Raw genomic sequence first — 104,662 nt, 5'->3', positions numbered from 1 at the left:
TGAGCGCAAGCGATCCGATCAAACTATCCGAACCAATGCTTGCAAGCAGGGGGCCGTCCACATATGAGCACCGGAAGCGCAGGAAGCCGCCATTCGCAGGCCGGCATCACCTGAACATTGGCATGCCTCAAAAATGCACCCAGTTCCGCAGGCTGGTCCAGGTCTTGCGGTCGAGGCGGTAGCGCTCGACCGGCACCTGGCCGGCAACGATCGAATTCAGCATGCCCTGGCCGGCATACTGGAAGCCGCATTTGTGGATGACCCGGCGCGAGGCCGGATTGATAACCCGCGTCGAGGCGTGCAGCACCTGGATCGTGGTTCTCTGGAAGGCAAGGTCGACCAGTGCGTGCGCTGCTTCCGTCGCATAGCCGCGTTTCCAGTACGGCTCGCCGATCCAGTAGCCGAGCTCCAGCCCACGATCCGTAGTGTTGAGCCCGGCACAGCCGACGAAGGTCTCGGTGCCGGCCAGCGTCAACGCATAGGCGATTCCGTGCCGGCGCGATGCCGTCATGGCCAGGAAAGCGCGTGCCTCCGCCTCGCCATAGGGATGCGGCATGCGAGCCAGCATTTCCGCGACATGGCGGTTGTCGGCGAGCGCCACCAATTGCTCGATGTCGCTTTCACGCGGGGCACGCATGACCAGCCGCTCGGTCGCGAGCACCGGACAATCTATCGTGTAACTTTCGTCGTCTGTCGCTTCCGCTTCGGCAACCATGTCAAAGTCCTCCAGGCAAGAAAAAAGGGAGATGGAAACCCATCTCCCCTGATCCTTTTCCTGGCTTGGCCAGACACCGGTCCCGAGATGGGTGCCGGTGTTCTCGTGCGGAACCGGCTACTCCGCTGCCTTCGTCATCGGGTTCACCGATACGTAGGTTCGGCCATTGGCTTTTTTGTTGAAGGTGACTGCGCCAGCTTCGAGCGCAAACAGCGTGTGGTCCGTGCCAATGCCGACATTGGTGCCGGGATGCCACGTCGTGCCACGCTGACGAATGATGATGTTGCCCGGAATCACGGCTTCGCCGCCGAACTTCTTCACGCCGAGCCGCTTGGAATGGGAGTCGCGACCATTGCGCGACGATCCGCCAGCTTTCTTGTGTGCCATCTAACTACTCCGATGCGCCGCGAGGCGCCTAAACGATCTTATGAACGCGTTCGCGTTCCGTTTCAAGTCCGATCCGGCGACGATTGCGCCGTTCGTTCTACTTCTTCGCCAATTCCTTGGCCTGCTCGCGCCAGTCCTTGATCTGGTCGGCGCTGAACGGCATGTGCTCGTCGATCTTGGCGACATCCTTGTCGGACAGCTTGGCGATCTGGGCGAAGGTGGTGATGCCCTGTTCGTTGAGCTGGCCGGCCGCGACCGGGCCGATGCCCTTGATCGCCGTCAGGTCATCCGGCTCGCCCTTCGGCGCCTTGAACAACGGCGCGGCGGCTTCGGCAGCCTTGTCCTCGGTCGTCTCGGCCTTGGCTTCCTTCTTCGGCGCAGCCTCTGCCTTCGCTTCGGCCTTTGGCGCGGCTTCTGCCTTCACTTCGGTCTTGGCGGCGGCCTTCTTCGCCGGCTTGGCGCCGCCCAGCAGGATTTCGGCGATCCTGACAGTGGTCAAAAGCTGGCGATGGCCGATCTTGCGGCGGGAATTCTGCCGGCGACGCTTCTTGAATGCGATGACGGTGCGGTTCTTGCCCTGCTCGACGACTTCGGCGGTGACCATCGCACCATCGACGAACGGCGCGCCGAACGTGACGTTCTCGCCCTCGCCATGCGCGAGCACATTACCGATTTCGACGATGTCGCCGACATTGGCTTCGAGTTTTTCGATCTTCAGGAGATCGTTGGCGGCAACGCGATACTGCTTGCCGCCCGTTTTGATGACTGCGAACATTTTTTGCCTTTCGCTGTTCGGTCGGCCTTGATGAACCGCTTCAGGCGGTTCGGCCGTCTTTTTGTCAGTCTGCGGGTTCAAAAAACAAGCGGCGCGGAAGATCCCTCCACGCCGATTGCGCGCTGTCCCTAACCGAAGGTTCGGCTTGAGTCAAGGCAAGCGCCGCGGGCAAGCGGCGAGTGAGTTGAGCCCAGTCCGGCAAATATCGAACAGCGGCTACCGGAACCTTGAAGAAAGCACGAACGGGAACCTGCGGCGCCGGGGCAGATTGGCCCTTGTAACCTGCCGGTCCAGCCGTTATCTAGTGCGCCGCGCCGGCAACGGCGGACCATGACCGCGGAGAGGTGGCAGAGTGGTCGAATGCACCGCACTCGAAATGCGGCATGGGTGCAAGCCCATCGGGGGTTCGAATCCCTCCCTCTCCGCCACTGATAATTTTTGATTTTACCTGCCGAACTCAGCCGTAAACGCTCGTGACGGCGCGAAGCTCAATTGCAGTCCTGTGACGATTCTACTGGAACAGAGGGTGAGCGCAAAGCTGCTGGGTTCTGTTGCGAGCAGTTGCTGATCAAAACGCGGTGACTTGTTTCTGGGGCGGCAAGTCCACCAAAATCAGCGAGCGATGCACTAACTGCTGGAGTGTGCCCCGCCTTCGACGTATAAATGGCGCTACATTCCGGGAGGAAGAGCCATGAATGCAGTGCCTCAATGGCGGCTCGCAGGCGACTGGTTCGACATCTGCAGCTGCGATATCCCTTGCCCTTGCGAGTTCGCCCAGCGGCCGACCGGCAACCATTGCCAGGGCGTGCTCGCCTGGCATGTACGCGAGGGTCAGTATGGCGACGTGAAGCTCGACGGCCTGTCGCTGGTGGCGCTCGGCGAGTTCGAAGGCAATCTATGGGCCGGCGAGGCAAAGGCCGTGATGGGCATGTACCTCGACGAGAAGGCGAACGAGCGGCAACGTGAAGCCCTGCAAGCGATCTTCGGCGGGCAGGCCGGCGGCTGGCCGGCGGGTTTTGCCGCCAACATCGGCGAGATGCGTGGCATGGAGTTCGTGCCGATCACTTTCGAGGTGGCGGGCGACCTTGCCACCTGGCGGGTCGAGATTCCTGGCCTCGTCGTCGGGCATGCGGAAGCGCTTTCAGGTCCCACAACACCACCCGGCAAGCGGGTGCAGACGATCAACCCGCCGGGCTCGGAGGTCGGCCCGGGCCAGGTTGCCACCTGGGGGCGTTCGGTCGAGGTGAGCACCAAAGGCTTCGGGCTCGACTGGACGGGCACGGCCCGCTCGAGCAAACACATTCCGTTCGACTGGACCGGCCCGAACTAGGGCGTGCCGATGCCTGACGCGTTTCCCGGGAAATCGTGGCGGCTCCGGAATTTGCGTGGCATGCCGCTCGGTCTGCTCGCATCGCTCGTCGGGCTGACTGCAGCGGCGTGGGCGCTCACCCTCTATCAGACCTTCAGCATGGATATGCCTATGGGCATTGCGGTGCGCGGCGGGATGGAGGGTATGGAAGGCATGGCCGGCATGGCGATGGCCGGAATTGCCGCCGACGGCTGGTCACTCGCCGGCGCCGCCGCCTTTCTTGCTGTATGGACGGTGATGATGGCTGCTATGATGCTGCCGGCGGCCGCGCCCATGATCTTTATGTTCGCGGCGGCGCAGGCTAGGCGCGAACAGCACGTCGCCATTCCGGCGTGGATATTCGTCGCGGGCTACCTGCTCGTCTGGGCGGCGGCGGGCCTGCTCGTGTATGTCCTGGTCCAGCTCGGAAGCGAGTTTGCGGCGAGCCTCGATCCGCCTCAGCGTTCGAAATGGGCGCCGCTCGCGCTCGGCATCACGCTTGGCGTCGCCGGACTCTACCAATTCACGACCCTCAAGCACATTTGCCTCAGCCATTGCCGTTCGCCGCTCGCTTTCGTTGCGCAGCATTGGCGCGACGGGCGGGTTGGCGCGCTCGAGATGGGGCTGCGGCACGGACTCTATTGCTTTGGTTGCTGCTGGGCTCTGTTTGCCGTGCTGGTCGCGGTGGGCATCATGAGCGTCGCCTGGATGCTGCTGTTGACGCTGGTCGTCTTCGTCGAGAAGCTGCTGCAGCGCGGCCGGCGCTTCGAAGTTGCTTTGGGCATTGCGCTGATGGCCCTCGGGATCGCTGTATCGTTCGGCGCGATCGAGATGCCTTGGATGAGCGGCTAGCCCCCAGCCGGGTGGTGAAATTCCGAACACATCGGTCTCATTTTCAGTCCGTAGGAGCAAGCGTGGGCCGCAATTCAAAAGCGCCGGGTGTTTGTCGACCGAGGTAGCCGTCCCACTTCGGAGGCGGCGACACCCTCCGACCGACCGGATCATCGCAATCGCCGCGCGGCTCTGGGCGTTTGCACCGACTGCGCTATCTCCCCATCGTTAGCCTTGTTCTATCGCTGGTTGAAGATCGGGAGGTTTCCATGGATCGGCGACTATTTTTGACTGGAATGTTTGGCATTGCCGGGGCTGCGGCCCTTGCAAGCACAGTTCGGCCAATCAACGCAGTGGCCGGCGTTCCAACTGCCAGAAGCGGCATTCTCGATGAACTCGAGGCGCCGGATGTCGAGACCTTCGACGACGAAACTCAAGCAGAGTTGCAACCAGTCTATCATCGCCGGTGGCACCGGCCGCGTCGCCGCCGCCGGCGCGCTTGGCGAAGGGTCTGTCGCGTTTACTGGCGAAACGGCTATCGGCGCAGGCGGTGCTTCCGCAGGCGCGTTTGGGTCTGGTTTCGATTCTAGCAACTGACCGGCTTGAGCCCTGGCCATCGCGGCCGGGGTTTTCGCCTCAGGCGGCCGTTTGCGCCCTTAGGGAGCTTTCCTAAGGGGCGCGGAGGAGGCTGACGGTGTTTGCAGGTTTCAGAGCCACCAGCTTACGACTGGACGATACGACCATTTTCGCAAGGGTCGGCGGCGCCGGTCCGCCGCTGCTGCTTCTTCACGGCTTTCCAGAAACGCATCTGATGTGGAGGGATATCGCCGCAGCCTTGGCGCCCCGCTTCACGGTGGTCGCTGCCGACCTTCGAGGCTACGGACGAAGCGGATGCCCGGTTTCGTCTGCCGATCATAGCCCATACGCCAAGCGCCCCATGGCCGGCGACATGGTTCAAGCCATGAAGCAACTGGGGTTTGAGCGATTCATGGTTGCCGGGCATGATCGTGGCGGGCGGGTTGCCTATCGCCTGGCGCTCGACCATCCCGACAAAGTCCTCAAAATCGCCGCCCTCGACATCATCCCCACCGCCGCAACATGGGATCGGGCCGATGCCAGACTGGCACTCGGCTTTTGGCCCTGGAGCCTTCTTGCTCAGCCGGAGCCCCTGCCGGAGCGTCTGATAGGCGCGGCTCCCGATGCCGTCGTCGACGATGCGATGACGCAGTGGGGATCGTCGGCGAAAATGGTCTCCAAAGAGGTCAGGAACGCCTATGTTGATGCGCTTCGCGATCCCGCGCATATTCATGCCATCTGCGAAGAATATCGCGCCGCTGCGACGATCGATCGTGAACATGACGCGCTGGACCAGGCAAACGGTCGTCGCATCGAGTTTCCGCTACTGGCGCTATGGAGTGGCGAAGGCGCCCTGGAGAACTGGTATGCGCAAGAAGGCGGGCCGCTGGCCATCTGGAGGAAATGGGCCGACAGAGTGGAAGGACGCGCTGTCCAAGGCGGGCACTTTTTCCCGGAAGAGCACCCCGAAAAGATCGCAGCGGTTCTCTCGGAATTCTTCGAAGACAAGCAGGACGGTCGGCACGGAGTGTTGTAGAGGTCACATGCTTCAGTTACGCGGAACCTCGGGAGTGCTTCGCGGCCCGAGATCGAGAACCCTCCGAAATCCGCCCGTCCGGCATCAACGTGCTTGATAAGGGAATGAAGGCGATCTCCACGGCCACGCCTATGATGTGCAGCCTGATGTTTGTCGGAAGTTGCGCATCGCCTTTGCCGGCATCCTTTGATGCTGCGAAATACGACAAGATGAGTTGCGTCGAGATCAACGTGGCGATAGGCGCGGTCGCCGACGAAATGTCGGCAACGGCCATTGCTCGCGGCAAAGTCGTCCACACCAACATTCCGGGCTGGCTGTTGGGAGGACAGCGTGTCGCCGCGACCGTCGCTGCCCGCCAGAGTGCGAAGATCGAGCGCTTGCGGCAGCAGGAGGCGGCGATTGCGGCGGCGAGACGAAGCAGGTGCTGATTGCGGCGCCGGAGTGAGAGCCTGCGAGGCGAAGGCAGAATCGATGTCACAGCGCGCGGCATTGAGCCGAGGCTCGAAAGGCTCCATGAATTCGGTCACCTCACAGTCACGGCTTCGGTCTCGGCGACACGGCCAAACCGAGGAAAACGACAACGGCCTGATTGATGCGCAGGATGCACGTGTGGCTGCATCTTTGAATGTGTCTGAGCTTCCAAGAAATGCCCAGCCGCGTTTCATAATTAAGGTCTCCAGATGACTGATGAAGAACTCGATTCGGCATACGAAGAGCTTGCCCGCGCAATCGAAACGGCGGCTAAAAAGGCATCTCCCATCGTGCTATCGGCGCCCAACGATGGACGCGCCAGTTGGGCCCATATACCCGAGGCGCTAGTTGGCCCCGTAATAGAGCTGGTGGCTTCTCCCATGACGCGACGAGCATTTATCTGGTTGATCGTGCTATACATGGGCTAATGCGGACGAAATTGCATTTAGCCTCAGGCGGATTGCTCAAACGAAGCAATCTACGGTTGTCACCGTTCAGGCTGTACGAGGCCTAGGACTCGAAAGCGTAATCGATCTCGGTGCCGGCCTCACCATTGAACCTGCGGAGGCTCTGGCCAAGACCGACGCCTGGTTTTGGGCCTTTGCCTCGTTTGACGATCGTCAGCTTCTTTTTACGGAGCGTCCGATGGCTGCGATTGTCGTTCGCGAACTGGATCGCAGAGTGATCTTCGATGGCCCGCCGTCCGACTTTCCAACCTCACCGGAAGACCCTGCCGAAATACTGATCAAGAGGGCAATTCAGGCACTGATCGTAGGTGGCGGCGCAGCACCTGGGCTGGATGCTCGCTATGTCTACTTCGACGACTCTGGATGGCCCCACATGACAGGTGGCAGCATGGTATCCGTAGGCTCAGGTGTTAAACCAACCGTTACCTTGGGCATAGAACGCGCGGCGCAGGTAGCCGCTGTAATGAAGGCGATGGCTAGACCTTCTGAACCGGTAATAGTTCGAGCCATTGAGCGACTTGCATCGGCCCGGGGTCGATCCGATCAGGTCGAGAAGGTGACAGATCTTGGCGTTTGCCTGGAGATGCTGTTGATGCACGACGGCAGCGGCGACAACAGCGAGATTACCTTCAAGATTGCTCAGCGTGCCGCTTGGTTGTTGGGGCGTGACGCCGCCGATCGTTCGCGGATATTTAGTTTAGTTCGAGATGCCTACAAGCTTCGGTCTGCAGCCGTCCATACGGGCTCACTCAAAGAGCCCAAGTCAGCAGACGGTTGGAACGCCCGGGCCGCCACCCTTCGGTCAACCGAGGAGCTGTGCGCACAGCTTATTGTTACACTGCTGGATGGCTGGCCAGATTGGCAAGCCGTAGTTCTTCAACTGCACCAGACGGCGGCTCCAGGGCCCTAAGACTAACCGGACTGATGGGCAGCGATCGCGCCGAGGAATATCTCGCCGAAATCCTTGAGCTTGGCGGCGCCGACGCCGTTGACCGCGGCGAAGGCGTCCAGATCACGCGGGCAGCGTTCGGCCATATCGATCAGTGTACGATCCGAAAAGATCACGAAGGCCGGCACCTGGCGTTCGCGGGCAAGACGCAGCCGTACCGCCTTGAGCGCGGCCAGCAGGGCCGAATCCAGACCTTCCGTGCCTGCTGCGGTATCCTCAGGACGTATCTTGCCTCGCGGTGACTGGCGCGCGTCCACGCGATACCGGAACGAGGCCTCGCCCCGAGCCAGCGCACGGCCCTTCTCGGCAATGGCGAGGCCGCCATGGCCGGCTGGGTCCAATGTCAGGAACCCTCCCGCGACGAGCTGGCGGACCAGCGACAGCCACACGTTTTTCTTGTGCGCCACACCGGTGCCGAAGCTGGCAAGCCTATGGTGGTTCCTGTCCAGAACCTTCTCGGTCTCATGGCCGAGCAGAACATCGACGACATGGGCGGCGCCAAAGCGCTCGCCGGTCTGTGCGATCGCCGCCAGGATGATCCGCGCCTCCGCCTCGCCATCCGCATGCGGCGCCTGGTCGAGGCAGGTGTCGCAATTGCCGCAAGGCGAAGCACTTTCGCCGAAATGGCCAAGCAGGATCTGACGGCGGCACTGCGTCGTCTCGCAATAGCCGATCAGCGTATCGAGCCGGCCATGCGCGCGCCTTTTGTGCTCAGCCGGCGCGTCCTCGTCTTCGATGAAAAGCCGGCGCATGCGGATATCGCCGAGACCGAAGAGCATATGTGCCTCGGCCGCCCGCCCGTCGCGGCCCGCCCGCCCGATTTCTTGATAATAGGCCTCCAAGCTGCCCGGCAGGTCGGTGTGGAAGACATAGGCGACATCCGGCTTGTCGATCCCCATGCCGAAGGCGATGGTCGCCACCATCACCACGCCGGACAAGGTCATGAAAGCGTTTTGATTCGCTTCACGCGCGTCCTTGCTCATGCCGGCATGATAGGCGAGCGCACGTACACCGTTCCGCTCGAGGAACGCCGCCATCTCCTCGGTCTTTTTGCGTGACAGGCAATAGACGATCCCGCTGCGGCCCGCATGGCGCTGCACGAAGCCTAGCAACTGGCGCTTGCTGTCCTGCTTGGGCTCAATGCTTAGCTTGATGTTCGGCCGGTCGAAGCCGAGCACCACGGTATCGACGCGCCCGTCGAACAGTTGCGCGGCAATGTCGGTGCGCGTCGTCTCGTCCGCCGTCGCCGTCAGCGCAATGATCGGCACTTTCGGAAAGATATCACGTAGTCTCGACAACTCTTCGTATTCGCGCCGGAACGCCGGTCCCCATTGCGAGATGCAATGGGCCTCGTCGATGGCGATCAGCCGGACATCGAGCTTGGTCAACGCCTCGAGCATTCGCACCGTCATTAGCCGCTCCGGTGCAAGATAGAGCAGGCGTGTCTGGCCTGCCGCGACGCAGCGCCATGCAGCGACATTGGCGTCGCGGTCGAGCGAGGAATTGATCGTATCGGCCGCCACGCCGGCAAGGCGCAATGCGGCGACCTGATCCTGCATCAGCGCCACCAGCGGCGAAACGACAATGGTGAGCCCGCCCAGGACCAGCGCCGGGACTTGGTAGCAGAGCGATTTGCCGGCGCCGGTCGGCATGACAGCCAGCACATGGCGCCCGGCCAGCAGCGCCTCCATCACGGCCGCCTGGCCGAGACGAAAATCATCGAAGCCGAATACATCCTTCAGGACGCGCCGCTTGGAATCCTCTGCCGGGATACTCGCTGCTGCCTGCATTACAGAACTTTCGGGGACGCGACGTGCCGAAAATCCTCGGCGAATCGCCAGGTGATTGCCTGGACAGCAGATTCGAACATTTATCGACCCCTCCGGTCCTCCTCGGCACCGCCTGAAGCGAACCTCTCTCTCATTGGCCGATATCAGACCGTCGTTCCAGCCCCTATTCGCCTTGGCTGTGAATATCGCACCGCCTCGGACCGGTTAATCCTATCTTCACCATCATTCGGCAGGGTCAGGTTCTGCGGTGATGTTTTGAGTACCGCGGCGCCACAAGCGCCCAGGCAACACGCCCGCGTCTCTCCGGAGGCGCGGGTTTTTCGTTCCGAGAACCGGCTGCCTGATCTTCGGGCAAGCGGCTCAGTCGAGGAAATCGGTGCGGTGCGGCGTAAAACTGTCGACCAGTCGTCCCGCCTCCAGCGCCCTGACGCCATGGACAAGGTTGGACGGGACGATGAAGCTGCTTCCGGTCTCCAGGATCTCGGTCCTGCCGTCGATGGTGACTTCGAAGCGGCCTTCGGCGACGTAGCTCGCTTGGACGTGCGGGTGCGAGTGCAGCGCGCCGACGCCGCCCTTGTCGAAACCGAACTCGACCATCATCAGCTCGTCCGTGTGTAGGAGCACGCGCCTGCGGTTGCCGTCGGGCGTCGGCGTCCATGCGCCCTCGCCGGCATGCGAGAAGATTTTGGTTTCGGTCATCGCCAAACTCTCATTTTTGTTGTTCATCGCGCCAGCCAGCCGCCATCCACCGGCACCACCGCGCCATGCATGTAGTTGGACGCCGGCGCCAGCAGGAAGACGGCTGCGTCGCCGATGTCTTCCGGCGCGCCCCAGCGTCCGGCCGGAATGCGCGCCAGGATCGACGCGCTGCGGTCGGGATCGGCGCGCAACGCCTCGGTGTTGTTGGTCTCGATATAGCCGGGCGCAATGCCGTTGACGTTGATGCCCTTTGCCGCCCATTCGCATGCCAGCAGCCGGGTGATGCCGAGCACGCCATGTTTGGAGGCGGTGTAGGAGGCGACGCGGATGCCGCCCTGAAAACTCAGCACCGAAGCGATGTTGACGATCTTGCCGCGCCGCGCCGGATCGGCGAGCACGCGCCTGGCAAAGCGCTGGCTGAGGAAGAATACCGTCTTCAGATTGACACCGATGACGTCGTCCCAGTCGGCTTCGGTCAGTTCGACCGCATCGGCACGCCGGATAATGCCGGCATTGTTGACCAGGCCGTCGAGCGGTCCGGTGTCGTCCCAGACGCGGTCAAGCATCGCCTGGGCGGCTGCATCATCGCCAAGATCGCAGCGGACAGCCTCGAAGCGTCCGCCGGCCGCCGCAATCTTCTCCGCGGTCTCGTCCATCGCCGAGCGGCCGACGCCGACGACCGCGCCGCCGGCACGCGCGACCGACACGGCGATGCCCTGGCCGATGCCGGTATTGGCGCCGGTTACGAGGATGCGCTTGCCGGCAAGGCTGAACGCCGAGAGATCGCTCACTTGAGCTCCTCCATCGTTACCAGGTCGACATCGGTATAGTCGACATTGTCGCCGGCCATCGCCCAGATGAAGGCGTAGTTCGAGGTGCCGGCGCCCGAATGGATTGACCATCCCGGCGATAGCACCGCCTCCTCGTTGCGCATGACGAGATGGCGCGTTTCGTCGGGTTCGCCCATGAAGTGAAACACCCGCGCCGCTTCCGGCAGGTCGAAATAGAGATAGGCTTCCATGCGCCGGTCATGCACATGGCACGGCATGGTGTTCCAGACCGAACCGGAGGCAAGCTGCGTCATGCCGACGACAAGCTGACAGGTCTTTACGCCATCGGCATGGATGAACTGGAAGATCGAGCGCTCGTTGGAAGTCGCCTGGCTGCCGAGATCGAGCCGCTTGGCATCGCCGATGCGGATCAGCCGGTTGGGATGGCTCTGGTGCGCCGGCGCGCTGAGCAGGTAGAATTTAGCCGGCGCTGCAGGATCGGTCGCAGCGAACGATACCTCATCCGTGCCCATGCCGAGATAGAGCATGTCGCGCGCCTGCAGCTCGTAGGATTGACCGCCGGCTTTCATGATGCCGGCACCGGCGATGTTGACGATGATCATCTCACGGCGGTCGAGAAAATTCTTCGTGCCGGTCGGCTTGATTGCCTGCAGCGGCAGCGGTGTACCGGCGGGCATGGCGCCGCCGACGATCATGCGGTCGTAATGGGTGTACGTCAGGCTGATGCGGCCGGGCTGGAACAAGTCCTCGATCAGGAAATTGTGACGCAGTTCGTCCGTTCCCATAGCTGCGGCAGAAACAGGATCGATGGCGAAGCGGGACGTGAAATCCGTATGATTGTCGGTGTGATTCATTGCTGTCCCATGGGGCTGCCTCAATTGCTTATTCGGTTGCCGCGGCCTTGACCGAGTCGGCATAAAAAACCTGGCGCGCGTGCAGGCGCTCGCGATAGCGCTGCTGGCTGGCACCGAGATGCGCGCGCATCGCCTCCCGGGCCGCCTCGGCATCGCCTGCCGAGATGGCATTGAGGATCACCAGATGCTCGCGTTGCAGGCCGCGCTGATAGGCGTCCGATTGGGCGATCTCGGTCGACCAGGGCGAGGTCACGTCGCAAGGAATGGCGCGTCGGCCGAGCACGTCGAGCATCTCGACATAAAATGGATTGTTGGTGGCGCTGGCGATTGCGCGGTGGAAGGCAAGGTCGGCCGGTCCCGTCGGCTCGCTGTTGAGGAGCAGCCGCTCGAATTCGAAGAAGGCTTCCTGGATCGCCGCTTCCTGCGCGGCGTTGCGGCGGATGGCAGCGAGCCCGGCGGATTCGATCTCGATCGCCAACCTGACTTCGAGCACGTTGAGGGCGATCGAGTCCTTGCTGCCCATCTCCGCTGCCAGAGCACCGAACGCTGTCGAGATATGCTCGGTGACGAAGACGCCGGCGCCTTGGCGTGGTTCGACCAGGCCGTCCGCGGCAAGCTTGGCCAGCGCCTCGCGTATCACGGTGCGGCTGACCCCGAAGGTTTCAGTCAGCTGACCCTCGGTCGGCAGCTTTTGCCCCGGCTGGATCTCGCCCGCCTGCAACTGCTTGCGGATCGCCGCGACGACCGTTTCCGAAAGCTTCGGTCTTCGTTCGACGCGGAGCCCGACTGCGGTGTCCGAGGCCATGTCGCACCCCCTATTTGAAGACGCTCGGCAGCCATAGCGAAATGGCCGGAATGTAAGTGACGAGCGCCAGCACCACGAGACCTGCCGCATAGAACGGCCAGATCGAGCGCATCGATTCCCAGACGGATATCTTGCCCACCGCACACGCCACGAACTGCACTGCGCCCACCGGCGGCGTGTTCAGCCCGATGCCGAAATTGAGGATCATGATGACGCCGAAATGCACCGGATCGACGCCGTAGGCCTGCGCCACGGGCAGGAAGATCGGCGTGCAAATGATGATCGTCGGCCCCATGTCCATGAACGTGCCGAGGAACAGCATCAAGAGGTTGAGCAGGAGAAGCACGACCAGCGGATCGTCCGAGATCGCGTTCATGGAGGCTATCAACGCTGCCGGCACTTTCAGGAAGGCCATCAGCCACGAGAACGCCGCCGCCATGCCGATGATAAGCAGCACCATGGCCGTGGTGCGCACGGCGCCATGGGTGGCATGAACGAACCCTCCCCAGGTCATCTGCCGGTAAACGAAGACAGTCACGAGCAACGCATAGATGACCGCGATACAGGAACTCTCGGTGGCGGTGAAGACGCCCGATCGCACGCCGCCGAAGATGATCGCGATCAGCAGCAGGCCGGGCACCGCAACGGCGAAAAGATGCGCGACGGCGGCGAAGCCCGGAAACGCCTCGGTCGGATAGCCGCGGGAGCGCGCCACGATATAGGCGGTGACCATCAGCGACAGGGCCAGTAGCAGGCCCGGGATGATACCGGCCGTGAACAGATCGGCGATGGAGATCTTTCCGCCTGCCGAGATCGAGTAGATGATCATGTTGTGCGACGGTGGCAGCAACAGCGCGATCAGCGCGGCCATCGACGTGACGTTGACGGCGTAATCCGCCCCATATCCACGCGCCTTCATCTGCGGGATCATCAGGCCGCCTACCGCCGCTGCCTCCGCAACCGCCGAGCCGGAAATGCCGCCGAACAGTGTAGCGGTGGCGATATTGACCTGGCCGAGGCCGCCGCGCAAATGGCCGACGAGCGAGCCGGCGAAGGCAACGATCTTGCTGGCGATGCCGCCGCGCACCATCAAGTCGCCGGCGTAGATGAAAAACGGAATGGCCAGCAGCGAAAAGACGCTCATGCCGGAATTCAGGCGCTGGAATACGATGAGCGGCGGCAGGCCCATATAGAGGACGGTGGCAAGACTTGCGACGCCGAGGCAGAAAGCGATCGGCGTGCCGATAAGCATCAGCAGGGTGAAGACGCCGAAGAGAATCCACAGTTCCATGGCGTCAGACCTTCACATCAGCTGTGTCGAGTTCGGCTGCGACTTCCGCGGGCGGCAATTCATCGAGGGCATCGTCGATCGGCGCGCCGGAGAGGCGAAGCACGATGCGCTCCAGTGTGAAAAGCACGATGAGCGCGCCTCCGGCGACAAGCGGGACGTAGTCCCAGCCCCCCGATATGCCGAGTGACGGCAAGACGGAGCCCCAGGTCAATGCGACCAGCTGGCTGCCATACCAGATCATGCCGATGCCGAAGGCGAGCGCGACGAGATCCGAAATCATCCGCAGCCAGCGCTTGCCGCCTTTCGGCAGCACGTAGAGCAGGACGTCGAAGCCAAGATGATAGTTCTCGCGCACACCGACGGCAGCGCCGAGGAAAATGAACCAGCTCATCAGCATCACCGAACCCGGCTCGGTCCAGCTCGGCGAGCGGTTCAGGACGTAGCGGCCGAACACCTGCCAGGCGACGAACGCGGTCATCAGCACCAGCCCGATGCCGGCGATCGACAGCGCCGCCGTGCTGACGCGCGACATCACTTGCGCGACGCCCGACAGGAGCGGTGTTGGTTTTGGGCTGGAAGTCACCGGTTTTCTCCCCAGGAGGATGGCGGCGCGGAATGTCCGCGCCGCCGCTTGATCACTGCACGGCCTTGATGGCTTCGACCATGGCCTTCAGCTTGTCGTCCTTGACGTGCTTCTCGTAGACCGGCCCCATCGCGTCGATGAAGGGCTGCTTGTCCGGCGTCGTGATCTGCGAACCGGCCGCCTCGACCTTGGCGCGCGATTCCTTGACCTTGGCGGTCCACAGCTCGCGCTGCTTGGCGACGCTTTCCTTGGCGGCCGCCTTGAAGATCGCCTGGTCTTCCGGCGTCAGCTTGTCCCAGCTCGACTTCGCCATCACGAAGGCTTCCGGCACCATCGTGTGCTCGTCGAGCGAATAGTACTTGGCGACTTCCGCGTGCTTGGCGGTGTCGTAGCTCGGAAAATTGTTCTCCGCGCCGTCGATGACCCCGGTCTCGATCGCCGAATATACTTCGCCATACGGCATCGGCGTCGCGTTGGCGCCGAGTGCCGCCACCATGTCGACGAAGATGTCGGACTGGATAACGCGGAACTTCATCCCGGCCATATCGGCGACGGTGTTGATCGGCTTCTTCGAATTGTAGAAGGAGCGCGAACCGCCGTCGTAAAAGGCGAGCAGCACCAGCCCGACCTGGTCGAACGCCGCTGCGATCTGGTCGCCGATCGCCCCGTCCATGACCTTGTGCATGTGCTCTTCCGAACGGAAGATGTAGGGCAGCGAGGGCACGGTGGTCTCCGGGATGAGCCCGTTGAACGGCGCCATCGAGACGCGGTTGAGATCTATCACGCCGGTGCGCACCTGCTCGATCGTGTCCTTTTCCTCGCCGAGTTGCGCGGAAGGATAGATCTCGACCACATAGCGGCCGGCCGTGCGCTCCTTCACCAGCTCGCCGAAATATTTGACCGCCTCGACCGTCGGATAGCCGTCCGGGTGCGTGTCGGACGAGCGCAGGACCGTCTGGGCGCTTGCCGTTCCGGCCAGCAGTGCGGCGGCAAGTAGCGTAGCTCCCGCCAATCTCGAAAAATGCAGCATTGGTTTCCTCCCGTTTTGAACGATGGCGGCAAGCGCCGTTAGAGCCGGTACGCCTTTTTCGCGAGCGTATAGGCAAGTTCCTGCGCCAGCTCGTGCGCCTCGTCTTCGCCGAGCCGATGCTCGGCGACGAGACGCGCCAGATATGCGCAATCGACCCGGCGCGCCACATCATGGCGGGCCGGTATGGATGGAAAGGCGCGGGTGTCGTCGTTGAAACCGACGGTGTTATAGAAACCGGCCGTTTCGGTGGTCATCTCACGGAACCGGCGCATCCCTTCGGGGCTGTCGTGGAACCACCAGGCTGGCCCGAGCTTCAATGCCGGGTAAACGCCGGCGAGCGGCGCCAGCTCGCGCGCATAGCTCGTCTCGTCGAGGGTGAAGAGGATGATGGTGAGGTCGCGCTCCAGCCCGACACAGTCGAGCAACGGCTTCAGCGCCGTCACATAATCGGTGCGGGTCGGGATATCGAAGCCTTTGTCCCTGCCGAACTTGTGAAAGATAGCCGGCGAATGATTGCGCCAGGAGCCGGGATGGATCTGCAGGACCAGCCCGTCGTCGCGGCTCATCTTGGCCATCTCGGTCAGCATCTGGGCGCGAAACAGTTTTCGCTCCCGCTCGTCGTCCGAGCCCCGGCGGATGCGGTTGAACAACTCCTGCGCGGCGGCATCCGAGAGATTGGCGGTTTCGGCCGTTGGATGGCCGTGATCGGAGGACGTCGCACCGAAACTTTTGAAGAAGGCCCGCCGCTGGCGATGTGCATCGAGATAGCCGGCCCAGTTGCCGGTATCGCACCCGGTGATCTCGCCAAGCCGGTCGAGATTGGCCGAGAACCCTTCGAAATCGGGATCGACGACCGCGTCCGGCCGATAGGCGGTGACGACGCGGCCCTCCCAGCCGCTGTCGCGGATCATCTGGTGCCATCTGAGATCGTCGAGCGCTCCTTCGGTCGTCGCGATGACCTCAATGTTGAAGCGCTCGAACAGCGCTCGGGGGCGAAAATTCTCCCACTGCAGCAGCATCGCGATCGTGTCGTAATGGCGGTCAGCCGTCTTGGCATTCAGCGGCTCTTCGATGCCGAACAGGTGGGCAAGAACATGGTCGAACCACAGCCGGGTCGGCGTGCCGCGAAACAGGTAGTAATGCTCGGCGAAGCGCCGCCAGATCGTCCTGCCGTCGGTCTCCACCGGCGAGCCGTCAAGAGTCGGCACGCCAAGCTCCTCAAGGCGAACGCCCTGGCTGAACAGCATACGGAAAATGTAGTGGTCCGGCACGATCAGCAATTGCGCCGGATCCGGAAACGCCTCGTTGAGCGCATACCAGCGCGGGTCGGTGTGGCCGTGCGGGCTGACGATCGGCAGGTCCTTGACCGCGGCATAGAGATCGCGGGCCAGCGAACGCGGGCGCGCCTCGGCGGCAAACAGCAGATCCGGATCCGTCAATGCGGCCACGTAAATCCTCCCAATCCGGACATCGGTAGGGTTCGAAAGAAATAATGTCAACATACAAAAACTGGGTTGTTGTATGATGACTTTTCGTGGGCCATTGCCCATTGTGCATGATGGCATCGGGTGTTACGCCGCCTGCCAGCAGTGACCCAACAATCTCGATCAGACACGTGGCGCAATGACCAATAGACGCCTTTCCAACAGCACGCTGAAGGCACTGCCGGCTTCGGTCGCGGTTCCCCGCTACGCCCGCGGCGTCGTCGCACCGGGCATCGTCCATCTCGGCGTCGGTGCGTTCCATCGCGCCCACCAGGCGGCGTATGTCGACGACTGCCTGGCGGCGGGAGAGGCGGACTGGGGCATTGTCGGCGTGTCCTTGCGCAGTCCAGACACGCGCGACGCACTGGCGCCGCAGGATGGCCTCTACACGCTGGCGATCAGAAGCAGCATCGGCGAAGAGCTGCGCGTCATCGGTTCGATCCTGTCGCTGCTGGTCGCGCCGGAAGATCCGGTTGCGGTGCTCGCAGCTCTGACCGATCAGCGCACCCGCATCGTCACGCTGACGATCACCGAAAAGGCCTATCTGAGAGCAGCCGGCGGCGGACTGGACAATACCCACCCCGACATCGTCCATGATCTGGCCAACCCGCAAATGCCACGGACGGCGCATGGTTTTCTGACCGAAGCGCTGTCGCGCCGCCGTGCCGCCGGCATCCAGCCTTTCACCGTGCTCTGCTGTGACAACCTTCCGGCCAATGGCGCCACGCTGCACCGCCTGCTGGTCGAATTCGCAGCACTGCGCGATTCCAGGCTCGCCACTTCAGGCGATGCCAGGCTCGCCGCGTACATCGCCGACGGCGTCGCTTTTCCGTCGAGCATGGTCGACCGTATCGTGCCGGCGACCACCGATGCCGACCGGGCGCGTATCGCCGTCGAGCTCGGTTTCGAGGATGCCTGGCCGGTGATGACCGAGCCGTTCTGTCAATGGGTGGTCGAGGACGATTTCCCGGCGGGCAGGCCGGCCTGGGAAAAGTTCGGCGTCACCATGGTCGGCGACGTCAGGCCGTTCGAGGACATGAAGCTGCGGCTGCTCAACGGCTCGCATTCGGCAATCGCCTATCTAGGCCTGCTCAGCGGCTACGACACGGTCGACCGCGCCTTTGCCGATCCGGCGATCCGGCAATTCGTCGACGGACTATGGGCCGAGGCCATCCCGACGCTGCCGCAGGACGCCGGGCTCGATACGGCCGGCTACACGGCCCAGCTTGCCGAACGCTATTCGAACACGGCGCTCGCCCATCGCACGGCGCAGATCGCCAATGACGGCAGCCAGAAGCTGCCGCAGCGCATCGTCGCCTCGGCCCTCGATCGGCTGGGTGCCGGTGACCCGCCTGCGCATCTCATGCTGGTGGTAGCCGCCTGGATCGCCGCTTGCGAGGCGCGCGGCAAAACCCTGCCGGAAGCCCATTTCACCGATCCGATCGACACTCGGCTTACGCTCGGCAGCCGGCCGGCTGTCGAAACGGTGACAGCAATGTTCGATCTCGCCGGCTTCGCCAAGGACCACTCCCACCGCATGACACTGATCGATCTGACGGCAGCCCATCTCGAGCGCCTGCGGCGGGGCGGGCCTGGCGCCGCCTTCGCGGCGCTTGGCATAGGGAGTGAGAAGCGATGAGACAGACCTGGCGCTGGTTCGGGCCCGACGATCCGGTGACGCTTGCCCATGTCCGTCAAGCCGACGCCGTCGGCATCGTCAGCGCGCTGCACCACCTCAATGACGGCCGCGCCTGGCCGGCGGACGAGATCGCCAGGCGCAAGGCCGAGATCGAGGCAGCAGGCCTGACCTGGGATGTGGTCGAGAGCATCGTCGTCCATGAGGACATCAAGACCCGCAGCGGTGACTGGCGCAGCCTGATCGACAAATACAAGGCCTCGATCCGCGCCGTCGCCGCCGCCGGCATCAATACCGTCTGCTATAATTTCATGGCAATCACCGACTGGACGCGCACCGACCTCGATTATCCCATGCCGCATGGCGGCACGGCGCTGCGCTTCGATGTCGTCGAGCTCTGCGCCTATGACGTCTTCATCCTTGAGCGAGAAGGGGCGGAGGCCGATCACCCGCCGGCCCGTATCGAGGCGGCGCGTGTGCGGCTGCAAGGGATGAGCGACAGCGACAAGGCAAGGCTGGAGCGCAACCTGATCGGCTGGGTGCCGGCGCGCGAATTCATCTTCGATCGGGCAAGCTTCCGCCGCGCCCTCGACCTCTACAAGGACGTCTCCACCGAAGGACTACGCGAAAACCTGTTTGCCTTCCTGCGCGAGATCGTGCCGGTGGCCGAAGAGGCCGGCGTCAGGATGGCGATCCACCCCGACGATCCGCCTTTTTCGCTGTTCGGCCTGCCGCGCATCGTTTCCAACGCCAATGACGCACGCGCGCTGCTCGACGCTGTCGCTTCGCCGGCTAACGGGTTGACACTGTGCACCGGCTCCTACGGCGCGGGCGCGCAGAACGATCTGCCGGCAATGGCCAGGGCCTTCGCCGAAAACATCCACTTCGCCCATCTGCGCAATGTCACCAAGGAGCCCGACGGCTCCTTCCACGAAGCCGAGCACCTCGACGGCGACACCGATATGGTGGCCGTCGTGTCGGCGCTGATTGGTGAAGAGCGGCGGCGCAAGGCGGCAGGCAGGGCGGATTGGCAGGTCCCGATGCGTCCCGATCATGGCCACGCCATAGTCGACGACATCGGCAAGAAGGTGAACCCCGGCTATTCCTGCATCGGCCGCCTGAAGGGCCTCGCCGAACTGCGCGGCGTCATGCGGGCGGTGGAAACGCTGACAGTTTGAGCAGCCCCTCCCTTCTCCCCTTGTGGGAGAAGGGGCCGAGCGAAGCTCGGTCGGATGAGGGGTGTTCCAGGGAACGCCAACGTCCCATTTCTTCCAACACCCCTCAACCGTCTTGGCGCTGCGCGCCAATCCACCTTCTCCCACAAGGGGAGAAGGGAGAGAGCGCCTGTCAAGCCGGCAGGATGGCGCCTTCGAGCGTGGTGAGTTGGCTAAGGAACTGCTCGGCCTTGCTGCGGGTCTGATCGTCCTTGGCGTCGGCGGCGTCTTCCCTAGCCTCCTGGATGCGGCGGGCAAGGTCGGCGCGGTCGATGTCACCGACGGCGACCGCCGACTCGGCCAGCAGCGTGCAGCCGGCCGGAACGATGTCGGCAAAGCCGCCGAACACGACATAGCGTTCTTCCTTGCCTTGCGCGGTCTTCAGCGTAACGACGCCCGGCTTGATTGTGGTCATGACCGGCGCGTGATGCGCCATCACCGTCATCTCGCCTTCGGCGCCCGGGATGACGACGGATTCGACCTGCTCGGAAACCAAGAGGCGCTCCGGCGAGACCAGTTCGAATTTGAAAGCTTCAGGCATGATCAATTTAGCGAGTAGCGAGTAGTGAGTAGACAAAAACGCTCGGCTCACATCGCCCTTATTCGCTACTCCCTATTCGCTATTCGCTTCTTTACGCCGCTTCGGCGGCCAGGCGCTGTGCCTTCTCGACCGCTTCCTCGATACCGCCGACCATGTAGAAGGCGGCTTCCGGCAGATGGTCGTAGTCGCCGTTGCAAAGGCCCTTGAAGCCCTTGATGGTGTCGGCGAGGTCGACCAGCTTGCCCGGTGCGCCGGTGAACACTTCGGCGACGAAGAAGGGCTGCGACAGGAAGCGCTCGATCTTGCGGGCGCGGGCGACCGTCTGCTTGTCCTCTTCCGACAGCTCGTCCATGCCCAGGATGGCGATGATGTCCTGCAGCGACTTGTAGCGCTGAAGGATCGACTGCACCTGGCGGGCGACCTGATAGTGCTCTTCGCCGACAACCATCGGGTCGAGCATGCGCGAGGTCGAATCGAGCGGATCGACCGCCGGATAGATGCCCTTCTCCGAAATCGCGCGGTTGAGCACGGTCGTCGCGTCGAGGTGGGCGAACGAGGTCGCCGGTGCCGGGTCGGTCAGGTCGTCGGCCGGCACATAGATCGCCTGCACCGAGGTAATCGAGCCCTTGGTGGTCGTGGTGATACGCTCCTGCAGCGCGCCCATGTCGGTGGCCAGCGTCGGCTGGTAGCCGACGGCCGAAGGAATGCGGCCGAGCAGCGCCGACACTTCCGAACCCGCCTGCGTGAAGCGGAAGATGTTGTCGACGAAGAACAGCACGTCCTGGCCCTGGTCGCGGAAATATTCGGCAACCGTCAACCCGGTCAGGCCGACGCGGGCGCGCGCGCCCGGCGGCTCGTTCATCTGGCCATAGACGAGCGCCGCCTTGGAGCCTTCGCCGCCGCCCTTCTTGTTGACGCCGGACTCGATGAACTCGTGATAGAGGTCGTTGCCTTCGCGGGTGCGCTCGCCGACGCCGGCGAACACCGAGAAGCCGCCATGCGCCTTGGCGACGTTGTTGATCAGTTCCTGGATCAGCACCGTCTTGCCGACGCCGGCGCCGCCGAACAGGCCGATCTTGCCGCCGCGGGCATAGGGTGCCAGCAGGTCGAGCACCTTGATGCCGGTGACCAGGATCTGCGCTTCCGTCGACTGCTCGACATAGGTCGGCGCCGGCTGGTGGATCGAGCGCATCTCGATGCCGTCGACCGGACCTGCCTCGTCGACCGGCTCGCCGATGACGTTGATGATGCGGCCGAGCATGCCCGGGCCGACCGGCACGGTAATCGGTGCACCGGTGTCATAGACGTCCTGGCCGCGGACCAGACCTTCGGTCGAGTCCATGGCGATGCAGCGCACGGTGTTTTCGCCCAGATGCTGGGCAACCTCGAGCACCAGGCGATTGCCGACATTGATCGTCTCAAGCGCGTTCAGGATCGCCGGCAGATGTTCGCCGAACTGGACGTCGACAACGGCGCCGATGACCTGGCGAACCTTGCCTGCCAGGCCGGTTTTCTTGATGGTAACGGCCGGCGTATTCACAGCGGCGGCCTTGGTTGCTGCCGCCTTCTTGGCCGGAGCGGCCTTTGCTGCTGCCGGAGCCTTCGCTGGTGCCGCGGCCTTCGGGGCTGCCGTCTTCGGGGTCGCTGCTTTCGCCATCGTCTTTACCCTTTTCGTCTCTTTGTTTCTCACACGCCTGAGGTCGATGACCTCCTTGTGAGCGTGCCTAGAGCGCCTCGGCGCCCGAAATGATTTCGATCAATTCCTTGGTGATCTGCGCCTGCCGCTGGCGGTTGTAGGTGATCGACAATTTGTTGATCATGTCGCCGGCGTTGCGCGTCGCATTGTCCATGGCGCTCATCTTGGCGCCCATCTCGCCGGCAGCATTCTCGAGCAGCGCGCGAAAAACCTGCACGGAAATGTTGCGCGGGATGAGATCGGAGAGGATTTCGCCCGGCTCCGGCTCGTATTCGTAGACGGCGCTGCCGCCATCCTTCACTTCCGCGGCAGCCGAAGCGACGCCCGCCGGGATAATTTGCTGCGCTGTCGGGATCTGGCTGATCACCGACTTGAACTGCGAATAGAACAGCGTGCAGATGTCGAAGCCGCCCTCGTTGAACAGGTTGATCACCTTCTTGGCGATGGCATCGGCATTGACGAAGCCCAGCGTCTTGACCTCGCGCAGGTCGACACGCTCGATGATCAGCGCCCCGTAGTCGCGGCGCAATATGTCGAACCCCTTCTTGCCAACGCAGATGATCTTGACCTGCTTGCCGTCGGCCAGGAGCTTGCGGATGTGGTCGCGGGCAAAGCGGGCGATCTGCGAATTGAAGCCGCCGCACAGGCCGCGTTCGGCCGTGCAGACGACAAGCAGGTGTACGTCGTCCTTGCCGGTGCCGGTCATCAGCGCCGGGGCATCCCCGCCGCCGCCGATCGCCTGGGTGATGTTGGCCAGAACCGCGCCCATGCGCTCCGAATAGGGACGTGCCGCTTCCGCCGCTTCCTGGGCGCGACGCAGCTTCGCAGCGGCGACCATCTGCATCGCCTTGGTGATCTTCTGCGTCGCCTTGACCGAGGCGATACGGTTACGAAGGTCTTTTAACGAAGGCATGCTTCAAACCTGATCCCGTCCGTCCTGCTCAAGCAAAGGTCTTGGCGAAGGCGTCGATTTCTGCCTTCAGCCGGGCGCGCAGATCGTCGGACAGCGCCTTCTCCTTGCGGATGCCGTCGAGCACGTCCTTGCCGGCCGAGCGCATATGCGACAACAGACCATGCTCGAACTTGCCGACCTGGTTGATCGCCAGCTTGTCGAGATAGCCGTTGACGCCGGCGAAGATCACCGCGACCTGCTCCTCGACCTTGAGCGGCGAGAATTGCGGCTGCTTCAACAGCTCGGTCAGGCGCGAGCCGCGGTTGAGCAGGCGTTGCGTGGCGGCGTCGAGATCGGAGCCGAACTGCGCGAAAGCAGCCATTTCGCGGTACTGCGCGAGTTCGCCCTTGATCGACCCGGCAACCTGCTTCATCGCCTTGATCTGCGCCGAGGAGCCGACGCGCGACACCGACAGGCCGACATTGACCGCCGGACGGACGCCCTGGAAGAACAGATTGGTCTCAAGGAAGATCTGGCCGTCGGTGATCGAGATGACGTTGGTCGGGATGTAGGCCGAAACGTCGTTGGCCTGCGTCTCGATGATCGGCAGCGCCGTCAGAGACCCGCCGCCGTTTTCGTCATTGAGCTTGGCGGCGCGCTCGAGCAGGCGCGAGTGGAGGTAGAAAACGTCGCCGGGATAGGCTTCGCGGCCCGGCGGGCGGCGCAGCAGCAGCGACATCTGGCGATAGGCGACGGCCTGCTTCGATAGATCGTCGTAGCTGATCAGAGCGTGCATGCCGTTGTCGCGGAAATATTCGCCCATGGTGCAGGCGGTGAACGGCGCCAGGAACTGCATTGGCGCCGGATCGGAGGCGGTCGCGGCGATGATGATCGAATAGTCGAGCGCGCCGCGCTCTTCCAAGACCTTGACGAACTGTGCCACCGTCGAGCGCTTCTGGCCGACGGCGACATAGACGCAGTACAGCTTTTCCTTCTCAGGGCCGTTGTCGTGCACCGATTTCTGGTTGAGCATGGTGTCGAGGATGATCGCGGTCTTGCCGGTCTGGCGGTCGCCGATGACCAGCTCGCGCTGGCCGCGGCCGACCGGGATCAGCGCGTCGATGGCCTTGAGGCCGGTCGACATCGGCTCGTTCACCGATTTGCGCGGGATGATGCCGGGCGCCTTGACGTCGACGCGCTTGCGTTCGGTGGCCTGGATCGGGCCTTTGCCGTCGATCGGGTTGCCGAGCGCGTCGACGACGCGGCCGAGCAAGCCCATGCCGACGGGCGCGTCGACGATGGCGCCGGTGCGCTTGACGGTATCGCCTTCCTTGATGTCGCGGTCGGCGCCAAAGATGACGACGCCGACATTGTCGGCTTCGAGGTTGAGCGCCATGCCGCGGATCCCGCCAGGGAACTCGACCATCTCGCCGGCCTGGACATTGTCGAGGCCGTAGACGCGGGCGATACCGTCACCGACGGACAGCACCTGGCCGACTTCGGAGACCTCGGCCTCCTTGCCGAAATTCTTGATCTGGTCTTTCAGAATTGCGGAAATTTCCGCGGCGCGGATGTCCATCAGCCGACCTCTTTCAGTGCAAGCTTGAGCGAATTGAGTTTGGTTTTGAGTGACGTATCGATCTGGCGCGAGCCGATCTTGACCACCAGTCCGCCGAGCAGCGACGGATCGACGGTGACGGTGATCGCCACATCCTTGCCGGCGACGCTTTTCAGCGCCGCTTTCAGCTCGGTTTCCTGGGCAGGCGTCAGCGCATGCGCCGAGGTGACCTCGGCAGCCGTCTCGCCACGGTGTTCGGCGGCGATCTGGCGGAACGCCTTGATCATGCCGGGCACGGCGAACAGCCGGCGGTTCTGGGCAACGACGCGCAGGAAATTGCCGGTGAGGCCCGTGATCCCCGCTTTGTCGGCGATCGCGGCGATCGCCTTGGCCTGGTCCTCGCTGGAGAAGACAGGGCTCCTGATCAGCCGCGAAAGATCAGCGCTGCCTTCGAGCATCGTTTCGAACCTGTTGAGGTCGGCCTCGACGCTGGCGACCGAATTGGTCTGCAGCGCGAGTTCGAACAGCGAACCCGCATAGCGTTCTGCGACACCTGAGATTGGCGATGACGATTGGGCCACGGACCGTCTTTTCTCTTGTCTGACAGGCCGCAGATTGTTGGCGCGAGCAAAAACTCTGGCTAAATCTTTGACCTTACTGCATTTTTCCAAGCACGGAGGCGCGGCTTCCGCTATCCCCGGTCGAAAGTCGATTGCCGTCTAGCACAGGCATTTTCAGACCGCAATGCGTCGTCCGGCATGGTTTTCAGGCACTATTGTCGCATCCGCTGGCCGAGTTCAGCAACCAACCCCGGATTGATCCCTGATTCAGGGCAAAAAGCCGAAGGCGAAGGCAAGCGGCAGCGCCGCCAGCACCAGCTCGACGACGATGGAAGCCCAGTTGAACGGTGTGTTGGCGCCGTCCGACATCATCGACAGCAGCCGGCCGAAGGCGGTGAACAGCCAGGAGAAGCCGAGCGCCATGTAGAGCAGCGGCTGCGCCAGGAGGATGCAGCACAGGCTGACGCCGAGATAGAACCCCGACATCCGGCCGCGCCCCTCAGCGATCGCCGCCGCCTTCTCGGGCTTGACCTGCAGCCGCAGGATCCGGAACGCCAGTCCTGGCGCCAGGAACAGCAGCAGGCCGAACAGCAGGGTCACCACGGCGCTCGACCATGCCAGCCACTCGCCCTGGCTCATCGGCCACGGAAACGCAAATTCCATCTTGTCCCCCTCGTGGATGCATCCCTGAAATCTCGGGCAGTTTAGCGAAGCAAGAGACATTCGCCAGATAGATATTGGACACTCACGCACGATCTCTTTCAGCGGGCGATAAGAGGTCGCCGCCGATTCCAGCTCATCCCGTCGAGCAAGCTAGGCCTGTTCCTTTCCTGTATAGTTGCTATATTATGACCACATGAGACCACAGGAGAGCGGTTGTGAAAACGATGCAGGTTCGGGATGCCAAGGCAGGATTCTCGGCGCTCGTCGAGGCCGCGGAGAACGGCGAACCAACCATCATTACGAAGCATGGTAAACCAGCGGCGGCGATCGTCTCGATCGAGGACGTTCAAAAGCTATATCCCGTCAAGCGCCGGAACTTCGGGGAATTTCTTTTGACCTATCCCGGAGGGATAGGACTTGAGAGGAACGAAGCACCCTCGCGGGATGTCGATCTTTGAATGGCTATCTCATCGATACATCGATTCTATCCGCCTTCGCGCCCGGAAAGCCGGAGCTTGCAAAAGACGTTTCCACATGGATTGTAACGCAAGGCGAAAAGCAGACGCTGTTCGTACCTGTAATAGCAATCGTTGAAATCGAGAAGGGCATACGCAAGCTCGATCGTGCGGGTGCTGCAAAACGGGTGGAGAGTCTTACTGCTTGGCTCAATGATATCATCGAAGGGTTTGCTGGTCAGATTCTGGAGGTCGATACCGATATTGCGCGAAGAGCAGGCCAAATGGAGGAAGCAGCCTCTGCGCAGGGGAGAAATCCAGGCTTAGCTGACATACTCATCGGCGCCACGGCGGCAATCAAAGAGCTTACTGTGATAACAGCCAATATCCGACACTTTGAAGCGCTCGACGTGTGGTGCTGGAACATACTGCAAGACCCGCCTGCGGCCGATTAATACACTCAAGCGAGTTACAAAAAGCTCTGCGGGTCGATGTCGACCTGGACGCGCACCGAACCCCGTATCTTCGGTCCTTCGGCCAGCATGGTGCGGATGAACCCTTGCATGTCGGCGCGCCGTTCGCCCTGGATCAGCAGGCGAAAGCGATGGCGGCCGCCGATCAATGACAGCGGCGCCTCGGCCGGGCCGAGCACGAACAGGTCGGTGGCTTGCGGCGCGGCGCGACGCAGGCCACGGGCGTGCCCTTCGGCTTCGGCCCGTGTCGCCGCGCTGACGATGACGCCGGCGAGCCTGCCGAAGGGCGGCAGCCCCGCCCGCTCACGCTCGGCGATCTCGCGCTCGTAGAAGGCCTCGGCATCGCCGGAGACGATGGCGCGCATCACCGGGTGGGCAGGCTGGAAGGTCTGCAGCAGGCCGAGGCTTTTCTTGCCGGTACGGCCGGCACGGCCGGTCACCTGGCTGAGCAGTTGGAAGGTGCGCTCGGCGGCGCGCGGGTCACCATTGGCAAGACCGAGATCGGCATCGACCACACCGACCAGCGTCATATTGGGGAAATTATGGCCCTTGGCGACGAGTTGCGTGCCGATGACGATGTCGGCCTCGCCATTGGCGATGGCTTCAAGCTCGAGCCTCAGCCGGCGCACGCCGCCCATCAGGTCGGACGACAGCACGATGGTGCGGGCATCGGGGAAATGCGCGACGACCTCCTCGGCGATGCGCTCGACGCCCGGCCCGCAGGCGACGAGATGATCGAGCGTGCCGCATTCGGGGCAGGCTTCGGGCCGGCGTTCATTGTGCCCGCAATGATGGCAGACGAGCTGGCCGCGAAAGCGATGCTCGACCAGCCAGGCCGAGCAGACCGGACAGCCGAAGCGGTGGCCGCAGACGCGGCAGAGCGTCAGCGGCGCATAGCCGCGCCTGTTGAGGAACAGCAGTGACTGTTCCTTTCTTTCCAGCGTCTGCCGCATATGGCCGAGCAGCACCGGCGACAGGAAGCCGCCGCGCGCTGGCGGCGCGCGGCGCATGTCGATCGTCTTGAGATCGGGAAGTGCCGCCTCGGCAAAGCGCGCCGAAAGCACCGCCCTGCTGTAGCGGCCCTGGCTGGCATTGACCCGGCTCTCGACTGACGGTGTCGCCGAGGCGAGCACGACCGGAAAACCGCCGATATGGCCGCGTACCACGGCCATGTCGCGCGCGTTGTAAAAGACGCGATCCTCCTGCTTGTAGGCGGGGTCGTGCTCTTCGTCGACGACGATCAATCCAAGCTCCCTGAACGGCAGAAACAGCGCCGAGCGAGCGCCGGCGACGACCCGCACGCCGCCTTCCGCCACCTGCCGCCAGACCTTTTCGCGTATCCTTGGCGGCAGATCCGAGTGCCACTCTGCCGGCTTGGCGCCGAACCGCTCCTGAAAACGTTCGAGGAAAGCATGGGTCAGCGCGATCTCCGGCAGCAGGATCAGCACCTGCTTGCCGCGGTCGAGCGCGGCCGCGACCGCCTCGAAATAAACCTCCGTCTTGCCGGATCCGGTTACACCGTCGAGCAGGGTGACGCCGAATGTACCGGTCGCGACATTGGCGCGCAGCGTCTCGGCGGCATCGCTCTGGTCGGGCATCAGTGAAGGCACAGCGTAGCCGGGATCGGGTGCTGCGACCACCGGCCGCGGCGGGATCATCACCGTCTGGAATACGCCCTGCGCCCTGAGCCCGTCCACCACCGTCGACGACACACCTGCCGCATGCGCCAGGCCGGACCGCGTCCAGGCAAGGCCGCCTTCGGCCGTTTCCAGCACGCGCGTCCTCGCCTCCGTCATCCGGTCGGGCTTGGCGAAGGTGCGCTGTAGTCCTTCGATCCACGGCTCCGGGTCGAACGCCTCCGGTGCCCTGAGCAGCATGCGCGCCACCATGCCGGGCGGCGACAGCGTGTACTGCGCCACCCAATCGACAAAACGCCGCATCGCGCGGTCTATTGGCGGGCAGTCGAAAACCTGCTCGATCGGCCGCAATTTCTTCGCGTCGACCTTTTCGACGGCGCCGTCCCAGACGATGCCGGCGACCTGGCGGGGCCCAAGCGGAACGCGCACGATCGAGCCCGGCACCACGCGCATGCCAGCCGGCACGGAATAGGTGTAGGGGCGCTCGGCGGGCATCGGCACCAGCACCGGTGCGGCCGCGACAAAGGGCGAATCTTCGATCATGAGGCGTGACCTTGCCCCGACTTTGGTCTAGATCAAAGTCCGACCCCAAATGTGCATGACGTGCACATGAAAAATCTTCAGGAGACCGCCATGAAATTTTTTGTCGACACCGCCGATGTCAAGGAAATCCGCGAGCTGAACGATTTGGGGCTGCTCGACGGCGTAACCACCAATCCGTCGCTGATCCTGAAATCCGGCGGCAAGATCGCCGACGTTACAAGAGAGATCTGCGAGATCGTCAAGGGCCCCGTCTCGGCCGAAGTCGTCGCCACCGAATACAAGGATATGATGGCGGAGGCCAAGATCCTGGCCAGGATCGCCGACAATGTCTGCATCAAGGTGCCGCTGACGCTCGACGGCCTGAGAGCCTGCAAGGACATCCGGTCGGACGGCCGCATGGTCAACGTCACGCTGTGCTTCTCGGCCACCCAGGCGCTGCTCGCCGCCAAGGCCGGCGCCTCCTTCATCTCGCCCTTCGTCGGCCGCATAGACGACAGCGGCTGGGACGGCATGGAACTGATTGCCGATATCCGCACCATCTACGACAATTATGACTTCCAGACCGAAATCCTGACCGCTTCGGTGCGCACCGTGAACCATGTCAAGCAGGCGGCACTGATCGGCGCCGACGTCATCACCGCGCCGCCTGCGACGCTCAAGGCGCTGGTCAAGCACCCGCTGACCGACAAGGGCCTGGAGCTGTTCCTCGCCGACTGGGCAAAGACCGGGCAGAAGATCGGCTGAAGCGACTATCCTGCGAACAAAAAAGGCCGAGCAATCGGCCTTTTTTGCAGATTGCGCACTCTGAAAAGACCTAACTTGCCGCCGGCTTGCCGTGCTTGATCAGATCCTGGGCGATCGACAGCCGCAGCACATCTGCCAGTTCGCGCGCCGCACGGTTCTCGGCGTCGATCTGCGCCCGGTATGACGCGAATTCCTGGCGCGGCCTGTCGTATGACGACGGAATCGAGCGCTTGCCCCTCGCTATGACCGTGCCCGTCTTGGCATCGCTGAGCACATAGTTGGCGGTCAGCGTCACAGTGCCGGCGGTCGGCTCGTCCTCGTCGGTCGTGACCTGCTCGATTGCCGCCGATTCGACGAGTTCGGAGACGCCGAGATCAAGCGAATAGACCGGCGAAGCCGGCTCGCCAGCGCCCTGGCCGAGCGCGAAGATCAAATTGTTGCGGACCTGCTGGGCGTAGCGGGTCTTGACCGGCTTGACCGAGATCGATGCCAGCTCGGCAGCAGCGCCGACCTGCGAGCCGGCGACCAGCGGCGCGCTCGAATAGAGCGGCCGCACCGTGCAGGCGGAAACCAGCGCCACCGACGCGAGCAGCCCGCAAAGCACGACACGGCGCAGCGTCAGCTCTGTCTTTCGCGGCTCAGGCAACGACATTGACGATCCTCTGCGGCACGATGATCACCTTGCGCGGCGCCTTACCTTCGAGCGCTCTCTGCACGAAGTCGAGAGCCAGAACCGCTTTTTCGACCGCACCTTGGTCCGCGTCGCGGGCAATTGTCAAATCGCCGCGCTTCTTGCCGTTGACCTGGACCGGCAGCACGATCTCGGCGTCGACGACAAGCGAGGGATCGTAGTCCGGCCAGGGCCGTTCGGCGACAAGGTCGGTGCCGCCGAGCGTCTGCCAGCACTCTTCGGCCAGATGCGGCATGACCGGCGCGATCAGGTGCACCAGGATCTCGACGGCCTCACGGCAGGCCGCTTGCAGCGCCGGACCGGCCTTGCCCTCTGCCGCCTCGTTGAGCGGCACGGTCAAGGCATTGGCTAGCTCGTAGATGCGGGCGATGGCGCGGTTGAAGGCGAGCTTTTCAATATCCTCGCCGACCGATTTCAGGATCTTGTGCGCGGTCTTGGACACTGTCCCGGCCTCGCCGTCCTTCGCCGCCTCTGGCCGAACTCCGGCAAGCGATTCGGCAGCCGTCGCCACCAGGCGCCAGATGCGCTGGATGAAGCGATGCGCGCCGGCCGCGCCCTCGTCGGTCCATTCGACATCGCGCTCGGGCGGCGAGTCCGACAGCATGAACCAGCGCGCCGTATCGGCGCCGTAGCCGTCGGTGATCTCTTCCGGACTCACCGTATTCTTCTTCGACTTCGACATTTTTTCGAGCGGACCGATCACCGCCTCTTCGCCGGTGGCGATTTCGAAGGCGCGGCGCTTGCCGTCGGCGTCTTCCAGCCTGACCTCGCTTGGCGCAAGCCAGCGGCCGTTCGAGGCGCCACCAACCCGATAGGTCTCGTGCACCACCATGCCTTGCGTGAACAGGCCCCTGAACGGCTCGGCGAGATCGACATGGCCGGTCTCGCGCATGGCGCGGGTGAAAAAGCGCGAATAGAGCAAATGCAGGATCGCGTGCTCGATACCGCCAATATACTGGTCGACCGGCAGCCATTCAGTCGCCGCCTTGGGATCGGTCGGATCGTTTGCCCAGGGCGCGGTGAAGCGCGCGAAATACCACGAAGAATCGACGAACGTGTCCATCGTGTCGGTTTCGCGCCGCGCGTCCTTGCCGCAGCGCGGGCATTTGACGTGCCGCCATGTCGGATGCCGATCGAGCGGATTGCCCGGCCGGTCGAACTCGATATCGTCCGGCAGCTTGACCGGCAGGTCGGCTTTCGGCACCGGCACCACGCCGCAATCCTCGCAATGGATCATCGGGATCGGGCAGCCCCAATAGCGCTGGCGCGAAATGCCCCAGTCGCGCAGGCGGAAGTTCACCTTGCGCTCTGCCATCGGCCGGTTGCCGATGGTCTTTTGTTCGAGCAGCTTCGCCACCTCGTCGAATGCCTGATCCGGCTTCATGCCGTCGAGGAAGCGCGAATTGATCATCGCGCCATCATCGACGTAAGCCTCGTCGATGACCTGGAAGCTTCCTTGATTCTCGCCTTCCGGCATCACCACCGGAATGACCGGAAGGCCGTATCTGTTGGCGAAGTCGAGGTCGCGCTGGTCATGTGCCGGGCAGCCGAAGATGGCGCCGGTGCCATAGTCCATCAGCACGAAATTGGCGACGTAGACGGGCAGCGTCCACCTCTCGTCGAACGGATGGACGACGCGAATGCCGGTATCGAAACCCTTCTTCTCGGCCGTCTCCAAGGCCGCCGCCGAAGTGCCCATATGGCGGACCTCGTCGATGAACTTTGCCAGCGCCGGATTGTCTTCGCCGGCCTTTTTGGCCAGCGGATGATCGGCCGCAATCGCCATGAAGGAGGCGCCGAAGATGGTGTCGGGCCTGGTCGTGTAGACTTCGAGCTCATGCTCGCCGGCGACTGGCTTGGCCAGCGGCCAGCGGATCAGCAGCCCTTCTGAACGGCCGATCCAGTTCGCCTGCATCAGCTTCACTTTTTCCGGCCAGTCGTCGAGTTGATCGAGCGAATCCAGCAGGTCCTGCGCATAATCGGTGATCTTGAAGAACCACTGCGTCAGCTCGCGCTGTTCCACCAGCGCGCCCGAGCGCCAGCCGCGTCCGTCGATGACCTGCTCGTTGGCAAGCACCGTCATGTCCTCCGGATCCCAGTTGACCTTGGAGGATTTGCGCGTCACCAGCCCCTTCTCGACGAAATCGAGGAACAGCATCTGCTGTCGGTGATAGTAGTCGACATCGCAGGTGGCGAACTCGCGCGCCCAATCGAGCGACAGGCCCATGACCTTGAGCTGCTCGCGCATGGCGGCAATGTTCTGATAGGTCCAGTCCTTGGGATGGACCTTGTTCTGCATCGCCGCGTTTTCGGCTGGCATGCCAAAGGCATCCCAGCCCATCGGGTGCAGCACGTTGAAACCCTTCGCCCGCTTGTAGCGCGCCACCACGTCGCCCATCGTATAGTTGCGGGTATGGCCGATATGGATGCGCCCCGAAGGATAGGGGAACATCTCCAGCACGTAGTATTTCGGGCGCGGGTCGTCATTGTCGGCTTCGAACAGCTTCTTGGCGTCCCAGGCCTTCTGCCATTTGGGCTCTGACGCGCGCGGATTGTATCGTTCGGTTGCCATCGGGTGTTTTTCACTTAAAAGCATGCACGAGCCGCCGGACAAATGCCCGGGCGGCTCAGGAAATGTCGTCGCGGTGTTCACCATGGATTGCCGGACCCGTCAACTGCGGCGATCCGGCGAAAAAGCCAAACACAGGCAGGATATAGGCATGGCGAGCGCCGTCGAACAGCTTTTCACGGTCAAGGCAAGGATCGCTGCCGCCGAACGCGAGGCAGGACGCGAGGCCGGAGCGGTGACGCTGGTCGCGGTATCGAAGACCTTCGATGCCGCCGATATCCGCCCCGTCATCGAGGCCGGCCAGCGCGTCTTCGGCGAAAACCGCGTCCAGGAAGCACAAGCCAAATGGCCGGTGCTGAAGGAGGCGTTTCCCGACATCGAGCTGCATCTGATCGGTCCGCTGCAATCGAACAAGGCCAAGGAAGCGGTGGCGCTGTTCGACGTCATCGAAACCGTCGACCGTGAAAAGATTGCCGCAGAGCTGGCCAAGGAGATCGCCAGGCAAGGCCGGTCACCAAGGCTGTATGTCCAGGTCAACACGGGCTCGGAGCCGCAAAAGGCCGGCATCGAGCCGCGCGAGGCGGTCGCCTTCGTCGCTCGCTGCCGCGATGTCCATGGCCTCGCCGTCGAGGGGCTAATGTGCATTCCGCCGGCCGACGAGAACCCCGGTCCGCATTTCGCGCTGCTGGAAAAGCTTGGGCTTGAGGCCGGCGTCGACAAGCTCTCCATGGGCATGTCCAGCGACTACGAAACCGCGATCGCCTTCGGCGCGACCAGTGTCAGAGTTGGATCGGCGATTTTCGGCGCCAGATGAGGCGCAGCCGGCCTTAGGCCACAGACTGACATTGACTAAGCCAACTTATAGAAACGGAACGTTTCGTTCCTATATGGGTCGAGTTATTCTCAACCCGTCTGGAGCCACCATGCGTTACAATCAACTTGGAAATACGGGGATGTTCGTCTCCGAACTTTGCCTCGGCACGATGACGTTCGGCGCGGCCGGCGAGAATGCCCAATGGGGCCTGATCGCCAGCCTCGACCAGAAGGGCGTCGACAAGATCGTCGCCCGCTCGCTCGCCGCCGGCGTCAATTTCTTCGACACGGCGGATGTCTATTCCTTCGGCGCCTCGGAACGGCTTCTCGGCCAGTCGCTCAGGAACCTTGGCGTCAACCGGCAGGACGTGATCATCGCCACCAAGGTTCATGGCACCATGGGCGCGGGCCCGAACCAGCGCGGTTCCTCGCGCGGCCACATCATGGATTCGGTCGAGAGCAGCCTCGAGCGGCTACAGCTCGATCACATCGATCTCTACCAGCTGCACGGCACTGACACGGTGACGCCGATCGACGAAACGCTGCGGGCGCTCGACGACCTGGTTGCCGCCGGCAAGGTCCGCTATGTCGGCGTCTCTAACTGGCAGGCCTGGCGCATTGCCAAGGCGCTGGGTATTGCCGAGCGCAAGGGCTTTGCCCGCTTCGAGACCGTGCAGTCGTATTATTCGATCGCCGGCCGCGATCTGGAGCGCGAGATCGTGCCGCTGCTCAACGAGGAGAAGCTCGGGCTGATGGTCTGGTCGCCGATGGCGGGCGGTTTGCTCTCCGGCAAATACGGACCGGGTGCCCCCGGCAATGGCGAGGGCCGCCGCGCCAGCTTCAATTTCCCGCCGGTCAACGAGGACCGGGCCTGGGCAGCGGTCGCCGTCATGCGCGAGATCGCCGCCAAGCACGGCGTCAGCGTCGCCACGGTGGCGCTCGGCTATGTCCTGGCCAAGCCATTCGTGATGAGCGTCATCATCGGCGCCAGCCGCATGGAGCAGCTGGAACAGAACCTTGCAGCCACCGAGTTGCAGCTCGATGCCGATGATCTTGTTCGCCTCGACGAAGTCAGTGCCCTGCCCGCCGAATACCCCGGCTGGATGCTGGAGCGTCAGGCGGCCGGCCGGCGTCCGGCGCCCTTTGTGCCGAAAACGTAACTCAATCTCACCTTAGATTCGATGCTTCGGGAGCCGGCAGGCTCCCGATTTTTTTGGGCTCAGGTCAGCCGGACGGTCTCGACCAAAAAGTCCAAAAACGCCCGCACCCGCGCCGGCAGATGCTTGCCTTGGCCGACATAGACGGCGTGGGTGAGTTCCTCGTCGCCGGGGTTGAACTCTTCCAGCAGCGGCAGCAGCCGGCCGGCCGCAAGGTCGGCCTCCACATGCCAGCGTGCCAGCCGGGCGATGCCCGCCCCAGAGAGCGCCATCAGCCGCATCGCTTCGCCGTCGCTGACCAGCGTATTTCCGATGATCGACAGGGTAGTCGGCTTGCCGGCCGCGTCGATAAAAGGCCAGCCCTCGAGGTGACGTATGAAACGGAAGCCCATGCGGTTGTGACGATCGAGATCGGCGGGCGTCTTGGGCGTACCACGCGCCTCGAGATACGATGGCGCTGCAACGACGACCACCCGGCTCTGCCCGAGCTTGCGCGCCACCAGCCGTGATTCGCCGAGCGGCCCGGCGCGGATGGCGACGTCAGCGCGCTCCTCCATCAGGTCGATGACATCGTCGGTCAACACCAGATCGACCGAGATTTCGGGGTAGCGCTCTAGGAAACGCGGCAAAAGCGAGATCAGCCGATGTTGCCCGAAAGGCACGTAGCTGTTGATCCGCAGCCGGCCACGCGGCGCGGCACCCGCCGCCGCCTCGCGCTCGGCCGCTGCCATGTCGGCCAGGATGCGCACGCCGCTGTCGAAGAACGCCGCGCCCTCTGGCGTCAGTTGCAACTTGCGCGTGGAACGGCTGACCAGCCGCGCGCCAAGCCGCGCCTCCAGCCGCGCGATCAGCTTGCTCACCGCCGACGGCGTCATCCGCAACGCGCGGGCAGCGGCCGAAAAGCTGCCCGCCTCGACGACGCGGACGAACACTTCGATCTCGCCGGAGCGATTGATGTCGGGCCTAGCCATTGTGAATCTATTTCACAGACGATGTGCCCGGCGCAAGGCTGGTTCACAGCACACCGCGGCACGATCTTCGGCATCGGCGCGTGGGAGGACACGGCGCCCGTCGTCAAAACTGGTCGTCATCGAAGTGGGAACCGCCATGCCCCTTGCTCTTTACGCTCTTGCCGCCGGTGCCTTCGGCATCGGCGTCACCGAATTCGTCATCATGGGCCTGCTGCTCGACGTCAGCACCGATCTCGGCGTCTCGATCTCGGCTGCCGGCCAGCTGATTTCCGGCTATGCGCTCGGCGTTGTCATCGGCGCGCCGCTGCTGACAATCGCAACCGGCCGTTGGCCACGCAAAACCGTGCTTCTGGCGCTGATGGCGATCTTCACGCTGGGCAACCTCGCTTGCGCGCTTGCCCCAGACTATTGGACGCTGATGGGTGCGCGCGTGCTCACCGCCTTCGCCCACGGCACCTTCTTCGGCGTCGGCTCGGTCGTCGCGACCGGGCTGGTGGCGCCCAACAAGAAAGCTTCGGCGATCGCCCTGATGTTCACCGGCCTGACCATCGCCAACATCCTCGGCGTGCCCTTCGGCACATGGCTCGGCCAGGCCTTCGGCTGGCGCGCGACCTTCTGGGCGGTGACCCTGGTCGGTATCGCCGCCTTCGCCATCATTCTCCTGCTGGTGCCGCGCAGCCGAACAGAGCCTGAGAAGAGCAATTTGCGCGCCGATCTCACCGTGCTCGGCCGCACGCCCGTCCTGCTTGGCTTTGCCACCACCGTGCTTGGCTATGCCGGCGTCTTCGCCGTCTTCACCTACATCGCCCCGTTGCTGACCGAGATCACCGGTTTTGAGGAAGCAGCGGTGTCGCCGATCCTGCTGGTCTTCGGCGGCGGCCTCATCGCCGGCAACCTCGCCGGCGGCAAGGTCGCCGACCGCTGGCTGGTACCTTCCGTTCTCGGTAGTCTCGTCGTGCTGGCGCTGGTGCTCGGCACCATGACCTTCGCCCTGCACAGCCAGGTCATGGCCGTCATCTATGTCGGTCTGCTCGGCGCTGCCGCCTTCGCCACCGTCGCGCCGCTGCAGATGTGGGTACTGGAAAAGGCACAAGGCGCCGGCCAGAGTCTAGCTTCATCCTTCAACATCGCCGCCTTCAACCTCGGCAATGCGGCCGGCGCCTGGCTCGGCGGCGTGGTCATCGCCCATGGTCCCGGCCTCGGTGCCGTCACCTGGGTCGCGGCCCTGTTGCCGCTTTCAGCGCTTGCCGTGGCGGCGTTTGCACTGCGCCTCGACAGAGACCCCGTCCTCGCCACACCGGAAATCGCGCGGTCTTAGAACGGCAAACGTCAACCAATCCAAACCTCAACCAATCTTCGAAACAGCCATCCTTCCACAAGGAGCAAAACCCATGGATTATCGAAATCTTGGCGCATCAGGCCTGAAGGTCCCGGCGCTCTCGTTCGGGGCTGGAACCTTCGGCGGTTCAGGCCCGCTGTTCGGCGCCTGGGGCAACAGCGATGCGACGGAAGCGCGGCGGCTGGTCGACATCTGCCTTGAGGCCGGCGTCAACCTGTTCGACACTGCCGATGTCTATTCGAATGGCGCTTCCGAACAAGTGCTCGGCGCTGCCATCGAGGGCCGCCGCGACGCCGTGCTGATCTCGACCAAGACCTCGCTGCCGATGGGCGACGGTCCCAACGATGCCGGCTCGTCGCGTTCACGCCTGATCAAGGCAGTCGAAGACGCTCTGAGGCGTCTTGGCACCGACTACATCGACCTGCTGCAACTGCACGCTTTCGACGCCGCAACACCGATCGAGGAGGTGCTGTCGACGCTGGACAGTCTCGTGCGCGCCGGCAAGCTGCGTTATGTCGGCGTCTCCAATTTTTCCGGCTGGCAAGTGATGAAGTCGCTCGGCCTGGCGGACAGATACGGCTATCCCCGATACGTCGCCCATCAGGTCTATTACTCGCTGGTCGGGCGCGATTATGAATGGGAGTTGATGCCGCTCGGCCTCGACCAGGGTGTCGGTGCGCTGGTGTGGAGCCCGCTCGGCTGGGGCCGCCTGACAGGCAAGATCCGCCGTGGCCAGAAGCTGCCTGAGAAAAGCCGGCTGCACGATACCGCAAGCTTCGGACCGCCCGTCGAGGACGACCATCTCTATCGGGTGATCGACACGCTTGATGTTATCGCCGAGGAAACCGGCAAGACCATACCGCAGATCGCCATCAATTGGCTGCTGCAGCGGCCGACGGTCGCCTCCGTCATCATCGGCGCGCGCAACGAGGAGCAGTTGCGCCAGAATCTCGGCGCCGTCGGCTGGTCGTTGACAGCCGAGCAGATGAAGAAGCTCGACACGGCAAGTGAGGTCACCGCACCCTACCCGTATTTTCCCTACCGCCGGCAGGAGGGATTTGCCCGGCTGAACCCGCCCGCAGTCTGACGCTCCAAAAGCCGGGCGGCGGCTCCCAGCCTGCCGCCCGCCCGGCTAATGCAGCACGAACTCGCCGTCGACCTTGCGCCATTCGTTCGGCGCGATCAGCTTCTGGTGCGTGTAGCTGACCGAATGCAGCGGACCTTCGAGCTTGGCCTTCCAGAACTCGATGAAGCGGATCAGCACCGGAAATTTCGGGGCGATGTCGTAATCCTGCCAGATGAAGCTCTGCAGCAGATGCGGATGATCGGGAAAGTGATAAAGAATCTTGGCCGTGGTCAAGCCATAGCCCTTGAGCATCAGGTCCATTTCGGAATGGTCGCGCATTGCGGTCCCCTGGTTGATTCTCCTTCCTCCCAGGCTGAAATTGTGCACCCCATTTGCTTAATCGTCTATTGATATTTCTATGATCGAACCAGATTCCTCCCGCAAAAACATGCGCTTAGCAGCCGCCTCACGAGAGTGCTGACACCGCCTGGGTAAGGCACCTGCGGCATCCCGCCGCGCGAATCCAACGTCTAATGTTGCCGTCGCGGCCGAACTGTTAATAATGCGCGCGAATTCGCGGCCGCATCGCTGCGATCCTGCCGGCGGTCAAGCCGGCGGTTTGGTTTTGGGGAGGAAGGCGAAGAAATGTCCGATGTTCATGTCCATCGCGTCCAGCCGGCGTGGAAGAAGAACGCGCTGATTGACAGTGACACCTACCTGAAATGGTACGCCGACAGCGTCAAGAACCCGGACAAGTTCTGGGGCAAGCACGGCAAGCGCATCGACTGGTTCAAGCCCTACAGCAAGGTCAAGAACACGTCCTTCGACGGCAAGGTTTCGATCAAATGGTTCGAGGATGGCCAGACCAACGTTTCCTGGAACTGCATCGACCGGCATCTGAACAAGCGCGGCGAACAGACCGCCATCATCTGGGAAGGTGACAATCCCTACGACGACAGGAAGATCACCTATAACGAGCTTCACGCGCATGTCTGCCGCCTCGCCAATGTGATGAAGAAGCACGGCGTCAAGAAGGGCGACCGCGTCACCATCTACATGCCGATGATCCCGGAGGCCGCTTATGCGATGCTCGCCTGCACGCGCATCGGCGCCATCCATTCGGTCGTCTTCGGCGGCTTTTCGCCGGACGCGCTGGCCGGACGCATCGACGACTGCAAGTCGACCTTCGTCATCACCGCCGACGAAGGCCTGCGCGGCGGCAAGTCGATCCCGTTGAAGGACAACACCGACAAGGCGATCGAGATCGCCGCCAAGGCCGGAACGAAAGTCGAAAAGGTCTTGGTAGTACGCCGCACCGGCGGCAAGACCGGCTGGGCCGCCGGGCGCGACGTCTGGTACCATGACGAGGTCGCCACGGTTAAGGCCGAATGCAAGCCCGAGAAGATGAACGCCGAGGACCCGTTGTTCATCCTCTACACATCCGGCTCGACCGGCAAGCCGAAGGGCGTGCTGCACACCACGGCCGGCTATCTCGTTTATGTCTCGATGACCCACCAATATGTCTTCGACTATCATGACGGCGATATCTACTGGTGCACCGCCGATGTCGGCTGGGTCACCGGCCACAGCTACATCGTCTACGGGCCGCTCGCCAACGGCGCCACCACGCTGATGTTCGAGGGCGTGCCGAACTACCCGTCGCAGTCGCGTTTCTGGGACGTGATCGACAAGCACAAGGTCAACATCTTCTACACCGCGCCGACGGCGCTGCGCGCGCTAATGGGCGCCGGCGATGCCCATGTCACCAAAACGTCGCGCAAGTCGCTGCGCGTGCTCGGCACCGTCGGCGAGCCGATCAATCCGGAAGCCTGGGAGTGGTATTTCAACGTCGTCGGCAACGGCAAGGTGCCGATCGTCGACACCTGGTGGCAGACCGAGACCGGCGGCATCATGATCACGCCGGTTCCGGGCGCCACCCATCTCAAGGCGGGTTCGGCGACGCGGCCCTTCTTTGGCGTCAAGCCGCAGCTGGTCGATGCCGACGGCAAGGTGCTGGAAGGCGAAGCCAGCGGCAATCTTTGTATTGCCGACTCATGGCCGGGCCAGATGCGCACCGTCTATGGCGATCACGACCGCTTCGTGCAGACCTATTTCTCGACCTACAGGGGCAGGTACTTCACCGGCGACGGCTGCCGCCGCGATGCTGACGGCTACTACTGGATCACCGGCCGCGTCGACGACGTCATCAACGTCTCCGGCCACCGCATGGGCACCGCCGAGGTCGAATCGGCGCTGGTTTCCCATGAGAAGGTCTCGGAGGCCGCCGTCGTCGGCTACCCGCACGATATCAAGGGCCAGGGCATTTACTGCTATGTCACGCTGATGGCCGGCGAGACGCCAAGCGAGGAACTGCGCCAGGAGCTCGTCGCCCATGTCCGCAAGGAGATCGGCGCCATCGCTTCGCCTGACAAGATCCAGTTCGCGCCCGGCCTGCCGAAGACCCGTTCCGGCAAGATCATGCGGCGCATCCTGCGCAAGATCGCCGAGGACGATTTTGCCACGCTCGGCGATACCTCGACGCTGGCCGATCCGGCGGTCGTTGACGACCTGATCGCCAACCGGCAAAACAAGAAGGGCTGATGCAACCCACATTAGGCGCCGTCACCGAGCTTTGGCGCTATCCCGCGAGCTCGCTCGCCGGCGAGTTTCAGGAGACGATCTCCGTCGACTGGTACACCGTCGAAGGCGACCGCCTGTTTGGCCTTGTCGATACCTCGACCGACGAAATCGCACGGCCCGACCGCGAAGCGAAATGGCACAAGGTGCCCCGCATCCGCACCCGGCTGTCGCAGGCCGGCAGACTGGAGGTCACCGTCCCCGACGGACGCTGGCTTTCGGCACCTGGCGCGCAAAGTGATCGCGCCATTTCCGCCTATCTCGGCTTTGCGGCTTCCATCCGGCCGTTCCGCCGGGAAAATGCGGCTCCGGATTACGCTGGCCCTCTGCTGACGGAACGCTACGTCAAAGCCCCTATTCATCTGCTGACCGCCGCCTCACTGGCGCGTTTGAAAGCGCTGCACCCAAAGGGCACCGCCGACGCGCGCCGCTTCCGCCCCAACATCGTCGTCGATATGCCGGAGGTCGAGGGATCGTTCCCCGAGACGGAATGGATCGGCCGCAAGCTGGCAATCGGCGACCTGCTGCTGACCATCTCCGAACCATGCCGCCGCTGCGGCTTCACCATAATCGCCCAGGACGGCTTCGACCACGATCCGGCAATCCTGCGCAGCCTGGTCCGCCACAACGCGCATAATATGGGCGTCTACTGCACCGTCGACCGGCCAGCCCGTGTTGAAATCGGCGCGCCGATGCGGTTCGTGTAATTACCGGTACAAATCCGCGCGTGTCGGCGGCAGGCCGCTCGGCCCACGCGCGCGCCTGGTGGCGACGGTCTGGAAAACCTGCGCCGATGCACGTTCGAAGGTAATCGAGCAGCCGGTGAGATAAAGCAGCCAGAGCCGCGCCTTGGCTTCGCCGACCTCGGCGATGGCTTCGTCGAAGCGTGCGTGGAGGCGCTCGGCCCACAGCCTGCAGGTGCGCGCATAGTGCTCGCGCAAGTTTTCGACGTCGTAGACGAGGAAGCCGTGCGCCTCGAGATTGCCGAGCGTCATGCCGATCGTATCGAGCTCGCCGCCCGGAAAAATGTATTTGATCAGCGCCTTGAATTCCGGCCCCTTGCGCAGCGTCTTCTTCATGTTGCCCTTGTCGCGCCGGGTGATGGCGTGGTGCAGATAGATGCCGCCCGGTTTGAGCAGGCGATGGATCCTCGAGAAATAGGCCGCATGGTTGGCAAGCCCCAGATGCTCGAACATGCCGATCGACGAGATCTTGTCGAAGGAGCCGGACAGCTCGGCATAGGACTTTATCTCGATGGTGATGCGGTCCTCCAGCCCCTCGGCGCGGATGCGTTCGCGGGCGAGCTCGGTCTGTGCCTCCGACAGCGAAACGCCGTGGCCGACGACGCCATAATTCTTCACCGCGTGGATGAGCATCGCTCCCCAGCCGCAGCCGATGTCGAGCAATCTGTCGCCGGGCTTCAGCCGAAGCTTGCGGCAGATATGGTCGAGCTTGTCTCTCTGGGCCTGATCGATATCGTTGGCAAAATCCTTGAAGTAGCCGCAGCTATAGACCATGCGCTCGTCGAGGAAGAGCCGGTAGAATGCGTTGGAAATGTCGTAGTGATGCTGGATCGCCTCCTTGCTCGAACCGCTGACGTAAGGATTGCGGCCGGAAAGATCGGTTCGCGCCGTCATCTGTTTTCGCGAAAACAGCACCGCCGGCAGGTCGCGCAGGATCGCCAGCTTCGGCAATGTCTTGAGCTTTGCCCTGAGCTTGCCGTGCGTGGGCAAGGCGTAGAAATCGAACAGCGATCCGTCTTCGACGTCGACCGCCTTGGCAATCCACATCTCGATCAGCGTCGATAAAGAAGGGCGGCGTACGATCTGCCAGACGATGTCCTGGTCGTTGATAGTCAGCACCGGGCCGGTAGCCGGGCCGATCCGCTCGCCTGTCCACAGCCTCACCGCGAAACCCGGCTTCAGCGTTTCGATGACCGTCCGAACAATCCGGGCCGCTCTCTCGGCTGCCTCCATCCCCGTCCTCCCTTACCCGGCAAAATAGTGGCCCGGAACAATAGCGGCTCGATCTTGCCTGCCCGATCGGCCGGCCGCAAGCCGCCCGGGTGCACAAGCACGCTTGTTCAGGATTTTCGAGTGCCGCGCCTTGCCATTTTCCGGATGACACCCCATCATGAGGGAGTGTTCAACAAATCGAAAGGAGGTGATCCGATGTCGAGTGATTTCGTTTTCCAGAACGTGGCCTCAGCGGATCGCACTTTCGGGAAGCAGTCTTCCCGTTAAGGCGCGAGATGCGCGGCTGGCGACCAGGGTCGCCGCCAGGAGCCGCGCCATGGACGGAAACACGGAAGGCCGCCGGCTTCGTGAGAAGCGGCGGCCTTTTCCTTTTTGGGCTGTTTGTCCTCTATTTGGTTACGGTCAACATCTCGACGTTGCGCGCTATATCCTGGAAAGCCTGGTTGAGTTCCGTTCCATTGGCCGCCTGATAAAAGTGCTTGATCTTGGCGGTGTCCGGGCTCGCGCAATCCTGGAGCGTCGCCTTGGCATTCGTTTCGTTTAGGTCAAACCCAATGGTGAAGACCTCGATGCCCTTGTCGCGCATGGCAGCGCAAAGTGTCTTGGCTGCCGTGCGAGTCGGCTCCTTGCCGGCGTCATTGTAGACGTCGCTCACCGTGCTCGCATCGAAGTAGGACAGATTGAATTCGCCATCGGTCATCAGGATCGCGATCTTGGCAACCTTCTTTGGATCCATCTTGGCCGGCCGTTCCGAGGCTTTCATCACACTGCCCCAGTTCTCCGAAAGCATGTACCAGCTCCACTGCACGCCGATATGGCCGGCAGTGCCGCCCGATGCGACAAAGGTCTTGATGACGTTCTTGAGCGCCGTGGCGTCCGCCGTCAGCGGTTTCAACGCGGCGGCAGGGCAGGCAGCCGTGCCGGTCTGCCAGGCGAAGGATGACAGCAGGTAGTCGCGATTGACCATGCTGACGTCGGGGCCCGCATCCGAATACTGATAGGTCCCCTTGCGCTCGGTGGCACAATTGTCCGGACGCACAAAGCCGGAGACATACTGTACGGCGCCATTGCCGGGCGCCTGTTTGCGTTGACTGGCGGTGGTTTCCACATAGACGCTGCTGGCGGCAAGTGTACCGGCGTTCACCGAATTGGCATAAGGCACGATGGCAACCCGCACACGCGGCTTGGAGGGGTCCTGGCCGCCCAGGAAGCTGTCGACAGCATTCGCTGCAGCCGTCCGCAGATCGATGATTTTCTGGCCGGCCATCGACCCGGTCACATCGAGCATCATTGCGACTTCGACCTGCTTGTCCGAATAGAGCGCCGTCGTCGACGCGGGGACGCGTTGCATGCCACTCGTGCCGAAAAGCGGGAAGTAGTAGCTGACATTGACATGGACGTCCGCCTGGACCGTGTTGGCGGTCCGGTCGACGGTCAGTTTGTCGAGGACGATCTGGTTGTCCTGCAGGATACCCGCCGTGCTGTTGGCATCGAGAAAGGCCTGCACCGATTTGCTGGCGTCGGCCTCGCTGATAACGCCGGTTGTCAGGTCGCGGGCCGTCGAGGTGACCGCTGCATCGACGACGCCTTGCAGGCTCGATTTCACGTTGTAGAGTTGCGACACGTTGACGGCAAAGCCGACACTCAGTGCCAGCACTGCGCCGATTATCCCAAACAGCACCGCGAAATTTCCGCTGCGATCTCCGGCAAAGCCGCCGATCGCCTGAACAAGACTCCCGAAACGCCGCATTCCTACCGCCTCCATTCGCTACAGCCTGCAGCTGTCCGAACGCGCATTGCAGGAATCCGGCCGGATAGCGCCGCCGGGCGCGGGAAGGTAGGCGGCTACCGCTCAGGCCATTGTTTCCAAACGGTTTCGAGCGACGACAAGGTAAACAGCGAGTAAACGAAAGGCGCTTTGTTCACAAAGCGCTTACCAAGATTCGGGCTTGCGATTCGAGACGGCTGGACTGCGTCCCAATCCGGTACAGACGAGATGTATCGAACAGGATCAGTGCTACCGCGGTGACGGCAGGTGGAAATCCGGACTGCGAATGTGTCCGAAGATCAGGCCAGCATCCGTGCGCTGACGGTCTTGTCGACGCCACGATAAGGCGGCTTGAACAGATTGCCTTCCTGCTCGTGCGTCCAGACCTTGAACAGGCTGAGCCGATGCGGGCCGAAACTGTGCAGCAGCGGCACGTCGGTGGCGTCGCGGCCGCGGGCGATGACGACGCGGCCGATCCTCGGCACATTGTGGCGAGGATCGAAAGTGTACCATCTGCCGTCGAGGAACACTTCCACCCACGCCGAGAAATCCATCGGCGCCGGATCGGCGGGCACGCCGATATCGCCGAGATAGCCGTTGACGTAGCGGGTGGGGATATTCATGCAGCGGCAGAGCGTGATCGCCAGATGGGCAAAGTCGCGGCAGACGCCGACGCGCTCCTCATGCGCTTGCGCCGCCGTGCGGGTCGAGCGCGCATAACCGTAGCCGAAGGACAGCCGGTTGTGGACATAGTCGACGATCGCCTGCACCCGTGCCCAGCCCGGCGGAAGCTGGCCGAACAGTTGCCATGCCAAGTCGCCGAGATGGTCGGTCTCGCAGTAACGGCTGCCGAGCAGATAGCCGAGCACATCGTCCGGCAATTCGGCGACCGGGATTTCCCTGGCCAGCGTGTTGACCTCGTCCGGCTCGCCGCTGTCCTCGACCACCGCGTCATAGAGGATGCGAAAGCTTCCGGCTGGCGCCGTGAAGCGGCGGCAGCTATTGCCGAAAAGATCGTGGTAGACCCTGGTTGGAACCGACGGCGAGGTCAGCACGCGCGTCTGCCGCTTGATGTCGGCCTGGCGATCCCTGTGGATCTCGAGCAGCGAAACAATCGGCGTGGCTGCAGCGCATTCAATGGCAATTTCATAGCCGAGTCTAATCAGCATCGCCGTCCCCCTACGATCGTCATGGAAGATAGTGCTGGTCAACGCAGGAGAGTGCGCGGCGGTTCCTTGCGAACGTCGAAAACGACGCCTCGCGGCTTCCCATCCGGACGCGGCAACGTTACGGTCGATCGACACGCGTCTTTCGAAATAATCCCTCCAAGATGACCCCGGGAAAACCGATGTTCGCAGGCAGAAAATTCGCCGCCTTCCTGTTCGATATGGACGGCACGATTCTCAATTCGATTGCCGCGGCGGAAAGGGTCTGGGCAGCTTGGGCGCATCGGCAAGGTCTTGACGTCGCCGCATTCCTGCCGACTATCCACGGCGTGCGGGCGATCGAGACCATCGGCCGGCTGGCGCTCCCGGGCGTCGATCCTGCGCGCGAAGCCGATTCGCTTTTGCAGGCCGAGGCGGCCGATGTCGAGGGCATTCGCCCGATTGCTGGCGCCGCGGCGTTCCTGGCGTTGCTGCCGCCTGGAAGCTGGGCGATCGCCACCTCGGCACCGCGCGAACTCGCCCTGCTGCGGCTGCAGGCCGCCGGCATTCCGGCTCCCGCCGTGATCGTTGCGGCGGAGGACGTCTCCCGCGGCAAGCCGGCACCCGACTGCTTCCGGCTGGCGGCCGAACGGCTTGGCGTCGATGTGCGCGACTGCCTCGTCTTCGAGGACGCGCCGGCAGGCATAGCGGCAGCCGAAGCCGCGGGCGCTGCAATCATGGTGATCAGCGCCACGCACCGGCATCCGTTGGAGACGCCGCATGCCGCTATCGCCGGCTATGACGCGATCGGCATCGCTGTCGATGCCAGCGGCTGGATTGCCATCGAAGCGGAGCGGACGGCGCAGCCTGCGTAGTTTGGCGCCCCTGCCTGGGCTAAAAGTCGCTGGTCAGGCCCTTTACCTCCCAGTCGCCGTAGCGGCCGGGCTCCTTGCCGCCGCGCCCGCCGATCTCTCTCGGATGTGCGGCTTCCTTCTCGCGATATTTCTCCCGCCGGGCCTCGGCCTCGGCCAAGGCACGCCGGGCTGCTGGCCTCAGCGCCTTTTGCGGCTCGCCGTTAGCATTCGTTATGCTGGTTTCGTCGATCATGCGATCTTCCGCTAGATTGAAACAGGCCCCCGATTGAAACGGGAACCGCTGTTTCCCATCATATAGCGATGGGCCCACAAGGATCGACCCCTTTGTTGGGCCAGAACGGAGCAGATGATGAACACCCTTCGCACCGCCATGCTTTTGGCCGCAATGACGGCCCTGTTCATGGGTGTCGGCTATCTGGTCGGCGGGTCCGGCGGCATGATGATTGCCTTGCTGATCGCCGCAGGCACCAATTTGTTCAGCTATTGGAACGCCGACAAGATGGTGCTGTCGATGCATCGTGCGATCGAGGTCGACGAAAGCAACGCGCCTGAATATTACGCCATCGTGAAGGGTCTGGCGCAACGTGCCGGCCTGCCGATGCCGAGAACCTATCTCATCGACAATCCGCAGCCCAATGCCTTCGCAACCGGCCGCAATCCGCAAAATGCCGCTGTCGCCGCCAGCACCGGCCTGCTCGAGCAGCTCTCGCATGAAGAAGTCGCGGCGGTGATGGCGCATGAGCTCGCCCATGTGCAGCACCGCGATACGCTGACCATGACGATCGTCGCCACGTTTGCCGGCGCAATTTCGATGCTCGGCAATTTCGCCTTCTTTTTCGGCGGCAACCGCGACAACAACAATTCCTTCGGTATCGTCGGCGTGCTGGTGGCGATGATCGTCGCGCCCCTGGCCGCCATGATCGTGCAGATGGCGGTGAGCCGCACCCGCGAATACGAGGCAGACCGGCGCGGTGCCGAAATTTGCGGACACCCGCTGTGGCTCGCCTCGGCACTTGACAAGATCGCGCGGGGCGCCGAACGCATCCGCAACCCCGATGCCGAGCGCAATCCGGCAACCGCCCATCTCTTCATCATCAATCCTCTTTCCGGCGAGCGCATGGACAGTTTGTTTTCCACTCACCCGAGCACAGAAAACCGCATTGCCGCATTGCAGAGGATGGCGAGCGAGATGGCCGGCGCATCCGAAGCGGCCGCAACGCCAAGGCCGGCGCCGGAAGGGACCGGGCAGCAGCCGTCGGGTCCGTGGGAAAGGACCGCCCGGCCCGAAGGGCCAGCCGAGCCGGCCAAGCCGAGACCCAATCCCTGGGGACGCAATCCGACCGGCCCCAAAGGTCCGTGGTCGTGAGTTCAGCGAAGCGCAGGCACGGAATTTCAGGCGATCGTGAACACAATTCGGGCAGCGAGGCCGTAGCCGGTCTCGCCGCGCGCAAGGCAGCCGCGCGCCTGCTTGCCGCCGTCATTGACGCGAAAACGCCACTCGACGGGCTGACCGACCACGAGAACGGCCATCCGCAATACAAGGCGCTAGACCTGCGCGACCGCGCCCTGGTGCGCGCCATTCTGGTCACCGCCCTGCGCTACCGCATGACCATATCAGGCCTTTTGGCCCGCCGCCTGGAAAAGCCGCTGCCGCCCAATGCCACGGCGCTTTCGCACATCCTGCATGTGGCGGCGGCGCAGATCCTGTTCCTCGATGTTCCCGACAGCGCCGCCGTCGACCTCGCCGTCACCCATGCCAAGTCCGATCCGCGCACGGCGCGCTTTTCCGGTCTCGTCAACGGCGTGCTGCGCACGCTGGCGCGGGCCAAGCAGGAAGAGCTCGCGGCCGCGCTTGCCGCCACCGACGAGGCGCCAAAATGGTTTTCCGACCGTTTGAAAACGGTCTACGGCCTCGACAAGGCCAGGCAGATACTGCTCGCCCATCGCCATGAGGCGCCGGTCGATTTCTCGGTCAACTCGGACCCGGCGCTGTGGGCCGAACGGCTCGGCGGCTTCGTCTTGCCGACCGGCACGGTGCGGGTCGAAAAGCTCAGCGCTTCCGTGACCGAACTGCCCGGCTTTGGGGAAGGCGCCTGGTGGGTTCAGGACGCGGCGGCCAGCCTGCCGGCCCGGCTGTTCGGCGACATCAATGGTTTGCGAATCGCCGACCTCTGTGCCGCGCCGGGCGGCAAGACCGCCCAGCTGATCCTCGCCGGCGCCCATGTCACCGCGCTCGACATGTCCAAAACGCGGCTGGCACGGCTGACGCAGAACCTCGAACGGCTCGGTCTGGCCGCCGAGATCGTCCAGGCCGATCTGCTCAAATACGAGCCGAAAGACCTCTTCGACGCCGTCCTCCTCGACGCACCTTGCTCTTCGACCGGCACGGTGCGGCGGCATCCCGACGTCCCCTGGACGAAGACGGCGGCCGACGTCGAAAAACTGGCCGACCTGCAACGCCGGCTGCTTGCCCGCGCCGTCACCCTGGTCAAGCCTGGCGGTCGCATCGTCTTTTCCAACTGTTCGCTCGATCCGCTGGAAGGCGAAGAGCTCTATCGCGACTTTCTCGCCGGCAATGCGGAGATTGTCGACGACCCGCTTCGGCCGGGTGAGATCGCCGGCATCGACCCGTTCCTGACGCCGCAAGGCACGTTGCGCACCACGCCTGCCGATCTGGAGCTAGGCTCGCCGGGCCGCTCCGGGTTGGACGGCTTCTTTGCCGCCCGCATGCGCAGAGCCGGCTAAGGGCCGATCTTGAAGCGCCGTCCGGCTTCTTGGGGCGAGGAGGCATGGAAAACAGGCTGAACGGCCCCACTGCCGCGGAATTCGCCTTCGCACAAGTTCTTGAATCATATAAACTTGTGCTTGGGTGAGGACGATCAGGAGGGGTTTTGGCAATCGCTGCCGGTAACACGACGCGTCTGTGGACGCTTGTCGCGAGGGAGTTCTGGCGCAAGACGCGCCGGCGCTTGCGCGCCGGGCCACTCTATCGCTGGCGCTACTCCGGCCGCACGCCGGAGCGCGTCCTGATTGCCCCGCCGGACCTGCGCCTCGCCGATCCTCAGATAGCGCTCGAGATCTATTACGGCCGCTATCCGCTTTCGGGGCATCTGGTCGAGACCGGTGGCAAATCGCCCTTCCAGATCGACGTGCCCAATCCCGGCTGGCAAAAAACGCTGCATGGCTTTCGCTGGCTGCGCCATATGCGTGCCGCGGGTACCGAGCTCGCCGCCGCCAACGCGCGGGCGTTGGTTTCCGACTGGATTGCAATCCATGGCAGCTATATTTCCGGCGTCGCCTGGGAGCCGGGCACGACGGCCAAGCGCGTCATTGCCTGGCTGCAGCATTCCTCGATCGTGTTGCAGGGCGCCGAATTTCCGTTCTACCGCGCCTTCCTGAAATCGCTCGCCGTCCAGATCCGCTACCTACGCGCCATGGTGCGCGAGATGCCGGATGGCAAGGACAGGCTGCGCGCGCGCATTGCGCTGGCCTTTGCCGCTTTGTCGCTGCCGGCGCCGGCCTCGGCGCTGCGCGGTGCCACACGCAATCTCGCCGAGGAGCTCGACCGCCAGATCCTGCCTGACGGCGGCCATATCTCGCGCAATCCGATGACCGTGCTTGAAATCCTCGCCGACCTTCTGCCGTTGCGCCAGACCTACGCCAATCAGGCCGAGACGCCGCCGGCCGCCCTGATCGGCGCCATCGACCGGATGCTGCCGGCACTGCGCTTCTTTCGCCATCAGGATGGCAGCCTTGCCCGCTTCAACGGCATGGGCGCCACTATTCACGACCGTATCGCCAGCATCCTGCATCACGACGACACCGCCGGCGCACCGTTGCTGCACGCGCCGCATTCGGGTTACGAGCGCCTGTCGATGGGTGGTGCCACGGTGATCGCCGATAGCGGCCCGCCGCCGCCCGTCGACGTATCCAATGCCGCTCACGCCGGATGCCTCGCCTTCGAATTGTCGTCGGGCCGCCAGCACTATATCGTCAACGCCGGCATAGACACTTACGGCGCCGCCGAGTTCCGGCCGCTTGCCCGCGCCACCGCCGCCCACTCGACCGCCACCATCAACGACACCTCGTCAGCGCGCTTCAACCATTCCTTGCGCGTCAACGACCTGCTCGGCACGCCTTTGATCGGCGGGCCGCAGCATGTGCCTTGCAAGCGTACCGACCAGAAGGGCAGCCAGGGCTTCATCGCCCGCCATGACGGCTATGTGGCGCGCTTCGGCTTCCTGCATGAGCGCGAGCTGAAATTATCGACCGAAGGCAATGTGCTTGCCGGCAGGGACCGCTTCCTCCGCCCGGGCGGCGCTTCTATCCGCAACAATGGCCGTGATTTCGTCACGGTGCGTTTCCATGTCCATCCCGATATAAACCTGCTCCAGGATGAGCATGACCGTCTGGTGCTGGCCGCCGACCATGCCGACACCTGGGTGTTTACCTCTACCGAAGTGGCGCCCGAGGTCGAGGAATCGATCTATTTCGCCGGACTCGGCGGCCCACGCCGCAGCCGCCAGATCGTGCTTGCCTTCAAGGCCTCGGAAATTTCCGAGGTCCACTGGCAATTGACGCGCACCATCATCGCCGGCCGTCCGGAAAAAGCTGAAGCCGGTGGCAACGGCAGACACTGATCAAGCCTTGCGGCTTGATTTCCGGGCCTCATATGCTACGGCCCGCGGACGCTCTCCAACCAGAACTGGAAAGGCCGCCAGCCCATGGCCGTCGCCGCCAAGAATATTCCCGCGCCCGACCTCGTCCCCATCCGTCGCGCGCTGCTCTCCGTCTTCGACAAGACCGGTCTGATCGATTTCGCCAGGGCGCTGGCTTCGGCCGGCGTCGAGCTGGTCTCGACCGGCGGCACCGCAAGGGCACTTGCCGAGGCAGGCATGGCGGTGCGCGACGTGTCCGAGCTCACCGGCTTTCCCGAGATCATGGACGGCCGCGTCAAGACGCTGCACCCGTCGGTGCATGGCGCACTGCTTGGCGTGCGCGACGATCCCGAGCACGCCGCGGCGATGCGCGACCACGGCATCGAGCCGATCGATCTCGTCGTCTCCAATCTTTATCCGTTCGAGGAGGTGCGTCGCTCCGGCGCCGACTACGCGGCGATCGTCGAGAACATCGACATCGGCGGCCCGGCGATGATCCGTGCCTCGGCCAAGAACCACGCCTATGTCGGCATCGTCACCGACCCCGATGACTATGCCTCGGTGCTCAACGCGCTGGAGATGAACTTCGGCTCTCTGTCGCTGGATTTCCGCAAGAAGCTGGCAGCCAAGGCCTTTGCCCGCACCGCCACCTACGATGCGGCGATCTCGGGATGGTTCGCCGAGGCGCTTGAGATCGAGCATCCTACATGGCGCGCCTTCGGCGGCAAGCTGCAATCGGTGATGCGCTATGGCGAAAACCCGCATCAGGGCGCCGGCTTTTATGTCAATGGTGACAGGCGGCCGGGCGTCGCCACGGCGCGCCAGCTTCAGGGCAAGCAGCTGTCCTACAACAACATCAACGACACCGACGCTGCCTTCGAGCTGGTCGGCGAGTTCGATCCGGCCCGCTCCGCAGCAATTGCCATTATCAAGCACGCCAACCCGTGCGGCGTCGCCGAAGGCGCTTCGCTCCAAGCGGCCTATGCCAGGGCGCTGGCCTGCGACCCGGTCTCGGCCTACGGCGGCATCGTCGCCATGAACCGCATTCTCGATGCCGCAACCGCCGAAGAGATCGTCAAGACTTTTACCGAAGTGATCATCGCACCGGAGGCGTCCGAAGAAGCAGTCCGCATCATTGCCGCCAAGAAGAATCTACGCCTGCTGGTCACCGGCGGCCTGCCCGACCCGCGCGCCGCGGGCCTTGGCTTGAAATCGGTTGCTGGCGGCTTGCTGGTCCAGGGCCGCGACAATGCGGTGGTAAATGACCTCGACCTGAAAGTGGTGACCAGGCGCGCTCCGACGCCGGCCGAATTGGCCGATCTGAAATTCGCCTTTCGCGTAGCAAAGCACGTCAAGTCGAACGCCATCGTCTATGCCAGGGATGGCGCCACGGTCGGCATCGGCGCCGGCCAGATGAGCCGGGTCGATTCCTCGCGCATCGCCGCGCGCAAGGCGCTCGACGCCGCCGAGGCTGCCGGTCTGACGGAGCCTTTGACCAAGGGCTCGGTCGTCGCCTCGGATGCCTTCTTCCCGTTCGCGGATGGGCTTTTATCGGCAATCGAGGCCGGCGCCACCGCCGTCATCCAACCCGGCGGCTCGATGCGCGACGACGATGTCATCGCCGCCGCCGATGCCCACGGCATTGCCATGGTCTTCACCGGAGTGCGGCACTTCCGGCATTGAACTCCCTCCCTTCCCCTTGTGGGAGAGGGGAAGAGCAGCTCACTCCGCCGGCCGATCCGCCGGATAGGGCGTGCCTATCAGGATCGCCATGCCGGCGCCAAGGAACAGCACGATCGCCGCCATGCCGAGCCGCGCCGAGCCGCTGGCCAGGGTGATCGTGGCCACCATGAAGGGTGCGGCAAAACTCGTTGCCCGGCCGGCCAGCGCATAGATGCCGAAATAGCGCCCCGATTCGGCTGCTGTGACGCTGCGCGCCATATAGGAGCGCGACGACGCCTGCACCGGCCCGAAGGCAAGCCCGATCAGCAGGCCGTAGAAAATGTAGGCCTTCTCCGCCGCCGTGCCGAACAATCCGCCGCCGTCCAGTCCGGGCATAACCCAGGCACCGAACAGCGTGTAGCCCGGTCCGGTCGAGACGATGCCGATCGTGGCAATGCTCAGCATGACGAGCGAAATCATCACTATGGTCTTGGAACCCAGTGCTGTGTCCAGGCGTGCGGCAACCAGGCAGCCGACGATGGCAACGACGTTGAGGATGATGCCGAACAGGCCGATCTCGGTAATCGACCAATGGAACATCGCCGCCGCAAACGTTCCGCCCAGCGCCAGCAGCGCGTTGACGCCGTCCTGATAGATCATGCGGGCGACGAGAAAGCGAAAAATGCCGCTGCGCTTGCGCACTTCGGCCAGCGTCGACTTCAGTTCCGACAGGCCCTCGCGTACCGCCGGCCCGATTGGAATGCCTTTGATCGCATCAGGCGTGAAGAAGAACATCGGCAGAATGAACAGGAAATACCAGGCCGCCGACAACGGTCCGGTGGCGCGTGCGTCCTCGCCGAGCCTGGGGTCGAGGCCGAAGATCGGGTCGAGCCCGACGACGGTCTTGCCGGTTTCAGGCGAGCCGGCCATGACGGTAACGACAAAGATCAGTGCGATCATGCCGCCGAGATAGCCGAGCCCCCAGGCCATGTTCGAGATCCTGCCGATGTCGCTCTTCGGCACCAGGCGCGGCATCATCGAATCATTGAACACGGTCGAGAATTCCGCCGCGACCGACGCCAGCGAGAACAACGCCACGACCAGAAAAAGATTAGAGCCGGGCGCGGCGAACCACAGCAGGGTGAGGCAGGTGATCTTGACCGCGGCGAAGAAGGCTATCCACGGTTTGCGTGGTCCGGTCTGATCGGCGATCGACCCGAGCACCGGCGACAAAACGGCAATGACAACGCCGGCGGCGGCAATGCCGTAGCCCCAGGCCGCTTGCCCGGTCTCCGGATTGCTGGCCATGCGCGAGACGAAATAAGGACCGAAGATGAAGGTGGTGACGACCGTGAAAAACGGCTGTGCCGCCCAGTCGAACAGCATCCATCCCCAGATGCCGCGTCCCGATGCCCGCTGCACTGCCATCTCAGCCATGTCCCCTCCGCTGGAGCTTGCTCAATGCCGATCGAATCGGAATGACGCTCCGTCTTCTTGTTGAGCACGATCTTGTCCAAAAGCCGATCGTCACTTTTTGGGATCACGCTCCGGCGCTCCCCAAAGCAGCGCGCCATTTGCTCTATAGCTCAGTCCTTCCCGGCAATCCCGCGCGATGTGGAAGACGTCTCACAGCTGCGTCAGATCACTCATCAGGCCGGACGCCACCGACAGCCTCGACACGGTGATGTCGCCGCCCTCGGTCAGAGCCTGCAGCCGCTCGCGGATGCGTCCGACCCGTTCGCCACCGGCCTCCAGCCATGCTGTCACCGGATCCGCCGCCTCGGCATGACTGGTGAGTGCCGCCACGGCGATGCCGCGCCTGGCCGCGCCGATCGTGTCGGTGGCGCGGGAAAGCGCCAGTTGATCGTAATAATCCGAGGGCATGATCGCGCGCGCCGCATCTTCGACGCGCGGGATGCGGAAGACATCACTGACTGCAAAAAACGCCTTGGCGGCAGCGACGATGCCGGCATTTGCCGTCCGCGCCGTCAGCGCAATGTCGGGGATGAGTTCCGCCACATCGGTCAACGCCAGTTGCTCGGCGAGGCTCTCGGGCGCGCCGCCCTTCGACAGGCTGTGCCGCCGCTCCTCGATCCGCTCGCGCGAGAAGGCCGGCAGCAGCGAAGCGAGCTTCGGCTCCAGCGCCTTGCGCGCATCCTGCAACTCGGCGATCCGCTGCCCGAGCGGTGCGGTGCCGGCATCGTTCTTCAGGTACCAGCCGCTGGTCACATAGATCAGCCGGCTGACCGCCTGATAGAGGTCGAGCTGGATCTGTCCGTCGATCTGGTTGTCGAGCGCGTCGATCTGGCGATAGAGCGCCGGCAGTGCAAAGCCATCCCGCACCACGGCGAAGGTGCGCACGACATCGGCGGCATTGCGCCCGGTCGCCTCCTGCAGCCTGTTGACGAAGGACGGGCCGCCGCGATTGACCAGATCATTGGCGACGACACGGGCGATGATCTCGCGACGCAGGCGATGGCCGTGGATTTCCGCAGCATATTTCTTCGCCATGCGGTCGGGAAAGTAACCCATCAGGTCGCGGTCGAAATGCGGATCGTCCGGCACGTCGCTGGCGACGATATCGGAAAACAGCACTATCTTGGCATAGGCAAGCAACACGCCGAGCTCGGCCCGGGTCAGCGGCTCGCCGCGCGCTTCGCGCTCAGCGAGAGCCGCCGGCGACGGCAGCGTCTCGACGGCACGGTCGAGCAGCCCGCGCGCCTCGAGCGCCTCCATGAAGCGGCTCTGATGGGCAATGTCGGCAAGGCCGCGCTTACGGGCAAGGGACAGCGCTAGCGTCTGCTGGTAATTGTTGGACAGCACCAGGGCGCTGACCTCGTCGGTCATCTCGGCCAGCAATTTGTTGCGCGACGGCCGGGTCAACGATCCCTTGCGCATGGCGGAAGCCAACGCGATCTTGATGTTGACCTCGACGTCTGAGCAGTTCACGCCGCCCGAATTGTCGATCGCATCTGAGTTGCAGCGGCCGCCATTCAATCCGAATTCGATGCGCGCCCGCTGCGTGACGCCGAGATTGGCCCCCTCGCCGATGACCTTGGCACGCAGCTCCAGCGCGGTGATCCGGATCGCGTCATTGGCACGGTCGCCGACGTCCTGGTTGGTCTCGCCCGATGCCCTGACATAGGTGCCGATGCCGCCGAACCACAAAAGGTCGGCCGGCGCCTTGAGGATGGCACTCATGATCTCGACCGGCGTGGCCGTTGTCTTGCCGAGGCCGATCGCTGCAGCCGCGGCGGCCGGCAAGGTGATCGACTTCTGGCTGCGCGAGACGATGATGCCGCCTTCGGACAGCTTCGTCTTGTCGTAATCCTGCCAGCTTGAGCGGGCGAGAGCGAACATACGCCGGCGCTCGGCCATCGAAGCCGCCATGTCGGGATCGGGATCGATGAAGATGTCGCGATGATCGAAGGCGGCGATCAGCCGGGTCTGCTCCGACAGCAGCATGCCGTTGCCGAACACGTCGCCCGACATGTCGCCGACGCCGACGACGGTGAACGGCGTGGTTTGGATGTCGCGGTTCATCTCGCGGAAATGCCGCTTGACCGCTTCCCAGGCGCCCTTCGCAGTGATGCCCATCTTCTTGTGGTCATATCCGGCCGAACCGCCGCTGGCGAAAGCGTCGTCGAGCCAGAAGCCGTGCCGTTCGCTGATGGCGTTGGCGGTGTCGGAGAAGGTCGCCGTGCCCTTGTCGGCGGCGACGACGAAATACGGATCATCCTGGTCGCGCCGCACCACGCCGGCCGGCGGAATGACGCCGTCCAGCCCGATATTGTCGGTGATCGACAACAGGCTGGAAACATAATTCTTGTAGGCGGCCGTGCCGGCCTCGAAAATGGCGTCGCGCCCGGCGCTCATCGGCAGCTTTTTCGGGTAGAAGCCGCCCTTGGCGCCAACCGGCACGATCACCGCATTCTTGACCTGCTGTGCCTTGACCAGGCCGAGCACCTCGGTGCGATAGTCCTGCGCACGGTCCGACCAGCGCAGGCCGCCGCGCGCGACCGGACCGAAGCGCAGATGCACGCCCTCGACCTCGGAGCCGTAGACGAAGATCTCCCGCCATGGCCGCGGCGCCGGCAGCCCGTCGACCGATTGCGAATCGAGCTTGATCGCCAGTGATTGGCCCTTCTCTTTCGTATCGGTAACGAAATGATTGGTGCGCAACGAGGCTTCGATGAGGTTCAGATAACGGCGGATGATGGTGTCGTCGTCGATGTTGGGAACGTCTTCCAGCGCATCCGTGATCTTGGCCTTCAGATGTTTGGCCTGGCCGACGCCTTCCGTTTCAGCCGTCGGGCCGAGGCGGGCGACGAACAGCGCATGCAGGCCGCGGGCGATCTCGGGATAACGGTTGAGTGCGGCGGCGATAAAATCCTGGCTCTGCGGGATACCGGCCTGCTGCAGATAGCGGCCATAGGCGCGCAGGACGGTGATCTCGCCCGACCACAGGCCGGCGGTCTGGGCAAGGCCGTTATAGCCGTCATTGTCGACATCGCCGCGCCAGACGGAAAGGAACGCATCCTCGAACAGCGCGCCGCCATTGCCGAGGTCGATCGGCCTGCCGTAGCTGTTCTCGAGTTCCATGTCGTGGATGAAGACCATGCCGGGCTGATCACCATTGATCATGCCGGATTGAATGACGCCGACCTCGAAAGTGCGCTCGCTGATGACGCGGAAACCGATGTTTTCCAGCACCGGCACGCGCCGCGACAGCGCCACCGGGCTGCCATGGTGATAGATCTTCAGCGCCGCCTGATGCGGCTTCTGTTCGGCGTGACGGTAATAGTCGATGGCGATCGGATTTGACGCGTCGAGCTTGGCGATGCGCCCGGCGTCGGCCAGCGCCACGGACGGCGGAAAACTGTCGCGATAACTTTCCGAAAAACGCGAGGCAATGGCCGTGAGTCTGGCATCGGCGCCGGTCTCTGTCGCGGTCTCGCGCAGTGCATCGTCCCAGGTCCGTACGATGTCGCGGATCGCCGCCTCTATCGTCGCCTGCTCGACCTTCGGCGTCTTGCCGCCGGAGCGGCCGATGATGAAATGGACGCGCGCCAGCCCGCCTTCCGGGAAGGCCGGATAATAGGCCGACAGCCGGCCTTCGAAGACGGTCTTCAGATAGGTGCCGATCTTCTCGCGCACGACGCTGTCGTAGCGGTCGCGCGGCACGAAGACGAGCACGGAGACGAAGCGGTCGAACTGGTCGACACGCACCAATGCCCTGACGCGCGGCCGCTCGATCAAGCCCAGTATGGCTTCGGCATGCTTGCGCAGGATCGGCACCGGAACCTGGAAAAGCTCGTCGCGCGGATAGCTCTCCAGCACGTTGATCAAAGCTTTGCCGGAATGATCTTCAGGGTTGAAACCGGATTTGGCGATGATGGTTTCGGCTTTCGACCTGAGATAGGGGATCTTCATCACCGAGCGCGTATAGGCGGTCGAGGTGAACAGGCCGACGATGCGCAGCTCGCCCGAAAGCACGCCCTTGGCGGTGTACGTCTTGACGCCGATGTAATCGAGATAGATGCGGCGGTGCACCGATGACTTGGCGTTGGCCTTGGTGACGATCAGCGGTTCCGGCCCATGCAGGAAGGCGCGGATCTCCGGCGTCGTGCTCACCGCCTCGGTGCCGCGCCTGAGCACCAGCACGTCGGGATCGGAAAGGATGCCGAGGCCAGGCTTTTCGGCGCGCTCGAGCATGCCGCTCGTCTCGCCGCCGGTGTAGTTGAATTCGCGCATGCCGAGAAAGGTGAAATTGTCGTCGCGCAGCCATTCGAGGAAGGCGATCGCCTCGGTGACATGGGCCTTGTCGAGCGGCACTGGCGAGTAGCGGAATTCCGAGATCGCCCGGTCGAGGCGGGCGAGCATCGGCTTCCAGTCGGTGACGGCGGCGCGCACCTGGCCGAGCAGCTTGGTCAGGCGTGCGGCCAGGCCTTCGGCCTGCTCGGCCGAAAGGCGGCCGATATGGACGTGGATGACGCTCAGCCGGTCATGGCTGTGGTCGCCTTTGGCATAACCGCCATCGCCGAGGATTTCCTCGACACCGTTCTTGCCGTGCCTGACGACGATGACCGGATGGGTAACCAGCAGCGGCTCGCCGGCGCTTTCTGTAATCTCGCCGAGGACGGAATCGAACAGGAACGGCATGTTGTCGTTGACGACGGTGATCACCGTCATCGGCCGGCCCTGGCGGACGACACCGGAATCGACGTCTATGGCAACAACGCAGTCGTCCTTCTTGTGCCTGGCGACGGCGCGACCGGCGAGTTCGGCAGCGCGTTCGAGATCGATGACGTCGTAGGCGGCGACATCTTCGGCCGGAGCTCGGGCCAGCAAGTAATCGGCAAGCCTGCCGGGCTTTTCGCCGCCCGCGGCTTCACCCCTCGTCAAGCCGGCTTTTTTCAACCGGCTCGCTGACCTTACGCTGGCCATGAATCCCTCCCGTCACATGTTTTTGCGGCTATGCTAACAGATGACCGGTATTTGGCGACAAAGGTTTGACGGCTTGCGACGAAATGTCGGAATTCACCGGCAGCCTGGCGAAAAACGAGGAGAAATCCGCCATGACGGACAAAATCACCGCGCTTGACCTGGCACCGGCGGAGCTGAGCGACGCGACCAAGGCTTATTTCGCCAAATGCCGGGAGAAGCTCGGCCTCGTTCCCAACGTGCTGCTCGCCTATGCCTTCGATGAGAAGAAGCTGCGCGCTTTCACCGACATGTATAATGATTTGATGCTGGGTGAATCCGGCCTGTCGAAACTCGAGCGCGAGATGATCGCGGTGGCCGTCTCGTCGGTCAACCATTGCTATTATTGCCTGGTCGCGCATGGCGCGGCGGTGCGCCAGCTTTCCGGCGACCCGGCCTTCGGCGAGATGATGGTGATGAATTTTCGCGCCGCCGAGCTGTCGGACAGGCAACGCGCCATGCTCGAATTCGCGGTGAGGCTGACCGAACAGCCGGCAAAGATCGTCGAAGCGGACCGGGCGGCGCTGCGGCAAGTCGGCTTTTCCGACCGCGACATCTGGGACGTCGCCTCGACCGCGGCGTTCTTCAACATGTCGAACCGGCTGGCATCGGCAATCGACATGCGGCCGAACGATGAATACCACGCGATGGCGCGATAGGGCACCGCTGTTGCGAGCCAACCGCACATTATATTAGCTACTTCGCATTCTCGTTGCTTGTTTGCCGGTTTGGTCCGATGATCGGCATGCGGCATGACCGCATGCCGGTTCGATGCCGCCGATCAGAGGAGGAGAACATGGCGAAATTTCTCTACGTCTATCACGGCTCGGGCAAGATGCCGACCGAGGAGGCCGAACGGAAGGCAGCAATGGATGCCTGGAACGGCTGGTACGGCAAGCTTGGCTCAGCCGTGGTCGACGGTGGCAATCCAGTCGGCATGTCGAAGACCGTGCTGCCTGGCGGCAAGGTCGAGAACAATGGCGGCAGCAATCCGACCGCCGGTTACACCATCATCGAAGCAAAAGACATCGACGATGCCGTCGGCAAAGCCAAGGATTGTCCTATCTTGACGGACCCGGGTTTCAGCGTCGAGATTGCGCCGATAATCGAAATGGGTTGACGCGCCGGCTCAGGACCGTGCCGCGATCGCCGCCGCAGCGCCGGCCATAGTGCCGGCGCTGACGCGGTTGGCGATCTTCATCGCCCGCTTGCTCCTCAAGAGCTTGCGCGCCTGCGATGCGGCGAGCACCCATGTCAAATCGATGGCGACCAGGACCACGGCCATGGTCGCCGTCAGCTCGACCCAGCCGACCATGCTGACCGAACCGAGGTCGATGATGGTCGGCAGCAGCGCCAGATAGAACATCATGATCTTGGGGTTGCCGAGCGTCACCGCCATGCCCGCAAAGAACAGCTTGGCGGGCGAATCTTCGCGCGGCAGCGAACCTTCCTTTGCCTCGACCGGTGCCGTCCACATCTTCCAGGCAAGCCAGCCGAGATAGGCGACGCCGACCCACTTCACGACGACAAAGGCGAAGTGAAAGGTCTGCGCCACCACGGCGAGGCCGAACACCGCCAGTGACAGCCAGATCGCTTCGCCGATCCACATGGCAAGCAGGAACGGAAACACGTCGCGAAAGCCCTTTGCGATGACCCGCGCCACAAGAGCGGCGATCGATGGGCCGGGCGAGCCGGCGGCAACAAGCAGGGCGCCGGCAAAAATCAGCAGCGACGTGAAATGCATGACGCGGTCTCGTTTGAAATGTTTGGGTGTTCAACATAACCCAACTGTTCCGGCGACGGTAGCGTCTACCGAATGAAGGCTTGTCGGCCAGGCACCTCACGGCTAGAGATGTCGTCCCGAAATCCTTTCCGAGCTTCACTTTGCCTACGTAACCGCCGGTCTCGTCAACTCCCCCAACACAGAGCAGGGCGTCGCAGTCGCGGTGCCTGTTTTCACATCACGTGTTCCTCAGGGTGGCGGTTCGAGACCGGTTTGGCACTGCTGAACCGCTGTTGCGCATAGCCACCCGCGACACCTGATTTCCAACTGCCGCAGTCTCTCGCCACGCCGTGCCCGCAAGGGTTCTCGATATCGCCGATCTGACGAACTTCCCGACGGGAAGGGCTTTTCGGCATGCCTTCGACACTGCGTATCCGCTGGGCGATCGCGCCCAAAACCGCACCTCGACCTCACCTCAACTGCAATCGCTGCGGCGGCCTGAAAGCCTATCGCTGCAGCGGCAAATTCCGCGTCAATGCCAATGGCAAACGCATTGACGCCTGGTTGATCTACCGCTGCATCGACTGCGACAACTCCTGGAATTTCGGCATTCTGGAGCGCTGCAGCCACCGCGATATCGAACAGGCAATGTTGCAGGCGCTCGAAAGCAACGATCCGGTCCTGGCGCGGCGCCATGCTTTCGATGTTGTCGCACTGCGAAGCAGGATCGGACGCGTCGAGGAGTTTCCTGAAGCCATCGTTCATAAGCAGGTGCTCGGGGACAGGCCGGAAACACCACCGTTCTCGAACTTCAGCTCTGGCTCGAAATGCCGACAGCGCTGCGGCTCGACCGGTTGCTCGCCAGCGAACTCGGTGTCTCGCGATCGCGGCTTCAGGCCTGGGAAGAGAAGCGATTGCTTGCCGTTGGTCCGGACGGGTCCAAAGCCTTGCGCCGGCCGGCACGAGCGGGAACGTCGATCCGTATCGACCTGTCTGGTGAACCAGACCGGGACGACATTGTCGCGGCTGCCGGCGGATAAGATAAAGGGAGGAAGCACGCACGTGCTCCCTCCCTGATAATGGCGGAGAAACGTGGCTTATGCCGCGCCGACCACTTTCGCTGATTTCTCAAAACGCTTGCGCTCGTTCGGGTCGAGATAGAGCTTGCGCAGGCGGATGGTTTTCGGCGTCACTTCGACCAGCTCGTCGTCCTGGATCCAGGCCAGTGCGCGCTCCAGCGTCATGCGGATCGGCGGCGTCAGCTTCACCGCCTCGTCCTTGCCGGCAGCACGGATGTTGGTCAGCTTCTTGCCCTTGAGCACGTTGACTTCGAGGTCGTTGTCCCTGGAATGGATGCCGATGATCATGCCCTGATAGACCTTGACACCGGGGTCGATGACCATCGGGCCGCGGTCTTCCAGGTTCCACATGGCGTAAGCCACCGATTCACCCTGTTCGTTGGAGATCAGCACGCCGTTGGTACGGCCCGGCAATTCGCCCTTGTAGGGTTCATAGGCATGGAACAGCCGGTTCATCACGGCGGTGCCGCGTGTGTCGGTCAGCAACTCCGACTGGTAGCCGATCAGGCCGCGCGTCGGTGCGTGGAAGACGATGCGCTGGCGATTGCCGCCCGAAGGGCGCAGCTCGACCATCTCGGCCTTGCGCTCCGACATCTTCTGCACGACGACGCCGGCATGCTCCTCGTCGACGTCGATGACGACTTCCTCGACCGGCTCCAGCAATTCGCCGTTCTCGCCCTTCTGCATGACGACGCGCGGCCGCGACACGGCGATCTCAAAACCTTCGCGGCGCATCGTCTCGATCAGCACGGCCAGCTGCAACTCGCCGCGGCCGGAGACGAAGAACGAATCCTTGTCCGGCGATTCCTCGATCTTCAGCGCGACATTGCCTTCGGCCTCGCGCAGCAGGCGGTCGCGGATGACGCGGCTGGTCACCTTGTCGCCCTCGGTGCCGGCCAGCGGGGAATCGTTGACGAGGAACGACATCGTCACGGTCGGCGGATCGATCGGCTGCGCGTGCAGCGGTTCGGTCACCGACAGGTCGCAGAACGTGTCGGCGACGGTGCCCTTCGACAGGCCGGCAATAGCGACGATGTCGCCCGCCTGCGCCTCGTCGATGGGCTGGCGCTCGAGCCCGCGGAAAGCGAGGATTTTCGAGATTCGGCCGGTTTCGACCTGGGTGCCGTCATGGTGCAGGACCTTGACCGCCTGGTTGGATTTCAGCGTGCCGGATTCGATACGGCCGGTGATGATGCGGCCGAGGAACGGATTGGCTTCCAGGATGGTGCCGATCATGCGGAACGGCCCAGGATGAACGGTCGGCGCCGGCACGTGCTTGATGACGAGGTCGAACAGCGGCGCCAGAGCCTGGTCCTTCGGACCTTCGGGGTTTTCCGAGACCCAGCCGTCGCGGCCTGAACCGTAAAGGATAGGGAAGTCGAGCTGCTCGTCGGTGGCGTCAAGTGCTGCAAAGAGGTCGAACACCTCGTTGACCACTTCGACATAGCGGGCATCCGGCCGGTCGATCTTGTTGATGACGACGATCGGCTTCAATCCGACCTTGAGTGCCTTGCCGACCACGAATTTGGTCTGCGGCATCGGCCCCTCGGCGGCGTCGACCAGCACGATGGCCGAATCCACCATCGACAGGATGCGCTCGACCTCGCCGCCGAAGTCGGCATGGCCGGGTGTGTCGACGATGTTGATGCGGGTGTCCTTCCAGTCGACCGAGGTCGCCTTGGCCAGGATGGTGATGCCGCGTTCCTTTTCGAGATCGTTCGAATCCATGGCGCGTTCGGCAACACGCTGGTTGTCGCGGAACGAGCCGGACTGTTTCAGAAGCTGGTCGACGAGGGTGGTTTTTCCATGGTCGACGTGCGCGATGATCGCGATATTGCGGATTTTCATGTTTTGGTCTCGGGAGCGTTGCAGGCAGCAGGCCAAAAGGCGCTGCCTCTTTCGGTTGGGCGGCTCATACAGGGTTTTTCGCAATTGCGAAAGAGGAGGCGAGCCACCAAATAAAGTCACCAAATCTTAAATGTCTTGGTGTGAAGTGGAATTATTAACCAAGGCGGAACCTTTCATGGTCCGGACAGTTCGAATTTCATGATCGAGATAGGCAACAGACTCCGGCCGATTTTGGCATGTAGCGCACTCGCCGTCCTCCTCGCGGCAGGCGCGGCGCAGTCGGCGGCGTCGTTCAAGGAGACGCGGACTGCTTTGCCGTCCGACAAGCGGTCGGCGGAGCAGCTTTTTGCCGATGCTCCCGACGGCGTCGATCCGGTGGTGACTGGGCCGGTCAGCACCGCCTTCAAGCAGCGGCAGCAAAATGCCGGATGCGACAGCGCCGTCTGGCCCAACATTCCCGTCGTCTGCTATCCCGATTGATATACGTCCTACCCTCGGGCTGGCCCGAGGGTAGGACGCAATCACTCACGCCGACCGCACCGGATCGAGCGTGACCTTGTAGAGTTCGCTGTCGTCGCGATCCATCAGCCGCACCGTCAACTGCTCGGTGGCGCCGTCGATGTCGACGAGCCCGAAGAACTGCAGGCCGGCCGACGGCGGCAGGTTTTGACCCTGTTCGGCAGTCGGTGCCTTTATGAACTTCAGCTCCGGGCCGAATGTCATGTCGAAACCATTAGGCCCGAAGGTGCCGGAATGGATCGGACCCGAAACGAATTCCCAAAACGGGTTGAAGTCCTGGAACTGCGCCTTGTCCGGATTGTAGTAATGCGCGGCTGTGTAATGCACGTCTGCGGTGAGCCAGACAGTGTTGCTGATACCAGCGTTCTTTATATAGCGAAGAAGGTCGGCAATTTCCAGCTCACGCCCCTTGGCCGGGCCATTGTCGCCATTGCTGACCGCCTCGGCCCCTACCTTCTTGGTGCCGTCGTTCCAGACGACGAGGCCGAGCGGCATGTCGGCGGCGATGATTTTCCAGGTTGCGTTGGAATTCGCCAGTTCACGCTTCAGCCACTTGATCTGCTGTTCACCGAGGATGCGCGATTGCGGCGTCATCGTCTCCTGCATATCCGGACCGTTGGGGCCGCGGTAGGAACGCATGTCGAGGAAGAACACGTCGAGCAGCGGACCATAGACGATCTTGCGGTAGACGCGGCCGGGCTCCGGCGGCTCGTAACGGATCGTCGTCATTTCATGGAAGGCGCGCGCCGCACGTGCCGCCAGCACATGGATCGATTTTTCGGTGTAGCGGTCGTCGGCGCTCAGGTCCTTCGAATCCGACCAGTTGTTCAGCACCTCATGGTCGTCCCACTGATAGAAGGTCGGGCAGATGGCGTTGAGCCCCAGCACGTTCCTGTCCATCAAATTGTACTTCCACTGGCCGCGGTACTCGTCCAGCGTCTCGGCAACCTTGCGCTTCTCGTCGATCAGCACTGTGTTTTTCCATTTGCCGCCACTGGGCAGGTCGACCTCGTCCTTCATCGCGCCATCGGCATAGACCGTGTCGCCCGAATGCAGGAAGAAGTCGGGCGTGTGCTTGGCGATCGTGGCGTAGGTCTTCATGCCGGTCTCGTCGATGCCCCAGCCTTGGCCGGCGGTGTCGCCCGACCAGGCGAAACGAATGTCGCGCTTCGAGGCAGGTGCCGTGCGGAAGCGGCCGACGATCGGCTCGGACACGACATTGATATCGGCAAGATCGGCCGCGACCATGCGGTAGAAAATGTCCTGGTCGGAAGCGAGCTCGGTAAGCAGCCGCTTCACTGTATAATCGCTGGCCGGCGAGGTATCGAGCGGCGCTAAGCGGACGGCATTGGCGAAGCTTTCCGTCGACGACACTTCGAACATGACGCGCGACGGCCGGTCCGTGCGCGTCCAGACCATGCCGCTGGTCGCGTCGACGTCGCCGGACTGGATGCCATGGGTGAAAGCCGGGCGCTGATTGGCGCGCGAGTAATAGGGAAGGGCGAGGCCCGACGCGCCGACCAGGCCAACGGCGCTGGCCGACGTGACGAAAGCGCGCCGCGTCATCGAAATCTTGTTCATGGCTGTCTCCTGGATGGCGTTGAACGTCGCCGCCAAGCTCCAGCTTCAATGTTTCAGGCACATTTCGAAACGATGAAGGTTTGATAACAGTGAACAGGCTGGCGAATCTCCCTCCTTGAGGGGGAGATGTCGCCGAAAGGCGACAGAGGGGTCGTCTCGCGAGAAGCGCCGACCTCCTGCGTCTGCTATACGGGGGCCTGGCCCGGTCGGACCGACCCCCTCTGGCTGCTTCGCGGCCATCTCCCCCTCAAGAGGGGAGATTAGCGCTCAGCCGTTGCAGCTCAAGCCGCCTGCGGTTCCGGATCAAACGCCGGGCGGGCGGTATTGATCAGCAGCGATATGCAGGCGGCGGCTATTGCCGTCATGCCGGCGATCAGGAAGGCAAGCTCGTAGTTGCCTTGCAGCTCGCGCATGGTGCCGCCGAAAAAGGCCGCCGTCGCCGCACCGACCTGATGGCCGGCGACGATCCAGCCGAAGACGATCGGCCCGCTGCGGTCGCCGAACGCCTCGTTGGAAAGCCTGAGCGTCGGCGGCACCGTGGCGATCCAGTCCAATCCGTAAAACACGGCGAAGATGATCAGGCTGGTCGCCGAGAAGCCGGAATAGGGCAAATAGATCAGCGACAGGCCGCGGATGCCGTAATAGACGCCGAGCAGCTTGCGCGGGTCGAAACGGTCGGTGAGCCAGCCCGACAGCGTCGTGCCGATCAGGTCGAAAATGCCCATCATCGACAGCAGGCCGGCGGCCTGCACTTCGCCGATGCCCATGTCGCCGCAAAAGGCGATCAGATGCGTGCCGACCAGCCCGTTGGTGGTGAAGCCGCAAACAAAGAAGGTAGCAAACAGGTACCAGAACACACGCGTACCGGCGGCTCGGCGCAACGTGCTCAGCGTATGCGCGAGGAAATTGCCTTGCGAGGCCGGCGGCACCGGCGGCACGTCGTCGGCCTCGGCACCGTAACGCACCATGCCAATCGCAGCCGGGCGCTCCGGCACCAGCATATAAACCAGCGGCACCAAGGCAGCGGTGGCCACTGCTATGGCAAGGGCGACCGGCTTCCAGCCGCCCGACTGGGCGAGCGAGGCGAGCAGCGGCAGGAAGACCAGCAGCCCGGTGGCGCTGGAGGCCGACATCAGTCCCATCACCAAGCCGCGATTGGTCTTGAACCAGCGGTTGACGATGGTCGCGCCGAGCACGGTGGCGACAGCGCCCGAACTGATGCCGGAAAACACGCCCCAGGTGAGGAGCAGATGCCACGGCTTGGTCATCAACAGGCTGAGCGCGGTCGATCCCGACATCAAAAGCAGCGCAGCAAGCAAGGTGCGGCGCAGCCCGATCCGCTCCATCAGCGCCGCGGCAAACGGCCCGGTCAGGCCATAGAGGAAGATGCCGGTGGCCGCCGCCAGCGACACCACATCGCGCCGCCAGCCGAAACTGTTCTCCAGCGGCAGCATCATGACTGCCGGCGCCGAACGCAGACCCGCTGCGATCAGCAGGCAAAGGAAGATGACGGCGACCACGACGAAAGCGTAGCGCTGGCCAAACGGGCGGGATTGAGCTATCATGTTACTGACCGGTACGTTGCAGGAGCGCGAAACATACGTACCGACCGGTAACATTGTCAACCAGCTAATCGGCAGACCAGGCATGAAAAGCATTGAACCAACGATCAAGGCCAATGACGCACCGCCGCCTCGCGCCGCCGAACGGATTCTCCAGGTCGCGCGCGACCTGTTCTACCGGCAAGGCATCAGGGCGATCGGCGTCGATGAGATCGTACGGCGTGCCGGCGTCACCAAGCCCAGCCTCTACCGCAGCTTTCCGTCCAAGGACGAGTTGGCCGCATCCTACCTCCGGCACTATGACCTCGAATTCTGGGAGCGTTTCGACGAGGCGGTGGACGCCCATCCCGGCGACCCACGCGCCCAGATCGTCGCTTTTCTGACGCGTGTCGGCAAGCGCACGCAAAGGCCCGATTATCGCGGCTGCGGCATGACCAATGCCGCGGTCGAATATCCCGAACCTGGCCATCCGGCCCGCGTCGTGAGCGAGGCCAACAAGCAGGAACTGCGCCGCCGCCTGCGCGCCATGGCGGCAGCGATGGGCGCCGGCGACGCCGACACGCTGGGCGACGGGCTGCTGCTGCTGATCGAGGGCGCCTATATTAGCGGCCAGCTGTTCGGTGCCGGCGGACCGGCGCAGTCGGTGGCCCGCAACGCCGACCTTCTGATAGAGGCAAGCTTGAAGAAATAGTGTTCCGTTTACCAGACCACTGTGAGCAGCCTGGCTTCGTCTAGGCTGCTGTTAAATTTGACGGTACGCTGCGGCAGCCGAACCGAGTTGTCCGCCATGCGCGCGCTTTCGATCCTGCTTGTCCTCGCCGGTTCCTGCCAGGCGGCCCGGGCCAGCGAGATATCCAGCGTCTATACCGATCTCGATTGGGAAAAGGACTGCGTCACCTATGCCCAGGCGGAAGAAGGCGACGGCGACTGGGCCGATCTCGCCTGTTCGGGCTACCGCGGTTACCCGGTGCTGGTTTCCTACGACGACGCGCGGGAATCGCTGTTCTACGGCTTTCCACCTGGCGATATGACCACGGTCTGGGAAAGCTTTTCCGCCCTCAATTCGGCTGGACCCAAAGTCGAGTGGCGGATCGAGACCAACGGCAAAACTGCCATTCCCTTCGCCGTCATTCATCGTCGCTCGATCAGCGATACCGAGGGCGAGAACAAGTCGACGGAAGTGCTGATCGTCGCCAAGGTTGCCCAGCCTGACGCCCACGAAGGCTGCACGATCGGCCTTGTGCTCGCCACGGGCAATCCCGCCGCCAACGATCAAGCGCGCAAGCTTGCCGACGAAAAGGCACGCACCTTCGCCTGCGGCAAGGACAAGCGTGAGGTGCTTGGCAACACGCCCGCTTTCGGCCGCGTCGACAACTGATTACTTGCGCCCGACAATTACTTGCGCTTGGCCCGCTCGATTGCCTCGACGATCATCTTCTTGGCATAGGCGGCATCGTACCAGCCTTCGATCTTGACCCATTTGCCGGGTTCGAGATCCTTGTAGTGCTCGAAAAAGTGCTGCACTTGCTGGCGGGTAATGTCAGGCAATTGCGTGTATTCGTGGACGTCCTCGTAGCGCAAGGTCAGCTTGGGTGAAGGCACCGCGATCACCTTTTCGTCCTGGCCGGCATTGTCCTCCATCACCAGCACGCCGATCGGCCGCACATTGATGACGCAGCCCGGCACCAGCGCGCGTGTGTTGCAGACCAGCACGTCGATCGGGTCGCCGTCGCCCGACAGCGTGTGCGGCACGAAACCGTAATTGCCGGGATAGCGCATCGAAGTGTGCAGGAAGCGGTCGACGAACAGCGTGCCGGCTTCCTTGTCCATCTCGTACTTGATCGGCTCGCCGCCGATCGGCACCTCGATAATGACGTTGACGTCCTCGGGCGGGTTCTTTCCGCTGGCAATCGCTTCGATACGCATCGCTTTATCCCTCTCTCGATTGAAGATCGATAGCGGGCGGCGGCGAATGGTGCAATGCGGCGAATGGTACTGGGGAGATCGTCCGACCGGGAACCGGCCGGATCATGCGCTGGCCGTCATTCCCAGACGAAAGCGACCTTCTTCAGCGCCTTCTGCTCGAAGATCTCGACGCCCTCGGCAACATCGCGGCCACCGGCGCCGGCATAGAAGGCAAGTGCGTTCTGATTGTCTTCCAGCGCCCAGACCACCATGCCTTTCAGGCCATGGTCGGCCAGCCGTGCCCGTGCGGCCGAGAACAGCCGGCTGCCGAGCCCGATGCCTTGATATTCCGGCCGCAGGTAAAGTTCGTAGATCTCGCCCTGCTGCCTGAGTTCGCGGGCGCGGTTCTTGCCGATCGTCGCATAGCCGGCAATTTTGCCGCCGATTTCGACGACCAGGACGGTGGCGGCGCGGCGAATGGCATTCGCCCACCAGTCGGCGCCGCGGCGGTTGATCATCGAGGTCAGCGTGCGGTGCGGGATGATGCCCGAATAGGCGCCGCGCCAGGCCTCGAGATGCACGTCGGCGATGGCGGCTGCATCGCGCGGTTCGGCTTTCCTGATGTCGATGCTCAGCGTATTCATGATTGGTTAACCATAAACCCGCCGCGCCCGATTGCAAGAGTCCGGTCAGCCGCCGCGATGCTTTCACACAGCCGAACGGTGCGTCCTTGAGACGCTGCAAAACTGCTTTCAGCGAGATCAAATCTCGACCAGATGGTCGTCCAGTTCGTTGCTGTCGCCGGTCGAGACCGGAAAATGCTCGGCCAGTACGGCGCCGACCGCTTCGATCGCCTTGATGAAGCCGTCGGCAAGCCGATCGTCGCCGGCATGCGCCGTAAGGTCGCGGACGACACCGTCCCAGACATGCTGGCCGACACGAGAATCGATACCGCTGTCGGCAACCACCTCGGCGTAGCGCTCGGCGATCGAGACGAACACCAGCACGCCAGTGCGCGCTGTGGTGCGGTGGACGTTGCGGGCGAGGAACTGCTTCATCGCATTGGCGTGGGCGGCCTGGTAGCGCAGCCGCCTCGGCACCAAATGGATGCGCAATGCGGGCAATGCCCACAACAGGATGAGCACACTGGCAAGCGCCAGAAGCTCGGCGATGACGAAATGCGGCAAGCGGATCGACAGCCACCAGGCTTCCAGCCCGTAACCGACGCCAAGACTGACGACGAGCATGCCGAGCATCGCCATGAAAGCGGCCGGGAAGAAATAGCCGTCGCTGGCATGCGCCACGACGCAGTAGATCTCGCCGTCGGTCTTTGATTCGGCAGCGCGGATCGCATCGGCGATGCGCTCATGATCCTCGGGGCTGATCGGTCGTGTTGCCATGATTGATGTCTCACCAGCTTCCTGAAGAACCGCCGCCGCCGGACGAACCGCCGCCGCCTGAAAACCCGCCGCCGGAACTTCCGGACGACCAACCGCTGCCGGAACTTCCAGACGACCAGCCACTGCCGGACGAGGTCCCCGACGTCCAGCCACCGCCACCGGAGGGTGACGAAGCTGGCCCACGGCCGTAGCGGAACGTCATGCCCAGCCATTTGTACACGCCCGGCGAGAGTTTCGTGCCGAAGATCGGCGGCAGGAACGCCATTGCCAAGCCGCCGAAGAACATCGTCGCCCAGAGGACGATGAACAGCATGAAGATCGGATCGACAGGATTGTCATTCGCCGGATTGCGCTTGCCGCGCGCCTCCAGTTCTTCGGGATTGCCTTCCAGCACCATGATCATGTCGTCGACGGCCTTGCTGATGCCGCCGGAGAAATCGCCGGCACGGAAGGCCGGCACCATGTCGTTTTCGATGATCAGCTTGGTGTGCAGGTCGGTCAGGGTGCCTTCAAGCCCATAGCCGACCTCGATGCGCATCTTGCGGTCGTTCGGCGCCACCAGAAGCAGGACGCCGTTGTTCTCCTTCGCCTGGCCGAGTTTCCAGGCGCGGAACAGCCGGTTGGCGTAAGGCTCGATCTCCTCGCCGTCGAGGCTGGGAATGGTCGCGACGACGATCTGGTCCGAACCCTTGGTCTCGAACTCGGCAAGCTTCTGCGTCAGCGCCGCCTCGGTCGTGGTATCGATGATGCCGGCACCGTCGACAACCCGTCCGGTCAGCGTCGGCAGTTCGGCGGAAAGGGCCGCGAAGCCGACCAGCAGCACCGCCATGGCCATAAGCGCGGTGCCGGTCATTTTGATGAAACGGCCGGATTCCACCGGGCTGATGGCGTGTCTTGTCATCTCGTCACCAACTTCCCGAAGAGCCGCCGCCGCCGGACGAACCGCCGCCGCCGGAAAACCCGCCACCGCTTGAACCCGACGACCATCCCCCGCCGGAACCTCCCGACCAGCCGCCGGACGACCGCCGGCTTGGCTCGAAGGTCATGCCCAGCCAGCGATAGCGGCCGGGACCGATCTTCTGGCCGAAGATCGGCGGCAGGATGGAGGCTGCGAGGCCGCCGAAAAAGATGATTGCCCAGATGGCTATGAAGATCGTGAAGAACAGATCGTCGCTGTTGAACGGCGGCTGCTGGTTGCGTTGGCCGCGCGCCTCCAGTTCTTCGGGATTGCCTTCCAGCACCATGATCATGTCGTCGACGGCCTTGACGATGCCGCCGGAGAAATCGCCGGCACGGAAGGCCGGCACCATGTCGTTTTCGATGATCAGCTTGGTGTGCAGGTCGGTCAGCGTGCCTTCCAGCCCATAGCCGACCTCGATGCGCATCTTGCGGTCGTTCGGCGCCACCAGCAAAAGCACGCCGTTGTTCTCCTTCGCCTGGCCGAGTTTCCAGGCGCGGAACAGCCGGTTGGCGTAAGGCTCGATCTCCTCACCGTCGAGGCTGGGAATCGTCGCGACGACGATCTGGTCCGAACCCTTGGTCTCGAAATCGGCAAGCTTCTGCGTCAGCGCCGCCTCGGTCGCGGCATCGATGATGCCGGCATTGTCGACAACCCGTCCTGTCAGCGCCGGCAGTTCGGCGGCAAGGGCGGTGAGCGGGAGGAGGAGAAAGGTTAGAACGAAGCCAAAAAAAATCAGGCCGGCGTTTCTTCCCATCCCCCTCTGTGGGGAGATGGCCGGCAGGACAGAGGGGGGCGCGAAGGAATACAAGGCCAACAGGCCCAGGCTCAACAGGCGCCGTTCACCCGCCTTGCGTGGTGTTGGTACCGAAATCGACCTTCGGCGGCTGCATCTTATCCTCCTCGATGGTGAAATTCGCAAACGGCTGGTTGCCGCGGAACCACAAGGTCGCCCAGATCACCGACGGGAAGGTCCTCAGCGTCAGATTGTACTCTCTCACTGCCTGGATATAGTCGCGGCGGGCGACCGTGATGCGGTTCTCGGTGCCTTCGAGTTGTGCTTGCAGCGCCAGAAAGTTCTGGTTGGCCTTGAGATCGGGATAGTTCTCCACCACTGCCAGCAGACGCGACAGCGCGCTGGTCAGGCCGGCCTGGCTGTCCTGGAATTTCTTGAAGGCTTCCGGATTGTTCAGCGTTTCCGGCGTCACGGTCACCTGCGTCGCCTTGGCGCGCGCTTCGACCACGGCGTCGAGCGTATCCTTCTCGTGCGCGGCGTAGCCCTTGACCGTGTTGACCAGATTGGGGATGAGATCGGCGCGGCGCTGGTATTGATTCAACACCTCGCTCCATGCTGCCTTGGCGTTTTCCTCAGCCGTCGGGATGGTGTTGTAGCCGCAGCCGGCAAGCAGCGGCAGCATGACGGCCATGACCAGGAACGCAGCCAGATTACGGAAGATTGGCGGTGAAGAAAGGCGCTGGACAAGCATGATAAGGTCCCCTCGATAGCATTGGCACGCGAAGCATTAGCACAATCCTTGCGCAAGAAAATGACTTCGGCCGAGAAGTGTTACTGGTTTTCTACCATCCGCCGTCGGGCCCTGTGACAGACGAGGCGAACGGGTTAAGCTCGGCATAAAACGGGACATCACCATGGCGAAACGCCACGACAGCGACGCGGAATCGCGCCGCATCATCGAACGGGTGGCGCGCGAGACCGACGCGGGCGGCGCCTCGTTCCTCGCGCGAACCGCCAGAGGGGCGCGCGACCACGTCACCGCGGCCGATGCCGACCGGTCGGATCCGATCGAATATTGGGGCACCCGCATCGGTCGCGCAGCGGGCTTGCTTATTGCCATCGGCCTGTTGATCTGGCTCGTGCTTTTCGTCACCAGGGGCGGTTAGGAAAAATCAATGAGTGCCGAAAAAGCCGACGCGCCGCGCGCGGTCATCGTCGTCTCCAGCCATGTCGCACGTGGCTCGGTCGGCAACCGTGCCGCCGTCTTTGCGCTGGAGACGCTCGGCTTTCCGGTTTGGGCGGTGCCGACCGTCATCCTGCCCTGGCATCCGGGCCATGGCCGGGCCACCCGCATCGTGCCGCCGCTGGACCAGTTCAAGGCGCTGATGGCCGACCTCGAGCGCGCGCCGTGGCTGGGCGAGGTCGGCGCCGTGCTGTCCGGCTATCTCGGCGAGGCCGGCCAGGCCGAAGTCGTCGCTTCGCTGGTCGGCGCGGTCAAGGCGAAGACGCCGGACGCCCTCTATATCTGCGACCCGGTGATGGGCGATTCGGGCGGGCTCTACGTACCTGAGCCGACCGCTATCGCCATGCGCGACCGGCTGATGCCGATCGCCGATATCGCCACGCCCAACCGCTACGAGCTGGAATGGATGGCCGGAGCGCCGCTGCCCGACCTGAAATCGGCAATGGCTGCAGCCCTGCAAGCCGGCCCACCGGCAATGCTGGTCACTTCGGCACCAGCGATGATGGCCGGCGGCACCGGCAATTTGCTGCTCACCGGCAGAGAGGCACTGCTTGCCGAACACCGGCTCATCGACAAGCCGCCGAATGGGCTCGGCGACCTGACGGCGGCCGTCTACCTGGCGCGGATCCTGTCCGGCCAGCCGGCCGCCAAGGCGCTGCAATCGACCACGGCTGCGGTCTACGAGATCCTGGCGCGCACCGCCAAGCGCGGCGGCGACGAATTGCAGCTCGAGACCGATGCCCAGAGCCTGTCGCACCCGATGGCGATGGTGCAGCTTCGCCATCTCCTGCATCCGGAACGGGACCGCCGGGCGTGAGGCAGGCCGAAGACGCCGCGCCCCAGGATGATGCGCCCAAGGATCTTGCCCCCGACCATGTTGTGCCTTGGGATGTTGTGCCCGCGGATGTTACCCTTGTCGGCGTCGACGGTTGCAAGGCCGGCTGGATAGCCGTCCGCCGCGATCCCGGTGCGACACCGTCGACAGCCGTTTTCCCAAGCTTCGCGGCGTTGCTCGACCGACTGCCCGTCAATGCGACCGTTGCGGTCGATATGCCAATCGGCCTGCCCGATTTCTCCCAAAGAGGCGGTCGCGGCCCGGAGGCGCTGGTGCGGCCGCTGCTTGGGGCCCGGCAGTCCAGTGTCTTTGCCATCCCCTCCCGCGCCGCGCTCTACGCGGAGATCGAAGCCTTCACCACGGTCGACGCCTGGTACGCCGCACATCGCAAGGCAAGTGAGGTAGCCAAGACGACCTCAGATCCGCCGCGCGGCGTCTCGATCCAGGCCTTCGGCATCTTCGCCAAGATCCGCGAGATCGATTCGCTGCTGATCGCGCGCCCCGAACTGCGCAGCCGCGTGTTCGAATCGCATCCGGAAGTTGCCTTCTGCAAACTGAACGGCGACCGGGCGATGCGCCTGCCAAAGAAGATCAGGGGCAACATCAATCCGGCCGGCATGGCCGAACGCAAGGCGCTGCTTGCCCGGCATGGTTATAGCCAGGGTTTTCTCGACCAGACGCCGCCGCGCGGCGCGGCCGCCGACGATTTCCTCGATGCCGCGGCGATGATGCTGGTTGCCGGTCGCATCATCAGAGGCGAGGCAATGCCGTTTCCGGATCCGCCGCTCGCCGATCGTTTCGGCATTCCCGTCGCCATTTGGGCCTGAGGACCAGGGCGTCAGGAGCGTGATCTGAGCGCCTCGTTGAGCGCCCACATATCCTTCTCCTCGGGCGCGGTCTCCAATCCGAGCACGGGAATTTGCTTGCGCAAATGGTCGTGGTGGGTGCGCACGCCATATTCGAGATCGGAGAGGTAAAAACCTCCGAAGGCTTTGGACAGCATGGATTCGTTGGACCATATCGAAAGCTGCACATCTTCGGCCAGCGTGTCGCGGTCGATGCGGTAGGATAGGTAGCGAGCAGCCGCCTGTTCCCTAGTCTCGTCGCTATAGCGGTAGATGGCGCCGCGCATCAGCGTCTCACCCGTCGACAGCGGGAATTCCTGATAGAACTGCACCGATTCCGGCATGATCGACAGCGCGTTGTTCGGGAAGATGCCGTAGTAGATCCAGGCCTTGCGCAGGTGCTCCGGCAGGTGTTTCGCCTCGGGTGCGAGCTTGATATATTGCGCGACGCTCCAGCGCCGTCCCGCATGCGGATTGTAAGTGGCGAACGAGCGCGACACGCCGTTGACGAACGGCTCGTCGAAATAGGTCGCGCCGTAAAGATCCTGCAGCGCCGGATGCGCCATGGCGACGTGGTAGCCTTCATTGTCGACGTCGCGCACGGACTTCCAGTTGACCGGCGTCTTTTGGGTCCAGATGCCCCAGGACGGCACCATCTCGGCGACGCCGTAATGGGCAATCTCGGCTTCGATCGGCTTCAACAGCTCGGCCACCGATGGCTGAGGCCCACCCTTGCGGAAACGGATGAAGATGAAGCCCATCCAGATTTCGAGCTCGAGCGGCATCAGGCCGAATTCGGTCTTGTCGAGGTCAGGGAAGGAACGCGGACGGGCAGCGCCGCGCAGCGTGCCGTCGAGATTGTAGACCCAGCCATGGAAAGGGCAGACCAGCGCATTCTTGCAAGTGCCCTGGCTGTCGGCAACGACGCGACTGCCGCGGTGGCGGCACATATTGTTGAAAGCGCGCACAACGCCATCCTTGCCACGCACGACGAGCGCCCGCTCGCCGACCACGTCCATCGTCAGATAGTCGCCGGCGTTCGGCACGTCGCAGACATGGCCGGCGATCTGCCAATGGTTGCGGAAGACGTGCTCTTTCTCGAGCTCGAGCAAGGCGTCGGAATGATAGCTCCAGCCCGGCAGGCCCCGCCGATCCCAATCGTTGGGGATTGCCACGTCACGCAGATGCGGGTTCATAAAAGCTCTTTAGTTATTGAATGCTCGTTCAATAAAAGCATATTTTCCATTGAAATGCAATGGCTTGCGAAAATAGAGCGAACTCTTGACGGGAAATCGAGCGAGATTTGAGAGCCGCGTCCGAACGATCGAAGCCGGGAAAATCCCGGGAATTCCAGACGTTAATCCCCTTACGCTTGTTGAGCGCCCGACGCTCCGTGGGCCTGGAAAGGCGACGTGGATCTGGTGCCGTGGGTAGCGGAAAACGACCACGGAATGCCACCGGTGCTGCCAGCTACGCCAGATCGGTTTGCCCAGGAATGGCCGCGGGCTTGGTTTCATGCCGGTTACACAATCGTTAATCCATCATCGTTGGCCGGTTACAAGGTGCGATTAAGTTCGTTTCAACAGGGAAAAGAAGAAGACCGAAGGAAACGACGATGCGTACGAAAATCCAGATCACCGATACCGACCTTCGCCAGCAGGATCCCCAGCGTAATGACCGGCGCCCGAAGCTGGCGCTGCGCCAGCGCGCCAGTGATCATCCAATGGCGATGTTCATGCTGCTGGCGGCTGCCGCATTTGCCGGCATGGCGTTGACGCCGACCGTCGGTCCGGCCTTCGCCTCACTGAACCCGCCGGCCAACCTCATCGATGGCGCGACCACCACCACCAAGACGGCGCGCCTGCCGGTGCCGGAGATCGATTTTGCCTGCAAGGGGCAGGCCTGGGGCGCCGAGAGCCTGGATTGCCTGCGCGTCATCGCTGCCCAGTCGGGCAAGGCACGACCGGTCCGCATGATCGCCAATGCCGCCCCGCTGGCTGATACGCCGAACGTTTTTTGATTTTTGCGAGCGCCCTCCAGCACTCCAGTCAGGCTCCCGCCGCAATGTCGGCCGGGAGCCTTTTTTCTTCCGGGAGAGATCGTGGAGTCTACCCGCCCAGAGCGGCCTGCTCGGCAATGGCCGAGAGCACGCCGCGCACATCCAGCGTGCTGAACGGTTTTTCGAGGATCGGCGGCCGCTGCGGCGCCGGCAGCGCCTCGATCTCGCCTTTCGCGCCGATCAGATCGCCGGTGACAAGCACGAAGCGCCGCGCCAGACCCGGCATTTCGGCGAGTAGCTCGCGATAGGCGGCTATGCCGCTGGTGCCGGGCATGCGCAAATCGGAAAACACGATGTCCGGCGGCACATGGCCGCTCAGCGTCGCGGCGGCCGAGACCCAGGCCGGCACGATCCGCGACTTGATGCCCATCAACTCCAGAATATCGGACAGCGACGCCGCGACATCCGGCTCATCGTCTATGATCAGGGCGTGACGCAAGCCGCTCGACCGCGACGGAGCTTCGCCGGCGGCGGCCGCGCCGGCCGCGATAGCCGGCAGCTGCACGACAAAACGCACACCTCTCGGCGAAACCTCCTCGAACCAGATATTGCCATTGTGCCGCTCGATGATCGATTTCGAGATCGACAGGCCGATGCCGGTACCGACACCGACCGGCTTGGTGGTGAAATAGGATTCGAATATGCGTGAGCGTATCGCTTCCGGCACGCCTGGTCCGTTGTCCTCGACCGAGAATCCGGGATTGCCGCGGTCGCTGCGAAACGTACGGACCTTGATCCGGCGGTCGCCGGCAACGCCGGCCAAGGCGTGCTGGCTGTTGATAAGGAAGTTGGCGGCCACCTGCGTCACATGGTCGGCATCGGCCATGGCCAGCAGCGGACCGCTGGCGAAATCGGTGTCGATGATGATGCCGCTCGACCGTGCACCATAGGCGGTCACTTCGAGTGCGGCGCGGATCACCTGGTTGAGATCGGTTTCGGCCTGCGCGGCCGGGTGCAGGCGGACCATCGACAGGAAGCTCTTGACGATACGGCCGCAGCGCTCGGCAGCGGCGCGCACCTTTTCGGCGCGCACCTTGGTCTGCGGATCGGCGGCGAATTCGTGCAGCAGCGTCGACTGGGCGACAACCACGGCCAGCGGATTGTTGAGCTCGTGCGAAACGCCGGCAAGCAGCGAGCCCATTGCCGCCATCTTCTCGTTCTGGTGCAGTTTTTCGCGTTGGCGGTTGATTTCCTCCTCAGCCCGCAACTTGTCGCGCAGGTCGCGGATGGAGCCGAAGATCAGCTGGCGATCGGCGACCCGCATCTCGGTTGCCGTCAGCTCGATCGGAAAAACCTCACCGGCGGCATTCTGGGTGACCGTTTCAAGCCGTTGGCCGACCATCGGCGCGCCGCGGCCCGACATGTATTCGGCGCCCGACGCATAGCCCTTGCGGTAATATTCCGGCACGACCGTATCGAGCAGGTCCTTGCCGAGGATGTCGCTGCGCCGATAGCCGAACATCTTCTCGGCGGCCGGATTGAATTCGATGATCGAGCCGGTCTCGTCGATGACGATGATGGCGTCGAGCGAGGCCTGCAGCATGGTGCGGCGAATGACGTCGCTGGCATGCGCGTCGGAGGGCGACCGTTCGATGGCATCGCCGATGGCGAGTGCCACCATGTGCAGCGCCGCCTCTTCCTGGTCGGTCCATTCGCGTTCGTGGATGCAGTCGTTGACCGCCAGCGTGCCCCACAAATTGCCGTGCGAAAAGACCGACACCGACAGGAACGACTTGATGTTCTGCTTTTCGAAATCCGTCCGCAGAAAGCCTTCGAGATCGCGTGTGTGCCCGGCGAAGATCTTGCCTTGACGCTCGTCCTCCGCCAGCTGTTCCAGCAATGGGTCCGAATCGACGACCGACTGCATGATGACGGTCGGTGACGCCAGCTCGCCGCCAAACCGGGGGGCGATCCAATAAGCGGCGACCGACTGGGCGAAGCCCTGGCCGGGCAGTTCGCGCAGGCGAAACAGGATGCCGCGGTGACAATCCATGGCTTCGCAAAGCGTTTGGAGAATACCCTCCATCTCGCGCTGCCAGTCACCGGCTTCGCGCAGCCGGCGAACCACATGTACGGCCGCCATCGCCGCACCCTGCCTGGCGCCCTGCACGTCCGCGCGTGTTGTTTCAGCCGTCATGGTCAGCCGTCATTTCCTGGCCGTGGCTTGCTCAAGCCGCCGGGCCTTAGTTGTTTTCCCCGGCTGGCAGCGAGAAGATATAGCCTTCGCCGCGCACCGTGCGCAGGAATTTCGGATTGGCCGGATCCGCCTCGATCTTCTTTCTCAGCCGCATGATGCGGATGTCGACGGCGCGGGACGATTCCGGGTCCTCGACGAAACCGATCGCCTCGGAGATCGCCGCCCGCGTCAACAGCCGGTTGGCGCGCGTCAGGAACACCTCCAGCACGTCGAACTCGCTCTTGGCCATGTCGATGACCGCGCCGTTGGCGCCGGTGACGAGCCTGCCGTCGAGATCGGCGTGAAAGGGTCCGAAGCTCACGGACCGGCGGCCGCCGGATGTTTCAGCCTTGGCCTTTTGTGGCTCGGTCGGCTCAGGAACGCGACGCAGCACGCTGCGGACCCTGGCCAGCACTTCGCGCAATTCGTAAGGCTTGACGATGTAATCGTCGGCGCCGAGCTCCAGTCCGACGATGCGGTCGAGCGCGGTACCGGCGGCCGTCGCATAGATGATTCCGATCGGCATTTTCGACCGCATCCAGCGGCCGAGCGACAGGCCGTCCTCGCCCGGCATGGCGATGTCGAGAATGGCCAGATGGAAAGACTGGGTTTCCAGGAGGTCGCGCGCCGCCGCCGCACTTTCGGCCGTGGCCACATCATAGCCGCTGGCGCCGAGATACTCGGCGACCGCGTCCCTCAGGTCGGGCTCGTCCTCGACAATGACAATTCGTGCCCGCACGATGCTTTCGCTCCCGCTTTCAGCGGAAAGTAGATTGGGTATAAACATGATGTCCAGCACTCTTCTTGGGTTGCCGTATGCGGGGTAGAAAAACATGGCTGCACGATCCGTTATCGCGCTTGTTTCCGTCGCTGAAGTAATTGCGACCGATCTCGCCGATCATCTCGAGCGGCGCGGGCATGACGTCCGCGCGGCGCGACAGCCGTGGGAAGCCGAATCGCTGCTTTCGGAAAAGGGTATCGATGTCGTGGTTGTCGGCGACAGCGTCAGCCAGGCGGAGGGGCGCGACCTGCTCAGGCGACATGGCGGCGAAGGTGGACCGGATTTCATCCTCATCTGCCGCCCGGCCGATCTGGTCGACAAGGTTCTGGCACTCGAACTCGGCGCCGCCGACGTCGTCGAAAGCCCGCTCAATGTCAGGGAGCTTGCCGCTCGCATCGGCGGCCTTCTGGCTCGGCGCGGCAGGAGCGCCGGGGAACTGATCGTGCTGGAGAACGCGACGGTCGATCTCCGATCGGCCATTGTCATGCACCGCTCGGGCACGGAAGAACAGCTGTCCCCCGGGCAGGTGGCGCTGCTCAGGCTGTTCCTGGCCAGCCCGCGCAAGGTGCTGACGCGGGACGATATCATTGCCGCCGCGCCCGCCGAAAATGCCGAAGCCTTCGATCGGTCGATCGATTCGCGCATCGTGCGGCTGCGCCGCAAGCTCGATACCGAAACCATCACCACCATACGGGGTGCGGGTTACCGGTTCGATCCGCCGACGCAATTCGCCGATTGAATGCAGGACGGCCACCCTTTTGTCTTGAGCATCGGGTTTTTCCAAAACCGGTTTCCACTTTGAGGTCCGATGCGCTTCAGCGCACCGCTAGAAGCGATGGGCCGGACGGCATGTCACTGTTCGTGCTGACCTCGCCGGCATGGGCACGTTCCTTCAGCAGCACGGTGGCGAGGCCGGCAATGCCGAGCAGCCCCTGGACGTAGAGCAGCGCGGAAAGCACGGAAGCGGCGAATGTCGTTTTCATCCTGTTCGTTCCTCAAAAAATTGGAATTTGCGGGCACTTCAGGGGAACCCCCGAAGCGCCCGCGCCGCCAGCGGAGCCCCCCGTTGCGGCGCGGGCCTTCGGTCCTCTCGGCTGCAAGTTGCCGGAGGCGCCGCGCATCCTCAACGGCCCTGAGCCGCCCCCGCCAGAGGGGCTTGAGCCGGCCGACGCGCAGGCTGGAAACTGTCCAGACCAATCCAGACCGTAGCGAAAACAGTGTTGGCTTCCGATCGTTCTTTGCCGGCTGCTTTCGTTAGGTCAACTTTGCCTGTTCGCTGTATCCGGATCATGCCGCCGGGGCCGCGCTTTGTTGCAGCTCGGTTTCGGAGTCAGGTGAATTCCTCTCAAACGAAAAGCAATCGCGTATTCGTGCCGCGGTTTGGCCGATCCGCCTAGGCAAACACGCCGCCGTCATGACGACGTCGTGCAACTGCAAGCCGCTTTTCACGGACCTTTTCTGTTAACCAGGGGAAACAGAATCGAAACACAAACGAGCATCTAGCGAAATCGGCTTGAAACATGACGCCCCGATAAGCCGGTCATCGAATTGAGCCGGCCCCGACCGGCAGAATAAGGGGGACATCATGTGCACTGCCATTTCCGCCAAGCTCATCAACATCGCCGCCGCCGTCATCACCGGTGCTGCCTTGCTTGCCGGTGCCGGCAACGGCGCAGCCCACGCCGCCGCCAACAAGATCGTCGCGCGTGTGTCGCTGTCACAGCAGACCATGGAAATCCTGGTCGACGGCCGGCCGACATTCGCCTGGAAGGTCTCGACCGGCGACAGGACGCACGTCACGCCGACCGGTTCGTTCAAGCCGACCCGCATGCATGAAATGTGGTATTCGAAGAAATACGACAACGCCCCGATGCCGCATTCGGTGTTCTTCCGCGGCGGCTACGCCGTACATGCGACAAGCGCCATCAAGCGCCTCGGCCAGCCGGCCTCGCATGGCTGCGTGCGTCTGCATCCGGACAACGCCGCCGATTTCTACCAGCTCGTCGAGGTCTTCGGCCCGGCCAACACCAGCATCGTCATCGTCAAATGAGCGATGCTTCTCGTCGCGCCCAAGAAGGCCGGAAATCCAGCCTTCTTTATTAGTACGACCTAGTCCGGCATTGCCGGCATCAGCTTCGGATCCGGCTTCTCGGCGTGATGCGGCAGGTCCTTGCTGGCGATGAAGGTGTAGAACATCGGCACCACGAACAGTGTGAACATGGTTCCGACCAGGATGCCGGTGAAGATCACCAGGCCCATCGAATAGCGTGCCGCGGCACCAGCGCCGCTGGAGATGATCAGCGGCACCACGCCGAGCGCCATCGCCGCCGTCGTCATCAGGATCGGCCGCAGCCGCACCCTGGCCGACGCGATGATCGCATCGCGCCGCCGCATGCCGTGCATTTCACGCTGCTGGTTGGCGAACTCGACCAGAAGGATGCCGTGCTTGGTGATCAGGCCGATCAGCGTGATCAAGCCGACCTGGGTGTAGATGTTGAGCGTGCCGAGCCCGATATTAAGCGGCACGATCGCGCCGAAGATCGAGAGCGGCACCGCCATCATGATGATCAGTGGGTCGCGGAAGCTTTCGAACTGCGCCGCCAGCACCAGGTAGATGACGAGCACAGCCGCCGCGAAGGCGATGATGATCGTGTAGCCCTGTTGCTTCCCCTGCCTCGACTGGCCGGTATAGTCGATGAAGAACGTGTCGGGCAGGCTTTCCCTGGCGATGTCCTCGATGGTCTTCAGCCCGTCACCGGTGGTGACGGTGGGCAATGGCAGAGCGGAAATCGTGGCGGAGTTCAACTGGTTGAACTGCTCGATGGCGGCCGGCGACGCGTTGGTCGAGATCTTCACCACCGCCGAGAGCGGCACCATCTCGCCCGACACGCTGCGCACGAAATACTCTCCCAGCTTTTCGGGATTATCGCGGAATTGCTGCGGTACCTGCGGGATGATGTCGTAGCTGTTGGATTCGCGGTCGAATTGCGCCACCTCGGCGCCACCGACCAACAGGGTCAGCGTCCGGCCGATATCGGCGATCGGCAGGTTGAGTGCCGCGGCGCGATCGCGGTCAATCGTCACCGTCACTTCCGGCGCGTCGTAAGACATCGAATTCTGCACGGCGAGGAAGCGACCGGAGGCCTGCGCCTTGTTCTTGATATTTTCCGCCGCCTCATAGACTTCAGATGCCTCGCCGGTCGAACGCACCACCATCGTGATTGGCAGGCCGCCGCCGGAGCCGGGCAGCGTCGGCGGCGCGAAGACGAAAGCCTCGACGCCCGCCACCTTGGCAAGGCGGGCAGTGATGTCTTCCTGAAGTTCCTTCGAGCTGCGCGCGCGCTCGGCCCAGTCCTTGAACGCAAAGCCTACGAAAGCGCTGTTCGTCGGGCCTTGGAACGCGACAGCGGAGAACCGCGCCCTGGTTTCGGGGATATCATTCACCAGCCCGAGAATCTGGTTCACATAGGTCTCGGTGTAGTTCGACGTCGCATAGCGCGGCGCGTTCACAATAGACAGCAAGAAGCCCTGGTCTTCTTCCGGCGCCAGTTCGCTCGAGGTCTTGGTGAACATGAAACCGGTCGTGGCGACCAGCGCGAGGACGATCATCAGCGTCACCGGGCGATAGTTCAACGAACCGGTGACCAGCCGCTCATAGATGTGTTCGACGCGCCCGAACGTATTGTCAACAATGCGCTGGAAGCGGCTATGCGAGCCGGACCTCAGGATACGCGCCGACATCATCGGCGTGATGGTGAGGGCGACGACACCCGAAAGCACCACCGAGCCGGCAAGCGTCACCGCGAATTCGCGAAACAGTGCGCCTGTCAGACCGCCGGTGAAGGCCAGCGGCGCGAACACCGCGGCCAGCGTGATCGTCATGGCGACGACGGCGGACGAGATCTCCCGCATGCCGTTGAAGGCCGCCTGCATCGGCGACAAACCGTCTTCCTCCATGTGGCGGTGGATGTTTTCCACCACCACGATGGCATCGTCAACAACGAGTCCGATCGCCAGCACCATGGCCAGCAAGGACAATAGGTTGATCGAATAACCCAAAGAAAACAGCAGGAAACAGACGCCGATCAGCGACAGCGGAATGGTCACGATCGGCATCAGCACCGAGCGGAACGAGCCGAGGAAGAGCAGGATGACGACGATGACGATGGCGACCGCCTCGCCGATGGTCTTGAACACCTCCTCGATCGACGCGCTGATCTGCTCGGTCGAATCATAGACGATCTCGATCGTCATGCCGAGCGGCAGCGTCTCCTGGATGGTCGGCACAATCTTGTGGATCGCCGCCGCGGTGGTCAGCGGATTGGCGGCCGGCGTCGGAAAGATGGCGAGAAAGATGCCGGGCTTGCCGTTGAAGGTGACCCTGGTGTCGGTGCTCACCGCGGCGAGCTCGACGCGGGCCACGTCGCGCAGTCTCACCACATTGCCGTCTTTCGAGCGGAGCGGAAGGGCAGCGAAAGCCTCCGGCGTCTGCAGGGTCGAGCGAACCGTAATCGAGGACGCCACATATTCGTTTTCGGTATCGCCGGGCGCGGAGAGGAAATTCGATTCGTTGATGGCGGTCAGCACTTCCGCCGCCGTCACGCCGCGCGCCGCCAGTTTGATCGGGTCGATCCAGACACGCATCGAATATTCGGCGGCGCCGAAAATCTGCACGTCCGCAACACCTTCGACCGTCGAGATACGCGGCCGCACGACACGCTCGATATATTCGGTGAGCTGTTCCGGCGTCATGTTCGGATTCTGCATCGAGATATACATCATCGCGAACTGCTGGCCGGTGCCCTTGACGATCACCGGGTCTTTGGTTTCGTCCGGCAGATCGCCGCGAACGCTCTGAACCTTCGACAAGACCTCGTTCAGCGCGACGTCGGGGTCGGAGCCGAGCTTCATCTGCACCGTCACGGTGCTGGAGGACGGCCGGCTCGATGACGTGACATAATCGATGTTTTCGGTCGAAGCGACGGCACGCGCGATCGGCGCGGAAATGAACCCCTGGATCAGGTCGGCGCTGGCGCCGGGATAGGCCGTGGTGATCGTGATGGCCGTTTCTTCAACCTCTGGATACTGGCGGATCGAAAGGTTGAAGATGCCCTGAAAACCCAGAAGCAGGATCATGCAGGCAAGCACGGTCGAAAGGACCGGGCGGCGGATGAAGAGGTCGGAAAAGCTCATTGCTGGGCTGCCTGCTGGTTCCCTGGCTTGCTCGGATCGATCGTGTTGTCGACGGCAACGGACATGCCGTTCGAGAGCCGGTTCTGGCCGGCGGTAACGACTTCGTCGCCGGGCTGGATGCCTTCCAGGATCTCGACCAGGCCGGCGTTGTGGCGGCCTGGCTTGACGAACACCTGGGCGAGCACGAGCTGTGGCTTCTGTTCTTCCGCTGCCGGTTTGGCTTCCGCTGCCGGTTTGGCTGGGGTAGCGGCCGGCTTTTCTTCGGGTTTTGCCGCGGGTGCTTCGGCTGCGGGCTTGGCAGCATCTGCAGCCGGCTTTTCCTCCGGCTTCGCCTCGGGAGCCGCCCCGTTGGCTTCGCCGGATTTGGCCGGGCGCACCACGAAGACGAAGTCGCCGTACAGGCTGGAAGTCAGCGCCGTCTGCGGCAGCGCCAGCACATTGTTCTCCTCGGGCAGTTCGACGCGCACCTGGACGAACTGGCCGGGCGTCAGCTTGCCTTCCGGATTGCCGACCTCCGCCCTAACCGTCACCAGCCGGCTGGTCGGGTCGATCTTCGGATCGATGCCGCGGATGCTGCCGGCGAACGGCATGTCGTCGCCGCCGACGCCGAGCCGTACCGTCTGTCCGATCTTCAGCTGCGGAAGCTGCTGCTCCGGCACGGTGAAATCGACACGCATCGTATCCATGTCCTGCAAGGTCACCACGGCGGTGCCGGGTGTGAGATACTGCCCAAGGTCGATTTTCGGAATACCGACGGTACCCTTGAAGGGGGCCGTCAACTGCTTTTGGTCGAGCACCGCTTGCAGCTTGTTTACCTGCGCGGCGGAGACCGATGCCGCGGCCTGCGCCGTGTCGAGCGTAGCGTCGGTGCCGACCCCGCGCTTCTGCAGCTCGAGAGCGCGCATCAGCGTCGTCTGGTCGGATGTGGCTTGCGCCTTCGACGCCACGAGATCGGCTCGCTCGACTTCATCGTCGAGCTGCAGCAGCACGACGTTGGCGGCGACCTTTTGATTGGCATGGAACAGGATGTCCTTGACGATGCCCGCCGTTTCGACCGTGAGGTCGACGCCGCGTACGGCACTGACAGTGCCGATCGCCTCGATGCCGGGCGTCCAGGACATCGGTTTGACGATGACCGTCGACACGGTCGCGGCCGGCGGCTTCATGGTGGCGAAGAACTGTTTGATCGCATTGTCGCGAAACAGGTTGAAGCCGACGATGCCGCCGCACACCAGCACGAGCAGGATGAAGGCGATGATGAAGCGCTTGATCACGAACAGTCCCCTCGGCCATGGCCCAGCATAACGGTCGGACGACCGGAACACATACCTGTGACTGGTTCCAATTTCAAATGACGGCGATCTTACTGTACCGTCTGGACGGTCTTGTCAATTCCGCCTAAGCTAATGAATGGGGAACGCTTGATGAAGGCCCGCAGAGCAAATTCGCGCGAGAAGATTCTCGCCGCCGCCGCCGACGTGGCGCGCGAGACGGGTCCTGGCAGCCTGTCGCTGGATGCGGTCGCCAGCCGTGCCGGCGTGTCGAAAGGTGGTCTTCTCTACAATTTCCCGACCAAGGCGAAATTGATGCAGGCGCTGGTGGAGGATTACCTCAGTGCGTTCCAACAGGCACTTGAGGCCGCCCGCACCAACGGCGTCAGCGGAGAGAGCCCGCTTGCGGCCTATATCAGGCTTTCGGCCGAGCATGCGGAGGAGTCGAAACCGTCTGCGTCCTGGATTTTTTCGGCGATTGCCGAGGATCCCGATTTCCTGACGCCGATAAAATCGTTCAGGCGGCAGCTGTTCCAGCGGCTGAAGGGGGAGACTCCGAACCTCAGGGCGCTGCTGGTCTGCTATCTCGCCATCGAAGGGCTTCGCAGCATGAACCTGTTCGGTTCGGACATTCTCTCCGCCGAAGAGCGCCGGCTGCTGATATCGACGCTGCTGGAGATCGCGGAATAGTCCAGGAGTGCGCCGGCCGGGTTCAATTGCCTGGCTACGCTGCTGCTTCTGGTGACTTGCCGAGAGGCCCAGCGGCTTCTTCCTGGCGATGCTGCTGGCGTTGGCGCGACCGGCCTGTTCTACTGGCTTCTGCTGCGCGCCGGCGCCAATCTGCGGTTCTGAGGCCGATTAAGGGCGTTCGTTCACCTGTGTCAAAATACGGGCTGGCACGTCGAAACCACGCCATCCCGCCTGCCGAAAATCGGTTCCGATTTTCAGGCCGATGCGCTAGAGCCTTTCGGGATTGAACCGTGCCTTCAACCCGGAAAGGCTCCCACCGCTGCCCATGCCCCACCTTCCCGAGCATCTTCTCACCGGCTACCGCAATTTCATGAGTGGCCGCTATCTCACCGAAAGCGGGCGTTATCGCTCGCTGGCGCGGGAGGGCCAGGCACCGGAAACGATGATCGTCGCCTGCTGCGATTCCCGCGCCGCGCCCGAAGCGATCTTCGATGCCGGGCCGGGCGAGTTGTTCGTGCTGCGCAATGTCGGCAATCTGGTGCCGCCCTATGCGCCCGACGATCAGTTCCACTCGACATCGGCGGCGCTCGAATTTGCGGTGCAGAGCCTCAAGGTCAAGAACATCGTGGTGATGGGCCACGGCCGCTGCGGCGGCATCCGCGCAGCGCTCGACACCACGGCCGCGCCCTTGTCGCCGGGCGATTTCATCGGCAAATGGATGAGCTTGATCGCGCCGGCGGCCGAGACCGTTTCGTCCAGCACCTTCATGACCGCGACCGAGCGCCAGACGGCCCTGGAGCGCATCTCGATCCGCTATTCCATTGCCAATCTGCGTACCTTCCCTTGCGTCTCGATCCTCGAAGGCAAGGGGCGGCTGTCGCTGCACGGCGCCTGGTTCGACATCTCGACCGGCGAGCTTTGGGTGATGAACAAGGACACCGGCGATTTCGAGCGGCCGGAGATGGAGTAGGAGACAAGGCATGACGCGACTTCGGGACGCGTTCGCGGCGGCAGCACTGCTCTGCTCGGCAGATTTCGCCCGTGCCGACGATAGCGCGATCATCGACCGCTGGTATTCGGCACTGCTCGTCGCCGACCGCAGCGAATTGTCGGACCTGCTCGCCGACAACGTCCGCATCAAGCTCGACGACCTCGGCGTCGTGCAAAGCAAGCAGGAATTCATCGCCTCGATCGCCGAGTGGCAAGGCGCCGTCGCCGGGGCCGAAATCCGCCATCGGATCGAGAAATCGGAGGGCGGCGTCACCACTGTGATCGCCTGCTATGATTTTCCCAGCAACGACATGCTGATGCAGGAGACCTTTGCGGTCGCCAACGACCAGATCACCGCCAGTTCGCAAGCCGCGATCGCGGAAAATTGCGATGGCTATTGAGGAAATCATGAACGGGGCGCGCTGTTGCGCGCAACCGGCCGGCGCCTTACATCGGTGACGATCCATCTCCTCCCGCCACCCAGCGAAAGTTTGCCCATGCCGTCCACTGTCGACCTCGCCGCCCATCCGCTGACCGCATGGCAAGGGCCGCTCGGCCTGCCTGATTTCACGCGCATCGGCGACGGCGATTTTTCTCCGGTCTTCGACGCGGCCCTGAAGGCGCATGAGGCCGAGATCGAGGCGATTGCCGGCAACACCGGGATGCCGACCATCGAGAATACACTTGCCGCGCTCGAGCTTGCCGGCGAGGCGCTCGACCATGTCTCGTCGATCTTCTGGTGCCGCGCCGGCGCCCACACCAACGAGGCGATCCAGGCGCTGGAGCGCGACATCTCGCCAAAAATGTCGCGGCATTTCTCGGCGATCTCGATGAATGAGCGCCTGTTTGCCCGCATCGACGATCTCTATCAGCGCCGCGAGGCTTTGAAGCTCGGTGCCGAAACGCTGCGGGTACTGGAAAAGACCTGGAAAAACTTCGTCCGCTCCGGCGCCCGGCTCGACGCCGAAGGCAAGAAGCGGCTTGCGTCCATCAACGAGGAATTGTCGTCGCTCGGCACCAATTTCGGCCAGAACGTGCTTGCCGACGAGCGCGACTGGGCGTTGTTCCTCGACGAGGCCGATCTTGCCGGCCTGCCGGAATTCCTGAAAAGCTCGATGGCGGAAGCCGCCGAGATGCGCGGCCAGAAGGGCCGCTACGCCGTCACTTTGTCGCGGTCGATCTACGAGCCGTTCTCGACCTTGTCAGAACGCCGCGATCTGCGCGAGATAGCGTTCCGCGCCTTCATCATGCGTGGTCAGAATGGCGGCGCCACCGACAACACGGAAGTGGTGCGCGACATGCTGCGCCTGCGCGCCGAGAAGGCGAAGCTGCTCGGCTATGCTTCCTACGCCGCATTGAAGCTCGACGATACCATGGCCAAGACGCCGGAGGCGGTGCACGCGCTGCTCGATCCGGTTTGGGAAAAGGCGGTGGAAAAGGCCGCAAGCGACCAGGCCGAATTGCAGCGGCTGGCGGCCGAGGCCGGCAGCAACGAGAAATTCGCTGCCTGGGACTGGCGCTTCTATCAGGAGAAGCTGCGCGCACGGAAATTCGCCTTCGACGAGGCCGAGCTGAAGCCGTATCTGCAGCTCGACCGCATCATCGAGGCCTGTTTCGACGTGGCGACACGATTGTTCGGCATTTCTTTCGAGGAAAAGAAGGGCATTGCCACCTGGCATCCGGACGCACGTGTTTTCGTCGTGAAGAATGCCGACGGCAGCGAGCGCGGTCTGTTCCTCGCCGATTATTTCGCGCGACCCTCGAAGCGCTCCGGCGCCTGGATGAGCGCGCTGAAATCCGGCTACAAGCTTGGCGATGGCTCCAGGCCGGTCATCTACAACATCATGAATTTCGCCAAGCCGCCGGCCGGCGAGGCGGCCTTGCTGTCAGTCGACGAAGCCAAGACCCTGTTCCACGAATTCGGTCATGCGCTGCACGGCATGCTGACAGACGTTACCTGGCCATCGGTCGCTGGCACCTCGGTCAGCCGCGATTTCGTCGAGCTGCCGTCGCAACTCTACGAACACTGGCTGACCGTGCCGGCGGTGCTGGAAAAGCATGCGCTGCATGTCAAGACCGGCAAGCCGATGCCAAGGGCGCTGGTCGACAAGATGCTGGCGGCGCGCACCTTCGGCGCCGGCTTCGCCACGGTCGAGTTCACCGCCTCGGCCTTGGTCGACATGGCCTACCATGCGCGGCCGGATGCGCCGCAGGAGCTGCTTCGTTTCGAAACCGAAACGCTCGAAAGGCTCAACATGCCCGATACCATCGCCATGCGTCACCGCACCCCGCACTTCGGCCATATCTTCGCCGGCGATGGCTATTCGGCCGGCTACTATTCCTACATGTGGTCGGAAGTTCTCGACGCCGACGCTTTCGCCGCCTTCGAGGAAACAGGCGATCCCTTCAACCCGGCGCTGGCCGAGCGGTTGCGCGAGAACATCTACGCCGCCGGCGGCTCGAAAGACCCGGAAGAACTCTACACCGCCTTCCGCGGCAAGATGCCTTCCCCGGAAGCGATGATGGCCAAGCGCGGGCTGGTGTGATGCGTGCCCGCTCTTGTCACCGTTCTCTTTCCGTCCTGATTGATCTCGGCTGTCATGGCGTCGGGTTGCGCACTGCCTGATCTATGGAAATAAATCCCTCAGTCGCGAACTGTCAGCCCCGCCAACGGAAGGCGGGGCTGGTAAGTAGATTGTCCCGGCAAGCTTTTTTGCCGGGGCGATTGGCCTAGGCAGGCACAAAGCCAAAATAGGCTTTGTAGGAAGCCCCATCGCCGGAAATCAGGGGCGTTTCCACTTTGAACCCGATCCCGCTGAAGGTGGTATTGTTCGTGCGTGCCGCGAGCAGCACCATCTGCTTTGCGGAGATGGTCACTGTCGCGCTCCCGATCCTGTCATCGCCCCAATCGAAGAGATCGCTGATGGCGCCGCCGATCGATGGCATCAAGGATCCCAGGGCCGGGCCGGCTATGGCGGCAATGATAGGTCCTGCCACCGGAATGAGGCCCAAAGCCAGCGTACCGGCCGTATGGACGCCCATGACGATCTTCTGCACCTCGTCCTTGTATTTGTTGGGATCGCCAAAATCGTTTTCCATCAGCACCGTACCGATATTGATGCCGTAGGGCTTGCCTCGATAAATTTCCATAAGGTCGGGTCTTGTATCTCCGGCATCGACGTCGCCGTAGACCTGGCTGCGCTTGGTGTCGGCGATCTGCGGCGTTGTCACGCTGACGATGACATATGGTTCATCCGCACTCGACCCCTGATCCCAGTCGGTCTCGCCGAAGCAATGGAGGCCGGTATAGTGGACGACGACATCTCGAAGGTCGATCGCGCCTGTGTCGGGCCACCAGTATATGCCACCGTTTTCAAACAGATTGGCACGGCCACCATCGGCAAATTCGGTCTCGTCGGTCGTGGGATAGCCGAGATATGACTGTTCCCAGCCCAGGCTCTCCCACTTCTTGCGGATGTCACCGTACACCACGTTGGCTCCAGTGTTCGGTGTCCAGTAGATCGAGCCGGCATTGGCAAAATGGTTGTAGCGCCCGACGCCGTCGGGAGTCCCGGTTTCGTCGGTCACCGGATAGCCGAGAACCGAGCGCTCCCAGCCCATTGCTGCCCATTTGCCGCGAATAGCCCCCCAAATCGCCTGAGCACCGGTGTTCGGTGTCCAGTAGATCGAAGCGGTATTGTTGTTGAAGTGATTGTATCGGCCGACGCCGTCGGGAGTTCCGGTTTCGTCGGTGCAGGGAATGCCCCACGCGAGACCGCCAAGCGCAATCCACTTCTTGTAGATTTCGCCATGGATCTCAAAGGCGTCGTGCATGGCATCGTTGTAGCAAATGCATGAGCCGTTCTTGAGATACCAGGCTTTTCCAGTGTCCTTCCTGTCGATCTCGGCGAAGCCGGCGCCTCCAAGGGAGTTGTACTTTTGCTGTATGACAGCTTCAGGCGAGAGGAGCGACCAAGGCCCGATCCTGAGTTGGTCGGAAAGTCTTGTGGCTCCAGCGCGGATGGCGCCGGCACGCACTCTCGAAGTTGCTCTGGCAGTATACGGCATGACCTTTTTCCTTCCTGTGAGTGTTGGTATCGGGGGCTTCAGGCCTCCGGCGATCGGTTTTGATCGACGGGCTGAGGTTCCCAGACCGCGACTTACGGACGGCTTACAGAGTTCCGAGCTGCGCCTGAGCAATTCCCGGGAAAATCGCGTAGCGCTTTCCCTAGGGAATTGCGCAAAAATAAAGAGATAGAGCGGTTCGGCGTTTTCGTGAAACGATGAACCGGTCTAGAGAAACGGGCGCACGAGCGAACGCAGCAAAGGCGAGGGCTCGTCATCGCCGGTCGAAGCGAGCGCGCGTTCATAGCGCCGGTAATCCTCGATGGCGCCGGCATGGTCGTTCCTGGAGAGGCTCTCCTGGATGAGCATGCCATGGAGTTTGGCCGATTCCGGGTAGAAATCGAGGGCACGCCGGCACGCCTGGCGTGCCCGATCCGCATTGCCTTGGCTCTGCCAGTGTTTGGCGATCCGCACGGCAAGCTCCACCAACCCGTCCCGCACCCGGTCGGCCGCGGCGTTCGACCAGGCGGGCGTCGGGCCATTCGAGAAAAGCGGGCCGACAAAGCCTTCCAGCAGCACCTCCTGCTCCTCGATTGCGCTGTCTCTTTGGCCCGACAGGACGGGTTTCAGCCGGTCTTCCCAATCCTGCAGATCGATCCAGACCCTGTCGGCAGCGAGCCGCAAACGGCCTTCTCTCAGCGTTACGAGTTCGCCTTGCCCGAGCAATTTGCGCAAACGATGTAGCGCCTGCTCCAAGGCCGCTTTGGCCTGGTCGCCGTCGAGATCGGGCCAGAGCCAATCCTGCAGGGTTTCCACAGAACAGACCTGGTCCCTCGACAGGCAGATAATGCGCAATATGTCGAGCGCGCGGGTAGGTTTGGCACCGGGCGCGACCTCGGCGCCATCGATCTCGAGGCGGAAGCCTCCCATCAAGTGGATCCTGAGCGGCCAAGGCCACTGGGCGGGTCGGCCAGCGGGCGGGACCAGATATCGCGCCCGAACGACGCGGCGGCAGAGATCGATGTCGATCTTTCGCTCCAGCGCATCGGCGACCAGATCGGCCAATAGATCCGGCAGGTTGAGCAGGATTGCGGAGGGGTTGACCTGGCGCAGCGCCTTCATGAATTCAGCCAGACGAGTGCCATAGGACGCGCCGCCGTTCCACTTCTGCTCCAGGGCCTGAGCGGCCAGAATGTTGAGTTCGACGCGCTGGCGAGGGCCGCCGCTCAGCCTTTCGACGATCTCCTGGAGTAGCGCAATGGCCTCCGCCGGACGCCGATCGGCCAGCAGGACCTGGTATTTGGTGACGTAATGCGGCCAGCGTTCGATCATCGGCTCATTCGCCCGCTCGATGGCGTCCATGAAGGCATCGCAGTCGAGATAAGCCTTGACGAAGTCGCCATTGCGCGTGTGCATCGCCGCGTGGCAGTCGGCGACTACAGCGACCTGGGTTGTGAACCTGCTGTCCGCGATCTCGCCCAGCCGGGAGACAAGCGCATTGAATTCCGAGAACTTGTTGTGAAGCTTCATCAGCAATTGAAGCTGATAGAGGGCGCTGAACTCGACGCCCCGTAAGGCGTGTTGCTCGCCTATCGCCGTTGCGCGTCGCAACGCATCCTCGGCCGATGCATAGACAAAACCGCGCCGCGAATAGGGGAAGTAACGGCCGCTGGCCGAGCCAAAGGACACCAGCCACATGCCGAGCACCAGCGGCGGGATATCCGGATGTTCGAGATCGGCGGCAACGCTGTCCACGGCATTGGTAAAAATGTCGCGCTGCCCCGACGAGGTCGCGTAGTCGATGAGCGCTTCGCTTGCCAGCAGGCGCAACTCGACCGAATCCTCGATCGGCAGACGTGTCAGGCGCTGCTGGATATCATTCACGAGGCGCTTCGCGTCATGGGCGTAGAATTCGTCAGGTTCGGCGAAATCGACGGCCCGCAGGATGCCGAGCCTGACCATCATGAGTTCCTCCGGATCCAACTCCGGCAATCCCTTGGCAAGAACCTGTGAGGCTCGGCGCGTCCAATCCGCCAGCCCCTCATGCGTACGCCAGCTGGCGGTCTTGACCACGACCGCCCGCGCGACGGTCAGGCATTGGCCGCGCATGTCGGTGTTCTCGAATGCTTGCCATGCCTTGGAGAGGTGCGGTTCGGCCTTCGCATCGTCCGATGCAAAGGCAACGCCCAGCCAATAATGGACCCACCCGTCCATCTGGTCGGGTGGCAGCCCGTTGCACCATTCGACGAAGCTGGCCCGGCGCCCTTGCGAGAGAACGGCGTTGGCGCACTCCAGAATGAGCTGGCGTGCCAGCGACCAGGCGCCCGCCTGCAACGCCAGCACGATTGCCGCGTCGGTTTTGCCTGCCTCGTGCAGGACCTTTGCTGCCTGCTCGCGCAGTCTGGAACGGTCCGCTTCCGTCACCCGCCTGTCCAGCAGGCCGGCAAGGTATTCGCGCAACAAGTCATGCAGCTGGAAGGCGGCGCCGCCCGGACCGTCGCGGGTGATCAGCAATTGCCGATGCTGCAGCCGCTCTAGCAGGCGGGCGGCCCGTGGCGAGCCCAGGAACGCATCGGCAAGCTCCTTGCTGATCTCCGGCAGAAGGTTGAGCCTGATAAGCAGATCCTGGTCCTCCGGCGCGATGTCGCGCAGGAAATAACGTCCGACAATCTCCCGAAGGCCGGCACCTCCGGCAAGGCCGGTCTGCGAAAGCGGGTAGTACATTCCGGCGTTGGCCAGCAGGAGAAGGCCCACCGCCCAGCCGCGCGCCTCCGAAATGTCGCCGACCTCGGACGGCGATTGCGAGCGGGCGGCGACGAGGTTGCGTGCCTCCGCAGGCGAAAACTCCAGCAGGGTTTGGTTGAGGACGGGCAACTGTCCCGACAGCACGAGGTCGGCGACATCGCCCTCGGGCAGCATCCGCGATGTGCAGATGCAGCGGATGGTGTTGGGGCGTTCGCGCAACAGGATCGCCAGCGTCCGGCGGAAGCCTGGCGCGTCGGCACGATGCAGATCGTCGAGGACCAGGATCGTGCCGGGATCAAGCCGCGAGAAATAAGTGCGGAAGAACAGCCGCGCGAAATCGTCGGAATTGTCGGCATATTCCGGACCGAAGACGGGCATGCCGGCATGCCCGCCGTCGAGCGACAGCGTCAGGTAGTGGAAAAGGCGCGCAACGTCCTGGTCCTCGGTGTCGACCCGATACCAGTTGTACGCCGATTCGCCTTGCTTCAGCCCGCCTTGCTTTAGCCCGCCTTGTTCCAGAAAGTCGATCACCGCGGTGGTCTTGCCGTATCCACCAGGCGCAGCCAGCCAGCATGCACCGCTGTCGAGGGCCTGCGAAAGCAGCGCCACTACGCGCGGACGGCTGACAATTCCCACTGGCCGGGGTGCCGAGAGCTTTGCTATCTCGCGCGGCGCGTCCCGGAAGGATTTATCCATTGTGAGGACTCTCGCAGCGCAGTCGCCTCGCGAAAACAGGTAATCGGTTCGCCCGCAACAACAAATCGCCGGCCGGCGTTGTGCTCGCCTGACGTGCCGTGCTCGCCGGCAAGGTCGCGGTTATCCCTTGTGTGACATGATGTGCGAAACCCCGACACTCACGTCGGCGGTGTGTCTTGCCATCACTGCGTTCATTCGCATTGCAATCGTCGCGTAGCCGCTTCGTTCCTGGTCGGTAACTTCCGAGGGCTTGAAGAGCCAAGGAAAGGGTGCAACCTGCGCGTCCTCGAAATTGGCCGGCAGATTCGATGGCAAGGCCTTTTTTCCCAAAGGCAGCTCTAGCCCAAGGTCACTAAATTCCTCCTCGAGGCTGGCGTGCAGATGAGAAAGCACCACATAGATCGCCAGCCTTGATCTAGTCCTTTCTGTGTTGTTTTGATTGTACTCTTGAAGAACCTCATCGAACGATGGCGATACGTCGGTTTCAGCAGCGGTAGCTCGTGTTGCAACAGCACCGGCCAGGGCAGTCGCTGCCACTCCTGTAAGACCTACAAAATCACGTCTTGTCGTGCGGGTCATAGTGAATTCCCCTCGGTTTTGAAGACGGGCCAAGTCTGGCAAGGACGAGGCGCAGTGGCAATAGGCCGCATACGCTACTGGTGTAGAGGACCTTTACGCCGCCGATGTGAATCCACCCGGCGATGACAGTGCCAAGCCGGCAGAGGCTCGCGATGCATTCGGTTGCTTCAGCTGAGGACAGCCATGGAATCCAAGCGGGTCTTCGGCATGCAACCAGGCAAGGGATTCGAAAAATCCGCTGGTGGAGCTGAGGAGGATCGAACTCCTGACCTCGTCATTGCGAACGACGCGCTCTCCCAGCTGAGCTACAGCCCCGTCCAGCGGATGGGGCTTTTATCGGCCGCTGCGGTTTCCTGTCAAGGCTGCGCTTGCTGCCGAAATGCCGTTCGGCCGTTCGTCCGGCTTCGCCCTGCTGCGGAAGGCGGCTCTTGCCGCTTTCACCTACAGTGGCTACATGTCGGCAACAATCGGAGACCGGCATGATCGCCCTCATTCAGACCATTGTCATGGCGCTTGACCTTTACTGGTGGATCATCATCGCCTCGGCGATATTTTCCTGGCTCTACGCCTTCAACGTCGTCAACTCGCGCAACCAGTTCGTCGACACCATCAGCAACATGCTCTACCGGCTGACGGAGCCGGCGCTGCGGCCGATCCGCCGCTTCATGCCCGATCTCGGCGGCATCGACATCTCGCCGATCATCCTGCTGCTGATCCTGTTCTTCATCCGGCAGTTCCTGCTCACCACCGTGCTTTCGCTGGTCGTCTGAGTTCAGGCGTCCCATGAGCGCGCCGTTCCGCACGCGCACCGACGGCATCGACCTATTCGTCCGGCTGACGCCGAAAGCGGCGATGGACAGGCTGGAGGGCATCGAAACATCGGCGGATGGGCGAAGCTATCTAAAAGCCCGCGTCCGCGCCGTGCCGGAAAACGGGGCCGCCAATCGAGCGCTGGAAAAGCTGGTCGGCAAAGCGCTTGGTGTGCCGGCATCGGGCGTCTCGATCGCCGCCGGCGGCACTGCTCGGCTGAAGACGCTGCGCGTGCTTGGCGATCCCGCGGCGCTAGCGAAACGCATCGATACGCTGGGCACGCCTGCGCCCTGATCTCGGCTCGCTCACCAACCCCGCAGAAAAAAGGCCGGGCTGCAAAGCCGCCAGATGTGAAGGTCGAAAACCTTCAGAGGGGAACGCGCCGGACGAATGGGAGGAAACATCCGACGCAGCGTGCATGTGGGTCGGCATTGCTGACGTTTCAATGACCGGAGACCACTATAACAGCTTCGTGAACCCAGGCTGGAGCCGTTGTCTAGGGCCGCAATCACTCCTTACGCGATGTCGTCGCGGATGCAGGCCTTCAGATGGCCCTCGGCTGTCGCCCTCAGCGGCGGCACAGCCCCTGCGCAAGCCTCCAGCGCAAACGGGCAACGGGTCCGGAAAACACAGCCCGACGGCGGGTTTGCCGGGCTGGGAATATCGCCCTTGAGCACCTGCCGGTCTTGCCTGGCCAGCGGATCGAGCGACGGAATGGCCGACAGCAGCGCGCGCGTATAGGGATGCTGCGGCCGGGCATAGAGCGCGGCCGCCGGTGCAACTTCCATGATGCGCCCGAGATAGAGCACGATGACCGTGTCGCAGATGTACTCGACGACGGCCAGATCATGCGAAATGAACAGCATGGTCAGGCCGAGCCGGAGCTGCAGGTCGCGCAACAGATTGATGATTTGCGCCTGGATCGAGACGTCGAGCGCCGAGACTGGCTCGTCGGCAACGATGAATTCCGGCTCGAGCGTCAGCGCCCGGGCGATGCCGATGCGCTGGCGCTGGCCACCCGAGAATTCATGGGCGTAGCGGTCATAAGCGTCGACCGGCAACTCGACCGCGGCAAGTGCTTTCTCGGCTTTCGCCCGCCGCTCGGACTTCTTGCCAATGGCTTGAATGTCCAGGCCTTCGGTGAGGATCTGCCCTATCGTCATGCGTGGCGACAGGCTGGCGAAGGGATCCTGGAAAATATACTGCATCTTGCGACGCTGGCGGCGCAACTGGGCGGCACTCAGCCTGGTGATGTCGGTGCCGTCATAGTTGATTTGGCCGGATGTCGGCTCGATCAGACGCAGCACCGAGCGGCCGATCGTGGTCTTGCCGGAGCCGGATTCGCCGACCAGGCCGACCACCTGGCCACGCCTGACATCGAAGGAAATATCCTCCAGCGCCCTGACGACGGGTCCGCGCGAGAATGCAGTCGGCGCAAAATACTTGGTCAGGTTTTTGACCGCGAGGAAGGGGGCGTCGGCCATCAGAGCTCCTCCCAGCGCAGGCAGCGGCTTTGCTGGGTCGGCGTCGCCGCAAACAATGGCGGGACCGCGGCGCGGCAGGCAGCGATAGCCATCGGGCAGCGCGGCGCGAAGGAACAGCCCTTGGGCAGCAAGGCGAGCGAGGGAACATTTCCGGCAATGGTCGGCAGCGGCGTTCCCGCCGCCTTCAGCGCCGTGGCCTTGCCGAGCCGCGGCACCGAGCGCAACAACCCGGCCGTATAGGGATGACGCGGACGGGTGAACACTTCGCTCACCGGACCTGTCTCGACGATACGCCCGGCATACATCACCGCTACTCGGTCGGCGATTTCGGCGACGACGCCGAGATTGTGAGTAACGAACAGGATGCCCATGCCGCGCTGCGCCTGCAGCTCGGCCAAAAGATCGAGGATCTGGGCTTGGATAGTGACGTCCAATGCCGTTGTCGGCTCGTCGGCGATCAGCAAGCCCGGATCGCAGGACAGGGCCATGGCGATGGTAGCGCGCTGGCGCATCCCGCCTGACAGCTCGTGCGGATACTGCCGCGCCCGCCGCTTCGGATCGGGAATGCCGACCTGCTCCAGCAGCCGCACCGCGTCTGCTTCTGCCTCGCGGTGCGATTTGCCGAGATGGATGCGGATCGGTTCGGCGATCTGCTCGCCGATCCTGTAGACCGGGTTTAGGCTGGTCATCGGCTCCTGGAATACCATGCCGATCTCGTTGCCGCGTATCTTGCGCAGCGACTCGGCATCGAGGCTGGTCAGCTCGGTGACCGTGCCGTTCTTGCGCCGCAACGCGATCGATCCCTCGGCAATATGTCCGACCCTTTTCGGCAACAGGCCGATGATCGACAGGCTGGTGACGGACTTGCCGGATCCGGATTCGCCGACGAGCGCCAGCGTCTCGCCGGAGCCGATCGTCAGGTCGACATCCGTTACCGCCGCGATGTCGCGCCCCGCGATGCGGAACACCGCGCGCAGTCCGGAAATCGAGAGGATCGGCGCGACACTCAGCGGAGCAGCCCCACGTCGCGAAGGATCATATCGATCTTTGCGGTTTCCTCCCCGTTCAGGCTGCGTTGCGGCCGCGCCATGGTGTTCGAGGCGATGATGCCGAGGCTCTTCATCGCTGCCTTGAAGGCGCCGACGCCGGCCGAGCCGGCGCTTGTCCTGCCAAGCGATATCCAGACGATCTCGAACAGCTTTAAAAGCCGCTCCTGTTCCACCCGGGCTTCGGCATGCTGGCCGGCCTGCATCAGCTTCCACAGCCTGACATAGCCATGCGGGTCGACATTGGCGAGGCCCGGCACGACGCCATGCGCCCCCATGGCCAGCACACTGTCGACCAGGATCTCGGAGCCGGTCATGCCGAAGAAGCTGGGGTAGTCGGCCATGTCCTTGAGCACGTAGCGCAGATTGCCGTCATCGCCGCTGGAATCCTTGATGCCCGCGATGGCGCCTTCCCTGGCGAGGCCGACGGTGGTCTTACGCTCCAGCTTGACGTGAACGCAGACCGGGATGTCGTAGGCGATGACCGGGATATCGATCGCATCCTTGACATAGCGGAAGTGGTCACCGATCTCCGGCTGGCTGGTGCGGGTATAGAACGGCGCGGTGACAACAATGGCGTTGGCGCCGGCCGATCTGGCGATGCGGGCGTGGTTGATGACACGATCGGTCGTCGGATCGATGACGCCGGCGAAGATCGGAACCCGGCCGTTATTGACCTTGACCGCATGCTCGAGGATGGCCCTGCGGCCCGCTTCGTCGTGGAAGACCACCTCGCTGGTCGAGCCGAGCACGAACAGCCCGTGAACACCGCCGTCGAGCAGGTTCTCGATAGTGCGCGTGAACGACGGGAAATCGATGCTGAAATCGGCATTGAGCGGGGTGACGACAGGTGGCACGACGCCGGTAAACAGGGGCATTTTGATGAACCTTTGAGGTCAGTTGAGATCGGAGCGAGGGTCGAATGCGTCGCGCAAGCCGTCGCCGATGAAATTGATGGCGAGCACGGTGAGCACCAGTGCGGCGCCCGGGAACATCCATTGCCAGGGGTAATTTTCCAGCACGACGGTGGAGCGGGCGAGATTGAGCATGTTGCCCCAGCTGGCTTCGGGCGGTGCGATGCCGAGGCCGAGGAAGGACAGGCCGGCCTCGAGCAGGATGGCGTTGGCGATCTGCAAGGTGGCGTAGACGACCAGGATATCGATGCAATTGGGCAGGCCGTGCCGGAACAGCAGATGCGGCAGCCCCGCCCCCATGCCGCGGGCGGCGACGACAAAGTCGCGCTCGCGCAGTTCGAGCAGCCGGGCACGCACCATGCGCGACAGCACCGGCCAGGAGAGCAGCGAGATCACCAGGATGGTCGGGGCGATGCCGGTGCCAGCAATCGAAGCCAGCACCAGCAGGAAGATCACCGGCGGCAGCGTCATCGCCAGGTCGACCAGGCGCATCACCGTGCCGTCGACAAGCCGCCCGCCAAAGCTGGCGATGGCGCCGACCAGGAAGCCGATGACGGTCGAGATGGCAACCGAACAGATGGCAACCAGCAGTGAGATCCGCCCGCCTTGCAGCAACCTGGCCATGACATCACGCCCGACGCCATCGCTGCCCAGCCAATGAATGGCGGACGGCGCCTTGTTCATCGCCCTGAGGTCGATGGCATTCGGGCCGAACGGCCACCACAGAGGATAGGTCGAAACCGCCAGCAGGATCGGGATGACGATCAAAAGCCCGGCACGTGCCGCGCGGTTTTCAAAAAAGCGGTCGAGCGCGCGGCGAAGCGGGCCTTTGGTCTGCGGCGCGGCTGTCGGGTCAACTGTAGGATCTGGCGCGGTGATTGCCATTAAGCCACCTGAATGCGCGGGTCGACGACGGCATAGACGACGTCGGTCAAGAGGTTGACCAGGATGACGCAAACGCCGATCACCAGGGTAGCGCCCATGATCACCGGGTAGTCGCGGGTGCCGACAGCGTTGACCAGAAGCAGTCCCATGCCCGGCCAGTTGAACACGCTTTCCAGGAAGATGGCGCCGCCGACGGCGATGCCGACGGTCGAGCCGATCAGGGTAATCACCGGCAAGAGCGCATTGCGGGTGGCGTGCTTGATGATCACCCAGAACTCGCGCACGCCCTTGGCGCGCGCCGTCCGCACGTAGTCCTGGTTGAGCACTTCCAGCAGCGAGGCGCGCATGTAGCGCATGATCAGCGCGGCATGGCCGATAGACAGCAGGCAGGCGGGCAGGACGAGGTGCGCAAGCACATCCGACGCCGAGAACGGCGCACCCGCGGTCTGCATGCCGCCGGACGGTGCCCAGCGCAGCAATACCGAGAAGAAATAGAGGCCAAGCAGCGCCGTCAGAAAAGCTGGGCTGGAGATACCGATAAACGACAGCACCGACAGCGCGATGTCGGACGGTTCGTTACGGCGCACCGCGCTGAAAATGCCGGCGGAAATGCCGAGCATGATGGCGATCGCCAGGCCCGTGCCCATCAACAGCGCCGTCGGGCCGATGCGTTCCATGACCAGCGGCAGCACGGCAACGCCGCTGCGCTGGATCGAATAGCCGAAGTCACCGCTCAGCGCCGCACGCAGCCAGGCGAGATATTGCACGGGAAGCGGCCGATCGAGCCCGAGCCGTTCGCGCAGGCCCTCGAGGTCGGAAGCCGACATGGGGACCGACGGGTTGATATAGGCGTCGATCGGATCGCCCGGCGCCAGCCGCAGCAGGATGAAGATGAGGACGCTGAGCGCGACCAGCATCAGCAGTCCTGTGGCGCTGCGGCGGGCGATGAAGCTCAGCATGGGCTTTCCGTGGCGGTGGCAGGCGGCGCCAAAGTGGTCCCGCCGGCTCGCTTGGTTGCGGGGTTCTTACTGGATGTCCCAGTGCTCGGGGTGAGCTGCGTAGGGGCCGCCGCCCGGCGCCGGCGTCCAGACGAAGTCACGCAGCTTGTTGGAGGCCACGCCATAGCGGTTGGCCACCCACAAAGTCGCCCAGGGCAGCTCCTTGTTCATCACCTTGCAGACCTCCTGCCAGGAGGCGTCGAGCTTGGCCGGATCGGTCTGGCCGAGCGCAGCGTCCAACGCGGTGCTCAGGTCGTCGAACTCGATGCGCATGGTGTTGAAGCCTGCCGGCGGGATCTGCGACTTATTGAGGCCGGGATTGAGGCCGGCCGGGTTGGGGCCGTTCTGCAGGCCGGCATAGACCATCGGAAACGCATTCCAGTCCGGCGTGCCTTGCTTGTAGACGATGCCGTTATAGGTCGGCGTATCGACGACCCGCGGCACCACATTGATGCCGACCTCGGCCAGCATCGACTGGACAGCGGCCATCACATTGGCCGCTTGCGGCGAGCCGTAATAGGTCAGCAAGGTGATCGGCTTGTCGCCGTTGATCTTGTCCCAGCCCGCCTCGCTCAGCAGCGCCTTGGCCTTTGCCGGATCGTAGGCATAGGGTTCGAGGCCTGCGGGAACGAGATGCGGCGCGACATAGCCGCAATTGGCTGGCTTGGCGGCACCGCCGTAGAGGCTGTCGATGATGGCGTTGCGATCGATCGCGTGCATGATCGCCTGGCGGACACGGATGTCCCTAAACAGGTCGACCTTCTGGTTCAGGCCGATATAGTTGACCACATAGGAGGCACCTTCGATCACCTTGAAATTGCTGTCGCTCTTGAACGATGCCGCATCGTCGGGCTCGACATAGGTGAACTGTATCTCGCCGGCACGGAGCGCGGCAACCGCCGCCGCCGGCGACTCGAAATAGCGGTTGATGAGCGCGTCTACCTTCGGCTTGCCGCCGCGATAATCGTCATCGGCTGCCAGTTCGACATACTGATCGGTCACGTAGCGCTTGAACTTGAATGGGCCGGTGCCGACCGGAGCGGTCGACCACCAGGTGCTTGTCGCCAGCGATTCTGGCGGCAGAGCGGCCAGGGCATGCTCCGGCAGGATCATCAGCTGCGAGACGATGGATAGAAACGAGCCGTTCGGTTTCGATAGCTTCACCACTGCGGTGTGGTCATCCGGCGCATCGACTGAGGCGATGTTGGCGAGGCGGGCGGCAAACAGACTGCCGGAGGCCTTGTTCTTGGCAAGCTCGAGGGTAAACTTGACGTCCTTCGAGGTGAACGGTTTGCCGTCATGCCAGGTCTCGTTGACCAGGTTGAACGTATAGCTCAGCCGGTCGTCGCTGATCTTGTAATCCTTGGCGAGGTCGCCTTCGATATCGGTCAGCCCGGCATTGTAGATGACCAGCGGTTCAAAATATGTGCTGAGCCAGGTGTAGCCGCCCGTCGCGACCAGCGGGTTGAAGTTCTTGGGAAAACCGCCGGGGCCGACGTCGAAGCCGCCCGCAATGGTCTTGGCGCTTTGTGCCTGGACACTGGCCAACGGGGCAATGCTGGCGAGCAGCAGCCCGGCGACTGAGAATGCGATGGTCCTGATGCGCATGGTTTCCTCCCTTGGCATATTCAGGTTGTTCTTCAGCTTGCTCGGTTTTTGGCGATAACCTGCTGGATCCCCCGGTAATGGTCGTCGAGCCGCCGACGCGCCTGGTTGACATCCTTGGCGGCGACAGCCTCGAC

General features: G+C 63.1%; 94 protein-coding genes and 2 tRNA genes (1 of these 96 only partly in view). 40 read left to right on the top strand and 56 right to left on the bottom strand.

Annotated features, from left to right (window positions below; all coding sequences use genetic code 11):
- Positions 1-127: 127 nt before the first annotated feature.
- The 3 genes from AC0L2Y_RS18525 to AC0L2Y_RS18515 all read right to left on the bottom strand — a co-directional run bounded on the left by AC0L2Y_RS18525 (position 128) and on the right by AC0L2Y_RS18515 (position 1,877).
- Positions 128-715, bottom strand: a complete 588-nt coding sequence (locus tag AC0L2Y_RS18525) for a GNAT family N-acetyltransferase (RefSeq protein ID WP_473558450.1) — start codon at positions 713-715, stop codon at positions 128-130.
- A gap of 117 nt (positions 716-832) precedes the next feature.
- Positions 833-1,102 carry a 50S ribosomal protein L27 gene (gene rpmA / locus AC0L2Y_RS18520; RefSeq protein WP_023678077.1) on the bottom strand — a complete coding sequence of 90 codons (270 nt, stop codon included), beginning with the start codon at positions 1,100-1,102 and terminating at the stop codon, positions 833-835.
- A gap of 97 nt (positions 1,103-1,199) precedes the next feature.
- Positions 1,200-1,877 (bottom strand): 50S ribosomal protein L21, encoded by a 678-nt coding sequence (locus AC0L2Y_RS18515; RefSeq protein ID WP_473558448.1) that lies wholly within the window; start codon positions 1,875-1,877, stop codon positions 1,200-1,202.
- Between the two features lie 338 nt (positions 1,878-2,215).
- Between AC0L2Y_RS18515 and AC0L2Y_RS18510 the strand changes: the two genes are divergently transcribed.
- From AC0L2Y_RS18510 to AC0L2Y_RS18485, 6 genes are all read left to right on the top strand, one after another.
- Positions 2,216-2,305: transfer RNA gene (locus AC0L2Y_RS18510), tRNA-Ser, on the top strand.
- Between the two features lie 263 nt (positions 2,306-2,568).
- The gene (locus tag AC0L2Y_RS18505; protein WP_023719685.1) at positions 2,569-3,207 is read left to right on the top strand and encodes a DUF1326 domain-containing protein; all 639 of its coding nucleotides are present in this window, start codon (positions 2,569-2,571) and stop codon (positions 3,205-3,207) included.
- Between the two features lie 60 nt (positions 3,208-3,267).
- Positions 3,268-4,077 (top strand): DUF2182 domain-containing protein, encoded by an 810-nt coding sequence (locus tag AC0L2Y_RS18500; RefSeq protein WP_473558445.1) that lies wholly within the window; start codon positions 3,268-3,270, stop codon positions 4,075-4,077.
- A gap of 673 nt (positions 4,078-4,750) precedes the next feature.
- Entirely contained in the window at positions 4,751-5,668 is a 918-nt protein-coding gene (locus AC0L2Y_RS18495; protein WP_473558443.1) for an alpha/beta fold hydrolase, read from the top strand.
- A gap of 104 nt (positions 5,669-5,772) precedes the next feature.
- Positions 5,773-6,096, top strand: coding sequence for a hypothetical protein (locus AC0L2Y_RS18490; protein WP_473558441.1), 324 nt, complete (start codon positions 5,773-5,775; stop codon positions 6,094-6,096).
- A 688-nt stretch (positions 6,097-6,784) separates the two neighbouring features.
- On the top strand, positions 6,785-7,516 hold the full coding sequence (locus AC0L2Y_RS18485; RefSeq protein ID WP_473558438.1) for a hypothetical protein: 732 nt from the start codon (positions 6,785-6,787) through the stop codon (positions 7,514-7,516).
- Between the two features lie 2 nt (positions 7,517-7,518).
- Here AC0L2Y_RS18485 and recQ read toward each other — a convergent pair whose 3' ends face one another.
- The 9 genes from recQ to uxaC form a co-directional block, all read right to left on the bottom strand.
- Complete coding sequence (gene recQ, locus AC0L2Y_RS18480) at positions 7,519-9,345, bottom strand: DNA helicase RecQ (RefSeq protein WP_473558437.1); 1,827 nt, start codon at positions 9,343-9,345, stop codon at positions 7,519-7,521.
- Positions 9,346-9,705: 360 nt separating this feature from the next.
- Positions 9,706-10,044, bottom strand: coding sequence for a cupin domain-containing protein (locus AC0L2Y_RS18475; RefSeq protein WP_473558434.1), 339 nt, complete (start codon positions 10,042-10,044; stop codon positions 9,706-9,708).
- 23 nt (positions 10,045-10,067) lie between these two features.
- Complete coding sequence (gene kduD / locus AC0L2Y_RS18470; protein ID WP_473558432.1) at positions 10,068-10,835, bottom strand: 2-dehydro-3-deoxy-D-gluconate 5-dehydrogenase KduD; 768 nt, start codon at positions 10,833-10,835, stop codon at positions 10,068-10,070.
- Positions 10,832-11,689, bottom strand: a complete 858-nt coding sequence (gene kduI / locus AC0L2Y_RS18465; RefSeq protein WP_473558429.1) for a 5-dehydro-4-deoxy-D-glucuronate isomerase — start codon at positions 11,687-11,689, stop codon at positions 10,832-10,834. The genes kduD and kduI overlap by 4 nt, the downstream gene beginning before the upstream one ends.
- Positions 11,690-11,717: 28 nt before the next feature.
- Positions 11,718-12,494 carry a FadR/GntR family transcriptional regulator gene (locus AC0L2Y_RS18460; RefSeq protein ID WP_352489190.1) on the bottom strand — a complete coding sequence of 259 codons (777 nt, stop codon included), beginning with the start codon at positions 12,492-12,494 and terminating at the stop codon, positions 11,718-11,720.
- A gap of 10 nt (positions 12,495-12,504) precedes the next feature.
- Positions 12,505-13,785 carry a TRAP transporter large permease gene (locus AC0L2Y_RS18455; RefSeq protein WP_473558426.1) on the bottom strand — a complete coding sequence of 427 codons (1,281 nt, stop codon included), beginning with the start codon at positions 13,783-13,785 and terminating at the stop codon, positions 12,505-12,507.
- 4 nt (positions 13,786-13,789) lie between these two features.
- Positions 13,790-14,317 carry a TRAP transporter small permease gene (locus AC0L2Y_RS18450; protein ID WP_473558469.1) on the bottom strand — a complete coding sequence of 176 codons (528 nt, stop codon included), beginning with the start codon at positions 14,315-14,317 and terminating at the stop codon, positions 13,790-13,792.
- Positions 14,318-14,420: 103 nt separating this feature from the next.
- Entirely contained in the window at positions 14,421-15,398 is a 978-nt protein-coding gene (locus tag AC0L2Y_RS18445; protein WP_352489188.1) for a TRAP transporter substrate-binding protein, read from the bottom strand.
- Positions 15,399-15,436: 38 nt separating this feature from the next.
- Positions 15,437-16,846 carry a glucuronate isomerase gene (gene uxaC, locus AC0L2Y_RS18440; protein ID WP_473558423.1) on the bottom strand — a complete coding sequence of 470 codons (1,410 nt, stop codon included), beginning with the start codon at positions 16,844-16,846 and terminating at the stop codon, positions 15,437-15,439.
- 175 nt (positions 16,847-17,021) lie between these two features.
- On the opposite strand from uxaC, the gene AC0L2Y_RS18435 reads away from it, so the two are divergent.
- Positions 17,022-18,521, top strand: coding sequence for a mannitol dehydrogenase family protein (locus tag AC0L2Y_RS18435; protein WP_473558420.1), 1,500 nt, complete (start codon positions 17,022-17,024; stop codon positions 18,519-18,521).
- Positions 18,518-19,696 carry a mannonate dehydratase gene (gene uxuA, locus AC0L2Y_RS18430; protein ID WP_473558417.1) on the top strand — a complete coding sequence of 393 codons (1,179 nt, stop codon included), beginning with the start codon at positions 18,518-18,520 and terminating at the stop codon, positions 19,694-19,696. Before AC0L2Y_RS18435 ends, uxuA begins: the two co-directional genes overlap by 4 nt.
- A gap of 169 nt (positions 19,697-19,865) precedes the next feature.
- Here the strand turns inward: uxuA and AC0L2Y_RS18425 are convergent, their stop codons facing one another.
- From AC0L2Y_RS18425 to AC0L2Y_RS18400, 6 genes are all read right to left on the bottom strand, one after another.
- Entirely contained in the window at positions 19,866-20,273 is a 408-nt protein-coding gene (locus tag AC0L2Y_RS18425) for a F0F1 ATP synthase subunit epsilon (protein ID WP_352648928.1), read from the bottom strand.
- A 91-nt stretch (positions 20,274-20,364) separates the two neighbouring features.
- Complete coding sequence (gene atpD, locus AC0L2Y_RS18420) at positions 20,365-21,930, bottom strand: F0F1 ATP synthase subunit beta (protein ID WP_376702803.1); 1,566 nt, start codon at positions 21,928-21,930, stop codon at positions 20,365-20,367.
- A 67-nt stretch (positions 21,931-21,997) separates the two neighbouring features.
- Positions 21,998-22,882 carry a F0F1 ATP synthase subunit gamma gene (locus AC0L2Y_RS18415; protein ID WP_352489182.1) on the bottom strand — a complete coding sequence of 295 codons (885 nt, stop codon included), beginning with the start codon at positions 22,880-22,882 and terminating at the stop codon, positions 21,998-22,000.
- A gap of 28 nt (positions 22,883-22,910) precedes the next feature.
- Positions 22,911-24,440 carry a F0F1 ATP synthase subunit alpha gene (gene atpA / locus AC0L2Y_RS18410; protein ID WP_352489181.1) on the bottom strand — a complete coding sequence of 510 codons (1,530 nt, stop codon included), beginning with the start codon at positions 24,438-24,440 and terminating at the stop codon, positions 22,911-22,913.
- Positions 24,440-25,000: a F0F1 ATP synthase subunit delta gene (locus tag AC0L2Y_RS18405; protein WP_352465625.1), complete on the bottom strand. Its 561-nt coding sequence runs from the start codon at positions 24,998-25,000 to the stop codon at positions 24,440-24,442. The genes atpA and AC0L2Y_RS18405 overlap by 1 nt, the downstream gene beginning before the upstream one ends.
- Before the next feature lie 246 nt (positions 25,001-25,246).
- Positions 25,247-25,642: an AGROH133_08824 family phage infection protein gene (locus tag AC0L2Y_RS18400; RefSeq protein ID WP_352500793.1), complete on the bottom strand. Its 396-nt coding sequence runs from the start codon at positions 25,640-25,642 to the stop codon at positions 25,247-25,249.
- A gap of 215 nt (positions 25,643-25,857) precedes the next feature.
- Between AC0L2Y_RS18400 and AC0L2Y_RS18395 the strand changes: the two genes are divergently transcribed.
- Together AC0L2Y_RS18395 and AC0L2Y_RS18390 are read left to right on the top strand one after the other, a co-directional pair.
- Positions 25,858-26,100, top strand: a complete 243-nt coding sequence (locus AC0L2Y_RS18395; protein ID WP_473558412.1) for a type II toxin-antitoxin system Phd/YefM family antitoxin — start codon at positions 25,858-25,860, stop codon at positions 26,098-26,100.
- A complete protein-coding gene (locus tag AC0L2Y_RS18390; protein WP_473558410.1) occupies positions 26,097-26,552 on the top strand; it encodes a PIN domain-containing protein in 456 nt (151 codons plus the stop codon). The genes AC0L2Y_RS18395 and AC0L2Y_RS18390 overlap by 4 nt, the downstream gene beginning before the upstream one ends.
- A 14-nt stretch (positions 26,553-26,566) precedes the next feature.
- Here the strand turns inward: AC0L2Y_RS18390 and AC0L2Y_RS18385 are convergent, their stop codons facing one another.
- Positions 26,567-28,750: a primosomal protein N' gene (locus tag AC0L2Y_RS18385; RefSeq protein WP_473558408.1), complete on the bottom strand. Its 2,184-nt coding sequence runs from the start codon at positions 28,748-28,750 to the stop codon at positions 26,567-26,569.
- A gap of 90 nt (positions 28,751-28,840) precedes the next feature.
- Here AC0L2Y_RS18385 and fsa point away from each other — a divergent pair, with 90 nt between their 5' ends.
- The gene (gene fsa, locus AC0L2Y_RS18380) at positions 28,841-29,494 is read left to right on the top strand and encodes a fructose-6-phosphate aldolase (RefSeq protein ID WP_023678103.1); all 654 of its coding nucleotides are present in this window, start codon (positions 28,841-28,843) and stop codon (positions 29,492-29,494) included.
- A gap of 70 nt (positions 29,495-29,564) precedes the next feature.
- On the opposite strand, the gene AC0L2Y_RS18375 is transcribed toward fsa, so the two are convergent.
- Positions 29,565-30,146: an LPS assembly lipoprotein LptE gene (locus AC0L2Y_RS18375; RefSeq protein ID WP_352489176.1), complete on the bottom strand. Its 582-nt coding sequence runs from the start codon at positions 30,144-30,146 to the stop codon at positions 29,565-29,567.
- Positions 30,133-32,757, bottom strand: a complete 2,625-nt coding sequence (gene leuS / locus AC0L2Y_RS18370) for a leucine--tRNA ligase (RefSeq protein ID WP_473558406.1) — start codon at positions 32,755-32,757, stop codon at positions 30,133-30,135. Before leuS ends, AC0L2Y_RS18375 begins: the two co-directional genes overlap by 14 nt.
- 148 nt (positions 32,758-32,905) lie before the next feature.
- Between leuS and AC0L2Y_RS18365 the strand changes: the two genes are divergently transcribed.
- Together AC0L2Y_RS18365 and AC0L2Y_RS18360 are read left to right on the top strand one after the other, a co-directional pair.
- Entirely contained in the window at positions 32,906-33,568 is a 663-nt protein-coding gene (locus AC0L2Y_RS18365; protein WP_473558403.1) for a YggS family pyridoxal phosphate-dependent enzyme, read from the top strand.
- A gap of 109 nt (positions 33,569-33,677) precedes the next feature.
- On the top strand, positions 33,678-34,727 hold the full coding sequence (locus AC0L2Y_RS18360; protein ID WP_473558400.1) for an aldo/keto reductase: 1,050 nt from the start codon (positions 33,678-33,680) through the stop codon (positions 34,725-34,727).
- A 59-nt stretch (positions 34,728-34,786) separates the two neighbouring features.
- On the opposite strand, the gene AC0L2Y_RS18355 is transcribed toward AC0L2Y_RS18360, so the two are convergent.
- Positions 34,787-35,695 carry a LysR family transcriptional regulator gene (locus AC0L2Y_RS18355; RefSeq protein WP_473558398.1) on the bottom strand — a complete coding sequence of 303 codons (909 nt, stop codon included), beginning with the start codon at positions 35,693-35,695 and terminating at the stop codon, positions 34,787-34,789.
- A 136-nt stretch (positions 35,696-35,831) separates the two neighbouring features.
- On the opposite strand from AC0L2Y_RS18355, the gene AC0L2Y_RS18350 reads away from it, so the two are divergent.
- Together AC0L2Y_RS18350 and AC0L2Y_RS18345 are read left to right on the top strand one after the other, a co-directional pair.
- The gene (locus AC0L2Y_RS18350) at positions 35,832-37,013 is read left to right on the top strand and encodes an MFS transporter (RefSeq protein ID WP_473558395.1); all 1,182 of its coding nucleotides are present in this window, start codon (positions 35,832-35,834) and stop codon (positions 37,011-37,013) included.
- Positions 37,014-37,086: 73 nt separating this feature from the next.
- A complete protein-coding gene (locus AC0L2Y_RS18345) occupies positions 37,087-38,121 on the top strand; it encodes an aldo/keto reductase (protein ID WP_473558393.1) in 1,035 nt (344 codons plus the stop codon).
- 45 nt (positions 38,122-38,166) lie between these two features.
- On the opposite strand, the gene AC0L2Y_RS18340 is transcribed toward AC0L2Y_RS18345, so the two are convergent.
- The gene (locus AC0L2Y_RS18340; protein ID WP_023678111.1) at positions 38,167-38,439 is read right to left on the bottom strand and encodes an usg protein; all 273 of its coding nucleotides are present in this window, start codon (positions 38,437-38,439) and stop codon (positions 38,167-38,169) included.
- Between the two features lie 306 nt (positions 38,440-38,745).
- Here AC0L2Y_RS18340 and acs point away from each other — a divergent pair, with 306 nt between their 5' ends.
- Together acs and AC0L2Y_RS18330 are read left to right on the top strand one after the other, a co-directional pair.
- Positions 38,746-40,701, top strand: coding sequence for an acetate--CoA ligase (gene acs, locus AC0L2Y_RS18335; RefSeq protein ID WP_473558390.1), 1,956 nt, complete (start codon positions 38,746-38,748; stop codon positions 40,699-40,701).
- A complete protein-coding gene (locus AC0L2Y_RS18330) occupies positions 40,701-41,444 on the top strand; it encodes an MOSC domain-containing protein (protein WP_352489169.1) in 744 nt (247 codons plus the stop codon). The genes acs and AC0L2Y_RS18330 overlap by 1 nt, the downstream gene beginning before the upstream one ends.
- Here AC0L2Y_RS18330 and AC0L2Y_RS18325 read toward each other — a convergent pair whose 3' ends face one another.
- From AC0L2Y_RS18325 to AC0L2Y_RS18315, 3 genes are all read right to left on the bottom strand, one after another.
- Entirely contained in the window at positions 41,445-42,713 is a 1,269-nt protein-coding gene (locus AC0L2Y_RS18325; RefSeq protein ID WP_473558387.1) for a class I SAM-dependent methyltransferase, read from the bottom strand.
- A gap of 388 nt (positions 42,714-43,101) precedes the next feature.
- The gene (locus AC0L2Y_RS18320; RefSeq protein ID WP_473558384.1) at positions 43,102-44,463 is read right to left on the bottom strand and encodes a TadE/TadG family type IV pilus assembly protein; all 1,362 of its coding nucleotides are present in this window, start codon (positions 44,461-44,463) and stop codon (positions 43,102-43,104) included.
- A gap of 317 nt (positions 44,464-44,780) precedes the next feature.
- A complete protein-coding gene (locus AC0L2Y_RS18315) occupies positions 44,781-45,650 on the bottom strand; it encodes a transglutaminase-like domain-containing protein (RefSeq protein WP_473558381.1) in 870 nt (289 codons plus the stop codon).
- Between the two features lie 179 nt (positions 45,651-45,829).
- On the opposite strand from AC0L2Y_RS18315, the gene AC0L2Y_RS18310 reads away from it, so the two are divergent.
- Positions 45,830-46,501 carry an HAD-IA family hydrolase gene (locus AC0L2Y_RS18310; RefSeq protein WP_352564689.1) on the top strand — a complete coding sequence of 224 codons (672 nt, stop codon included), beginning with the start codon at positions 45,830-45,832 and terminating at the stop codon, positions 46,499-46,501.
- 19 nt (positions 46,502-46,520) lie between these two features.
- Here the strand turns inward: AC0L2Y_RS18310 and AC0L2Y_RS18305 are convergent, their stop codons facing one another.
- Positions 46,521-46,733, bottom strand: coding sequence for a DUF1674 domain-containing protein (locus AC0L2Y_RS18305; RefSeq protein ID WP_473558378.1), 213 nt, complete (start codon positions 46,731-46,733; stop codon positions 46,521-46,523).
- 117 nt (positions 46,734-46,850) lie between these two features.
- Between AC0L2Y_RS18305 and htpX the strand changes: the two genes are divergently transcribed.
- The 4 genes from htpX (at position 46,851) to purH (ending at position 52,842) form a co-directional block, all read left to right on the top strand.
- A complete protein-coding gene (gene htpX, locus AC0L2Y_RS18300) occupies positions 46,851-47,867 on the top strand; it encodes a zinc metalloprotease HtpX (RefSeq protein WP_473558376.1) in 1,017 nt (338 codons plus the stop codon).
- Positions 47,858-49,246 (top strand): RsmB/NOP family class I SAM-dependent RNA methyltransferase, encoded by a 1,389-nt coding sequence (locus AC0L2Y_RS18295; RefSeq protein WP_473558373.1) that lies wholly within the window; start codon positions 47,858-47,860, stop codon positions 49,244-49,246. Before htpX ends, AC0L2Y_RS18295 begins: the two co-directional genes overlap by 10 nt.
- Before the next feature lie 146 nt (positions 49,247-49,392).
- Entirely contained in the window at positions 49,393-51,141 is a 1,749-nt protein-coding gene (locus tag AC0L2Y_RS18290) for a heparinase II/III family protein (RefSeq protein ID WP_473558370.1), read from the top strand.
- Between the two features lie 84 nt (positions 51,142-51,225).
- Positions 51,226-52,842 carry a bifunctional phosphoribosylaminoimidazolecarboxamide formyltransferase/IMP cyclohydrolase gene (gene purH, locus AC0L2Y_RS18285; RefSeq protein ID WP_473558369.1) on the top strand — a complete coding sequence of 539 codons (1,617 nt, stop codon included), beginning with the start codon at positions 51,226-51,228 and terminating at the stop codon, positions 52,840-52,842.
- Between the two features lie 39 nt (positions 52,843-52,881).
- Here the strand turns inward: purH and AC0L2Y_RS18280 are convergent, their stop codons facing one another.
- The gene (locus AC0L2Y_RS18280) at positions 52,882-54,258 is read right to left on the bottom strand and encodes an MFS transporter (RefSeq protein ID WP_352489159.1); all 1,377 of its coding nucleotides are present in this window, start codon (positions 54,256-54,258) and stop codon (positions 52,882-52,884) included.
- Between the two features lie 189 nt (positions 54,259-54,447).
- Complete coding sequence (locus tag AC0L2Y_RS18275) at positions 54,448-59,268, bottom strand: NAD-glutamate dehydrogenase (RefSeq protein ID WP_473558366.1); 4,821 nt, start codon at positions 59,266-59,268, stop codon at positions 54,448-54,450.
- A 131-nt stretch (positions 59,269-59,399) separates the two neighbouring features.
- Here AC0L2Y_RS18275 and AC0L2Y_RS18270 point away from each other — a divergent pair, with 131 nt between their 5' ends.
- Both AC0L2Y_RS18270 and AC0L2Y_RS18265 read left to right on the top strand, forming a co-directional pair.
- On the top strand, positions 59,400-59,963 hold the full coding sequence (locus AC0L2Y_RS18270) for a peroxidase-related enzyme (protein WP_473558364.1): 564 nt from the start codon (positions 59,400-59,402) through the stop codon (positions 59,961-59,963).
- A gap of 137 nt (positions 59,964-60,100) precedes the next feature.
- Positions 60,101-60,424 carry a YciI family protein gene (locus AC0L2Y_RS18265; RefSeq protein ID WP_352489156.1) on the top strand — a complete coding sequence of 108 codons (324 nt, stop codon included), beginning with the start codon at positions 60,101-60,103 and terminating at the stop codon, positions 60,422-60,424.
- A 9-nt stretch (positions 60,425-60,433) separates the two neighbouring features.
- On the opposite strand, the gene AC0L2Y_RS18260 is transcribed toward AC0L2Y_RS18265, so the two are convergent.
- Positions 60,434-61,048: a LysE family translocator gene (locus AC0L2Y_RS18260; protein WP_473558361.1), complete on the bottom strand. Its 615-nt coding sequence runs from the start codon at positions 61,046-61,048 to the stop codon at positions 60,434-60,436.
- 393 nt (positions 61,049-61,441) lie between these two features.
- On the opposite strand from AC0L2Y_RS18260, the gene AC0L2Y_RS18255 reads away from it, so the two are divergent.
- Positions 61,442-62,104, top strand: coding sequence for a DUF1062 domain-containing protein (locus AC0L2Y_RS18255; protein WP_473558358.1), 663 nt, complete (start codon positions 61,442-61,444; stop codon positions 62,102-62,104).
- 20 nt (positions 62,105-62,124) lie between these two features.
- On the opposite strand, the gene typA is transcribed toward AC0L2Y_RS18255, so the two are convergent.
- On the bottom strand, positions 62,125-63,954 hold the full coding sequence (typA, locus tag AC0L2Y_RS18250) for a translational GTPase TypA (RefSeq protein WP_473558356.1): 1,830 nt from the start codon (positions 63,952-63,954) through the stop codon (positions 62,125-62,127).
- A gap of 198 nt (positions 63,955-64,152) precedes the next feature.
- Here typA and AC0L2Y_RS18245 point away from each other — a divergent pair, with 198 nt between their 5' ends.
- A complete protein-coding gene (locus AC0L2Y_RS18245) occupies positions 64,153-64,434 on the top strand; it encodes a hypothetical protein (protein WP_352489153.1) in 282 nt (93 codons plus the stop codon).
- Between the two features lie 45 nt (positions 64,435-64,479).
- On the opposite strand, the gene AC0L2Y_RS18240 is transcribed toward AC0L2Y_RS18245, so the two are convergent.
- Positions 64,480-66,054, bottom strand: a complete 1,575-nt coding sequence (locus tag AC0L2Y_RS18240; protein WP_473558354.1) for an alkaline phosphatase D family protein — start codon at positions 66,052-66,054, stop codon at positions 64,480-64,482.
- 281 nt (positions 66,055-66,335) lie between these two features.
- Positions 66,336-67,619, bottom strand: a complete 1,284-nt coding sequence (locus AC0L2Y_RS18235; RefSeq protein ID WP_473558351.1) for an MFS transporter — start codon at positions 67,617-67,619, stop codon at positions 66,336-66,338.
- 82 nt (positions 67,620-67,701) lie between these two features.
- Here AC0L2Y_RS18235 and AC0L2Y_RS18230 point away from each other — a divergent pair, with 82 nt between their 5' ends.
- Both AC0L2Y_RS18230 and AC0L2Y_RS18225 read left to right on the top strand, forming a co-directional pair.
- A complete protein-coding gene (locus tag AC0L2Y_RS18230; RefSeq protein ID WP_473558349.1) occupies positions 67,702-68,307 on the top strand; it encodes a TetR/AcrR family transcriptional regulator in 606 nt (201 codons plus the stop codon).
- A 96-nt stretch (positions 68,308-68,403) separates the two neighbouring features.
- A complete protein-coding gene (locus AC0L2Y_RS18225) occupies positions 68,404-68,994 on the top strand; it encodes a hypothetical protein (RefSeq protein ID WP_473558346.1) in 591 nt (196 codons plus the stop codon).
- A 17-nt stretch (positions 68,995-69,011) separates the two neighbouring features.
- Here the strand turns inward: AC0L2Y_RS18225 and ppa are convergent, their stop codons facing one another.
- The 6 genes from ppa to AC0L2Y_RS18195 form a co-directional block, all read right to left on the bottom strand.
- Positions 69,012-69,542, bottom strand: a complete 531-nt coding sequence (ppa, locus tag AC0L2Y_RS18220; protein WP_023721304.1) for an inorganic diphosphatase — start codon at positions 69,540-69,542, stop codon at positions 69,012-69,014.
- A 116-nt stretch (positions 69,543-69,658) separates the two neighbouring features.
- Positions 69,659-70,165, bottom strand: a complete 507-nt coding sequence (locus tag AC0L2Y_RS18215; RefSeq protein WP_023678138.1) for a GNAT family N-acetyltransferase — start codon at positions 70,163-70,165, stop codon at positions 69,659-69,661.
- 117 nt (positions 70,166-70,282) lie between these two features.
- Positions 70,283-70,921, bottom strand: coding sequence for a TPM domain-containing protein (locus tag AC0L2Y_RS18210; protein ID WP_473558343.1), 639 nt, complete (start codon positions 70,919-70,921; stop codon positions 70,283-70,285).
- A gap of 10 nt (positions 70,922-70,931) precedes the next feature.
- Positions 70,932-71,774: a TPM domain-containing protein gene (locus AC0L2Y_RS18205; RefSeq protein WP_473558468.1), complete on the bottom strand. Its 843-nt coding sequence runs from the start codon at positions 71,772-71,774 to the stop codon at positions 70,932-70,934.
- Positions 71,775-71,826: 52 nt separating this feature from the next.
- Positions 71,827-72,636 carry a TPM domain-containing protein gene (locus AC0L2Y_RS18200; protein WP_473558341.1) on the bottom strand — a complete coding sequence of 270 codons (810 nt, stop codon included), beginning with the start codon at positions 72,634-72,636 and terminating at the stop codon, positions 71,827-71,829.
- 85 nt (positions 72,637-72,721) lie between these two features.
- Positions 72,722-73,366 (bottom strand): LemA family protein, encoded by a 645-nt coding sequence (locus tag AC0L2Y_RS18195; protein WP_352492209.1) that lies wholly within the window; start codon positions 73,364-73,366, stop codon positions 72,722-72,724.
- A gap of 163 nt (positions 73,367-73,529) precedes the next feature.
- Here AC0L2Y_RS18195 and AC0L2Y_RS18190 point away from each other — a divergent pair, with 163 nt between their 5' ends.
- The 3 genes from AC0L2Y_RS18190 (at position 73,530) to AC0L2Y_RS18180 (ending at position 75,520) form a co-directional block, all read left to right on the top strand.
- Positions 73,530-73,781, top strand: a complete 252-nt coding sequence (locus AC0L2Y_RS18190) for a hypothetical protein (protein WP_473558337.1) — start codon at positions 73,530-73,532, stop codon at positions 73,779-73,781.
- Between the two features lie 9 nt (positions 73,782-73,790).
- On the top strand, positions 73,791-74,675 hold the full coding sequence (gene pdxY / locus AC0L2Y_RS18185) for a pyridoxal kinase PdxY (protein WP_473558336.1): 885 nt from the start codon (positions 73,791-73,793) through the stop codon (positions 74,673-74,675).
- A gap of 77 nt (positions 74,676-74,752) precedes the next feature.
- Entirely contained in the window at positions 74,753-75,520 is a 768-nt protein-coding gene (locus tag AC0L2Y_RS18180) for a DUF429 domain-containing protein (protein WP_473558465.1), read from the top strand.
- Between the two features lie 11 nt (positions 75,521-75,531).
- Here AC0L2Y_RS18180 and AC0L2Y_RS18175 read toward each other — a convergent pair whose 3' ends face one another.
- Positions 75,532-76,734, bottom strand: coding sequence for an aromatic ring-hydroxylating oxygenase subunit alpha (locus AC0L2Y_RS18175; protein ID WP_473558333.1), 1,203 nt, complete (start codon positions 76,732-76,734; stop codon positions 75,532-75,534).
- A 419-nt stretch (positions 76,735-77,153) separates the two neighbouring features.
- Here AC0L2Y_RS18175 and AC0L2Y_RS18170 point away from each other — a divergent pair, with 419 nt between their 5' ends.
- Positions 77,154-77,558 (top strand): hypothetical protein, encoded by a 405-nt coding sequence (locus tag AC0L2Y_RS18170; protein WP_473558331.1) that lies wholly within the window; start codon positions 77,154-77,156, stop codon positions 77,556-77,558.
- A gap of 88 nt (positions 77,559-77,646) precedes the next feature.
- Here the strand turns inward: AC0L2Y_RS18170 and AC0L2Y_RS18165 are convergent, their stop codons facing one another.
- Both AC0L2Y_RS18165 and AC0L2Y_RS18160 read right to left on the bottom strand, forming a co-directional pair.
- Positions 77,647-79,734: a GAF domain-containing sensor histidine kinase gene (locus AC0L2Y_RS18165; protein WP_473558328.1), complete on the bottom strand. Its 2,088-nt coding sequence runs from the start codon at positions 79,732-79,734 to the stop codon at positions 77,647-77,649.
- A gap of 46 nt (positions 79,735-79,780) precedes the next feature.
- Complete coding sequence (locus AC0L2Y_RS18160) at positions 79,781-80,560, bottom strand: response regulator transcription factor (RefSeq protein WP_352492215.1); 780 nt, start codon at positions 80,558-80,560, stop codon at positions 79,781-79,783.
- Between the two features lie 46 nt (positions 80,561-80,606).
- Between AC0L2Y_RS18160 and AC0L2Y_RS18155 the strand changes: the two genes are divergently transcribed.
- Positions 80,607-81,293 (top strand): response regulator transcription factor, encoded by a 687-nt coding sequence (locus tag AC0L2Y_RS18155; protein WP_352670440.1) that lies wholly within the window; start codon positions 80,607-80,609, stop codon positions 81,291-81,293.
- 76 nt (positions 81,294-81,369) lie between these two features.
- On the opposite strand, the gene AC0L2Y_RS18150 is transcribed toward AC0L2Y_RS18155, so the two are convergent.
- Positions 81,370-81,537, bottom strand: a complete 168-nt coding sequence (locus AC0L2Y_RS18150; protein WP_473558327.1) for a hypothetical protein — start codon at positions 81,535-81,537, stop codon at positions 81,370-81,372.
- Between the two features lie 602 nt (positions 81,538-82,139).
- Between AC0L2Y_RS18150 and AC0L2Y_RS18145 the strand changes: the two genes are divergently transcribed.
- The gene (locus AC0L2Y_RS18145; protein ID WP_473558324.1) at positions 82,140-82,604 is read left to right on the top strand and encodes a L,D-transpeptidase; all 465 of its coding nucleotides are present in this window, start codon (positions 82,140-82,142) and stop codon (positions 82,602-82,604) included.
- Between the two features lie 59 nt (positions 82,605-82,663).
- Here the strand turns inward: AC0L2Y_RS18145 and AC0L2Y_RS18140 are convergent, their stop codons facing one another.
- Entirely contained in the window at positions 82,664-85,747 is a 3,084-nt protein-coding gene (locus AC0L2Y_RS18140; protein ID WP_473558322.1) for an efflux RND transporter permease subunit, read from the bottom strand.
- Positions 85,744-87,021, bottom strand: coding sequence for an efflux RND transporter periplasmic adaptor subunit (locus tag AC0L2Y_RS18135; protein WP_473558320.1), 1,278 nt, complete (start codon positions 87,019-87,021; stop codon positions 85,744-85,746). The genes AC0L2Y_RS18140 and AC0L2Y_RS18135 overlap by 4 nt, the downstream gene beginning before the upstream one ends.
- Positions 87,022-87,171: 150 nt before the next feature.
- Here AC0L2Y_RS18135 and AC0L2Y_RS18130 point away from each other — a divergent pair, with 150 nt between their 5' ends.
- The 4 genes from AC0L2Y_RS18130 to AC0L2Y_RS18115 all read left to right on the top strand — a co-directional run bounded on the left by AC0L2Y_RS18130 (position 87,172) and on the right by AC0L2Y_RS18115 (position 91,244).
- A complete protein-coding gene (locus AC0L2Y_RS18130; RefSeq protein WP_292663723.1) occupies positions 87,172-87,708 on the top strand; it encodes a TetR/AcrR family transcriptional regulator in 537 nt (178 codons plus the stop codon).
- Positions 87,709-88,033: 325 nt separating this feature from the next.
- Positions 88,034-88,678 (top strand): carbonic anhydrase, encoded by a 645-nt coding sequence (locus AC0L2Y_RS18125; RefSeq protein ID WP_473558317.1) that lies wholly within the window; start codon positions 88,034-88,036, stop codon positions 88,676-88,678.
- A 10-nt stretch (positions 88,679-88,688) separates the two neighbouring features.
- On the top strand, positions 88,689-89,099 hold the full coding sequence (locus AC0L2Y_RS18120; RefSeq protein WP_352564702.1) for a nuclear transport factor 2 family protein: 411 nt from the start codon (positions 88,689-88,691) through the stop codon (positions 89,097-89,099).
- Positions 89,100-89,189: 90 nt separating this feature from the next.
- Positions 89,190-91,244: a M3 family metallopeptidase gene (locus AC0L2Y_RS18115; protein ID WP_473558462.1), complete on the top strand. Its 2,055-nt coding sequence runs from the start codon at positions 89,190-89,192 to the stop codon at positions 91,242-91,244.
- Positions 91,245-91,428: 184 nt separating this feature from the next.
- Here the strand turns inward: AC0L2Y_RS18115 and AC0L2Y_RS18110 are convergent, their stop codons facing one another.
- The 4 genes from AC0L2Y_RS18110 to AC0L2Y_RS18095 all read right to left on the bottom strand — a co-directional run bounded on the left by AC0L2Y_RS18110 (position 91,429) and on the right by AC0L2Y_RS18095 (position 97,098).
- On the bottom strand, positions 91,429-92,766 hold the full coding sequence (locus tag AC0L2Y_RS18110) for an LGFP repeat-containing protein (protein ID WP_473558314.1): 1,338 nt from the start codon (positions 92,764-92,766) through the stop codon (positions 91,429-91,431).
- 225 nt (positions 92,767-92,991) lie between these two features.
- Complete coding sequence (locus tag AC0L2Y_RS18105; protein ID WP_473558312.1) at positions 92,992-96,204, bottom strand: winged helix-turn-helix domain-containing protein; 3,213 nt, start codon at positions 96,202-96,204, stop codon at positions 92,992-92,994.
- Positions 96,205-96,324: 120 nt separating this feature from the next.
- Positions 96,325-96,783: a hypothetical protein gene (locus AC0L2Y_RS18100; RefSeq protein ID WP_473558311.1), complete on the bottom strand. Its 459-nt coding sequence runs from the start codon at positions 96,781-96,783 to the stop codon at positions 96,325-96,327.
- A 239-nt stretch (positions 96,784-97,022) separates the two neighbouring features.
- Positions 97,023-97,098, bottom strand: a tRNA-Ala gene (locus AC0L2Y_RS18095).
- Positions 97,099-97,262: 164 nt separating this feature from the next.
- Here AC0L2Y_RS18095 and AC0L2Y_RS18090 point away from each other — a divergent pair.
- Positions 97,263-97,553, top strand: coding sequence for a YggT family protein (locus AC0L2Y_RS18090; protein WP_023678162.1), 291 nt, complete (start codon positions 97,263-97,265; stop codon positions 97,551-97,553).
- A gap of 13 nt (positions 97,554-97,566) precedes the next feature.
- Positions 97,567-97,887: a DUF167 family protein gene (locus AC0L2Y_RS18085; RefSeq protein ID WP_352669414.1), complete on the top strand. Its 321-nt coding sequence runs from the start codon at positions 97,567-97,569 to the stop codon at positions 97,885-97,887.
- 221 nt (positions 97,888-98,108) lie between these two features.
- Here AC0L2Y_RS18085 and AC0L2Y_RS18080 read toward each other — a convergent pair whose 3' ends face one another.
- From AC0L2Y_RS18080 to AC0L2Y_RS18050, 7 genes are all read right to left on the bottom strand, one after another.
- Positions 98,109-99,077 (bottom strand): ABC transporter ATP-binding protein, encoded by a 969-nt coding sequence (locus tag AC0L2Y_RS18080; protein ID WP_473558308.1) that lies wholly within the window; start codon positions 99,075-99,077, stop codon positions 98,109-98,111.
- The gene (locus AC0L2Y_RS18075) at positions 99,077-100,087 is read right to left on the bottom strand and encodes an ABC transporter ATP-binding protein (RefSeq protein WP_473558459.1); all 1,011 of its coding nucleotides are present in this window, start codon (positions 100,085-100,087) and stop codon (positions 99,077-99,079) included. The genes AC0L2Y_RS18080 and AC0L2Y_RS18075 overlap by 1 nt, the downstream gene beginning before the upstream one ends.
- Positions 100,084-101,001, bottom strand: coding sequence for a dihydrodipicolinate synthase family protein (locus AC0L2Y_RS18070; protein WP_473558307.1), 918 nt, complete (start codon positions 100,999-101,001; stop codon positions 100,084-100,086). Before AC0L2Y_RS18070 ends, AC0L2Y_RS18075 begins: the two co-directional genes overlap by 4 nt.
- Positions 101,002-101,019: 18 nt before the next feature.
- Positions 101,020-101,922, bottom strand: a complete 903-nt coding sequence (locus tag AC0L2Y_RS18065; protein WP_473558304.1) for an ABC transporter permease — start codon at positions 101,920-101,922, stop codon at positions 101,020-101,022.
- On the bottom strand, positions 101,922-102,881 hold the full coding sequence (locus AC0L2Y_RS18060; RefSeq protein WP_473558301.1) for an ABC transporter permease: 960 nt from the start codon (positions 102,879-102,881) through the stop codon (positions 101,922-101,924). Before AC0L2Y_RS18060 ends, AC0L2Y_RS18065 begins: the two co-directional genes overlap by 1 nt.
- A 66-nt stretch (positions 102,882-102,947) precedes the next feature.
- The gene (locus AC0L2Y_RS18055; protein WP_473558299.1) at positions 102,948-104,528 is read right to left on the bottom strand and encodes an ABC transporter substrate-binding protein; all 1,581 of its coding nucleotides are present in this window, start codon (positions 104,526-104,528) and stop codon (positions 102,948-102,950) included.
- Between the two features lie 32 nt (positions 104,529-104,560).
- A protein-coding gene (locus tag AC0L2Y_RS18050) for a FadR/GntR family transcriptional regulator (protein WP_473558297.1) crosses the window boundary here: on the bottom strand, positions 104,561-104,662 show its 3' end. It continues 612 nt past the right edge of the window; the window shows 102 of its 714 coding nt (coding positions 613-714); the start codon falls outside the window, past its right edge; it ends in the stop codon at positions 104,561-104,563.

It is taken from the genome of Mesorhizobium sp. WSM4830 (assembly GCF_055811495.1).
This window is presented reverse-complemented; position numbering and strand designations above follow the sequence as displayed.

Bases quoted from the DNA above. Each gene is read 5' to 3' on its own strand.
- AC0L2Y_RS18525 (WP_473558450.1), bottom strand. From the start codon at position 715: ATGGTTGCCGAAGCGGAAGCGACAGACGACGAAAGTTACACGATAGAT.
- rpmA (WP_023678077.1), bottom strand. From the start codon at position 1,102: ATGGCACACAAGAAAGCTGGCGGATCGTCGCGCAATGGTCGCGACTCC.
- AC0L2Y_RS18515 (WP_473558448.1), bottom strand. From the start codon at position 1,877: ATGTTCGCAGTCATCAAAACGGGCGGCAAGCAGTATCGCGTTGCCGCC.
- AC0L2Y_RS18505 (WP_023719685.1), top strand. From the start codon at position 2,569: ATGAATGCAGTGCCTCAATGGCGGCTCGCAGGCGACTGGTTCGACATC.
- AC0L2Y_RS18500 (WP_473558445.1), top strand. From the start codon at position 3,268: ATGCCGCTCGGTCTGCTCGCATCGCTCGTCGGGCTGACTGCAGCGGCG.
- AC0L2Y_RS18490 (WP_473558441.1), top strand. From the start codon at position 5,773: ATGAAGGCGATCTCCACGGCCACGCCTATGATGTGCAGCCTGATGTTT.
- AC0L2Y_RS18485 (WP_473558438.1), top strand. From the start codon at position 6,785: ATGGCTGCGATTGTCGTTCGCGAACTGGATCGCAGAGTGATCTTCGAT.
- recQ (WP_473558437.1), bottom strand. From the start codon at position 9,345: ATGCAGGCAGCAGCGAGTATCCCGGCAGAGGATTCCAAGCGGCGCGTC.
- AC0L2Y_RS18475 (WP_473558434.1), bottom strand. From the start codon at position 10,044: ATGACCGAAACCAAAATCTTCTCGCATGCCGGCGAGGGCGCATGGACG.
- kduI (WP_473558429.1), bottom strand. From the start codon at position 11,689: ATGAATCACACCGACAATCATACGGATTTCACGTCCCGCTTCGCCATC.
- AC0L2Y_RS18460 (WP_352489190.1), bottom strand. From the start codon at position 12,494: ATGGCCTCGGACACCGCAGTCGGGCTCCGCGTCGAACGAAGACCGAAG.
- AC0L2Y_RS18455 (WP_473558426.1), bottom strand. From the start codon at position 13,785: ATGGAACTGTGGATTCTCTTCGGCGTCTTCACCCTGCTGATGCTTATC.
- AC0L2Y_RS18450 (WP_473558469.1), bottom strand. From the start codon at position 14,317: ATGTCGCGCGTCAGCACGGCGGCGCTGTCGATCGCCGGCATCGGGCTG.
- AC0L2Y_RS18445 (WP_352489188.1), bottom strand. From the start codon at position 15,398: ATGCTGCATTTTTCGAGATTGGCGGGAGCTACGCTACTTGCCGCCGCA.
- AC0L2Y_RS18435 (WP_473558420.1), top strand. From the start codon at position 17,022: ATGACCAATAGACGCCTTTCCAACAGCACGCTGAAGGCACTGCCGGCT.
- uxuA (WP_473558417.1), top strand. From the start codon at position 18,518: ATGAGACAGACCTGGCGCTGGTTCGGGCCCGACGATCCGGTGACGCTT.
- AC0L2Y_RS18425 (WP_352648928.1), bottom strand. From the start codon at position 20,273: ATGCCTGAAGCTTTCAAATTCGAACTGGTCTCGCCGGAGCGCCTCTTG.
- atpD (WP_376702803.1), bottom strand. From the start codon at position 21,930: ATGGCGAAAGCAGCGACCCCGAAGACGGCAGCCCCGAAGGCCGCGGCA.
- AC0L2Y_RS18415 (WP_352489182.1), bottom strand. From the start codon at position 22,882: ATGCCTTCGTTAAAAGACCTTCGTAACCGTATCGCCTCGGTCAAGGCG.
- atpA (WP_352489181.1), bottom strand. From the start codon at position 24,440: ATGGACATCCGCGCCGCGGAAATTTCCGCAATTCTGAAAGACCAGATC.
- AC0L2Y_RS18400 (WP_352500793.1), bottom strand. From the start codon at position 25,642: ATGGAATTTGCGTTTCCGTGGCCGATGAGCCAGGGCGAGTGGCTGGCA.
- AC0L2Y_RS18385 (WP_473558408.1), bottom strand. From the start codon at position 28,750: ATGATCGAAGATTCGCCCTTTGTCGCGGCCGCACCGGTGCTGGTGCCG.
- fsa (WP_023678103.1), top strand. From the start codon at position 28,841: ATGAAATTTTTTGTCGACACCGCCGATGTCAAGGAAATCCGCGAGCTG.
- AC0L2Y_RS18375 (WP_352489176.1), bottom strand. From the start codon at position 30,146: ATGTCGTTGCCTGAGCCGCGAAAGACAGAGCTGACGCTGCGCCGTGTC.
- leuS (WP_473558406.1), bottom strand. From the start codon at position 32,757: ATGGCAACCGAACGATACAATCCGCGCGCGTCAGAGCCCAAATGGCAG.
- AC0L2Y_RS18365 (WP_473558403.1), top strand. From the start codon at position 32,906: ATGGCGAGCGCCGTCGAACAGCTTTTCACGGTCAAGGCAAGGATCGCT.
- AC0L2Y_RS18360 (WP_473558400.1), top strand. From the start codon at position 33,678: ATGCGTTACAATCAACTTGGAAATACGGGGATGTTCGTCTCCGAACTT.
- AC0L2Y_RS18355 (WP_473558398.1), bottom strand. From the start codon at position 35,695: ATGGCTAGGCCCGACATCAATCGCTCCGGCGAGATCGAAGTGTTCGTC.
- AC0L2Y_RS18350 (WP_473558395.1), top strand. From the start codon at position 35,832: ATGCCCCTTGCTCTTTACGCTCTTGCCGCCGGTGCCTTCGGCATCGGC.
- AC0L2Y_RS18345 (WP_473558393.1), top strand. From the start codon at position 37,087: ATGGATTATCGAAATCTTGGCGCATCAGGCCTGAAGGTCCCGGCGCTC.
- AC0L2Y_RS18340 (WP_023678111.1), bottom strand. From the start codon at position 38,439: ATGCGCGACCATTCCGAAATGGACCTGATGCTCAAGGGCTATGGCTTG.
- acs (WP_473558390.1), top strand. From the start codon at position 38,746: ATGTCCGATGTTCATGTCCATCGCGTCCAGCCGGCGTGGAAGAAGAAC.
- AC0L2Y_RS18330 (WP_352489169.1), top strand. From the start codon at position 40,701: ATGCAACCCACATTAGGCGCCGTCACCGAGCTTTGGCGCTATCCCGCG.
- AC0L2Y_RS18325 (WP_473558387.1), bottom strand. From the start codon at position 42,713: ATGGAGGCAGCCGAGAGAGCGGCCCGGATTGTTCGGACGGTCATCGAA.
- AC0L2Y_RS18320 (WP_473558384.1), bottom strand. From the start codon at position 44,463: ATGCGGCGTTTCGGGAGTCTTGTTCAGGCGATCGGCGGCTTTGCCGGA.
- AC0L2Y_RS18315 (WP_473558381.1), bottom strand. From the start codon at position 45,650: ATGCTGATTAGACTCGGCTATGAAATTGCCATTGAATGCGCTGCAGCC.
- AC0L2Y_RS18310 (WP_352564689.1), top strand. From the start codon at position 45,830: ATGTTCGCAGGCAGAAAATTCGCCGCCTTCCTGTTCGATATGGACGGC.
- AC0L2Y_RS18305 (WP_473558378.1), bottom strand. From the start codon at position 46,733: ATGATCGACGAAACCAGCATAACGAATGCTAACGGCGAGCCGCAAAAG.
- htpX (WP_473558376.1), top strand. From the start codon at position 46,851: ATGAACACCCTTCGCACCGCCATGCTTTTGGCCGCAATGACGGCCCTG.
- purH (WP_473558369.1), top strand. From the start codon at position 51,226: ATGGCCGTCGCCGCCAAGAATATTCCCGCGCCCGACCTCGTCCCCATC.
- AC0L2Y_RS18280 (WP_352489159.1), bottom strand. From the start codon at position 54,258: ATGGCTGAGATGGCAGTGCAGCGGGCATCGGGACGCGGCATCTGGGGA.
- AC0L2Y_RS18275 (WP_473558366.1), bottom strand. From the start codon at position 59,268: ATGGCCAGCGTAAGGTCAGCGAGCCGGTTGAAAAAAGCCGGCTTGACG.
- AC0L2Y_RS18270 (WP_473558364.1), top strand. From the start codon at position 59,400: ATGACGGACAAAATCACCGCGCTTGACCTGGCACCGGCGGAGCTGAGC.
- AC0L2Y_RS18265 (WP_352489156.1), top strand. From the start codon at position 60,101: ATGGCGAAATTTCTCTACGTCTATCACGGCTCGGGCAAGATGCCGACC.
- AC0L2Y_RS18260 (WP_473558361.1), bottom strand. From the start codon at position 61,048: ATGCATTTCACGTCGCTGCTGATTTTTGCCGGCGCCCTGCTTGTTGCC.
- AC0L2Y_RS18255 (WP_473558358.1), top strand. From the start codon at position 61,442: ATGCCTTCGACACTGCGTATCCGCTGGGCGATCGCGCCCAAAACCGCA.
- typA (WP_473558356.1), bottom strand. From the start codon at position 63,954: ATGAAAATCCGCAATATCGCGATCATCGCGCACGTCGACCATGGAAAA.
- AC0L2Y_RS18245 (WP_352489153.1), top strand. From the start codon at position 64,153: ATGATCGAGATAGGCAACAGACTCCGGCCGATTTTGGCATGTAGCGCA.
- AC0L2Y_RS18240 (WP_473558354.1), bottom strand. From the start codon at position 66,054: ATGAACAAGATTTCGATGACGCGGCGCGCTTTCGTCACGTCGGCCAGC.
- AC0L2Y_RS18235 (WP_473558351.1), bottom strand. From the start codon at position 67,619: ATGATAGCTCAATCCCGCCCGTTTGGCCAGCGCTACGCTTTCGTCGTG.
- AC0L2Y_RS18230 (WP_473558349.1), top strand. From the start codon at position 67,702: ATGAAAAGCATTGAACCAACGATCAAGGCCAATGACGCACCGCCGCCT.
- AC0L2Y_RS18225 (WP_473558346.1), top strand. From the start codon at position 68,404: ATGCGCGCGCTTTCGATCCTGCTTGTCCTCGCCGGTTCCTGCCAGGCG.
- ppa (WP_023721304.1), bottom strand. From the start codon at position 69,542: ATGCGTATCGAAGCGATTGCCAGCGGAAAGAACCCGCCCGAGGACGTC.
- AC0L2Y_RS18215 (WP_023678138.1), bottom strand. From the start codon at position 70,165: ATGAATACGCTGAGCATCGACATCAGGAAAGCCGAACCGCGCGATGCA.
- AC0L2Y_RS18210 (WP_473558343.1), bottom strand. From the start codon at position 70,921: ATGGCAACACGACCGATCAGCCCCGAGGATCATGAGCGCATCGCCGAT.
- AC0L2Y_RS18205 (WP_473558468.1), bottom strand. From the start codon at position 71,774: ATGACCGGCACCGCGCTTATGGCCATGGCGGTGCTGCTGGTCGGCTTC.
- AC0L2Y_RS18200 (WP_473558341.1), bottom strand. From the start codon at position 72,636: ATGGGAAGAAACGCCGGCCTGATTTTTTTTGGCTTCGTTCTAACCTTT.
- AC0L2Y_RS18195 (WP_352492209.1), bottom strand. From the start codon at position 73,366: ATGCTTGTCCAGCGCCTTTCTTCACCGCCAATCTTCCGTAATCTGGCT.
- AC0L2Y_RS18190 (WP_473558337.1), top strand. From the start codon at position 73,530: ATGGCGAAACGCCACGACAGCGACGCGGAATCGCGCCGCATCATCGAA.
- pdxY (WP_473558336.1), top strand. From the start codon at position 73,791: ATGAGTGCCGAAAAAGCCGACGCGCCGCGCGCGGTCATCGTCGTCTCC.
- AC0L2Y_RS18175 (WP_473558333.1), bottom strand. From the start codon at position 76,734: ATGAACCCGCATCTGCGTGACGTGGCAATCCCCAACGATTGGGATCGG.
- AC0L2Y_RS18170 (WP_473558331.1), top strand. From the start codon at position 77,154: ATGCGTACGAAAATCCAGATCACCGATACCGACCTTCGCCAGCAGGAT.
- AC0L2Y_RS18165 (WP_473558328.1), bottom strand. From the start codon at position 79,734: ATGACGGCTGAAACAACACGCGCGGACGTGCAGGGCGCCAGGCAGGGT.
- AC0L2Y_RS18160 (WP_352492215.1), bottom strand. From the start codon at position 80,560: ATGTTTATACCCAATCTACTTTCCGCTGAAAGCGGGAGCGAAAGCATC.
- AC0L2Y_RS18155 (WP_352670440.1), top strand. From the start codon at position 80,607: ATGGCTGCACGATCCGTTATCGCGCTTGTTTCCGTCGCTGAAGTAATT.
- AC0L2Y_RS18150 (WP_473558327.1), bottom strand. From the start codon at position 81,537: ATGAAAACGACATTCGCCGCTTCCGTGCTTTCCGCGCTGCTCTACGTC.
- AC0L2Y_RS18145 (WP_473558324.1), top strand. From the start codon at position 82,140: ATGTGCACTGCCATTTCCGCCAAGCTCATCAACATCGCCGCCGCCGTC.
- AC0L2Y_RS18140 (WP_473558322.1), bottom strand. From the start codon at position 85,747: ATGAGCTTTTCCGACCTCTTCATCCGCCGCCCGGTCCTTTCGACCGTG.
- AC0L2Y_RS18130 (WP_292663723.1), top strand. From the start codon at position 87,172: ATGAAGGCCCGCAGAGCAAATTCGCGCGAGAAGATTCTCGCCGCCGCC.
- AC0L2Y_RS18125 (WP_473558317.1), top strand. From the start codon at position 88,034: ATGCCCCACCTTCCCGAGCATCTTCTCACCGGCTACCGCAATTTCATG.
- AC0L2Y_RS18120 (WP_352564702.1), top strand. From the start codon at position 88,689: ATGACGCGACTTCGGGACGCGTTCGCGGCGGCAGCACTGCTCTGCTCG.
- AC0L2Y_RS18110 (WP_473558314.1), bottom strand. From the start codon at position 92,766: ATGCCGTATACTGCCAGAGCAACTTCGAGAGTGCGTGCCGGCGCCATC.
- AC0L2Y_RS18105 (WP_473558312.1), bottom strand. From the start codon at position 96,204: ATGGATAAATCCTTCCGGGACGCGCCGCGCGAGATAGCAAAGCTCTCG.
- AC0L2Y_RS18100 (WP_473558311.1), bottom strand. From the start codon at position 96,783: ATGACCCGCACGACAAGACGTGATTTTGTAGGTCTTACAGGAGTGGCA.
- AC0L2Y_RS18090 (WP_023678162.1), top strand. From the start codon at position 97,263: ATGATCGCCCTCATTCAGACCATTGTCATGGCGCTTGACCTTTACTGG.
- AC0L2Y_RS18085 (WP_352669414.1), top strand. From the start codon at position 97,567: ATGAGCGCGCCGTTCCGCACGCGCACCGACGGCATCGACCTATTCGTC.
- AC0L2Y_RS18080 (WP_473558308.1), bottom strand. From the start codon at position 99,077: ATGGCCGACGCCCCCTTCCTCGCGGTCAAAAACCTGACCAAGTATTTT.
- AC0L2Y_RS18070 (WP_473558307.1), bottom strand. From the start codon at position 101,001: ATGCCCCTGTTTACCGGCGTCGTGCCACCTGTCGTCACCCCGCTCAAT.
- AC0L2Y_RS18065 (WP_473558304.1), bottom strand. From the start codon at position 101,922: ATGGCAATCACCGCGCCAGATCCTACAGTTGACCCGACAGCCGCGCCG.
- AC0L2Y_RS18060 (WP_473558301.1), bottom strand. From the start codon at position 102,881: ATGCTGAGCTTCATCGCCCGCCGCAGCGCCACAGGACTGCTGATGCTG.
- AC0L2Y_RS18055 (WP_473558299.1), bottom strand. From the start codon at position 104,528: ATGCGCATCAGGACCATCGCATTCTCAGTCGCCGGGCTGCTGCTCGCC.